96 protein-coding genes and 3 pseudogenes (1 of these 99 running past the window's edge) are annotated in these 115,343 nt (G+C 35.9%); 50 read left to right on the top strand and 49 right to left on the bottom strand.

Translation table 11 applies throughout. The features are described from left to right. From QM491_RS00500 to QM491_RS00490, 3 genes are all read left to right on the top strand, one after another. A protein-coding gene (locus tag QM491_RS00500) for a SusC/RagA family TonB-linked outer membrane protein (RefSeq protein WP_283325300.1) crosses the window boundary here: on the top strand, positions 1 to 811 show its 3' end. It extends 2,360 nt beyond the left edge of the window; only the last 811 of its 3,171 coding nucleotides appear in the window; the start codon falls outside the window, past its left edge; it ends in the stop codon at positions 809 to 811. Between the two features lie 94 nt (positions 812 to 905). After that, a complete protein-coding gene (locus QM491_RS00495) occupies positions 906 to 2,399 on the top strand; it encodes a RagB/SusD family nutrient uptake outer membrane protein (RefSeq protein ID WP_283325299.1) in 1,494 nt (497 codons plus the stop codon). Between the two features lie 329 nt (positions 2,400 to 2,728). Then, the gene (locus QM491_RS00490; RefSeq protein ID WP_283325298.1) at positions 2,729 to 5,815 is read left to right on the top strand and encodes a lantibiotic dehydratase; all 3,087 of its coding nucleotides are present in this window, start codon (positions 2,729 to 2,731) and stop codon (positions 5,813 to 5,815) included. Between the two features lie 154 nt (positions 5,816 to 5,969). Here QM491_RS00490 and QM491_RS00485 read toward each other — a convergent pair whose 3' ends face one another. Both QM491_RS00485 and QM491_RS00480 read right to left on the bottom strand, forming a co-directional pair. Next, on the bottom strand, positions 5,970 to 7,718 hold the full coding sequence (locus tag QM491_RS00485; protein WP_283325297.1) for a cytochrome-c peroxidase: 1,749 nt from the start codon (positions 7,716 to 7,718) through the stop codon (positions 5,970 to 5,972). Between the two features lie 93 nt (positions 7,719 to 7,811). Further along, a complete protein-coding gene (locus QM491_RS00480; protein WP_283325296.1) occupies positions 7,812 to 9,299 on the bottom strand; it encodes a PhoX family protein in 1,488 nt (495 codons plus the stop codon). Positions 9,300 to 9,664: 365 nt separating this feature from the next. Here QM491_RS00480 and QM491_RS00475 point away from each other — a divergent pair, with 365 nt between their 5' ends. The 6 genes from QM491_RS00475 to QM491_RS00450 all read left to right on the top strand — a co-directional run bounded on the left by QM491_RS00475 (position 9,665) and on the right by QM491_RS00450 (position 15,910). Continuing rightward, positions 9,665 to 10,825 carry a homogentisate 1,2-dioxygenase gene (locus tag QM491_RS00475; RefSeq protein ID WP_283325295.1) on the top strand — a complete coding sequence of 387 codons (1,161 nt, stop codon included), beginning with the start codon at positions 9,665 to 9,667 and terminating at the stop codon, positions 10,823 to 10,825. A gap of 129 nt (positions 10,826 to 10,954) precedes the next feature. Continuing rightward, the gene (locus QM491_RS00470) at positions 10,955 to 11,767 is read left to right on the top strand and encodes a phenylalanine 4-monooxygenase (RefSeq protein WP_283325294.1); all 813 of its coding nucleotides are present in this window, start codon (positions 10,955 to 10,957) and stop codon (positions 11,765 to 11,767) included. After that, a complete protein-coding gene (gene hppD / locus QM491_RS00465; RefSeq protein WP_283325293.1) occupies positions 11,754 to 12,884 on the top strand; it encodes a 4-hydroxyphenylpyruvate dioxygenase in 1,131 nt (376 codons plus the stop codon). Before QM491_RS00470 ends, hppD begins: the two co-directional genes overlap by 14 nt. A 142-nt stretch (positions 12,885 to 13,026) precedes the next feature. Continuing rightward, on the top strand, positions 13,027 to 13,473 hold the full coding sequence (locus tag QM491_RS00460; protein WP_283325292.1) for a MarR family winged helix-turn-helix transcriptional regulator: 447 nt from the start codon (positions 13,027 to 13,029) through the stop codon (positions 13,471 to 13,473). A gap of 223 nt (positions 13,474 to 13,696) precedes the next feature. After that, on the top strand, positions 13,697 to 14,965 hold the full coding sequence (gene fahA, locus QM491_RS00455; RefSeq protein WP_283325291.1) for a fumarylacetoacetase: 1,269 nt from the start codon (positions 13,697 to 13,699) through the stop codon (positions 14,963 to 14,965). A gap of 108 nt (positions 14,966 to 15,073) precedes the next feature. Continuing rightward, positions 15,074 to 15,910 carry a flavin reductase family protein gene (locus QM491_RS00450; protein ID WP_283325290.1) on the top strand — a complete coding sequence of 279 codons (837 nt, stop codon included), beginning with the start codon at positions 15,074 to 15,076 and terminating at the stop codon, positions 15,908 to 15,910. A gap of 279 nt (positions 15,911 to 16,189) precedes the next feature. Here the strand turns inward: QM491_RS00450 and QM491_RS00445 are convergent, their stop codons facing one another. Then, positions 16,190 to 16,906 (bottom strand): SDR family oxidoreductase, encoded by a 717-nt coding sequence (locus tag QM491_RS00445; protein WP_283325289.1) that lies wholly within the window; start codon positions 16,904 to 16,906, stop codon positions 16,190 to 16,192. A gap of 239 nt (positions 16,907 to 17,145) precedes the next feature. On the opposite strand from QM491_RS00445, the gene QM491_RS00440 reads away from it, so the two are divergent. From QM491_RS00440 to QM491_RS00430, 3 genes are all read left to right on the top strand, one after another. Next, complete coding sequence (locus QM491_RS00440; RefSeq protein ID WP_283325288.1) at positions 17,146 to 18,276, top strand: alpha-amylase family glycosyl hydrolase; 1,131 nt, start codon at positions 17,146 to 17,148, stop codon at positions 18,274 to 18,276. Between the two features lie 96 nt (positions 18,277 to 18,372). After that, complete coding sequence (locus QM491_RS00435) at positions 18,373 to 19,662, top strand: MFS transporter (RefSeq protein ID WP_283325287.1); 1,290 nt, start codon at positions 18,373 to 18,375, stop codon at positions 19,660 to 19,662. A gap of 1,358 nt (positions 19,663 to 21,020) precedes the next feature. After that, on the top strand, positions 21,021 to 23,816 hold the full coding sequence (locus tag QM491_RS00430) for a TonB-dependent receptor (RefSeq protein WP_283325286.1): 2,796 nt from the start codon (positions 21,021 to 21,023) through the stop codon (positions 23,814 to 23,816). Between the two features lie 354 nt (positions 23,817 to 24,170). Here QM491_RS00430 and QM491_RS00425 read toward each other — a convergent pair whose 3' ends face one another. After that, complete coding sequence (locus QM491_RS00425; protein WP_283325285.1) at positions 24,171 to 24,812, bottom strand: response regulator; 642 nt, start codon at positions 24,810 to 24,812, stop codon at positions 24,171 to 24,173. Between the two features lie 28 nt (positions 24,813 to 24,840). Here QM491_RS00425 and QM491_RS00420 point away from each other — a divergent pair, with 28 nt between their 5' ends. The 5 genes from QM491_RS00420 (at position 24,841) to QM491_RS00400 (ending at position 32,501) form a co-directional block, all read left to right on the top strand. Then, complete coding sequence (locus QM491_RS00420) at positions 24,841 to 26,562, top strand: tetratricopeptide repeat-containing sensor histidine kinase (RefSeq protein ID WP_283325284.1); 1,722 nt, start codon at positions 24,841 to 24,843, stop codon at positions 26,560 to 26,562. Positions 26,563 to 26,897: 335 nt separating this feature from the next. Beyond that, complete coding sequence (locus tag QM491_RS00415; RefSeq protein ID WP_283325283.1) at positions 26,898 to 29,228, top strand: glycoside hydrolase family 31 protein; 2,331 nt, start codon at positions 26,898 to 26,900, stop codon at positions 29,226 to 29,228. A 53-nt stretch (positions 29,229 to 29,281) separates the two neighbouring features. Next, positions 29,282 to 31,015 carry a glycoside hydrolase family 9 protein gene (locus tag QM491_RS00410; protein WP_283325282.1) on the top strand — a complete coding sequence of 578 codons (1,734 nt, stop codon included), beginning with the start codon at positions 29,282 to 29,284 and terminating at the stop codon, positions 31,013 to 31,015. 206 nt (positions 31,016 to 31,221) lie between these two features. After that, positions 31,222 to 31,623: a hypothetical protein gene (locus tag QM491_RS00405; protein WP_283325281.1), complete on the top strand. Its 402-nt coding sequence runs from the start codon at positions 31,222 to 31,224 to the stop codon at positions 31,621 to 31,623. Between the two features lie 440 nt (positions 31,624 to 32,063). Next, entirely contained in the window at positions 32,064 to 32,501 is a 438-nt protein-coding gene (locus QM491_RS00400) for a hypothetical protein (RefSeq protein WP_283325280.1), read from the top strand. A gap of 212 nt (positions 32,502 to 32,713) precedes the next feature. On the opposite strand, the gene QM491_RS00395 is transcribed toward QM491_RS00400, so the two are convergent. Further along, complete coding sequence (locus QM491_RS00395; protein WP_283325279.1) at positions 32,714 to 33,763, bottom strand: hypothetical protein; 1,050 nt, start codon at positions 33,761 to 33,763, stop codon at positions 32,714 to 32,716. Between the two features lie 161 nt (positions 33,764 to 33,924). Next, on the bottom strand, positions 33,925 to 34,860 hold the full coding sequence (locus tag QM491_RS00390; RefSeq protein ID WP_166549377.1) for an AraC family transcriptional regulator: 936 nt from the start codon (positions 34,858 to 34,860) through the stop codon (positions 33,925 to 33,927). A 342-nt stretch (positions 34,861 to 35,202) separates the two neighbouring features. Here QM491_RS00390 and QM491_RS00385 point away from each other — a divergent pair, with 342 nt between their 5' ends. Continuing rightward, the gene (locus tag QM491_RS00385; RefSeq protein ID WP_283325278.1) at positions 35,203 to 36,723 is read left to right on the top strand and encodes an aldehyde dehydrogenase family protein; all 1,521 of its coding nucleotides are present in this window, start codon (positions 35,203 to 35,205) and stop codon (positions 36,721 to 36,723) included. Positions 36,724 to 36,892: 169 nt separating this feature from the next. Continuing rightward, positions 36,893 to 37,228, top strand: coding sequence for a DUF779 domain-containing protein (locus QM491_RS00380; protein ID WP_283325277.1), 336 nt, complete (start codon positions 36,893 to 36,895; stop codon positions 37,226 to 37,228). 566 nt (positions 37,229 to 37,794) lie between these two features. Here the strand turns inward: QM491_RS00380 and QM491_RS00375 are convergent. The 8 genes from QM491_RS00375 to QM491_RS00340 form a co-directional block, all read right to left on the bottom strand. Next, positions 37,795 to 38,811 carry a zinc-binding alcohol dehydrogenase family protein gene (locus QM491_RS00375; RefSeq protein WP_283325276.1) on the bottom strand — a complete coding sequence of 339 codons (1,017 nt, stop codon included), beginning with the start codon at positions 38,809 to 38,811 and terminating at the stop codon, positions 37,795 to 37,797. Between the two features lie 177 nt (positions 38,812 to 38,988). After that, on the bottom strand, positions 38,989 to 41,955 hold the full coding sequence (locus QM491_RS00370; protein WP_283325275.1) for a TonB-dependent receptor domain-containing protein: 2,967 nt from the start codon (positions 41,953 to 41,955) through the stop codon (positions 38,989 to 38,991). A 330-nt stretch (positions 41,956 to 42,285) separates the two neighbouring features. Further along, on the bottom strand, positions 42,286 to 43,929 hold the full coding sequence (locus QM491_RS00365; RefSeq protein ID WP_374761240.1) for a M1 family metallopeptidase: 1,644 nt from the start codon (positions 43,927 to 43,929) through the stop codon (positions 42,286 to 42,288). A 283-nt stretch (positions 43,930 to 44,212) separates the two neighbouring features. Then, positions 44,213 to 45,577 (bottom strand): M56 family metallopeptidase, encoded by a 1,365-nt coding sequence (locus QM491_RS00360; protein ID WP_283325274.1) that lies wholly within the window; start codon positions 45,575 to 45,577, stop codon positions 44,213 to 44,215. Positions 45,578 to 45,751: 174 nt separating this feature from the next. Then, entirely contained in the window at positions 45,752 to 46,114 is a 363-nt protein-coding gene (locus QM491_RS00355; RefSeq protein WP_283325273.1) for a BlaI/MecI/CopY family transcriptional regulator, read from the bottom strand. Between the two features lie 125 nt (positions 46,115 to 46,239). Then, positions 46,240 to 46,734, bottom strand: a complete 495-nt coding sequence (locus tag QM491_RS00350; protein ID WP_283325272.1) for a hypothetical protein — start codon at positions 46,732 to 46,734, stop codon at positions 46,240 to 46,242. 156 nt (positions 46,735 to 46,890) lie between these two features. Further along, positions 46,891 to 48,216, bottom strand: coding sequence for a rhamnogalacturonidase (locus tag QM491_RS00345; protein ID WP_283325271.1), 1,326 nt, complete (start codon positions 48,214 to 48,216; stop codon positions 46,891 to 46,893). A gap of 312 nt (positions 48,217 to 48,528) precedes the next feature. Continuing rightward, positions 48,529 to 49,470: a hydrogen peroxide-inducible genes activator gene (locus QM491_RS00340; RefSeq protein ID WP_166549366.1), complete on the bottom strand. Its 942-nt coding sequence runs from the start codon at positions 49,468 to 49,470 to the stop codon at positions 48,529 to 48,531. A 196-nt stretch (positions 49,471 to 49,666) separates the two neighbouring features. Here QM491_RS00340 and QM491_RS00335 point away from each other — a divergent pair, with 196 nt between their 5' ends. Together QM491_RS00335 and QM491_RS00330 are read left to right on the top strand one after the other, a co-directional pair. Then, complete coding sequence (locus tag QM491_RS00335) at positions 49,667 to 50,218, top strand: peroxiredoxin (protein WP_095164092.1); 552 nt, start codon at positions 49,667 to 49,669, stop codon at positions 50,216 to 50,218. A gap of 268 nt (positions 50,219 to 50,486) precedes the next feature. After that, positions 50,487 to 51,071, top strand: coding sequence for a carboxymuconolactone decarboxylase family protein (locus QM491_RS00330; RefSeq protein ID WP_283325270.1), 585 nt, complete (start codon positions 50,487 to 50,489; stop codon positions 51,069 to 51,071). A gap of 289 nt (positions 51,072 to 51,360) precedes the next feature. Here QM491_RS00330 and QM491_RS00325 read toward each other — a convergent pair whose 3' ends face one another. The 10 genes from QM491_RS00325 to QM491_RS00280 all read right to left on the bottom strand — a co-directional run bounded on the left by QM491_RS00325 (position 51,361) and on the right by QM491_RS00280 (position 66,343). Further along, positions 51,361 to 52,395, bottom strand: coding sequence for a hypothetical protein (locus tag QM491_RS00325; protein ID WP_283325269.1), 1,035 nt, complete (start codon positions 52,393 to 52,395; stop codon positions 51,361 to 51,363). Positions 52,396 to 52,419: 24 nt separating this feature from the next. Further along, positions 52,420 to 53,826 (bottom strand): MBOAT family O-acyltransferase, encoded by a 1,407-nt coding sequence (locus QM491_RS00320; protein WP_283325268.1) that lies wholly within the window; start codon positions 53,824 to 53,826, stop codon positions 52,420 to 52,422. 78 nt (positions 53,827 to 53,904) lie between these two features. Then, positions 53,905 to 56,553, bottom strand: a complete 2,649-nt coding sequence (locus QM491_RS00315) for a hypothetical protein (protein ID WP_283325267.1) — start codon at positions 56,551 to 56,553, stop codon at positions 53,905 to 53,907. A gap of 204 nt (positions 56,554 to 56,757) precedes the next feature. Then, positions 56,758 to 58,149, bottom strand: a complete 1,392-nt coding sequence (locus QM491_RS00310) for a protoporphyrinogen/coproporphyrinogen oxidase (RefSeq protein ID WP_283325266.1) — start codon at positions 58,147 to 58,149, stop codon at positions 56,758 to 56,760. A 141-nt stretch (positions 58,150 to 58,290) separates the two neighbouring features. Then, positions 58,291 to 59,031, bottom strand: coding sequence for a glycosyltransferase family 2 protein (locus QM491_RS00305; RefSeq protein WP_166549360.1), 741 nt, complete (start codon positions 59,029 to 59,031; stop codon positions 58,291 to 58,293). Between the two features lie 237 nt (positions 59,032 to 59,268). Beyond that, positions 59,269 to 60,381: an acyltransferase family protein gene (locus tag QM491_RS00300; protein ID WP_283325265.1), complete on the bottom strand. Its 1,113-nt coding sequence runs from the start codon at positions 60,379 to 60,381 to the stop codon at positions 59,269 to 59,271. 260 nt (positions 60,382 to 60,641) lie between these two features. Next, entirely contained in the window at positions 60,642 to 62,621 is a 1,980-nt protein-coding gene (locus QM491_RS00295) for an OmpA family protein (protein ID WP_283325264.1), read from the bottom strand. A 51-nt stretch (positions 62,622 to 62,672) separates the two neighbouring features. Beyond that, positions 62,673 to 64,607, bottom strand: coding sequence for an OmpA family protein (locus QM491_RS00290; protein ID WP_283325263.1), 1,935 nt, complete (start codon positions 64,605 to 64,607; stop codon positions 62,673 to 62,675). 473 nt (positions 64,608 to 65,080) lie between these two features. After that, positions 65,081 to 65,740 carry a ribulose-phosphate 3-epimerase gene (gene rpe, locus QM491_RS00285; protein ID WP_166578047.1) on the bottom strand — a complete coding sequence of 220 codons (660 nt, stop codon included), beginning with the start codon at positions 65,738 to 65,740 and terminating at the stop codon, positions 65,081 to 65,083. 48 nt (positions 65,741 to 65,788) lie between these two features. Next, positions 65,789 to 66,343 (bottom strand): outer membrane beta-barrel protein, encoded by a 555-nt coding sequence (locus QM491_RS00280; protein WP_283325262.1) that lies wholly within the window; start codon positions 66,341 to 66,343, stop codon positions 65,789 to 65,791. A 211-nt stretch (positions 66,344 to 66,554) separates the two neighbouring features. On the opposite strand from QM491_RS00280, the gene ligA reads away from it, so the two are divergent. From ligA to QM491_RS00260, 4 genes are all read left to right on the top strand, one after another. Next, positions 66,555 to 68,558, top strand: a complete 2,004-nt coding sequence (gene ligA / locus QM491_RS00275) for an NAD-dependent DNA ligase LigA (protein ID WP_283325261.1) — start codon at positions 66,555 to 66,557, stop codon at positions 68,556 to 68,558. 69 nt (positions 68,559 to 68,627) lie between these two features. Next, a complete protein-coding gene (gene dapA / locus QM491_RS00270) occupies positions 68,628 to 69,509 on the top strand; it encodes a 4-hydroxy-tetrahydrodipicolinate synthase (RefSeq protein ID WP_283325260.1) in 882 nt (293 codons plus the stop codon). A gap of 168 nt (positions 69,510 to 69,677) precedes the next feature. After that, positions 69,678 to 69,980: a Dabb family protein gene (locus QM491_RS00265; protein ID WP_283325259.1), complete on the top strand. Its 303-nt coding sequence runs from the start codon at positions 69,678 to 69,680 to the stop codon at positions 69,978 to 69,980. After that, a complete protein-coding gene (locus QM491_RS00260) occupies positions 69,961 to 70,455 on the top strand; it encodes a hypothetical protein (protein ID WP_283325258.1) in 495 nt (164 codons plus the stop codon). Before QM491_RS00265 ends, QM491_RS00260 begins: the two co-directional genes overlap by 20 nt. A 142-nt stretch (positions 70,456 to 70,597) precedes the next feature. Here the strand turns inward: QM491_RS00260 and QM491_RS00255 are convergent, their stop codons facing one another. The 11 genes from QM491_RS00255 to QM491_RS00205 form a co-directional block, all read right to left on the bottom strand. Further along, positions 70,598 to 71,524: an alpha/beta hydrolase gene (locus QM491_RS00255; protein ID WP_283325257.1), complete on the bottom strand. Its 927-nt coding sequence runs from the start codon at positions 71,522 to 71,524 to the stop codon at positions 70,598 to 70,600. A gap of 251 nt (positions 71,525 to 71,775) precedes the next feature. Continuing rightward, complete coding sequence (locus QM491_RS00250) at positions 71,776 to 76,809, bottom strand: PAS domain S-box protein (protein WP_283325256.1); 5,034 nt, start codon at positions 76,807 to 76,809, stop codon at positions 71,776 to 71,778. A gap of 891 nt (positions 76,810 to 77,700) precedes the next feature. Next, the gene (locus QM491_RS00245; RefSeq protein WP_283325255.1) at positions 77,701 to 78,378 is read right to left on the bottom strand and encodes a LytR/AlgR family response regulator transcription factor; all 678 of its coding nucleotides are present in this window, start codon (positions 78,376 to 78,378) and stop codon (positions 77,701 to 77,703) included. Between the two features lie 11 nt (positions 78,379 to 78,389). After that, positions 78,390 to 80,198, bottom strand: coding sequence for a tetratricopeptide repeat-containing sensor histidine kinase (locus QM491_RS00240; protein WP_283325254.1), 1,809 nt, complete (start codon positions 80,196 to 80,198; stop codon positions 78,390 to 78,392). Positions 80,199 to 80,378: 180 nt separating this feature from the next. Continuing rightward, positions 80,379 to 80,882 (bottom strand): beta/gamma crystallin domain-containing protein, encoded by a 504-nt coding sequence (locus tag QM491_RS00235; protein WP_283325253.1) that lies wholly within the window; start codon positions 80,880 to 80,882, stop codon positions 80,379 to 80,381. Between the two features lie 128 nt (positions 80,883 to 81,010). Continuing rightward, on the bottom strand, positions 81,011 to 81,586 hold the full coding sequence (locus QM491_RS00230; protein ID WP_283325252.1) for a collagen-like protein: 576 nt from the start codon (positions 81,584 to 81,586) through the stop codon (positions 81,011 to 81,013). A 337-nt stretch (positions 81,587 to 81,923) separates the two neighbouring features. After that, a complete protein-coding gene (locus tag QM491_RS00225; RefSeq protein WP_283325251.1) occupies positions 81,924 to 82,196 on the bottom strand; it encodes a hypothetical protein in 273 nt (90 codons plus the stop codon). A 100-nt stretch (positions 82,197 to 82,296) separates the two neighbouring features. Beyond that, a complete protein-coding gene (locus QM491_RS00220) occupies positions 82,297 to 82,797 on the bottom strand; it encodes a TonB-dependent receptor domain-containing protein (RefSeq protein WP_283325250.1) in 501 nt (166 codons plus the stop codon). Continuing rightward, a complete protein-coding gene (locus QM491_RS00215) occupies positions 82,742 to 82,984 on the bottom strand; it encodes a hypothetical protein (RefSeq protein ID WP_283325249.1) in 243 nt (80 codons plus the stop codon). Before QM491_RS00215 ends, QM491_RS00220 begins: the two co-directional genes overlap by 56 nt. Positions 82,985 to 83,062: 78 nt before the next feature. After that, entirely contained in the window at positions 83,063 to 83,653 is a 591-nt protein-coding gene (locus QM491_RS00210; protein WP_283325248.1) for a hypothetical protein, read from the bottom strand. Continuing rightward, entirely contained in the window at positions 83,638 to 83,877 is a 240-nt protein-coding gene (locus QM491_RS00205) for a hypothetical protein (protein ID WP_283325247.1), read from the bottom strand. The genes QM491_RS00210 and QM491_RS00205 overlap by 16 nt, the downstream gene beginning before the upstream one ends. A 16-nt stretch (positions 83,878 to 83,893) precedes the next feature. On the opposite strand from QM491_RS00205, the gene QM491_RS00200 reads away from it, so the two are divergent. Continuing rightward, positions 83,894 to 84,157, top strand: a complete 264-nt coding sequence (locus QM491_RS00200) for an NrtR DNA-binding winged helix domain-containing protein (protein WP_310589534.1) — start codon at positions 83,894 to 83,896, stop codon at positions 84,155 to 84,157. 178 nt (positions 84,158 to 84,335) lie between these two features. On the opposite strand, the gene QM491_RS00195 is transcribed toward QM491_RS00200, so the two are convergent. The 5 genes from QM491_RS00195 to QM491_RS00175 all read right to left on the bottom strand — a co-directional run bounded on the left by QM491_RS00195 (position 84,336) and on the right by QM491_RS00175 (position 86,361). Continuing rightward, positions 84,336 to 84,728 (bottom strand): hypothetical protein, encoded by a 393-nt coding sequence (locus QM491_RS00195; protein WP_283325246.1) that lies wholly within the window; start codon positions 84,726 to 84,728, stop codon positions 84,336 to 84,338. A gap of 32 nt (positions 84,729 to 84,760) precedes the next feature. Beyond that, positions 84,761 to 85,135 (bottom strand): hypothetical protein, encoded by a 375-nt coding sequence (locus tag QM491_RS00190; RefSeq protein WP_283325245.1) that lies wholly within the window; start codon positions 85,133 to 85,135, stop codon positions 84,761 to 84,763. A 190-nt stretch (positions 85,136 to 85,325) separates the two neighbouring features. Further along, a complete protein-coding gene (locus QM491_RS00185; RefSeq protein ID WP_283325244.1) occupies positions 85,326 to 85,502 on the bottom strand; it encodes an RHS repeat-associated core domain-containing protein in 177 nt (58 codons plus the stop codon). 82 nt (positions 85,503 to 85,584) lie between these two features. Further along, entirely contained in the window at positions 85,585 to 85,809 is a 225-nt protein-coding gene (locus QM491_RS00180; protein WP_283325243.1) for a hypothetical protein, read from the bottom strand. A 135-nt stretch (positions 85,810 to 85,944) separates the two neighbouring features. Then, the gene (locus QM491_RS00175) at positions 85,945 to 86,361 is read right to left on the bottom strand and encodes a winged helix-turn-helix transcriptional regulator (protein ID WP_283325242.1); all 417 of its coding nucleotides are present in this window, start codon (positions 86,359 to 86,361) and stop codon (positions 85,945 to 85,947) included. A gap of 115 nt (positions 86,362 to 86,476) precedes the next feature. Here QM491_RS00175 and QM491_RS00170 point away from each other — a divergent pair. From QM491_RS00170 to QM491_RS00140, 6 genes and pseudogenes are all read left to right on the top strand, one after another. Then, a pseudogene (locus tag QM491_RS00170) lies at positions 86,477 to 87,274 on the top strand (SDR family oxidoreductase). A 30-nt stretch (positions 87,275 to 87,304) separates the two neighbouring features. After that, a pseudogene (locus QM491_RS00160) lies at positions 87,305 to 87,864 on the top strand (NAD(P)H-dependent oxidoreductase). A gap of 8 nt (positions 87,865 to 87,872) precedes the next feature. Beyond that, positions 87,873 to 88,238, top strand: coding sequence for a DoxX family protein (locus QM491_RS00155; protein ID WP_283325239.1), 366 nt, complete (start codon positions 87,873 to 87,875; stop codon positions 88,236 to 88,238). Continuing rightward, positions 88,231 to 89,154, top strand: coding sequence for an alpha/beta fold hydrolase (locus QM491_RS00150; RefSeq protein WP_283325238.1), 924 nt, complete (start codon positions 88,231 to 88,233; stop codon positions 89,152 to 89,154). The genes QM491_RS00155 and QM491_RS00150 overlap by 8 nt, the downstream gene beginning before the upstream one ends. Before the next feature lie 12 nt (positions 89,155 to 89,166). Further along, the gene (locus tag QM491_RS00145) at positions 89,167 to 89,646 is read left to right on the top strand and encodes a DinB family protein (protein ID WP_283325237.1); all 480 of its coding nucleotides are present in this window, start codon (positions 89,167 to 89,169) and stop codon (positions 89,644 to 89,646) included. Positions 89,647 to 89,651: 5 nt separating this feature from the next. After that, positions 89,652 to 90,656 carry an NADP-dependent oxidoreductase gene (locus QM491_RS00140; RefSeq protein WP_283325236.1) on the top strand — a complete coding sequence of 335 codons (1,005 nt, stop codon included), beginning with the start codon at positions 89,652 to 89,654 and terminating at the stop codon, positions 90,654 to 90,656. A gap of 150 nt (positions 90,657 to 90,806) precedes the next feature. Here the strand turns inward: QM491_RS00140 and QM491_RS00135 are convergent, their stop codons facing one another. From QM491_RS00135 to QM491_RS00125, 3 genes are all read right to left on the bottom strand, one after another. Beyond that, positions 90,807 to 92,327, bottom strand: a complete 1,521-nt coding sequence (locus QM491_RS00135) for a hypothetical protein (RefSeq protein ID WP_283325235.1) — start codon at positions 92,325 to 92,327, stop codon at positions 90,807 to 90,809. 77 nt (positions 92,328 to 92,404) lie between these two features. Then, positions 92,405 to 93,223: an SDR family NAD(P)-dependent oxidoreductase gene (locus QM491_RS00130; protein ID WP_283325234.1), complete on the bottom strand. Its 819-nt coding sequence runs from the start codon at positions 93,221 to 93,223 to the stop codon at positions 92,405 to 92,407. 129 nt (positions 93,224 to 93,352) lie between these two features. After that, positions 93,353 to 93,733, bottom strand: coding sequence for a hypothetical protein (locus QM491_RS00125; protein ID WP_283325233.1), 381 nt, complete (start codon positions 93,731 to 93,733; stop codon positions 93,353 to 93,355). Between the two features lie 582 nt (positions 93,734 to 94,315). Between QM491_RS00125 and QM491_RS00120 the strand changes: the two genes are divergently transcribed. After that, positions 94,316 to 95,107: an NUDIX hydrolase gene (locus QM491_RS00120; RefSeq protein WP_283325232.1), complete on the top strand. Its 792-nt coding sequence runs from the start codon at positions 94,316 to 94,318 to the stop codon at positions 95,105 to 95,107. Between the two features lie 158 nt (positions 95,108 to 95,265). On the opposite strand, the gene QM491_RS00115 is transcribed toward QM491_RS00120, so the two are convergent. Both QM491_RS00115 and QM491_RS00110 read right to left on the bottom strand, forming a co-directional pair. Then, positions 95,266 to 97,701, bottom strand: coding sequence for a glycoside hydrolase family 2 TIM barrel-domain containing protein (locus tag QM491_RS00115; RefSeq protein ID WP_283325231.1), 2,436 nt, complete (start codon positions 97,699 to 97,701; stop codon positions 95,266 to 95,268). A gap of 41 nt (positions 97,702 to 97,742) precedes the next feature. Next, the gene (locus QM491_RS00110; RefSeq protein ID WP_283325230.1) at positions 97,743 to 98,690 is read right to left on the bottom strand and encodes an alpha/beta hydrolase; all 948 of its coding nucleotides are present in this window, start codon (positions 98,688 to 98,690) and stop codon (positions 97,743 to 97,745) included. A gap of 669 nt (positions 98,691 to 99,359) precedes the next feature. Here QM491_RS00110 and QM491_RS00105 point away from each other — a divergent pair. The 4 genes from QM491_RS00105 to QM491_RS00090 all read left to right on the top strand — a co-directional run bounded on the left by QM491_RS00105 (position 99,360) and on the right by QM491_RS00090 (position 101,978). Beyond that, positions 99,360 to 99,713, top strand: a complete 354-nt coding sequence (locus tag QM491_RS00105) for a nuclear transport factor 2 family protein (protein WP_283325229.1) — start codon at positions 99,360 to 99,362, stop codon at positions 99,711 to 99,713. A 26-nt stretch (positions 99,714 to 99,739) separates the two neighbouring features. Continuing rightward, positions 99,740 to 100,330 (top strand): TetR/AcrR family transcriptional regulator, encoded by a 591-nt coding sequence (locus QM491_RS00100; RefSeq protein WP_283325228.1) that lies wholly within the window; start codon positions 99,740 to 99,742, stop codon positions 100,328 to 100,330. Positions 100,331 to 100,413: 83 nt separating this feature from the next. Next, positions 100,414 to 101,154, top strand: coding sequence for an SDR family oxidoreductase (locus QM491_RS00095; RefSeq protein WP_283325227.1), 741 nt, complete (start codon positions 100,414 to 100,416; stop codon positions 101,152 to 101,154). A 59-nt stretch (positions 101,155 to 101,213) separates the two neighbouring features. Continuing rightward, entirely contained in the window at positions 101,214 to 101,978 is a 765-nt protein-coding gene (locus tag QM491_RS00090; protein WP_283325226.1) for an SDR family oxidoreductase, read from the top strand. Positions 101,979 to 102,299: 321 nt separating this feature from the next. Here the strand turns inward: QM491_RS00090 and QM491_RS00085 are convergent, their stop codons facing one another. After that, positions 102,300 to 102,641 carry a winged helix-turn-helix transcriptional regulator gene (locus tag QM491_RS00085; protein ID WP_283325225.1) on the bottom strand — a complete coding sequence of 114 codons (342 nt, stop codon included), beginning with the start codon at positions 102,639 to 102,641 and terminating at the stop codon, positions 102,300 to 102,302. Positions 102,642 to 102,753: 112 nt separating this feature from the next. Here QM491_RS00085 and QM491_RS00080 point away from each other — a divergent pair, with 112 nt between their 5' ends. From QM491_RS00080 to QM491_RS00065, 4 genes are all read left to right on the top strand, one after another. Then, positions 102,754 to 103,116, top strand: coding sequence for a DoxX family protein (locus tag QM491_RS00080; protein ID WP_283325224.1), 363 nt, complete (start codon positions 102,754 to 102,756; stop codon positions 103,114 to 103,116). A 103-nt stretch (positions 103,117 to 103,219) separates the two neighbouring features. Further along, a complete protein-coding gene (locus QM491_RS00075) occupies positions 103,220 to 103,882 on the top strand; it encodes a DsbA family oxidoreductase (RefSeq protein ID WP_283325223.1) in 663 nt (220 codons plus the stop codon). A gap of 587 nt (positions 103,883 to 104,469) precedes the next feature. Beyond that, the gene (locus QM491_RS00070) at positions 104,470 to 105,507 is read left to right on the top strand and encodes an SDR family NAD(P)-dependent oxidoreductase (RefSeq protein WP_283325222.1); all 1,038 of its coding nucleotides are present in this window, start codon (positions 104,470 to 104,472) and stop codon (positions 105,505 to 105,507) included. A 58-nt stretch (positions 105,508 to 105,565) separates the two neighbouring features. Continuing rightward, positions 105,566 to 106,384: a helix-turn-helix domain-containing protein gene (locus QM491_RS00065; RefSeq protein WP_283325221.1), complete on the top strand. Its 819-nt coding sequence runs from the start codon at positions 105,566 to 105,568 to the stop codon at positions 106,382 to 106,384. Positions 106,385 to 107,206: 822 nt separating this feature from the next. Here the strand turns inward: QM491_RS00065 and QM491_RS00060 are convergent. Continuing rightward, on the bottom strand, positions 107,207 to 107,425 hold the full coding sequence (locus QM491_RS00060) for a hypothetical protein (protein ID WP_283325220.1): 219 nt from the start codon (positions 107,423 to 107,425) through the stop codon (positions 107,207 to 107,209). Here QM491_RS00060 and QM491_RS00055 point away from each other — a divergent pair. Beyond that, positions 107,408 to 107,665: pseudogene (locus tag QM491_RS00055) on the top strand (transposase); the annotation flags it as partial. The gene QM491_RS00060 and the pseudogene QM491_RS00055 overlap by 18 nt on opposite strands. Before the next feature lie 51 nt (positions 107,666 to 107,716). Here QM491_RS00055 and QM491_RS00050 read toward each other — a convergent pair. Both QM491_RS00050 and QM491_RS00045 read right to left on the bottom strand, forming a co-directional pair. Beyond that, complete coding sequence (locus tag QM491_RS00050; protein WP_283325218.1) at positions 107,717 to 107,971, bottom strand: hypothetical protein; 255 nt, start codon at positions 107,969 to 107,971, stop codon at positions 107,717 to 107,719. Positions 107,972 to 108,046: 75 nt separating this feature from the next. Next, positions 108,047 to 108,340 carry a hypothetical protein gene (locus tag QM491_RS00045; protein ID WP_283325217.1) on the bottom strand — a complete coding sequence of 98 codons (294 nt, stop codon included), beginning with the start codon at positions 108,338 to 108,340 and terminating at the stop codon, positions 108,047 to 108,049. A 544-nt stretch (positions 108,341 to 108,884) separates the two neighbouring features. Here QM491_RS00045 and QM491_RS00040 point away from each other — a divergent pair. The 8 genes from QM491_RS00040 to QM491_RS00005 form a co-directional block, all read left to right on the top strand. After that, the gene (locus tag QM491_RS00040) at positions 108,885 to 109,505 is read left to right on the top strand and encodes a hypothetical protein (protein ID WP_283325216.1); all 621 of its coding nucleotides are present in this window, start codon (positions 108,885 to 108,887) and stop codon (positions 109,503 to 109,505) included. A gap of 75 nt (positions 109,506 to 109,580) precedes the next feature. Next, positions 109,581 to 110,165, top strand: coding sequence for a hypothetical protein (locus tag QM491_RS00035; RefSeq protein ID WP_283325215.1), 585 nt, complete (start codon positions 109,581 to 109,583; stop codon positions 110,163 to 110,165). Positions 110,166 to 110,318: 153 nt separating this feature from the next. Next, complete coding sequence (locus QM491_RS00030; protein WP_283325214.1) at positions 110,319 to 110,912, top strand: hypothetical protein; 594 nt, start codon at positions 110,319 to 110,321, stop codon at positions 110,910 to 110,912. 33 nt (positions 110,913 to 110,945) lie between these two features. Beyond that, a complete protein-coding gene (locus tag QM491_RS00025) occupies positions 110,946 to 111,497 on the top strand; it encodes a hypothetical protein (protein WP_283325213.1) in 552 nt (183 codons plus the stop codon). 56 nt (positions 111,498 to 111,553) lie between these two features. Then, positions 111,554 to 113,149 carry a hypothetical protein gene (locus tag QM491_RS00020; protein WP_283325212.1) on the top strand — a complete coding sequence of 532 codons (1,596 nt, stop codon included), beginning with the start codon at positions 111,554 to 111,556 and terminating at the stop codon, positions 113,147 to 113,149. Continuing rightward, entirely contained in the window at positions 113,127 to 114,374 is a 1,248-nt protein-coding gene (locus tag QM491_RS00015) for an O-antigen ligase family protein (protein ID WP_283325211.1), read from the top strand. Before QM491_RS00020 ends, QM491_RS00015 begins: the two co-directional genes overlap by 23 nt. A gap of 27 nt (positions 114,375 to 114,401) precedes the next feature. Next, the gene (locus tag QM491_RS00010; protein ID WP_283325210.1) at positions 114,402 to 114,917 is read left to right on the top strand and encodes a tetratricopeptide repeat protein; all 516 of its coding nucleotides are present in this window, start codon (positions 114,402 to 114,404) and stop codon (positions 114,915 to 114,917) included. A 271-nt stretch (positions 114,918 to 115,188) separates the two neighbouring features. After that, a partial coding sequence (locus QM491_RS00005; protein ID WP_283325482.1) for a transposase occupies positions 115,189 to 115,343 on the top strand: 155 nt, incomplete at its 3' end.

Below are 115,343 nucleotides of genomic sequence, written 5' to 3'. Positions count from 1 at the left end.
CCAATGGACGACATCGGTTAACTTGAGTCATAACGAAAACCAAGTGGTTCACTTAGGGCAAGGTGATGCAACAATTTATATCCCATCGTCATTTGATATTCCTCACAGTGTATTGCAAGTTGGCGAGCCAATGTATGCTTATCACTTAGTTAAACAAGTAGGTATTTTGACACAAGCCGATATTGATAATAAAGTAGCTTTGTTCGGTACACAAACTGTTGGAGATCCAAAATATTTTGATGCTAATGGCGATGGTAAAATCGATGCCAATGACCGTGTATATGCTGGTAAACCAAACCCAGATTTGGTATATGGTATGACTAACACATTCAAATACAAAGGTTTTGATTTGACAGTATTAGTTCAAGGACAATCAGGTGGATATGTATATTCATTGTTTGGTCGTGCGGTTGACAGAACTGGTCAAGGTTATACAGACAACGCTTTGGGTATTTACAGAGATCGTTGGCGTTCGGTAGATAACCCAGGTGATGGTTTGAGAGGTAAGGCTTATTCTACATTTGGTCGTATCAAAAACACAGACTGGTTGTGGTCATCAGATTACTGGAGAGTTCGTAACATCACTGTAGGTTATGATTTGGGTCAAGTAATCAGCAAAAAATATGTAAAAGGTGCTCGTATTTATTTCACAGCTGAAAACTGGTTTGGAGCAGACAAGTATAAAGGTGGTTGGAACCCAGATGCAGTAAATACTAACTTAAGTGGTGATAACTCATTCCCACAAGGTGGTGATTACGGCGGTTTGCCATTGTCTCGTTCGTTGATTTTAGGTCTTAACTTGACATTCTAATAAGGCATTGAGGGTTGGGTTTTTGTCGAAAAGTGCCCAACCTCCATGAAGAAACCAAAAGATCATATCCTTTACAGATAATTACATTGACAACATGAAAAAAGTATTTTTATATATAGCATTGGCTGCATTAGGTTTGACAAGTTGTACTGACGAACTTGACCAAACACCTATTTCGAGTGCCACAACTTTGACATTTTACCAAACAAACAACGACTTCTTGCAAGGCATCAATGCAGTTTATGCTTCTTTGTCTGCCTATCCTGAACGTCAGTTGAATTTATCAGAAACTCGCTCAGACAACTTGTATGCAGTATCTGACGGTGGTGTGCGCGACTGGGAGGGAATTAACTCTTTCCACCAAACTATTTCTTCGAACCCTTACGTTGCGGAGGCTTGGAGTGCCAACTACAGTGGTATTTTTAAGGCAAATAACTTCTTAGACCAGTTGACAAAAAATGGTTCTGTGATTACAGACCCTGCTTTGAAAACTCGTTTGGAGGCAGAAGCTCGTTATTTACGTGCGACATTCTATTTCGACTTGGTGCGTTGGTTTGGTAAAGTCCCAGTAATTGATAAAGTAGTTTCACAAAACGAAGCTCTCGCAATAAGTCGTTCTTCGGTAGCAGATGTCTACAAATTAATCATTTCTGATTTACAATTTGCAGCAACCAATTTACCTGTAAGTTATACAACAACCAACGTTGGTCGTGCTACAAATAATGCCGCAAAAAGCTTGTTAGCTTTGGTTTATATGACTCGTTCGGGTGCTACTTATGGTATCGAAGGACCAGGTATCAACTCAAATGAATGGTCACAAGCGTTAACCTTGTTAAATGATGTGATTGGTTCAGGGAAATATGCTCTTCAAAGCACTTATGCTGGGGTTTTCTCTTACACGAATGAAAATAACAGTGAAGTGGTTTTCGATGTACAATACATCAGCGGTGGCTTGGGTTTAGGAGCAAGTTTCCCTTGGATGTTGGCTCCTGATACTTATTTTACTGCCAATGGTTTGGGTGCTCAAGGTGGTTTGACTATCCGTCCAGTTTCTTCAGACTTGGTAAGTACTTATGAAGCAGCTGATGTTCGTAGAACATTCTCAATCTTGACGGGATACACTTCAAATGGTGTGCAAGAAACACGTCCATTTTTCAAGAAATACCTTGATTTGTCAAAATATGGTAAAAGCCGTACAGACTGGCCTATCAACTTTATCGTGACCCGTTATGCAGATATTTTGTTGCTAAAAGCTGAATGCTTAATGCGTACTAATAACGGTGTTTCCACTGACGAAGCTATTGCTTTGGTAAACCAAATTCGTAAACGTGCTGGCTTGGCAAATATTACAACGTTGACATTAGACGGACTTTTGGCAGAGCGCCGTAAAGAGTTTGCCGCTGAAGGTTCAAGATGGCATGACTTGGTACGTTTTGGAGTAGTCGACAAAGTGATGGCTGCATGGATTCCTAAAGAAGATGTATTGAAGCAAATGAAATCATTTACGACAAACTACATCATCTATCCAATTCCTCAAACAGAAATTGATGTAAAAACTGGTCTATATACACAAAATGCGGGATACTAGATAGTCAAGAAATTGTGCTGACGAGTTTTACTTTGATGTCCAATTTCGATACAAAATCTAGTTTGGGGTTTGAAATTAGTTTATGATTTTTTAATCTAATTTCCTAATATACCTCCGCTATCTTCATGAAGGCTTGAGTTGTTATGACTCAAGCCTTTTTTTATGAAAAGATAAAGTGACAATGTTCAAGCTCCAGAAATATAAGGATGATATCATTGCTGCAATGGTTAACATGGAAGTATATATTTATAAAATAAATTCTTTGTAAATCTATACTTTTCGTCGATTAACTATAAATTGCATCAAAAGTGAAACTGAGCATTTGACACATGAAAACAACTTACCAATTTCTATCCCAACTCATAATTCGTACACCTGCATTTTCTTTTAATGATGATTTTGATGAAACTTTTCTTTTTCAATTATTAGAAAACCCCCAATTTTCGGAAGCCTTGTATTTAGCTTCTCCTGTACTTTTTGAAGAAGCCTTAGCATTAAAAAATCAAGAAAAAGTTGATGCTAAGAAGAAACAAAAAGTCTTATTTTCACTATCGAAATACTACACTCGTATGTGTTCGAGGTGTACGCCATTTGGTCTCTTTGCAGGTTGTGCTGTCGCCGAATGGAATGACGAAACTTCCATCAAATTTTCAGAATCCTTCTACCGACATACTCGTTTAGATATGCACTATGCTGGGGCTTTAGCGCAGCGTTTAGCAGAAATTCCAGAGATAGCACAGCGTATTTTATATTTCCCTAATTCAAGTCAGTATAGACTAGGAGAGGAGTTTCGTTATGTGGAATATCGCTATGTAAATGGAAAGCGACATCACCAGATTTCAGCCATCGACTATTCGCCCTATATTGAGTTTATCTTGCAAAAAGCCCAATCGGGTGTTACTTTACTTGAACTGGCGTCGTCTTTGGTTGACGACGAAATTACACTCGAACAGGCAGAGGATTTTGTGACTGAACTTATTGCTACGCAACTCTTAGTTAGTGAGTTAGAGCCTGCTATTACTGGAGAAGCCTTTACACAACAGCTTATAAAGATTCTTGCACGCATCAATTATAACGGAGACTTGGATGGAATCTTATCAATTCTTCATAAGGTTGAGAAAGCGTTGGAATATATTGATAAACAGCCTTGTAATACTGTTGAGCATTATACTCAAATCATGGAGTTACTTCAGCCTTTGGGTATTCCTTTTGAGGAAGGCAAACTATTTCAAACTGACAGAATCAACCAGCTCGAACAAACTTCTATTCAGAAAGATTTACAGGATGATATTAGTGATGCGATAGAGTTTCTCTACAAAGCACAGACGTCAAGCGAAAATAGTACTCTACAACAATTTATCGACCAATTTTATAAAAGATACGATGCTCAGGAAGTTCCTCTGCTAGTAGCATTGGATACCGAGGCGGGCATTGGATATGGTATAACTGGTAAAAATCAGTTGACGCCGATTGCCGAAGGTTTGAGTGCAAAAAGGCAGGTATCTTCCACAAAATCGTGGCAAATGGGTAAATGGGAGCAATATCTGTTTCAACAATGGCTCGAAGCTTATCGCCAAAACGCTTTTCAAATTGACTTGCAGGAAAAGGAAATAGCACAACTTTTTTCGGATAAACCTCCCATGGCGGCGTCTATTCCTGTAATGTTTCGTTTGACGGGAGATAGCCAGTATCCCATGTATCTCGAAAATATTGGAGGTTCGAGTGCCATCAACATTATCGGGCGTTTTGCGCATGCTTCAGAGGAGATACTGTCTGTAGCTAAGGAAATTGCCACACAAGAACAGTCTCAAAATCCAGAGGTAATTTTGGCAGAAATTGTGCATCTTCCCGAAAATCGTGTGGGAAATATCATTCTTCATCCTGCTTTTAGGCAGTATGAAATTCCCTATTTAGCAAAATCTTCGGTGGAGTCAGCAAATCAATTGGCTTTAGATGATTTGATGGTGTCGGTAGATATTATGGCTAGGAAAGTAATCTTGCGCTCAAAAAGTCTGCAAAAAGAAATAGTACCTCGATTGAGTAATGCCCATAATTATATCCATAATGCTGTGCCTGTGTATCATTTTTTAGGTGATTTACAACATCAAGGTCAAACCAATTCTGTAGGCATCAATTGGCAAAAAGTTTATCCCGAAGCTTCTTTTTACCCAAGAGTTTGTTTTAAAAATATGATTTTAGAGCCAGCTACTTGGCAATTGCAACGCAAGGATTTTGAAAAATTACTCAGACAGTCTGAAAACCAAGAAGCCTTGGATTTATTCCTTGAAGAATGGAAACTACCTCAACGATTTGTTTTATCGGATTCGGACAATGAGTTATTGGTCAATATCCAGAATCCTTTGAGTGTTCAAACCTTTTTAGATACCATCAAAAATAGGTTAGAAATTACCCTCAAGGAGTTTTTGTTCAATCCAGAATCTGCCATTTTTCAAAATAATCAACACAAAGGCTTTACCAATCAGGTAGTTGCATTTTTAGTAAAAAAAGAAAAGCACTATACTTCAAAGCCACTTCTTGTGAAGCCTCTTGAGTCTACACAAAGGTCATTTGCCTTGGGTTCTGAATGGCTCTATTACAAGGTTTATTGTGGTGTACAGTCAGCGGAGGTCATTCTTTCGGAGGCGATTACACCTGCGTTGACGTACTTGAAAGATTCTAATTTGATAGACAATTGGTTCTTTATCCGTTATGCAGACCCCGAGAAACATATTCGATTGCGATTCCATTTGAAAGATGTAAATGCCATAGCCCAAGTATTAACCACTATCAATCAGGCACTTTTGATTTTTAAGGAAAATAATCGAATCTCTCAAATTTTGGTCGATACCTACGAACGAGAATTAGAAAGATATGGCGCAAATATTATGGAAGAAACCGAACAATGGTTTGGTGCTGATAGCGAAATGGTGCTCGGTTTTATTAATGCAACCACGAAGGAAAATAGGAATGATTTGCGATGGATATTTGCTTGTAGAGCATTGGATACCCTATTGAATGACTTTGACTGTAATATTCAAGCCAAGTGTTCTCTAATGGAGTCGATGAAAGATAGCTTTGCCAGAGAGTTCAATCTAGACAAACCTATGAAGCTATTACTTGATGCAAAATTTAGGGAAAATCGTACCGTACTTGAACAATTTTTGGCATTATGGTTCACAGAAGAACATGAATATGCACCACTTTTATCGCTAATTCAAGCTCGTTCAATAGGTACATCAGATATTATTAAGTCAATTTTGGAAAAGCAAGACATTAATTATCGCTCGAAATATCTCAGTGATTTGATTCACATGACCATCAATCGGGTAATTCCTGATGGTCAGCGAACGCACGAATTATTGATTTATGACTTTATGTGTCGCTATTACAAATCGCTAATTGCTAGAGGTAGGTGATAGACAATTTCAGATTTGGGATTTCTGATTTCGGATATAAGGTGAGATATCTTTATTTGTTACAAAAAATAGAAGCCTACATTTCCGAAATCTGAAATCCCAAAATCCTTCGCACACTACTAACTCATCATTCACAATTCATCACTCACAACTCCTATCGATCTGTGAGCGTTTTAAGAAAAGCGATAAGAGCAGTTTTTTCGGCTTGACTCAATTTGAGTTGTTCATCTGAAAGGGTTTGATTTTCCAGACTTACGCCCAAACCTACTGCGCCACCATGATCGTAAAAGTCAATTACGGAGTTCAAATCTGGATAGGCGCCGTTGTGCATATAAGGTGCTGTTTTTTCAATATTGCGAATGGTAGGTGTTTTGAAGGCAAAATGCCAGTCAGTAACTTGCGGATTATAGGTGCCACGCCCTAAATCTTTGTCTAATTTTTTGCTTTGAGGTTGGTCAAAAACACCTAAAACTTCTGATTCAGTTTTCTGAAAATCGGGAGGAACGGTTCCGTTAAATAATGGAAAGAAATGACAAGTACCACATTTGGCTTTTCCCATAAACAAATTAAATCCTACTTTTTCCGTTTCATCCAAAATACCTTTTCCTTTCATATATTGGTCAAAACGACTCTTAAAAGGTGATAATGAGCGAACGTAAGATGCTATGACATTTCTTAAATGTCTAGTTTCTAGTTTATTCATTTTTGGAAAAGCTTTTTGAATAGCTTGTTTGTATTTTTCATCCTTTTCGATGAGAGATAAAGCCTTTTCTAAATTTCCCTTCATTTCTAAAGGATTATGTACCACTTTTTCAGCTTGTTCCTCTAAGCTACTGACGCTCAAATCATAAAATTGTTTGCTTTGCAAGCCAGCGTACATGAGGGTAGGAGTATTGCGTTGTACTTGTTTTCCCAAAATACCTTTGGCTTTTTTGAGTCCGTCGGTAAACGCTTTATCAGGTTGGTGACAAGTGACACAACTTACGCCATTTCCATTGGAGAGAACAGGGTTGAAAAATAACATCTGTCCCAATTCAACTTTGGCAGGTGTAGTATATGAATCAGCATTATGCGTGTAAAAATCTCCACTAAAAGTATCGTCGTCAAAATAAGAGCTTGCCTCCGCAGAAAGAATACGAGTATCTTTCATCGGTGGTATTTCTTGAAGTTTTTGCCAATTGACCAGACTTTTGGTGAGCGGTTGAAGATACTGTTTGATACAAGTTAGTGCATCGAAACTTTCGTTTTTTTGTGTTTCTAAAAATTGAATAGTTTCCAAAAAAGCTTTTTCTAAATCGTTATCAATCTTTCCAAAAAGACTCAAATAATTGGGTAAATGAGCCAATGCCGCTTTGCTCTCAGCAATTTTGTTTTGCGAAAGTGGAGTATCAAACCCACTTAGCCCTAATGAACTTATCCTAAATATCTCTAATCGAGCCGCATCCAAACACTGATTTGGCATGTATTCTAGTTCCTGTAAAGTTTGGTATCGTTTGAGTTCTGTTTGAAGTTTGTTGATTTGATGAACCAGCTCCTGATGATTAGCCGTATCGATTTTTGGAAATACATATTCTTCAATTACCTGAAAACCACCAGGCTCATTAATCATATTTTCTTCGATTTCAATCTCATTCAAAGGTGCGCCATTGACCAATCTTGTAGCCGAAGGCATGAAGTATTCGGTGATAAATTCCATTTTTTTATAGGCTATTCTAGCTTGAAGAAAAGCGTTTTGTATCGAATCTTGTGGTTGTTTGGTCACTACAGTTTGCTGTAATTTTGATACTTGTTCATTCAAAATACCCAAATCTGTTGCCATTTGTTTCTTAAAAGCAAGGGTTGGGTCTTCTGGTTTGCAAGACCATAACAAGGAAATAAGGAAAAGTAACGTATATTTTTTCATTTTACTAAAGAATAAAAATTGCCCCTGATTAGAATAACCAAGGGCAATATGACTAACGAGAGATTTTATTTATAATTGATCTAGGATTTTCGTTTATCTTGGTACGCCAGACAAAATTACAACTTGTCCGCCTTCTGCATAAGATCCAGTGCTACTATCTGTAATACTTTTTGCAACAGTCGAGTTACTGCCATCAGGATTGCTATACTTCATGTCACGCCAAGTATGTGGGTGAACGTTCAACAAAAATGTGCCAGGAATACCCACAAGGTCAGAAATATCGTACATGGCACCGTATTCCCAAGAGCTCAAAGTATTCACATTTAAAGGATTATATTTTGCATTGAAAGTAGCATCTGTGCGACGATGATTCATTTCAATCATTGGTTTCAATGCTTTCGTAGCGATATTGTATTGCCACACGCGACCATCGTGCTTATTATCAGCATAGAATGAGTCACCATCTTCCTGAATGTAAACGTAGTTTTCTGTCACGCAAATGTTGTCAGGGTTTACAATGCTATTACCTGGGTCTACAACACCATCTACTAACGCTTCCAATGTTCCTTTTAATGGATTGTTAGCATCAAGTGCCAAGTGGTACACACGTCCCCACATAGTTTTGCCAGTTACAGGGCTTTTCTTGTCACTTTGACTTACACCAGTCGCAGTAAAGTAAACATCGCGATTTTTTGAAGCAGAACCTTTTCCGTAGTCAACATCCTCTACACGAGCAAATTGAATTGCATTTTTTGTTACAGAAAGCGCTGCAATTTGTGCACCTGTCAAGGTTTTAGCATTTTCAATTTCTACAAATTCTACATCATATTTCTGTCCAACAGCAATATTCGTCTCAATTGGGTCATTGTTGGTTCTTTTCAAGAAATACAATTTTCCATTGTTCAAGTCTCCAACGGTATTAGATACATAAGCGACCAACTGACCATTGGTGTCGTCTTCTCCAATAATAATAACAGTTTTACCTGCAAAAGCTTCTTTGGGAAGTGGAACTGCATTTTCCATACTTGCTTTACCCAAAGCTGGTAATACTCTAGAAGCATCTTTTTTGCCCGAAATATCAGCCAAAGGGCTAATACCATGTACTAAAGACTCAGCACCGCTTTCGCCCGCTGTCAAAAACATAGGACCAAAACCATGAATTTCTGGCGTAGCCAATGTCGCTGAGCATAAACGCCATGTACCACCATCACCATCGAGAATATATTCACCTTTGGTTGGTTTTAAGGTCTTGTCAAGATATACTCTTGATACCGAACGAATAATTTCATGGTTGTTAATCAAAATAAAACCTTCACCAGAAGGATTTTTCATCAAGCCCGCACCGTCTGGTTGTGCGCCAAATACAAAATTAGGAGAATCTGTCAGCTTATCATCCGAGCTAATAAGGGTATTAATTTTAACAGCATCAAAACCCGAAAGTGTTGTTACCAACGATGGATTTACAGAATAGTCTTTGATTACAACTGGTGTACTAGGGACACCGTTTTCATCTTTTTGGCATGAGGTGATACCAGCCAATGCCAAAGATGACATTAGAGAGATAGATAAGAATTTTTTCATAAATTTTTAAATGCTTGTATGTGGTTGGGTTTCCAACCTTCATTTTGAATTTCGGTAGCAAAGGTAGGTCTATACTTTAGCTTGAAGTTTAGAGAAATGTTAAGGGTTTGTAAATCTATTTAGTCCCACATGACTGTTTATAGTTATTTCAGATTTAGGGTTATTGATTGTCGTAACATTGAGAAATACCTTTATTAATCCAAATCCTGCCGCCCGACTTACAATCTTACAATTGTCCCTTCACTATCAAATTTTAGCTTTCTAAATAATTTTTAATCAATTTTTTCTTTGAATTAATCAATAATATATTTAAAATTGCATACTAATATTTGTCATGACAAATATTAGTAAAAACAATAATAGCCATGCCAATATATCATCGTTTGGGAGATATTCCCTCCAAAAGACATATTCAGTTTGAGAAACCTACTGGAGGTTTGTTTTACGAAGAATTATTCGGAACGATTGGTTTCGATGGAATGTCTTCATTGTTGTATCATCATCACCGACCGACGCAGGTTAAGGAGATTCTCGAAAGTATTTCAACCGCTCCCAAAATTGCGATTGACAAAAATATTGCTTCTCGAAAGCTCATTGGTTTTAATGTTGCACCTGCCCAAGATTTTTTGGACAGTCGAGTTACCTTGATGGTCAACAATGATTTGCACATTGGCGTGGCGGCTCCGCAGCAATCACTTCGCACTTACTATTATAAAAATGCAGACGCAGACGAACTTCTATTTATTCATAAAGGAAAAGGGACTTTGCGTACTATGATGGGAAATATCCCTTTTGAGTATGGTGATTATCTTGTTATTCCAAGAGGGATAATTTACCAAATTGATTTTGACACGACAGATAACCGTCTGTTTTTTGTGGAATCATTTCATCCAATTTATACTCCCAAAAGATACCGTAATTATTTTGGGCAAATGATGGAGCATGCACCATTTTGCGAGCGAGATTATAAGTTGCCACAACAACTCGAAACGCATGATGAGACAGGTGATTTTTTGATAAAAATCAAGAAGCAACAAACACTTCATTCAGTTGTATATGCTGCACACCCGTTTGATGTAAAAGGTTGGGATGGCTATAACTATCCATGGGGATTTTCGATTCATAATTTTGAACCGATTACAGGGCGTATTCACCAACCGCCGCCAGTACATCAAACCTTCCATACCGATGCTTTTGTGGTTTGTTCGTTTTGTCCACGGTTATATGACTATCATCCAAAAGGCATTCCAGCACCATATAATCATTCCAATATCGACTCCGACGAAGTGTTGTATTATGTAGATGGTGATTTTATGAGTCGTAATGATATTGCTCAAGGACATATTTCGCTTCACCCTGGTGGCATCCCACACGGGCCACATCCAGGTGCGATGGAACGAAGTATTGGTAAAACCGAAACCCATGAGTTAGCTGTAATGGTAGATACCTTTAGACCTTTGATGTTGACCGAGGCTGCCATGAAAATAGATGATGGGAAATACTACCAATCATGGCTAGAGAAATAAGAATGTAATAATGTAGAATTGTGAATGTAATAAGGTATTCACAAAAACGGAAAAAAATAGAAGTAAAAAGGAATTGTTTCCTCACTAAAACAAATTTCCCTAACTCACAACTCCTTAATCCTTAAGAAGATGGAATACGACTTTAAACCTTTTTCGATGTCGCAAGATTATAGTTGCTATACATCGGACGATAGAGAAGTTTGGAAAATTCTTTTTGAACGACAAATGGCACAACTGCCCAAGTTGGCGAGTAAAGAATATCTAGCTGGCTTGGAACGTGTGCGGTTTTCGGCCGAGAAAATTCCTAACTATGCTGAAACTAATGTACTGTTGCGTGGATATACGGGTTGGCAGATACATGTAGTGCCAGGACTGATTGCGAACCGACCATTTTTTGAATTAATGCAAGCCAAAAACTTTTGTGCTTCGACTTGGCTTCGAAAACGAGAACAATTAGATTATTTGGAAGAACCAGATATGTTTCATGATATTTTTGGTCATGTGCCTTTGCTATCTAACCCTTCAATTTGCCATTTTTTAGAAGAATTAGCCCGAATTGCCTTGCGATTTGTAGACGATGAGGAGGCAATCGAATACATCGCTCGGCTGTATTGGTACACCATTGAGTTTGGTTTGATTCGAGAAAATGGAGAACTAAAAATCTATGGTGCTGGAATATTGTCTTCTTCAGGCGAAAGTGTGTATTCGCTAAAAGCAGTTACAGTAGAAAGAATCCCTTACAATGTGGTCAAGATTTTTGATACCCCTTATATCAAAGATCACTACCAAGCTCAATATTTTGTGATTGACTCCTACGAAGATTTATTCCACTCTATTCCTTTGATTGAACAAGAATTAGAGAAAAGAATAAATCTAAAACATAAGAAAAATACTTTTACTTTTCACGACTCAGAAATCGGAAGACATTATGCTAGTATCTGAAAATACCCTTGCGCCAGCTATGGCAACTACCGACTTTTTGCCACTTAATGGCACTGATTATATCGAAATGTATGTGGGCAATGCTCGTCAATCAGCGCATTATTTTCAAACAGCTTTTGGGTTTCAACCATTGGCGTATGCAGGTTTGAGCACTGGTTTGAAAGACCGTGAAAGCTACGTTTTGGTGCAAGATAAGATTCGTTTGGTGCTTACAACTCCATTGGTGGGTAATACCGAAATAGGGCGTCATATCGACTTGCATGGCGATGGTGTCAAAGCTGTTGCTTTGTGGGTGGACGATGCACGAAGTGCTTTTGAAGAAACGACCAAACGTGGAGCTGTAGCTGTTTTTGAACCTACTGAAGAGTCTGATAAGAATGGTTCTGTAGTTCGTTCTGCTATCAAAACTTATGGAGATACCATCCATGTATTTGTGGAGCGCAAAGCATATCAAGGTATTTTCTTGCCCAACTTTATTGCTTGGAAACCGAGCTATCAACCATCAGAATTAGGATTGAAATATGTAGATCACATGGTTGGCAATGTAGGTTGGAACGAAATGAACACTTGGACTACTTTTTACGAAAAAGTAATGGGCTTTTCCCAAATGGTGTCTTTTGACGATAAAGATATTTCGACGGAATATACGGCTTTGATGAGCAAGGTAATGTCGAATGGCAATGGTAGAATCAAATTCCCGATCAATGAGCCAGCCGAAGGAAAGAAAAAATCGCAAATAGAAGAATACCTTGATTTTTACGGAGGCTCTGGTGTGCAGCATATCGCTGTAGCCACTGACAATATTCTCGAAACGGTACAAGGAATGATGGCAAGAGGCGTAGAGTTTCTGCAAGTACCTTCAAATTACTATGATTCTTTACTCGAAAGAGTTGGGCAAATAGACGAAGAAATTGAGTCGCTTCGTACCCTTAATATCTTGGTAGATAGAGACGAAGAGGGTTATTTGTTGCAAATTTTCACTAAGCCTGTGGTTTCAAGACCTACGGTGTTTTTTGAAATTATCCAAAGAAAAGGTGCTAAATCCTTCGGAAAGGGAAATTTTAAAGCACTTTTTGAAGCAATTGAAAGAGAACAAGCATTGAGAGGTACCCTTTAATCAATAGATTGGTGGTTTATTAGAAAAGCGTTGGTAGGTTATTGAGATTTTCTATTATATTTGAACACTAACAGTTGTTTTAACAAATACAACTGTTGCACATAACAAACTATCGCAATACTCATATATACCTTTTTCTGATATGACTACCAATCCAAGTGACTCACGTGCGTATTTCTTCAAAATAGATACCACCATGAAAAAAATACGGCAGAGTCTCCAGAAAAAACTAGACGATGCCCAGCTTGATATTACGGTTGACCAATGGGTTTTGTTAGATCACATTTATAGAAGTCAAAAGAATGGCATTAGCCAAAACGAACTAGCCGAGATGACGGTAAAAGATGCCCCCACCGTTACCAGAATTATCGACCTTCTGGTAAAAAAGGGCTTGGCCGAACGTGCTATGGCCGAAAATGACCGTCGTCGATTTAATATTAGTTTGACTGCAGATGGCGAAAAGAAATTTCATGATGCTTTTCCAATCGTGGCCGAAGTCAGGCGCAAAGGTTGGGGCGATTTGTCAGAAAATGACTATCAAACTTTTGTTCGTATTCTTGATTCTATTTATAACAACATAACTGGTTAATTATAGAGAAACATCTCCTACAAGCCCAATCGTTATCAGTAAACCCTTTTTTCATGGTGGTTTGCGGTTAAAGTAAAATGTTCTGTTCGGAAGATTTGGAAATGTCTCCAATTCTTTTGACTTTCAGGTAGTTATGTTTGTGTGTAATGTCTTTTAAGTACTTGCACACAAACGTTAAACTGCCTTTTCCTATTTTACTGACCCCTTAATTTCATCCAAACTAATGATGCAAACCATTCCAACTTGGCTAGATATACCTGCCGATTCAGATTTTAGTATTCATAATTTACCTTTTGGGGTCTTTTCAACGCAAAACACGCCTTTTCCAAGAATTGGAGTAGCTATAGGTGAATATATCCTTGATTTACATTTTTTGGTATCCGAGGGTGCTTTGGATGGATTGAGTTTTGATCTCGAAACACTTCAAGAGCCTGTCCTGAATTCGTTTATGGCTTTGGGCAATGAGGCTGTAAGAGAGCTTCGTGGGAGACTACAGTTTTTACTATCTCAAGCTACTACCGAAAGAGAGGCGATAGAGGAGGAGGGACTCACACTGCAAGTAGATGCGATGATGCACTTTCCTTTTTTGATAGGAGATTATACCGATTTTTATTCGAGTTTGGAGCATGCTCAAAATGCTGGGAAATTATTCAGAGACCCTGCCAAAGCATTGTTTCCCAATTGGAGACATTTGCCCGTAGGTTACCATGGTCGAGCCTCTTCAATTCAGTTGTCGGGTATGGATTTTTATCGTCCTTGTGGTCAAATTATCGATAAAGAACTCAGCACGCCAGATAATCCTATTCCCAAATTTAGTCCAACTCAAGCATTAGATTTTGAGTTGGAAATGGCTACTATCATCGGCAAACCTTCAGAATTAGGAGAAAGAATTTCAGCAAAAAATGCAGAAGAACATATCTTTGGTTTTGTACTTTTTAATGATTGGTCTGCCCGTGATATGCAACGTTGGGAATACCAGCCACTAGGGCCATTTTTAGGAAAAAACTTCTTTTCTGCTATTTCTCCTTGGGTGGTTACACTTGAGGCATTACAATATTTTAGAGTTGAAAGTCCTGTACAAGATCCTGAGGTTTTAGATTATTTGAAGACAAGTGGCGAGCGAAATTTTGATATTCATTTATCTGTAGCGGTACAACCAGAAGGCGCTGAACCAACTACCGTTACCCAAACAAATTTTAAACACATGTATTGGAATGTGGCGCAGCAAATAGCGCATCATACAGTCAATGGCTGTAATCTCAACACGGGAGATTTGCTAGCGTCGGGTACTATCTCTGGCTCAGAATTGGGAAGTTACGGGTGTTTGCTGGAAATTACAGAAAATGGTAAAAAAGCATTAACATTAACCAATGGTGACAGCCGTATATTTCTACAGGATTACGATTCGGTAGTGATGAAAGGCTGGGCAGAAAAAAATGGTATAAGAGTGGGGTTTGGAAATTTACACAATAAAGTTTTGCCCGCCAAATAAAACTTTTAACATCGATATTGCTGTTTTATCATTAGAAAATATTGGTTTAAAGACTGATAGGTTCAAAAATATTCATAATTCACGATTCAAAATTCAGCATTTATACTTATGCTATCTCTCAACCCTAAAGATATGGCGGCGCGAGTATTTTACTCGTATATGACCACATCCATCGCTCCTCGACCTATCGCTTTTGCCTCTACGGTTGATGCCGATGGAAATGTCAATTTAAGCCCTTTTAGTTTTTTTAATATCGTTGGCATTGACCCTCCGTTATTGGTTTTTTCTCCCAATAATAGAGGTCGTGATAATTCGAAGAAGAATACAACCGAAAATATTGAGGCTTTTCCTGAAGTTGTAATCAATTTGGTGGATTATGCCATGGTTCAACAAATGTCTTTGTCGAGCTGCGAGTTTCCCAAAGGAACCAACGAGTTTGAGAAGGCTGGTTTTACCGAACAAGCATCTGTCCTAGTAAAGCCTCCAAGAGTCGAAGAAGCGCCAGTGCAGTTTGAGTGTAAGGTTTTAGAAATTAAATCTTATGGTACGTCTAACATTGCCATTTGCGAAATAGTGATGGCACATATAGCCGAAAATTTGTTGGATGAGCATGGAAAAATCGACCAGCTCAAGACCGACTGGGTTGCCCGTATGGGCGCGGATTGGTACGCACGTATCACGCCTGAAGCGATGTTTGAAGTGCCCAAACCAAATGTGCATTTGGGTGTAGGCGTGGATAGTATTCCCGAATTTGTTAAAAAATCAACAATATTTGATGGCAATGATTTCGGTAAATTAGGGAATGAAAGTAATCTACCGTCTGAAGAGGATAGCAAAACCTATCTTTTAAATATTGAAGCAAAACCTAGTTTATCTTTAGCTAAAACACTTCTCGATCAAAACAAAATTCGAGATGCTTGGGCAGTGATTTTAGGATTGAAATAGAAAATATTTGCCTTAGGCTTTATGACTTTAGCTAAGATATTTGTATCCAAGAATAATTTACAGGAATAATCCCGAATTTTTAGGATTGGGATTATTCTCCAAGTTTTCATCAAAAAAGCGGTCGAAAAATATTTTTCGACCGCTTTTTTGATGAAACTATTCTAGCTGTAGAGACGCAATCATTGCGTCTCTACAGCTAGAATACAAATGTTAAAATAATCACTCACTCGCTCAATCACTAAATCGCTCAATTCAAGATGACTCATGTTTATCCAAATACTAATATTCCTGCGAAATAGGATGAATCATTAATTCATCGATTACCACATGTTCGGGTGCTGAAAGAATAAAACAGATGGTATTCGCCATGTCTTTTGATGAAAGGTATTTGGCTTGGTATGGGTCGCCTTCCTCTCTTTTATGAAAATGCGTGTCAACCACGCCCGAATACACCACAGACACCTTGATTTTATCTTTTCTTACTTCTTTTCTCAAAGCCATCGAAAAAGCATCTTGGGCGTATTTGGAAGCACAATACAAGGATCCTCCATCAAATACTCGTTTGGCAACATCCGAGGCAATATTGATAATATGCCCTTTTCCTGCATTTTTCATCAAAGGCACAGCTTCACGACAGAACAAGAATGTGCCTTTTACATTCGTTTCAAAAATAGAATCCCATTCTGAAGTACTGATTTCGGTTGCTTGTTTGAATACCCCAAAGCCCGCATTGTTTACCAAAGCATCAATTTTACCGAACTTTTCTGCTGTTTCGGATACTACATTTTTGACAAAATCTTCGTCAGCAACACTCCCAGCAAAAACCACTACTTGAGCGCCCAAGGATTCGGCTTCTTGTTTTACTGCTAATAATTCTTGTTGGTTGCGTGCAACTAAACTGAGGTTTGCACCATCTTTGGCTAAAGTAATTGCCAAAGCTTTGCCTATGCCACGGCTAGCGCCTGTGATTAGGATTGTTTGGTTTTGTAAAGACATATAATTTTGAAAATTGTTTATAAAAATAAATTTTCTGTAAATGTAAAGCTTCTTTCATGAAATCTTGATATTTCTTGGCTTGTGTACAGTATTCAAAACTAATGGAAATATATGCAGAAAATCTCTTGCAATATCTTTTGCCGTTGAAATACAAAATATTGCCTTACAGATAAAAACAACTACAAAATATTCTGTTTTAGCTAATTTCGCCACATAAAATTTTAAGTATTTATAAAAACATGAGCCGTATTAATTCAGAGAGAGAGTGGTGGAAAGAAGCAGTTATATATCAAATTTATCCCCAAAGTTTTAAAGATTCAGATAATGATGGCGTTGGCGATTGGCAAGGAATTATCTCAAAATTAGATTATCTCCAGTCTCTTGGTATCGATGCTATTTGTTTTCGCCCGTTTTCGTCTCATCTTTCTCATCAAGATAGTCTCCAGAAAAACACATTTGAACAACTTGTAAAAGAGGCCAATAGTCGAGGACTCAAAGTGATTTCGTCACGTGCCGACTTGCCGATTAGTTTCCAAACCGAGCATCTGATTTTACGTGAAAGCTCTAATTTTCTTAACCCACCAACGGAGTTAAAATTGTCAGAGTTGAAACGTATTTTTCGAAAAAGAGAACAAGCTAAGGATGATTGGAATTGTGTGTATTGGGGCGATCATGATACACCAAGAGTTTTGTCAAGATTTGGTAATACTTCCAAATATGAAAATGAATCCGCCAAAATGCTGGGTATGATTCTATTAACATTAAAAGGAACTTCGCTTATCTATCAGGGCGACGAACTTGGTATGAGCAATTGTATTTTCAATTCAGTCGAAGAATTTAGGGATGAAAAAGTAAGTGAAATATACGAATCTGTCATCAAAAAGATAGGAATAGACGAACAAGTGTTTTTGAGAGTTTGCAATCAAATTTCGGTTGACCATGCTCGTACGCCGATGCCTTGGGATAATACCGAAATGGCAGGATTTACAGAAGGAGATATGTCATGGTTGAAAATTAATCCAAGTAATACACGCATTAATGTTGCTTTGCAAGAAAAGGATTCTGAATCAATTTTAAATTTTTATAGATCATTAATTAAAATTAGGAAAGAGCATCCAGATTTGATTTATGGAGATTACAACGATTTAAGACCAAATTGTAATAAGATTTTTGCCTATAAGAGAATTGGAAAGGATTTTACGTATCTTGTACTCAATAATTGGACAAATAAAACACAAAGTTTTTCAGTAAAATGTAAGGCTTCTGTTCTAAATTTACTCCTGAGTAATTATTCAAATGAATCGCATTACGAAAGCAATACATTTGAATTACAACCTTATGAGTGTAGGATATATGAATATGCCCATTAGCTGTGATTTATCAGCTTTGGGTATTGTGTTTTCATAATCCGAAAGCTGACAGCCAAATGCTGCTCGCATCAAATTCATTAACTTATCTCTCTTTTTATGCAAAAAAATAACCCTAAAGTATTGAATGCTTGGGCAATGTATGACTGGGCAAACTCAGTACATTCATTGACGATTACTTCTGCAATTTTCCCTATTTATTTTCCTGCGGCAGCCGTAATGATGCCCAGCAAAAGCACAAAGCTAGATTTTTTGGGCTTCCAACTCGAAAATACCGTTGTGTATTCTTATGCAGTATCAATTGGCTTTTTGTTATTGGCATTTTCGGTGCCTTTTACCTCAGCCATTTCGGATTTTACAGGAAAGAAAAAAGCTTTTCTTAAGCTTTATTGCTATTTGGGCTCGTTGAGTTGTATGATGTTGTATTTTTTTGAGGAAGGACGTTACTATCTAGGAACATTTGCATTCTTGTTTTCTATTGTAGGTTGGGGAGGAAGTATCGTGTTTTATAATTCGTATTTGCCCGAAATTGCTACCGAAGATAAGTTTGATAACCTAAGTGCCAAAGGATTTAGTTTGGGGTATATTGGGAGTGTGATTTTACTCTTACAAAACCTGACAATGGTGCTAAAACCAGAATGGTATGGCGGTATTACAAGCGGTCAGGCTTCTCGTATTTCGTTTTTGTTGGTTGGTATTTGGTGGATTATTTTTGCACAAATACCTTTTTCTATTTTGCCAGAAACCCAAAAAGAAAAAAAGAAAGAAGGTAGCTGGATTTTTAATGGTTTTAGAGAACTCAAAAAAGTATTCCATGAATTACAAGGGTTGGAGTTTACCAAAAAATTCTTGTTGGCATTCTTTTTTTATAACATGGCAGCACAAACAGTGATGTATTTGGGAGCGCTGTTTGGAAGTGAAGAATTACATTTGCCCGACGATGCCCTGATTATTACCATTTTGTTGATTCAGTTGGTGGCTATTCCAGGAGCATATTTGTTTGCCAAAATTTCTAAGAAAATTGGTAATACTTCCTCTATTTCTTGGATTGTTGTTATCTGGATTGTGATTTGTATTGCAGCTTATTTTGTTTATACCCAAAATCAATTCTTTTTGTTGGCAACAGGAATCGGTTTTGTAATGGGAGGAATTCAGTCCTTGTCTCGTTCAACTTATGCTAAGTTGATTCCTGAAAATACACATGATACAGCGTCGTATTTTAGTTTTTATGATGTGTGCGACCGTCTTTCAACAGTTATCGGAACGTTTATGTTCGGATTAGTAAATCAACTTACAGGAAGTATGCGCATAAGTGTGTTGGTGCTTTCTGCAATCTTTTTGGTAGGGTATTTCTTGATAAAACGAATTCCTTCTAAGCAAATTTATTAGAACTAACGAATTATATTTTATAGTGTTGGCTTTCCAATAAAATAGCCATGTAATCAATAGACTACATGGCTATTTTATTGGAAAATGCTTTATAGAATTAATGCTTAAATCCGAAGCCTTCAAGGTCAAAACAGATTTAACTAAAATATTTTTGAGTGGTAATAAAGTCCATAAATTTGGACTTTAGCCTCGATGATTTTATTTGTCCACAAGAACTTCTTTTTTCTCACTGATTGTTGAGAAATATTTTGTGCCACAATTCAAGCATGTATAATACTTAATATTGGGAATAAAAAACAAAAACGTCTTTAAAAAAACACCTCTTTTGGTACGAGTACCGTAAGGGTTTCCACAGCTGGGACATTTTCTACTACTTGATTTGCGTACGAAGTAATAGATTAAAATCGAAAGTTGTACAAATCCGTACAGGAAAACGATTAGGAATAAAGGATTGATAGATTCTTCAAACATACCACTTAAATATAATATTGTGTGTTAAATATAGAACCAAGCCAACAAGGATATTCTTGGTCTCATAAGTTTGTAGTTTAAGCAAGAAAATTGTTTTTAAATTGATAGAACCCCATATTGATGGCGTATGTGGTTATTCGGGATGATTTTTCAGTAGATTGAGCGATTGTTACGATAATAAAGCAATTTCTAGTGACCAAATTGTAAAAAAAAACGTTAAAATCCAATAGTTTAAACTCAATTTTTTCAGGAAATGAGGGAGCGGTAAATGTTTTGAGTAACTTGCAATGAATGTTACTAGTAGATAATGCTATTTTAATGAAGAAATATTGATTTTAAGCTTATTTGTTCGAAATGTTATATTTTACCTGAAATATAAAGTAGATGAAATTTTATACAAGAATATATAGTTAAAGTACAATATAAATGATAAAAATCATTTGATAATAATAGCTTGTCGCAAATGTCTATATCTTCGGTTACCCTCAAATGACTGGATATCTATAAGTCTTTTAAAAGGAGTTTTAGTACACTATTAACTACTTGCTCAATACAATTTTAGTGCTTAATTTATTGACATTGAGTAGATTCTTATCGCCAATATCTTAAGGATTTATTCGTAATATATTTCTTAAATAGTACTATTTTTCGCTATCGCAATGCGAAAAAACTTGATATTCATATTTCTCTAAATCACAAATCTTACTATTTACTTATTTTTTATCTACATAAAAAAATGATTGGTCGATGTTTAAAATTCATTGGTCTACTATGAGTCTTTTAAAGTCGTTCTGTGTATTTCTTGCACTAAACAAAAGCACTTCTTATATAGTCTAAGCAACAAAAATCCGAAAAGATATAATTTCATCTTTATCTAAAATAAATTTATGAAAACCTATTTCCGAACCGCTCTACTAATTCTTATTAGTTTTGGAGCCTATGCACAAACGAGTCGACTTACTGGAAAATTTGTAGATGCCAAGGGCGAAGCCTTGATTGGTGTAAACGTAGTGTTGACAAATCCTAATGATGCAAAAGATAAGCATTTTGGTCCTTCCGACGTGAATGGTCGATTTATTATCAATCGTTTGCCCTTAAATACCACATACCAACTTAAAGCAACTATTGTCGGTTATAAAGAATTAACCAAAAGTATTACCATTTCGAAGGAATTTAATAACCTTGGAGATGTTGCGTTACAAGAAAGTACCAACGAACTCAATGAAGTTGTAGTAAAAGGAAAAGCTGCCACAATGGTTCAAAAAGGCGATACCTTACAGTACAATGCCAATGCTTTCAAAACAGCGCCCGATGCCAATGCAGATGAATTGGTAAAAAAATTGCCAGGAATTACTGTTGAGAATGGACAAATCAAGGCACAAGGTGAAAATGTTGCTCAGGTGCTCGTAGATGGAAAACCATTTTTTGGTGATGATCCCAATATCGCTTTGAAAAACTTACCAGCCGAATTAATTGACAAGATTGAAATTATGGATCGTTTGAGTGACCAATCTCAACTGACAGGATTTAATGATGGAAATACCACTAAGACGATTAATATTGTGACAAATCCTAATAGACGTAATGGTCAGTTTGGTAAAATTTATGCTGGACTAGGAACAAACGATAATTATTCTGCTGGGGGAAATATCAACTTATTTAATGGCGAAAAAAGATGGTCTGTGGTTGGAATGAGTAATAATATCAATCAACAAAATTTTTCGAGTCAGGACCTTCTAGGAATTAGTAGCAGTGGCGGCGGTGGTGGCAACCGCGGTGGCGGTGGTGGCAACCGTGGCGGTGGCGGTAACTTTGGAAGTTCAGCAGATAATTTTTTGGTGGGACAGCAAACGGGTATCAATACCACTAATTCAGTCGGAGTAAACTATACAGACAACTGGGGTAAAAAATTGGCGATAAAAGGAAGTTACTTTTTTAATAATAGTAATAATAATAATGCTCAGTCAACATATCGTACTTATTTCTTGAGTCAGGCTGCAAATCAGTATTATGACGAACAATCAAATAGCACAAGTAATAATTATAACCACCGTTTGAATCTTCGTTTGGAATATACGATTGACCCGAAAAATACCATCATTTTTACCCCAAGATTAAATCTTCAAAATAATAACTCTACGAGTATTGTCGACGGTTTGACTACAGATGCTAATAATCAGAAACTCAACCAGACTGCTAATAATACTACAGCCAAACGTACAGGATATACCTTTAACAATGACATCTTGTATCGTCATAGTTTTGCAAAACGTGGTCGTTCAGTTTCTTTGAATTTGAGTACAGCTCTCAATGACAGAAATGCCAATAGTAATCTAGTTTCAAACAACCAGTATTTTACAAGTAATACAAGCTCAGCTACTAGACAGATTTCTGTAACTGATACCAAAGGTTATACTTTGTCTGCTAACTTAGTTTATACAGAACCTATCGGAAAAGGATTATTACAAGGAACGTACAATGTGTCATTCAACAACAATAAGAGTGATAAAGTAACTAATAAATTTAACCCGACATCTAACGAATATTCAGTGTTAGACTCCCTATTATCAAACAAGTTTGATAATGACTATCTTACCCATCGTGCTGGATTAGGGTATAATTTGCGTATGAAAAGTGGTAATCTAAACTTAGGTGCCAACTATCAGTCGGCGGAACTTTCGGGACAACAGTTGTTCCCAAGAACAACGCAAGTAGAAACTAGTTTTCAAAATATTTTGCCTTATCTGCAATTGGATTACAGATTTACACAAGATAGTCGTATCCGTTTTAACTATCGTACTTCAACCAATGCCCCAAGTATCACTCAGTTGCAAAATGTATTGGACAATACCAATCCTTTATTTTTGACCAGTGGTAATCCAAATTTGGCACAAGAATATAGCCATAACTTAAATGCTCGCTATACTTATAATATACCAGCTAAGGCTCTAACATTTATGTTGTTGGGTAATTTTGGTTATACCAAAAATCCAATTGGTAATGAAGTGATTATTGCACAGCAAGATATGATTATCGACAGAGGTGTGACTTTGAGAAAAGGTGCTCAGTTGACTCGCCCTGTCAACTTTGATAACTCTTTGAATATGCGTTCGTTTATGGTAATTGGTTTTCCATTGTCATTTATTAAAACCAATGTTAACCTGACGTCCAGCTATAATTATTCGAAATTGCCAGGCAAAATCAACGACCAGTTGAACAACAGTAACCAGTATAATTTTAACCAAGGTATTACATTTGCAAGTAATATTAGTACCAATATCGATTTTAACTTGACATACAATTTGGGTTTCAATCAAGTGGATAATACCTTACAGCCACAGTTGAATACCAAGTATTATGTACATACAGCAACTGGTAGATTAAATTTAATTTTTGGAAAAGGATTTGTATTTCAATCAGATTTGAGCTATTACAGATACAATGGTTTGTCAGATTCTTTCAATCAGCAGTTTATTTTGTGGAATATGTCAGCAGGGAAGAAATTCTTGAAAAATCAGCGTGCAGAAGCCAAAATTACAGTATTTGATGTCTTGAAGAAAAACAATAGCATTACTCGTACAGTAACAGATACTTATATTGCTGACGTTCGCTCAAACGTTTTGACGCAGTACTTTATGCTAACTTTCACTTACAATATTCGTAATTTCAAAGGAAATAGCTAATGAGTAAGTTTGTTAGGGAAAAGGCGCAAAGGCACAAAGTGTGATTAGTGATATAAGCCAAACATAAGTCATCCTGAATTTAGCGATTGAATGAATGAGTGATTAATTTTAATCTTCATTTTACTAGTATAGACGCAATGCTTTGCGTCTTTGGCCGAGTTGGACATAGCATAGAAGTAGCAAAAAAGCGCTCGAAAATTGTTTTTCGAGCGCTTTTTTAATGAAATTTATAAAGTCAGCTTAGTTTAAAACTGGGATGATTCTTATGTGGAATATGGGCTTTTTAATATGCTAAAATCTGAGTGAGATTTTGAGTATAAAATTAAAGAATCCCAATTTTCTTAAGCCCAAAGCCTACTTCACATATCCATATTCCAGTGCAAGTTTTAGCAAACTTACCATATTTTTGACATCGAATTTTGCTAGTAAATTACTGCGATGAGTTTCTACTGTTTTTTCGCTAATACAAAGCGTATTGGCTATTGATTTGGTAGTTTGTCCTTTGGCAATCAGTTCCAAAATCTCTTTTTCTCTTCTTGTAAACTTCAATTCGTGTAGATTACGTTCCTGACTTTTTTGACGACTCAGTCCATTCATGATGATTTCGGTTATGGCAGCACTTTGATAGCTTTTTCCTTCGCTGACCGCTCTTATGGCTTTCAAAAACTCTTCTCGCCCTGTATTTTTTAATAAATATCCTGCTGCACCATTTTTCAGCATTTTAGTAATAAAGCTCTCTTCTTGGTACATCGAAACAGCTATAACCTTGGCCAAAGGATAATTATCAGAAATATTTTTACATATATCCAAGCCACTTTCATGCCCCAAATTAATGTCGAGTAGCACTACCACATCCTCAGTGGAATTCATTACTGCAAAAAGCTCTTTGGCTGACTGACATTGTCCTTCAACGGTTATGTCAGACTCCAACCCAAGTATGTGAGCGAGCCCTTCTGTAAAAATTTTGTGGTCATCGACTAATATTACACGAATCATCTGTTTTTTTGTCAAAAATCTATTGGTTATGAAAAGCTATTTACGATATATACTTTTTGGATTGGGAATATTTGTCTTGAATCAACTAAAGGCTCAGCAATTGCCCCATCCCGATTCTCTTTACGAAAAATCCACCTTGGAGCGTTACATCAAGGAATTTCATGAAAAAAATAATATTAAGGGATTAGCCATGACGTATTTGGCTAAAGCCAAAAGTCAAGAGCGATGGAATTTGCCCGACGAATCTCCTATTGAGAGTTATCGCAAAAGTATGGATTATTTCCGAGTCTTGGGTGATTCTTTACATTACTATGAGGTAAAAGGCTCGTTGGGCACTTACTTTATGGATCGTCCCATTTTTGCCAGTTATGCCAATGAATATCTGTCGAGTGCAGTACAATATTTTCGTAAGATTCATCGACCAGATATGGAAATTGGGCATTTGATAAACCTTGCTAACCTAGCTATTCGTCAGAAAGAAATGCTGAAGGCAAAGCAATATCTAGTCAGGGCCGACGAATTACCACAATCAGCTATTTCAAAAGGTAGAAATGCTGCCGCTTGGGCAGATTGGTACAGGAGAAATGGGTATTATCATGAAGCTATCAAGAAGGCAACTGAAAGTATGAGGATTGCCCAAAATATTAAGGTTGCTTGGCTAGAAGCCGTTTCGTATTTCTATTTGGGTGCGTCATATCGTAGATTGAATCAAAATGAAGAGGCGATACAATCTTTAAATTTGGCAAAAAACATAACCGAAAAGTACTTTAGTATGCTTTTGCTTCGTAAAGCGATTTATGAAGAAATGGGATTAGTTTATCAGCATAATAAACAGTTTAATAAAGCTTTTGAGTACATTTTCTTAGCTTATCAAACTTTTCAATTGCTCGAAAGTTCAAAGCTGGAAGTGGAAGTACGACAATATCGGGAGTATCAATTATTGGAAGAACAACAAGAGAAAATCTCAAAAATTGCCCTCGAAAAACGCTTGGCTGAAGCTGAATTAGTTTCCTTAAAAGCCACAGAACGGATTTATCTCTTGACGATTTTGGTGGCTTTTTTGTTGCTAGTGATACTTCTGTACGCTTATTTCTCAAAACAAAAAGTAGCCAAACTCCAAGCTGATAGAGTATTCAAAACGGCACAAATAGATACCTTACAAGCATTGATTAATGGACAAGAGCAAGAACGTCTTCGTATTTCTCAGGATTTACATGATGGGGTAGGGACTTTGTTATCGAGAATCAAAATGATGATGGATGCTCCGTTTTGGAACAATGTTCAGCTACAACACTTGCTCGATGATGCCTGTAAAGAGGTGCGGAATATCTCTGGAAATTTGCAACCCTCAAATCTTCAAAACTTTGGATTGATTGCCGCTATTGAAGATTTGGTTAGCAAGAATCATTCGGAAGAAACCGAAATAATATTTCAGGTGTACGGGCAAAGTATTGATTTTGGAAAAGAAAAAACCTTGATGCTTTATCGAATTGTTCAGGAGTTATTGGCAAATGCCTTGAAATATGCCGAAGCTACAGAGGTGCTTATTCAGATAAGTTTTCAAGAAAATCATATTCATTTGACTGTTGAGGATAATGGGAAGGGTTTTGACCCAAGTATAGCTCAACATTCTGTGAGGGGATGGCAAAATATTCGTTCGAGATTAGACTACTTACAAGGAACTCTCTCCATCGAAAGTGATCAACAGTTTGGTACTTCCATCAATATAGAAGTAGATGAGAATAATTGATATGATTAAGAGAAACTGGAATGCTAAAAATAAAACTCAGGGTTTTCCCTGAGTTTTATTTTTAGGGATTAACCCTGAGTTTTATAAGATAAAAAAAATAGAAATTTGTATTAAAGAAAGACTTCTCAAGTCAACACAACAAGTTGTATCCAAAAAACACATAAATATAGATTAAAAATTGAATTGGGAGCTGCATTTTACTTTTGGGCATAGGTCACATAACCATGCCTAAAGTAAAATCTCCTATCCGCTATTAATCAATGGATTACAGAAGAAATATGCAAAGATTTACAAAAAAAGTTTTGGTTCTATTATCACTACTATCCTCTGTCACTATGACATTAGGACAAAGTGGTCCAGCCTTACAAAATGAGCCATTTGATTTAAGTCGTGATTTTAGAGATTTTACCAATACTTATTTTTTAGCAGATAGCCTAGCAGGTTTTAATCCTACTACTGGACAAGGACAGTTGAAATGGAGACGAAACCAGTACTATCCTCAGCACGCATTTAATAATACTATGGCGGGGATTCATAAAGTCTCAGGCAATGAGTTTCCTGGCATTGAATACGCTGCCGACCCAGTACTTCCATTTAGTATTGAGTTTGTTTCGCCCAAAACGATTCGTATCAAAGCTCAAACAGGTTATGTTGCACCGTCAACGGAGCCGTCTTTAATGTTGGTAAAAGAACCCAATAAAGATGCTTCATGGGTATATTCAAAAACCAATAATGGGCATCAATACAAAAGTGCTTTTGGTACAGTTATTATTACCGAAAATCCTTGGGCAATCGAAATCCATGATGCCAATGGAAAACTACTCACCAAGACACGCCATCAAGTAGATGGAAAAACTTCTTTTACGCCTTCATTACCTTTTTCGTTTGTTCGCCGAGCAGCCGACTATTCACGTAGTGTTGCAGCAGTATTTACACTTTCGCCTGACGAAAAAATCTTTGGTTGTGGCGAGTCGTTTACCCGATTAAACAAATATGGACAAAAGGTAAATCTTTATACCACCGACCCTAATGGCGTAGAAACCAACGGTATGTATAAGCCTATTCCATTTTTCATGAGTAGTCGTGGATACGGAATGTTTATGCACACCTCATCGCCTATAACATGTGATTTTGGGGCGACATTTGGGGCTTCAAACGCTTTATTAATTGGGGATGAAAGTTTGGATTTGTTTGTTTTTTTGGGCGAACCCAAAGATATTTTGGATGAATATACCAATATCACTGGTAAGGCTTCTATGCCACCATTATGGTCTTTTGGCTTGTGGATGAGCCGTATTTCGTATTTTTCAGAGCAAGATGGTCGTACAGTTGCCAAGCAGTTGAGAGATTATAAAATACCTTCTGATGTGATACATTTTGACACAGGCTGGTTTGAAACAGATTGGCGTTGTGATTATGAGTTTTCGAAAAATCGTTTTCAGGATCCTGTAAAAATGATTGCTGATTTGAAAGAGCAAGGATTTAGAACCTGCTTGTGGCAGTTGCCTTATTTTGTTCCGAAAAATGAATTGTTCTCAGAAATAGTTTCAAAAGGATTGAGTGTCAAAAATGCTAAAGGAAATCTGCCTTATGAGGATGCAGTATTAGATTTTACCAATAAAAATACCATTGAATGGTATCAGAATAAAATCGGAAATCTGCTAAAAATGGGTGTCTCAGTCATCAAAGTTGACTTTGGCGAGGCAGCGCCACTGAATGGTATTTATTCGAATGGTCGTACAGGTTTTTATGAACATAATTTGTATCCATTAAGATATAACAAAACCGTAGCCGATATTACCAAACAAATTACAGGCGACAATATCATTTGGGCTCGTAGTACATGGGCTGGTAGTCAGCGTTATCCTTTGCATTGGGGTGGCGACGCCGAAGCTTCGGATATGGGTATGGAAGCGCAGTTAAGAGGAGGCTTATCAATTGGTCTATCAGGATTTAGTTTTTGGAGTCATGATGCTGGTGGATTTGCCGCCCAAACACCAGAAGATTTATATCGTCGTTGGGCACCTTTTGGTTTATTTACTTCACATTCGCGTTGCCACGGTCAACCGCCTAAAGAGCCTTGGGCTTATAGTGAGAAATTCTTGAATACTTTTAGAAAAGTAGCAGAAACAAAATATAAATTGATGCCATATATCTATGCGCAAGCAAAGGTAGCTTCTGAAAAGGGATTACCTATGATGCGTGCCTTATTCGTAGAGTTTCCAGAAGACCCTGGAGCATGGCAAATAGAAAATGAATATCTATTAGGAGAAGATTTATTAGTTGCACCGATTTTTGAAACGGGCTCAAATGAAAGAAATGTGTATTTGCCAAAAGGTAAATGGATTGATTTTCAGTCAAATAAAGTATATGAAGGTGGCTGGCATAAAATTGAAGGTGGTGAGTTTTCGATTGTTATATTGGTAAAAGAAGGCGCTGTAATTCCACAGGTAAAATTAGCGCAATCTACCGCACAAATTGATTGGTCAACTATCAAACTGGTCAGTTATGCAACCAACGGCGTTGCTACTGGAAAAGTTTATCTGCCAAACGATAGCCAATGGCAGGAAGTCAGTGTAGTAACAAAAGGTAAGAAAACGCAATTACTCAAAGACCCCTATAACCAAAAAGTGAAGTGGAATTGTGTGAGTTTTCTTGAAAAATAATACTATTTAATTCTTCGGTCGTTACCGACTATTTATCCAATTTATTTAATACTATGAATCAAGTTAGTTTTCTCTACTTGGCTGGATTTTTACTGGCAGGATTTGGGTTATTCGCCCAAAATCCTGCCGACCAAATTCGGCTTAATCAAGTTGGTTTTTACCCCAATGCGCCAAAACAAGCGCTTGTGGTTGGTAAAAACTTTGAAAACTTTACGCTTATTGAAAAAGAATCTCATAAGGTTGTTTATAAAGGAAAAATAAAAGAAGCAGTAAAAAGCCCTTTTTCTGAAAAATATACACAGGAAATAGATTTTTCTAACTTTAAGAAAAACGGGAATTATATACTTTCAGTAGAAAAGCTCGGAGAATCGTATCCTTTTGAAATCCGAAATAATGCATTGAGTAATGTAGCAAAAGCTTCCATCAAAGGCTATTATTTTCAACGCGTTTCTGAGGATTTGCCTGAGAAATATGCAGGAAAATGGGCGAGAAAAGCAGGACATCCTGATACCTCGGTATTGGTTCATGCAAATGCTGTGTCAACGAATCGTCCTGAAGGTACTCGTATCAATTCTCCAAGGGGATGGTATGATGCTGGGGATTACAATAAATACATTGTCAATTCGGGGATAACCATGTACACTTTGCTTTCGGCATTGGAGGATTTTCCCAAAACTGCCAATGACTTAGAACTCAATATTCCTGAAAGTGGCAATAATCTTCCTGATTTATTAGATGAAATTCTAGTGAATTTGGAATGGATGTTAACGATGCAAGATCCAACTGATGGTGGTGTATATCATAAGTTAACGAATGCCAATTTTGATGGAATGGTGATGCCTGACAAGGCTATTCAGCCTAGATATGTAGTACAAAAGAATACTATTGCGAGTCTAGATTTTGCCGCAGTAATGGCACAAGCCTCAAGGATTTTAAAACCCTATAACCCTGAACTATCAAGTAGGTGTTTAACATCAGCGGAAAGTGCATGGAATTGGGCAAAAGCTAATCCTAAAGTATTCTATCGTCAGAATCAGAATAACGAAAAGTTTAAACCTGCTATTACGACTGGTGGATATGAGGATAATAATGATACAGACGAATGGTTTTGGGCATCAGCAGAGTTGTTTGTAGCCACGCAAAAATCCCAATATTGGGAAGGCATCGCTAGTACTGATGTGTATTGGCTTCCTATTCAATCGTGGAATTCGGTGATGCCATTAGGAGCATTTTCTCTGTTAAAAGCACGAAAAACTTTGCCCTCATTTACGGCTAATAAAATAGCACAAATTCAAAATACCGTCTTGCAGCAGGCCGATGAAATGGTGAAGGATTTGGATAAGCCATTGTTTAGAACAGTGATGGGAAAATCAGCCAAAGATTTTATGTGGGGAAGCTCTTCTCATGCGGCCAACCAAGCCATGTTTTTACTACAAGCATTTCAGCTTAATCCTAAAAAAATCTACTTGGAGGCAGCTTTGGGAAATATGGACTACTTGTTAGGAAGAAATGGTGTTGGATATTCATTGTTAACGGGTTATGGGAGTAAATATCCTATGCACCCGCATCACCGACCGTCTATAGCCGATGGCATAGACGAGCCAGTGCCAGGACTACTTTCGGGCGGTCCAAATCCTGGTCAGCAAGACCAGTGTAAATACGATTCGAAGGTTCCAGATGAGTCATTTTCTGATTCGGATTGTTCGTATGCCTCTAACGAAATTGCCATCAATTGGAATGCTCCATTGGTTTATTTGGCAATGGCTTTGGAGTCTTATTATCATTAAAATGCACTTTCATACATTTGTTAATACGAATAGTTTTATGCCTATTTTTTGAAAACCGTAAAATAACTTCCAGTAGGGTTAAGTTGTTGATTAATAGCTTGTTGTTTTATGTTTTTGTTGTGAATTACTAAAATGGTTGCTCAAAAAGTTCTTTGAGTTGTACCTTTGTCACAACAAACATTATTAAAACGAACCCTTAAATTATTATGAAAAAGCTTTATAGTTTTTTAACCCTATTTTTCTCAATTGCACTTCTTTTTGGTTGTAGTTCTGACGATGACAATACCAACACTGTCCCAACAGTGGACTTCGATGTTGCCATAGGTTCATACACACTTCGTTCTATTACAAACACTGCTGGGCAAGCAGTAACTGGGTCAGGTACTTTGACCGTAAAAAGAGAAAATGGAAATACCGCTGGATTTACGTATGCTGTAACCTTGAAGAGCGGAACTTCTACTTCAAATGTAAATATTACAAACACATATACGGTGTCAGTTTCTGGAACAAAAATTAGTTTTGGTACCGATCACTACTATCAGTCAGGAGCTCTATATGCTTCAATTCCAACAGGTTCAGGAATTTATACGGCTGTGTTTACAAAATAATAGCATTATAAGTAATCGTGCAAAATTAAATTTAAGAAATTGATGGGATAAGATATTAGTAATCACAAAATTACACTCAAAACTCATCACTCACAATTTAGCACTCATACTTAAGTTAGCGAGCAAAATTAAAATAATTTTACCCGCTTTAAGCTCTAGGCTAAAAGTTAAATAGTATTTCTCACGAAATAAGTAAATCTTCTTTGCTTAATGCCTACGGCTTAAAGCGTACTAATGCAATTTTATTTTGCATTAGTACTTAAAATCTTCTCATATTTTGGGGAGTTTTTTTCATGTAAAACCCTTTTAAAATTAAGAAATTAAAACGTTTGAGATAACAAATACCAGTACGCATACATAGATAAGATTTTTAGTTGTTGTACTAACTATTGAGGATTTATGGGTAGCTTTGTAGACTTTTCAATCATCAAATTATACTCATGAATATTTACCTAAAAAAATCACTTCTATTGCTATTACCCTTCATGGTAATTTCCTGTAAACAACAATCATCTGAAGAACAGATTCAACCTATTGTCAGTACTAAAAACAATTTTGAATCAGCGCTGGGGGATTATCAACTTATTTCTTTAGTAGATACCAAAGGAAATTTCGTGGCTGGTAGTTCAGGTACTTTGCACTTAGAGAAAGAGTCAAATGGCTCTGCAACAATTAAGATTAGTATTGAGATTAAAACCGCAAATGCTGGAGGAGGAATGGGCTCAAGCTTTAATTATGCTGCCCAAAATGATGGAAAGAAAATACGTTTTGGTGCAGATATTTATGTTGAAGCTAACGAGTTTCATGCTCCTGTAAGTGTGTACAACTACTTGACCAACTCTAATGAAGTATACACAGCAACGTTTTTGAAAAAATAAGTTTAACGTAAAGCTTGAAAACTTTCATGATTCATCCCGAATTTTACGATTGAGATTATTCTCTAAGTTTTCCTCAAAAAAGCGGTCGGAAAATATTTTCCGACCGCTTTTTTGATGCTACTATACTCGATATAACTTGGCTGAAGACGCAATCATTGTGTCTCTACTGCTAGAATACAAATTTTTACATAATCACTAAATCGCTAAATGGTTTATTCTTTTTTCTCTCCTTTCAAAAACTCTAAATTCCAGATTTTTTCCGCCTTTTGACCTAAAAACCAAAACGATACAGCAAGAATCAGAAAGAAGACAGCTTTGTGAATTGAATCCCAGAAGTATTCAAAAAATTTGGTGTATAGGTTGATAAACAAAAAAGTAATCCCAAAACTTCGGGAGGTATAATCGTCTTGTTTGAGTCCATACCAAATGGCTACAATTGCCGCGCCAGCAAATAAGACTCCCCAGTGAAATAATTCGATTTGTTTGACATGATACCAAGAATCCATATCGCCATAGTTGCCAAAAATAGAAAGTATCCAAAGTGAGATAAAAAGGTACAAAAGCCCTAGCACATAAGTAGGATGTTGGAAATCATCCAGTTTTGATTTTTTCGGGATAAAAAAACTAGCAATGGTCAACATTAGTCCAAACAATACAAATCGCATTGGATAGTTCATACCAATAAAATAAGCTCCCCAGCCTGAAGCATAGCCTGTTTCAGTGCCAAACCATGTTCCGAACGATAATACGGCAAAAATCCAGACCAATGTCGAAGGAAACCAGAATCCCAAACCTGCATAAATGAAGGTAGAAAGTAAAAATAGCATAGAAAAGTGCCCACTGCCATTGTCGATGACTTTTCCAAAATAGCCAACAGCTACTGCCGTTGCCAATACACCTCCCAAAAAGATGGTTTCGTTGCTAAATAGATTTTGTGGATGATTTTTGCGACGATTCAGTCCCCAAGCATACAGCCCCGCTGCGATACCAATAAAACCAATACATATAGCTGTATTAGAGGAAGTAAAAAGTTCGGTGATGAGTTCGATAAGACGATTGTCTTTGAGTGCAGTAGCTACCGAAATAATGATACAAATCATGGCAATCCAAAACGCATAGATGGCCAGTTTCATCCAATCAAAAGGTCGAATTTGTATTTCGGATTTAAGTTTTTCGGCGGTATCGTTGTTGATGGTTCCTCGCTTTTGCCACTCTTCAATTGTTTCTAAGAGAAACTCACCTTGTTTTCTGTTATAATTCATGCAAGAAAGGATTTTATGAACGAATAGTTGAATCAGTCAATTTCATTCTGGTGCAAATCAAAGCATGAATTTTTCACTCCTTTTGCGTAAATGCAAATTATTTGACAAATAATCTGTGCTGATGAATAGGGTAGCGATGAAACATTGTCATGAAATCAATCTCATGAAGCTTTTAGAATAGGAAGATTTTTCTTGAAATAAGTAGGTGTTGTACCTTCATATTTTTTGAAAATAGTACAAAAATAATTGACATTCTGAAAGCCCACTCGGTAACTAGCATCTGTTACGCTAGTACTTGGGTCGGCCAGTAGCTTTTTGGCCAACTTTACTCTTTCTTGAATGATAAATTCGACAGGACTTAATCCAAACTCACGTTTGAAGCTACGGAAAAAATGCGCTTTTGACATACAAGCCATATCGCTGAGTTTTTCAATGGTGAGATTCTCAGCCAAGTTCTCGCGAATGTATTTTACCACATGTGCAAAACGATTGGTATTGATATATTGCATATAATTGTCAAAAATCAACACACGGGCTTGCGTTTGCATTAGGCGAAGCAATAGTTCTTGTAGGGCGAAATTGGCAAACAGGTCTTTGGATACATTATTTTCTTTGGAAACATATACCAACCGATCAATAGTGCTGGCTAACTCTTGGGTATTCTTGATATGAAAACGATTGAGGTCAATATCCCAAAGTTCGTTTTGCTCAACTTTAGCATATTTTTCATTTAGTAAATCTACCGTCTCTTTAATTTTTTCTTCATCAATCGCCAAAGCAATACATTGAGTAGGGGTATGTAAACTAGCTTCTGGAAAATCGATAATCATTTCTTCATTGGAAGGTACTATAACGGACTCGCCTGGCAGGTAGTCAAAACGCTTGTCTCCAAAAAGATTCATCACCTTTTTGCCACGAAGCATAGCGGTAAATACCAAGTCATTAAATTTTAGACTTACTCTTTCGCTTTGCTGATGGGTTTCGAAGATATTCAACTCACAATGATTCAAGTTGAATGTCGAACGATGCTCTACTAGCGTCTGGAGTTGTCTCAAACTGGTTAATGCTTGGGTTTGTGGCGCAAATTTCTTTTCCATGACCAGAATATCTCTTTAATTATCGGGATTGATAATCTTCAAAATGAGGAGTCCCTCTCTTTTTTGAAGACTAACACACTGTTTATAAAACTCACAAAAACAAGATAAGATTGTATTTGATGGTACAATTTACTACCAAAATACCTTTTTTGTCTGTGAATGGGTCTTTTTTATTTCCTATTTCAGCTTTATTCTATACAATTTAGTAAATAGTAAGTTGTCAAGATTAAATATGATATTTTATTGTAGAAACATGATACAATAGTGAAGATTGAAGTGAGATTAAAATGAGAATTTTGAAACATCAAACAACACAAAATCCTTTTAACTCAATTTAGCAACATGGAAACAACAGTAGAAGTGAGCAGTTTGGTGGCACGTCCACAATTCAAAGAGAGATATGAAAACTTTATTGGTGGAGAATGGGTAGCACCTGTGAAAGGCGAATACTTTCAAAATACTTCTCCAGTAGATGGGAGCACTTTCACTGAGGTAGCACGTTCGAGCAAAGAAGATGTTGAGTTGGCTTTGGATGCAGCTCATAAAGCTTTTGCTACTTGGTCTCGTTCTTCGGCGACATATCGTAGTAATATTTTGTTGAAAATTGCTGACGTAATGGAGGCAAATCTTGAATATTTGGCGGCAGTAGAAACAATCGATAACGGAAAGCCAGTTCGTGAAACAATGGCGGCAGATATTCCTTTGGCGATAGATCACTTCCGTTATTTTGCAGGTGTTTTACGTTCGGACGAAGGCACAATGTCCGAGCTAGATGCCGATACTATCTCCATGCACATTCATGAGCCAATTGGAGTAGTAGCTCAAATTATTCCTTGGAACTTCCCGCTTTTGATGGCCGCATGGAAACTTTGTCCAGCTTTAGCCGCTGGTTGTACCGTAGTAATGAAGCCTGCTGAACAAACGCCAGTTGGTTTGCTTGTCCTGATGGAATTGTTACAAAATGTACTTCCAGCAGGTGTAGTAAACGTTATCAACGGTTTTGGAGTAGAAGCAGGAAAGCCTTTAGCGCAATCGCCTAGAATAGCAAAAGTAGCCTTTACAGGAGAAACTTCAACAGGTCGTTTGATTTTGCAATATGCTTCTGAAAACATTATTCCTGTAACGATGGAATTGGGTGGTAAGTCTGCCAATATTTTCTTCCCAAGTATCATGGATGCTGACGACGAGTTTTTTGACAAATGTTTGGAAGGTGCAGCTATGTTTGCCTTGAATCAAGGCGAAGTTTGTACTTGTCCGTCTCGTATGTTGGTGCATGAAAGCATTTATGAAAAATTTATTGAAAGAGTAGTTGAAAGAGTAGAAAAGATTAAAATGGGGCATCCACTCGACCCAAATACCATGATGGGTGCTCAAGCGTCTAAAGAGCAATTCGACAAGATTTTAAGCTATATCGAAATTGGTCAAGAAGAAGGAGCTGAGTTGTTGACAGGTGGCGCATCTCAATATATCGATGGTTTGCCTGAAGGTTATTACATCAAACCAACGCTCTTCAAAGGACATAACAAGATGCGTATTTTCCAAGAAGAAATCTTCGGACCTGTTGCTTCTGTGGCTACGTTCAAAACGGTTGAAGAAGCTATCGCTATTGCCAATGATAGTTTGTATGGTTTGGGCGCTGGTGTTTGGACACGTGATGCTCATGAGCTGTTGACTGTACCAAGAGAACTTCAAGCAGGTCGTGTTTGGGTAAACTGCTACCATGCTTATCCTGCCCATGCTTCGTTTGGAGGGTATAAAAAGTCAGGTTTTGGTCGCGAAACACATAAAATGTCATTAAACCAATATCGTCAAACTAAAAATATCTTGTTGTCAAACAACAAAAATAAACTAGGATTTTTTTAGTCATTGAGTGATTGTGTGAATGAGTGGTTGAGTGATTTTGAACAATATTAAATAAGTCACTTAACCACTAATCACTCGTTTCTAGGATACAAAGAGTCAAGTTATGGATGTGAAACGCACAAAATTAAATAAATCACTCAACCACAAATCACTCAATCACTCATTCAATATGAATCAAATTAAGATAACAGCTTTGGCAAAAGATGTGGTTCGGCAATTGCAGAATCGACATGGGCGACTGATGTTTCATATCAGTGGCGGTTGTTGTGATGGTACTCAGCCTCAGTGCTACGAATTAGGAGAGTTTAGGCTAGGAGAGGTAGATATTAAATTAGGGGATGTGTGTGAATGTGCTATTTATACTACCAATGATCAGTTGGTTTTTTGGAAAGACTCTGAACTGACACTAGACGTTTCGCCAGGTAAGGGAGGAGGTTTTTCGCTAGAGGCGCCTCTAGGAGTAAGATTTATAATGAAATCTAGTAAATGTGTATTGAATAGTTGATGGGTTTGTATTTTTTGAGCTAATACTGATTTACTATTTCTCCAGCTATTTAGTGTGAGGAATTATCAAATTTAAGAGGTAGTTATCAGGTATGTGCTAGGTCATAAAAGTCATGACAAATCTAAAAATATCGCTATATTTGTAGTACAAAAATACGAAATAGTTATGACTGTAAATCCTCAAAATAAACCCTCAAAGAAAAGTCCTTACAAGGGACTTTTGGAAGAGCATGAACTTCATACACCAGAGGAGAGAAAAAAGAATACCGAAAGGCTCAAAAAAATACATCAACAGAATTTGCAGAAGCTTCAAAAACAGTAAATGGCTTACCTATTAGATACAAACATCCCCATTCGATTTACTGATCATTTCGCAATCTTTGGTAGAAAAATGCTTGTACTCAGTACCGATGAGTATTTTCCGATTTATGATGGTCTTCGGGTAATTGATTAGACGGAAAATTTCGTTGTTTAGGGCTTTGCGCAAGAGCCATATCTTGACTTACGCAAAACCCGTTTACTATAATGTTTAAGGAGGTATTTATCTCAAATACAAGTATCGTTATTTTACTCCCACGAAATCACCGCTTTCACTAATGAAGGTTCAGTGTACAATTTCGGTAATTGTTCTGCTACTTCTTCAAAGGTAATACGGTGTGAAATCCAGCTATCTACTGATAATTCGCCAGTTTCCATGGCAGCAATAATTTCTCTAAAATTGTTCGGTTTGCTATTGCGACTACCCATGATAGTTAATTCTCTTTTATGAAAACTTGGATCATTGAACTGATAGTCACCTTGATATAATCCTACAAAAACTAATCTTCCGCCTGCTGCCAAATAATTGAAGGACTGGTGCATAGAAGCAGGACTACCTGTGGCATCCAAAACTACTGTTGGCATTTTTCCTCCAAATACTTCCAAAATTTGTTCTACTGTTTGGTCATTTGCAACGATACTAGCATCGGCTTTTTTATGTTCTAAACAAAAATCTAAACGTTGAGTGTTTCTATCCACAACCGCCACTTTTGCGCCACGAAGTTTGACAAACTCAAGTACTGATAAACCAATTGGGCCTGCACCAACTACCAATACTAGGTCGTTTGATTGCACATTGGCTCTTTCTACTGCATGAGCACCAATTCCAAGAGTTTCTACCAATGCCAACTGCTCATAGTTCAATTTATCAGAAACATGAAGTTTGTGAGCAGGTACTTTGATATATTCACGCATACCACCATCGGTATGTACGCCCATTACTTGCAAATTTTCACAACAGTTCCCCAAATCACGCTCACAAGCCCAACATTCGCCACAATTCAGATATGGTTCTACGGCACATTTTTGCCCAACTGTTACTTCATTAACTTCTGAGCCAACAGCTATCACTTCGACGCCCAATTCATGACCCAAAATACGAGGATATTGAAAAAAGGGTTGTCTACCCCAAAAAGCATGATAGTCAGTACCACAAATACCAATTTTATGGACTTTTACTAAAACTTCATTAGGGAGGAGAGAAGAAGGTTTTTCTGTATCAGAATACGCAAAAGATTCAGGTTGTAATAAGGTAAGTGTTTTCATTAAAAATTTAACATTGAGAACAGCTTTTTATGCTGAATGATTGAATTATCGATTAGTAAGTGTTTTATCTATAGGGTTCAAGAAAGGATTATATACTCAAAATCGAAGGTAATGAATAAAAAAACGGGTAAAAGATTTCTCCTTTACCCGAATAGATGTGTTAGCTGTAAAAAGTGTTTATTTTGTCAACTCATCAAATGTTAATGATAAAAAGTAGGTTGAACCAACATTCGGATTACCATAGGCGGTAAAGTATGATTTTCCTAGAATATTCGTTGCGCCTAGTTTTAAGATAGATTTTAAGCTTGAAATTTTCTTCGAAATCTGAGCATCAAACGTAGAAATAGCTGGTACAATAGTAGCATTTGAGTCATATCCTGCTACAATGCCCGACTGCCACAAGAAGGCATCTTGATAACGCCATACTACATTGAATCCAATCCCAGATTTGCCAAGTTCACGGTTAGCAATTGAAGCAGAATACTTGAATTTTGGCGTATTGAATGCTGCTGTACCTCCTTGGTCAATGATATTTTGGTCAAACTCTTTCAATGAATTATAAGAGATATTACCACCAATTAAAAAACCTTTTGGTAAACGATAATCAACGCCCGCGGCAAAACCTTCGGTTACTGCTTTTCCTTGCGAAGAGGCTGGCATCGAGTAAATTTGACGAGTAGCTTCGCTGAGCAAACCAAGTGGCGTTCCAGTAGTTGATTGCATCAAGGTTTCTTGATAAGCAAAATTCTTAAATTGGTTGTAATAATAACTAGCATCGATATACAAAGCATTGGCAATCAAACCACGATACCCAATTTCGTACGATTGTACAATTTCTGGCTTGTAAGGTTTAAACTCGTAAGGTTTTAATATACCCGATGCTAAAGCAGCTTGTGTACCTTGTTGAGTCGCTAGTTTGGTTGTTAAATCAGCAATAGATGCTGCCGAAGGTGCAACGCCATATTTGTTGGCAAATGCTTGTGGATTGGCCTGAGCTTCTGCTTGCAATCCTGTCGCAATATTTGGAGCTAGGGCTGTAGCTCTTTCCTGAATTTGAGTGCCAAATGCTTTCACCGTTGCCACAGTATAAGCTGGGTTTGTTGTAGAATTCAAGCCGTATTTAGTCGCATAGTTACCCAACCCGCCGATAACAATCGCTTGTGGTGCTTTAATGTCGACATACTGTGACTGAATTGTTGGTATTCTAAAGCCTGTTTGATAAGACACTCTGAAAGAATGCTCTTTCCAAGGAGATACTACTGCTGCGACACGCGGAGAAAACTGTCCTTCGAAGTTCTGGTTTTTGTCATAACGACTTGATGCTACAATTTTTAACTTCTCGTTAAATAACGATTTTGTGGCTTGCAAATATGTACCCCATTCGTTTACCTGAATTCCTTTACCATCCCTATCAGGATAAAATGTACCTCCTGAGTTTAGGTCATACATGCGGTAGTTACTCCCTACAATTACTTCTGCAAACTTAATTTCATTTTTGAAATTGTACATACCCTCCAACTGATACATATTTGTTCTGTCGTAAAGGTGTGCACCGCCATAAGGATAGGAAGCATTGTCTGTTGCGGCAATATTTACATTTTTAATATCGGCAGTTAAAGCATTGAAAACCGCAGAGCCAGCTACTGGACGACCAGCATCGGCAATGCCACGAGCAACGTTGTGTGCATTAATTCCTACACTTCCTGATTGTAAGGCTTTTAGATAAGCACCAACGTACGTAGGATACCAAGTAGTACTTCCGCCACCCCAACTTTCGTTGAGTAACTGTGCCAATACACCCGTTGCAAAAGTATTTCCTGAACGTTCTTGAGTGGTATATCCACGCAAGTAAAAGTTTGAACCTTTCAACTCTAATTTTGCTTGAAGACCATCAAAGTTATTAAGTGAGTATCGATCAGAACCCATATATACCGAAGTTCCACTACCATACATGAATTGTCCAATGGCTTCAATATTTTCACTCAAACGATAATGCAGTGCTACACTGGTACGAATATTTTTAGCTTCAGGTTTTACCAAATCCAATTCATTATATCCTGTACGACTCACTAAAGTACCGTACGGAATCAATGATGCCGAAGATGCAGGAATTAAGTTTGCAGCTACCATTTTGTCAGCAATAGCACGCAAATCTTGAGAGACTTCATCACCATAAACATTGACACCATTGTAGTTAGGGTCTGTCAAACGATTAGTTTTGCCAGTCAAGCCATCATTCATATTCAAAGTATTACTTACTGCCCAATCTCTTGGTACACCGATATACCAGAAGTTGACTTTCATCGCAAACTTATCATTGAACGACTGTGCCCAGCGCATACTAAAATCATAGAATGAGCTGTTGGGCTGACTACGATTGCTTTCGTGCATAATACCCGTTTTGAGGTTGGCACTTAGACCTTTATACAAAAAAGGACTTTTGGTATTCATCAACAAAATACCATTGAGGGCATTTGGACCGTAAAGCGCAGAGGCTGCTCCAGGCAAAAATTCGGCACTTGCTAAGTCAATATCGGAGGTAACTACAATTGTACCTACCGAGAAATTGGTACCAGGCGCTTGATTGTCCATACCATCCACCAGCTGTACGAGGCGGTTGTTGCCATTGGCATTAAATCCACGAGCGTTGATAGAGGTAAAAGACATGGATTGCGTCGTATAATCAATTCCTTTGAGGTATTTCAAACTCTCTAAGAAGTTGAACGCAGGATTGGCTTGAATCGAACGAATGTCAATTTTTTCAATAGTTACGGGCGATTTCATCACACTTTCTTCTACACGGGCAGCCGATACCACGACTTCTTCTCCTTGGGTAACTTGCTCTGTCATGGCGATATCTAACTTCGCCTGAGGGTCGGTTATGACAACTTCTTGGGTTTTATAACCCACAAAAGAGATAGCGAGTTTGAAAGGTAGAGGCACTTGGGTGTAAAGTGTAAATGTTCCGTCAAGGTTGGTAGTAGTACCCGTCACTTTTCCTCTAATCATAATGTTAACGCCTGCCATTACTTCATTAGTGGATGCATTGGTTACTTTACCTGTGATTTTGGTTTGAGCAAAAGACGCAAAAGCGCATAGCATTAACCCCAAAGCAAGGATGCTTGTAGTAAAGATGTTTTTCATTGTTTGTTTGTATAATTGGATGAATAGAGTAGTACCCCCTCGAACAGAAAAGTAAGGATGTAAGTTGGTTCAAGAATGTACTAAAAGAAGATTAGAGACTTCCGTAGCGGTTTGTGGAACTGTCCAAATCTTGGCGTCGTAAGATAAATTATTAAGAAAAGTAATGATAGGAAATATCGGAAGTGCAAAAATATGTATCTACATAAGTTAACCCAAGACTTATTACACTCATGTAGGAATATCCACTTTGATGAGGATTATTAGAGGTGAATTTTTTATAGGGTAAAACAAAGAAACTGCGTTTGAATGTACTCAAACGCAGTTTTTTGACTATTTATTAAGATTTTTAGAGTTTATATAAAAATTCTCATCAACACTTATATTGCTCAAGTTGCTATCTTCTACAGATTGCCATTGCATAGTTGGCTTTACTTTTAGATAAGTATTATCCGCTTTCTTAAATCTGGCTGGCATATCAAAACCATCAATACAAGTGGTCCAACGATACTCTAACTTGTTTCCTGACACTTTATATTCTAAAGTTGGAATTTGTACTGTTCTAAGATATTGGTCAAAAACTTTACTCAAATTTACCTCACTTTGTTGAGATATATAGTTTTCGATTTCTTCCGTTGTAACTGTTTTATGATAGAATACTTGATTCATTCCACGAAGGATATTTCTCCATTTTTCATCATTATCAATAATATAACGAATCGTGTGAAGCATATTACCACCTTTGTAATACATATCTCCCGAACCTTCATGATTGACATTATAAACCCCGATAATCGGACGGTCATTACTGATGAGTTTGCGAGTTCCTAGTACGTATGCGTGTCCAGCTTCTTTTCCATAATGATACTCTGTAAACAAATTTTCAGAATAATTGGTAAAGCTTTCATGAATCCACATATCTGCGATATCCTTATAGGTAATATTGTTGGCAAACCACTCATGTCCTGATTCGTGAACAATGATAAAATCCCATTTGGCCCCCCAACCAGTCCCTGACAAGTCGCGACCACGATAACCATTCTGATAGCCGTTTCCATACGTTACTGAACTCTGGTGTTCCATTCCCAAATAAGGTACTTCCACTAATTTGTAGCTATCTTCATAAAACGGATATGGTCCAAACCAGTATTCAAAAGCCTTCAACATATCTTTCGCTTGATTGAAATGCGTCATGGCTTTCTGATAATTTTCTGGAAGAACAAAATAATTGAGATCTAGCTGTCCTTTTTCTCCAAAATACTTATCCGTAATTCTATAGTAGTTTGCAATGTTAAGATTAACACCATAGTTGTTGATTGGATTTACAACAGCCCAAACAAAGGTTGTGGTATTATCACTATTTTCCTTTACACTTCTCAAACGACCGTTTGAAACGTCCATTAGTCCTTTCGGAACTGTTACCGCAATACTCATACTATCGGGCTCATCGTACATGTGGTCTTTGCAAGGCCACCAAACAGAAGCACCAAGACCCTGACACGAAGTAGCAATGAACCATTTACCATCTTTGTCCTTGCTCCAAGATATACCACCATCCCAAGGTGCACGCTTCGCTACTCTTGGTTTTCCTTGGTAATACACCGTTAGACTTTCGGTTTTGCCTACCTTCTGTGGTTTTTGAAGCGTTACAAAAAAGGCGTTTCCATCTCTCTTAAACTTAAGATTTACACCATCTTGAACTATTTTACTAATGATTAGAGGTTGTTGTAAATCTACTTGCAAAACTTGTGATGGCTGTAATACTTGATAAGTAATAGTATTAGAACCGCTAAAAGTACTGTCTTTGGGCTGTACACTCACGTGCAAAGCATAATGTTTTAAGTCCCACCAAATACGCTCTTTGGTAATTGAGCCACGAAGAGTGTCATCGTGAGTAAAAGTGGGTTTGTTGACGAGTAGCTGTGCATTTACACCAAAACTGGCCATAAATAACAAGCAAAAAAGGAGTTTTTTCATGTAAAAATAATGAGCGAAATCAAAAATCTTGACCGCAGGCGAGGGGTAAGATTTTTAAAACAAAAAGGTTTAATGAAAACAAAAGTACAAGCTTGATTTGGCTTAACGAAACAAATTACCGAATTGGTGTCGATTTTACGTTATACAGCTCTATGTTTTTGAGAAGTATTTCAAATACGGCTAAAATAAGAATATTGGCGGTTAATTTTGAGATAGCAAAGCCCTAAAAACAAAAATCCCTCGACTATTTGGTCGAAGGATTCTTGTGTAGGTTTAGAGAAAGTTATTTTTTGAGCGTGATAATAATTACCCCATTTCGCCCTTTTTCACCATAAAGGTCCGTGGCATTTTTATCCTTTAAAACATTGATTGATTCGATTGTATTAGGGTCGATTCCACTTATACTTCCAGATTCATAAGGAATTTCTTTTCCGTTTACAATGCAGAGTGGAGCTGTCATTGGTGAAAGGGCTCTCTTTCTAATCGTTGAAGCTGAATCATTCACAACAGTGTAAACATTTTCGTCATTTTTTTTGAAAACCATTCCGCTTGCAGAAGTGAACTTTATGGTATCCACCTTCGAATTAGCTACTCCAGTAAGTTTAATAGTTACTAGGTTTCCTTTTGCTTTAGTTTTTACAGAATCATCTTTGTAAGGTGCCCCAACAACTACAACCTCAGATAATTGAATCAAAGGCATATTGTCCTTGTTTGGGTTATCTCTTTTGGGAGATTGTGCATGTTCTTGCAAATAATCATCGATAGCACTTGTCGTTTTTTCGATAATCTTCTCAGAACCTTGCGTCGTTTGAGTTACAGTAAAGGCGGTTAGACTGGTGAGTAGGATAGGCGCTAATAAAAAGTACCTTCTCAAATCTTTGCTGCTAGAGGATTTTTTGTTCATCATTGAAATACGGTGTTTTAGTTCTTGTACATTAAATGAATTTGAAAGAGGTATAGAATTTTGTCCCATGGCGACATAGAGCAATTGCATTTGGTATTGCTTTTTATCTTGCCCAGAGCCTACGACCAGACTGTCTGTTTGATACTCAATGTTTTCTTTGACGCCACGTTTGAGAAGCCATACAGCAGGATTAAACCAGAAAACCACCGATAGGATTTCAAATAATAGTACATCTAGTGTATGTTTTTTCTCCACATGAATTGCCTCATGCGTTAAAATTGCAGGAAGGTCTTTAATCTCATGTTTTTGGAGATTACAAAAAATGTCATTCCAAAACGAAAATGCGCCTTCTATTTGATCGCTGTGCCAAAAACGAATGTTTTCCCAATCATATACCGATGCTGTTTTCTTGATTTTTTGTATCTGTAAAACGGATAATACTACCTTTAATAAAAGACCCAGTACAACAAGTCCATAAAAAATCTGTAACCAAGAATAATCAAATTGTTTTTCCTGCATGACAGGTAAATACAATACCAAATTATTGGCTGGCACCGTGATTTGTGGCACAATCGAACGATTATGTAACAGAATCGGGGCTATCAATGAGTACAGGGTTGTTAACAAAAAATACCACCGATTGTAGGTATAAAAAGTTAAAGGACGGAGTAAAAAGCGATAACCCAAATAGAATAAGGCTAATGATAGTTGCATTTGTACTACCATGATAAGCGTTTGATTCATAAGCTTTTCCTGTTTTGAATAGCTGTTAAATTTTCATAATTATCAGGTGTATGTTTGCCTTACAATACAAACATACGAATAAATCGAATATCTACGAAATTTTCGTAGATATTTTTTGAAAATAATTTTAAAGGGCGAAAAGAGGAAAAAAAAGCATGTTGAGAAATTGAAAACTTATGATTTACCGTTTTGAATCATATTTAAAATTTCTTGTAAATCATCGGGGGTTATTTTTTCTTCTTGAGCAAAAAAACTTACTAATTCTTTATACGAATTTTTGAAATAACCAGATACCACATTGCCTACGTGCTCACGCTTGTAGCTTTCTTGTGGAATCGCAGGTTCGTAGCGGAAAGCGTTGGCGTATTTTACAGCCTTGACAAATCCTTTTTTCTCCAAGTTTTTTACCGTGGAAGCCAGTGTAGTATAGGGAGGTTTTTCGCCAGTGAGGCCTTCTAATATATCTTTGACAAAACCGCCTTTTTTACTCCAAATCACTAGCATAGCTTCCTCTTCGGAAGGTGTTAATTTTTCCATTATGTTAAAGTTTGATTATTACAAAGGTATAAAAAAACAAATACCTACGAATATTTCGTAGGTATTTGTTTTTGAAATTTTAAAATGTGTGAAAATGAAGTTATTGCTTCTAATCGATTTGGGATTTATTTGACTTGAAATGTACCCTTTATCGTTTCCTGCGTTGTAAAAATAGGAATTGAAAGAATAGTCCAGTCTACTTTTGCTGAGATAGCGTAATTAATTTTTTGGCTTTTAGTATCCTGATAAGCAGTGATACTAGTTGGTTGCCAACGAACGCCAGTATTCCACCCTGATTCCATGCCTTGCATAGCTAAGACTTCGATTTTTTGATGCTTTTCATAGTAAAGAATCACTTCTTTTTTGAAAAGTTTGTGGTCTTCCACTGAGAAAACTGTAGTAAACATTCGGCTGGGATCATGACCTTTTGCCATCTCAAAATACTGAGGAGGAGCCTTTTTTGTACCTGCTTGGCTCATTGTACCTGGGAAAAGGATAAAGACTAAAATCGCTGTCAACATGCCATTTTTCCGTGAGATGTTACGGAGGGAGAAGAAAAGTAATCTTAGATAGAGGACAATAAGCGCGAGATTCAAAAGTCCCCAAAATAGGTAAAGCATAAAAATTGGGATTTATCGTAGAAAATTTATTTCACGCAAATTAACATCAACATTTTTGAGAATCCATTACAAATATGATAATCGGTAAATATAAAAAATCCCTTTGTTTGGCATTTAAACCATCACAAAGGGATTTTTATATGATACTAGACTCTATTACTTAATCGCCGCACCATTCACAACCACATTTTTCAACGTAAAACCTTTTACTACTGATTTGTCGATAGCAGGGTTTTTACTTTCTACTTTAAAGTTTTCAAAAGTAAAATTGGAAAGTTTGTCGTATTCCGACACGGCCACATCGTAGAATATATCACATTTCACTTCGATGTTTTTCAAAGTAACATGGTCTGAATAGGAGAGAGGCACATCTTTACGTCCCTGTAAATCAAAAAACTGTTTCCATGGTTTTACAAACAGTAAACTGTGAGAATTTCCTTTGACATTTTCTACTAAAATATACTCATATAATTGTGGCGTATCTGGTCGCATTTTGAGCCATAAAACTCTGGTTGCTTCATTCACATAACAGTTACGCATAACGATATTGCGGTTATGAATCGCCTCACTACCACAAGTAAGGGCAGAATGACAAAAGCCAAACTCACAATCTTCGATAATAATATTTTTGTTGGCACCATTGTTAGGCACTTTATCTGCCCAAGGACCTTTACCACCTTTCAAGGCAATAGCATCATCATTGACAGACAAATAACAACCTTTTACCAAGACATTTGTACAAGCATCTATATCAATGGCGTCGGTACTTGGTGCTTTTACAGGTTTTTCTGGCGAGAAAATGTGTGCATCTAAGATTTTTACGTTGTTACATTGATACAAATGAGTAGTCCAGAAACCAGAGTTATGCAATTTTACATCTTGAATCTGTACATTATTGGATTTCCAGACAAAAACCAATCGAGGACGTGAAACCTCTAAATTGGTACAATTGGGGTTTTCTTTTCTTCTTTGCCAAAATGCTTGCCAATATTTCAAGCCATTTCCATCAATAGTTCCTTTTCCCGAAATTGTAAAACCATCTACTTGATAAGCATTTACCAAAGCCGTGAAATAATCTAGGCTTTGTCCTTCCATACGTGAAGGTAATTTGGGGTAATCTTCAATGTTATCTGAACCTTTCAGTTTAGCACCTTCTACTACGTGTAAATGGGTTTTAGGTTTGAAAAAAAGCGCTCCACTCAAAAACGTACCTTGAGGAATGACAATGACACCACCTTTTTCGGTTGCTATGTCAATAATTTTCTGAATAGCTTCAGTTTGTACTAAAGTACTATCGTTTTTGACGCCATAATCGGTAATAACGTAAGCTTTTCCGAGTTGGGGTAAAGAGACTTTTTTATTAACCGTAAACCAGTTCGAAATAGGAGTGCCATCAGGAAACAATTGCTTAGTGTTTTTTTGAGCATAGATTGTACTCAATCCCACCAGTGAACATGCCAAGGCAAGCAGTATTTTTTTCATTTTGTCTTAAAGCTATTATAAGTTTCAACTGGCAATATGTCTCCAAAAATTGATTTAGCCATCCTGCTTCCTCGGTTGATGGGATAATAATTTGTGATTGAGCAAATGAGTGATTTAGTGATTATTTTTTAGTATGATTTGGGATAAAAAAAGGCGATCGAAATTAGTTTTTCGACCGCCTTTTTGGCGCAAAATATTTGATAGACAATGCTGTAGAAGCAAGGCATTGCGTCTATAGCAATAAAAAATAAACTAGATAATCACTCATTCACTCAATCATAACTCACTCAATAACAGAAAGTGAGAATATCTTTATTGCTTTATCTGAATGACCGAACGGGGTTTGGTATTCTTGATAGATTCGGGCAACGATGCTAAAATGCTTTTTTTGAGGGCGTTCAAAACAGCAGTTTTGGCGAAGTTTTTATGTGCCACCAAACTCACCTCACGCACAGGGGCAGGACTAGCAAACTGTCGGATGAGACCTTTATGTTTTTCCTCAAAATCTAGTGTTGCAAGTTCTGGTAATATTGTAATCCCTTGATTTCTTTCTACCATTTTGCGGAGTGTTTCTAAGCTTCCCGCTTGGTATTCAAACTGCCCAAAACCAATCGTTTTACGTTTTAACTCACAAAGGTTTTCGATTTGTGAGCGGAGGCAGTGCCCTTCTTCCAAAAGCCATAATTCCTTCGGATCAATATCTTCAGAAAGGGCGTATTCTTTTTGGTACAAAGCATTTTGCTTTGATACATATAAGACTAATTCCTCGTAAAAAATATGGTGCTCGATAATATTGGGCTGTTGAAGTGGTGTTGCTAATAAACCAATATCCAAATCATCGTTTTTGAGTGCCTGAATAATTCTTTCGGTCGTCAGTTCCTTAATTTTTAACTCCAATTTAGGATATTCTTCTAAGAAACTAGACAAAAATAAAGGCAATAAGTAAGGGGCAATCGTAGGAATTACACCCAAGCGAATTTCACCAGAAACTTCATTTTTACCAGAATTCACCACCTCCTTGATTTTGCTAAATTCGGCTACTGTGATACGAGCTTGTTGAATAATTTCGGCTCCAATCTGAGTGGTCACTACGGGTTGTCTACTACGATCAAAAATTTTCACTCCAAGCTCATCTTCCAATTTTTGTATTTGCATACTCAGTGTGGGTTGGGTTACAAAACAGCTTTCGGCAGCCTGCACAAAGTTTCGAAGATTTTCGACCGCAATAATGTATTCTAACTGAGTGATTGTCATAGTTTTAAATGTTTGTATTGATAATCTTTATAAGGCTATAAATAATATCAATTTGCATTGAGAAAGTTTTGTGATGACCTTTGTATCATCAAAACGGAAATAATACTTTTCAAATACGAAATTCAGTATTAGTAGTGAAATAATATATTTGAATTGTACAATTTTAATATTTAATCAATCATAAATTTACAAAAAAATGTCTAAAATGTTAGGTTTAGGTGCTCAATTCCCAGCTTTCAAAAAATCTGCTGTTGTATCTTTAGAAAAAGGTAAAGAATTCTACGATATTACTTCTGAAGACCATATCAACGCAGGTAAATGGATGGTAATGTTCTGGTGGCCAAAAGATTTTACTTTCGTTTGTCCAACTGAAATCGCTGCATTCAACGCTAAATCTGAAGACTTCGCTGACCGTGATGCAATTTTGATTGGTGCTTCAACTGACTCTGAATTTGTTCACTTGGCATGGAGAAACAACCATGATGATCTTCGTGGATTGAAATTCCCTATGTTGGCTGATACTTCTAAATCTTTGGCTGAAGAATTAGGTATCTTGGAAGCTAATGAGAAAATCGCTTACCGTGTAACATACATCGTTGATCCACAAGGTGTTATTCGTTGGGTATGTGCTAACGATTTGTCAGTAGGACGTAATGTTGACGAAGTAATCCGTGTATTGGATGCTCTTCAAACAGACGAACTTTGCCCATGTAACTGGAAAGCTGGCGAAGAAACTTTGTCAGTTTAGTTGATATAAAATTACGTAGCATTGTTTGAGTAATCAAACAATGCTATTTCTCCTAAATACCTTACCAAAGGTACTTGAGCGAAGCAATTTATGGTATGCCAAATGATAAATATCACTAAGTTTCGCTTTACCACCACTAAAATTTTATACAGTGAATATATAGGCTATTTGTAAAAATAAGCACATAGATATTACACTTTTGGCTAACATGATTGTGTTAGCTTTTCTTCAAATAAGACTTTCAGGATTCTATAAATAACATCATAACATGTTTGGAACTACAAGTGAAACGAAAAAGAACTTGTTGGCAGAATTAAACTTGCCAACAGATTTAGCTTCTGTGTTTTTGGATAGATTAAATTCGGCAGATCACCGTTATATCAAAGACCTTAAAATCAATGTAAGCAACTCGTTGAAGGCATCTACTTTGTCAGAGAAAGATGCGGTTCTTTTGGCTTTAGGTGTAGCGATTAACGAAAAAGCATCGGTGTTGGTGGCTTCTTTGGAAGAGTTGGCGAAAGCAAAAGGCGTAGAAGAAAAAGAGTTGTTAGAAGTAGCAAGTTGTGTTTCGTTGATGAACGCCAACAACGTATTCTACCGTTTCCGTCACTTCATGGACAAAGAATCATACAACAATATCCCAGCGGGTATTCGTATGTCAATCATGATGAATCCAGTATTGGGTAAAGAATTTTTTGAATTATTGAGCTTAGTAATCTCAGCAATTAATGGTTGTGAAATGTGTGTTACTTCTCACGAAGCATCTGTAAAAAGTCATGGTGCTAGCGAACAACGTATATTTGAAGCAGTTCGTTTGGGGGCTGTTTTGAAAAGCTTTATTGTGCTATTGTAATCAATAGGAGGCATTTTCCTAATGAAATTCTAATACAATAACCAAAGGATTTTGAGAGTTATATAATCAAAATCTCCAAGATAGATTTTACTATCTCGACCATTTGGAAAAGTTTTAGGTTTGTATCTGTAAAGGAATCGTGAAATAGAATGATACAAAAAAGGTTGATAGAAGTACGCTTCTATCAACCTAAACCTAAGGCTTCATATATCTACCGTCACAAGATACGTATTGGGACGGTTTTTTTATGTCTTTTAAAGACGTCGTGTGTCAAATATTTGACTGAACGCTATTGAATAATAGCATTTACCTTACTTAACCACAATTCTTTCCCTTCACAATTCCAGTGCGAATCGCCTTTGAGATAATACTTTTTTCCTAAATTGTTAAAATCTCTGAAAATTTCAATAAAAGGCACTTTCAAGTCAGGATTGTACTGTATTTTTTCAATCAAATGATTGTAACTCCCTAGTTCTGGATTAGTTACGCTTACTTTATTAGGAATCAACGCCAAAACTACTTGGTCGAACCCAGCAGATTGGTAATGTGCCGCTGAACCATTGATGACCTCAATCATTTTGTTTACTTCATGATTATCTAAAGGATAAAAAGAAGATGTTTTTTCAGAAGCTTTCGCCTCATCTCTATAAAACAAAGCTTGTTGGTCTGGAGATAAAACCACGCCAGATTCTACACGACCAAATACTTTTTCATTAAAAGATGCTTTAGCTTCTCGAACATTCAAAAAGAAATCATAATTAAACAACGTATGTTGTAAGCGTTCTTCTACCTGAGTCGGAAATAACCATGTCAAGAACTCTTCTGATTTTTGGAGTAAACGTCTTTTCCAAGAAAGTTGTGGGGCTTGTGTCACTGTAATGGTATCGTATCCAAGCACTTGGTAATTATCAACTTTTTCACCAAAGTGTTCTCGTGCGGTACGTTCTACAGACTCAAGAATGAGAATATTGTGATAGTTGGTGTCCAACTTAATTTGGCTACTATTTGCCCAATGCAAATAAGTATATTTATCTGCCTTGAGCATGGAAGAATCAACACGGCCTGGTTCGGTAAAACTATCCCCAAGGATATACAAATGCACAGGCTTTTGAGTTGAATCTTTGGTGATTGCTGTGCCAGCACATGTTTTTACAGGGTCTTTGAAATCAGGTAAATAGGAGAGACGGTACAAATCTCCATTGCGATAATCGTCTGGAAAAAAGCCCAAAGGTCCTGTGGTGCGATATACCACAGGCGAATAAGCCTGAATCCACAAAAATATGGCGATGAATAAACAGCTATATTTTAATACTTTAAAAATCATAAATTTCTCAATTATTACCCAAAACTAGAATTGAAAATAGATAAACTGATTGGTTTCAAATACGCCCAAGAAATATGTTAGAAACGCCAAACCACATGTCAGTAACCAGAATTTCTTATTCGAGCTTGTATCTACATAAAAGAACTTCCAGTCTTTTATCATCAATAATGCTATTAGCATAAAACAGAAAATCAGTTCTACCTGATTTAGTGGACTTTGTAAGGTATCTGTCAGCGAAGTAAAGCTAATTTTACGCAAAATTACTGTAGCATCATGTACATTTTTAGCCCTAAAAAACACCCAAGCCAGCATGACTAAGAAAAATGTACTAACCACATTGAGGGTTTTTCCCCAGAGGTTTTGTGGTAGTTTGAGGTTTGGGAAGTATTTATTTCTGAAAATAGCCACTATCAGATAAAAGCCATGTAAAGAGCCCCAAATCACAAAAGTCCAGTTGGCACCATGCCACAATCCACTGACCATAAAGACAATAAACTGGTTCAAATATTTTCGAAACTCAGATACTCGATTTCCGCCTAAAGGAATATATAAATAATCTCTAAACCAAGATGATAAAGAGATATGCCAACGTCGCCAAAACTCAGAAATTGAACTTGAAAAGTATGGGCTATGAAAGTTCTCCATCAGTTCAAATCCCATAACTCGGGCAGTTCCTAATGCAATTTCGGAGTATCCAGAAAAATCACAATAGATTTGAAAGGTGTAAAAGAAAGTAGCTAGTAGGAGCGAAAGACCGTTTTTGCTTTCGGGTTGATTATAACAATGGTCAACCAAAATGGCTAGTCTATCAGCAATTACTACTTTTTTGAAAAGCCCAAATCCAATCAAAAACAAGCCACTTTTTACTTTTTCCCAATTGAAGCGATGAAGCTGATGAAACTGATAAAGGACATTTTGTGGGCGTTCGATAGGACCTGCGACCAACTGCGGATAAAACATCACATACAAGGCATAAATCCCAAAATGACGTTCGGCTTTGTGGTTTCCTCTATATACTTCTATCGTGTAGCTCATCGCCTGAAAGGTATGAAAGGATAACCCAACAGGAAGCAAAATATCCAAAGCTTTGATAGGATTGGTCATTGATGCCCAACTCAGAATTTCAGTTAGACTATTATTCAGGAAGTTGAAATACTTGAAATAAACCAGAATACCAATATTAGAAATCAAACTGATGACCAGCAAAAGCTTTCGTTTTACGGCATTTTGTTCATTTTCAAGAAGTATCCCAGCGATGTAATCAATAATGATGGTACTCAGCAATATCAAAAAATAGATAGGCTTGAATATCATATAAAAATAGCAGCTTGCCAATAAAAGCAGTCGCCATCTACCTGACCAACCAAGGCTAAAGTACGCAAGCGTGACAATGACAAAAAAGATTAAAAAATGTACAGTATTAAATAACATAGTTTACGATTTGTACCTATCCAACCGTCAGATTTGTGTGTTGTGATGATACTACAGCTAAAGTTTTGAGATACGAAACTATTTCAATTTGATTGACCACGTTTCGATATTCTGATTATTATGTGTTGTTATGAAAAGTTTATTATAAGAATCCGAATACTGAATGATAGGGGCAGAGCTTGAGATAATCGGCTTGTCTGATACTTGCTCGCCTTTTTCGTTATAAAGATAATAGGACGACCAGCCATTAAAGATAGCATAAAATCTACGCCCACTGCCTAAATTATAGTACTTGAGATATTTACGTCCAAAAGCAAGGTCTTTTATAGAAAAAAGCTCTTTGTCTCCCTTATCCAAAACGGTTACTACTTTATTATTCCCTCTCATTACGACCCAGTCGTTGGGCTTGTCAGAGGCACAAAGTTGGAACTTATATTCTGTATCTGGTCGAAAAAACTGATTTTTTTGTACCACTTTTCCTGACATATTGATTTTGAAAAACTCGCCTTTTTGTCCTAAAACCAAAATGGCAATTTGACCATCAGTCTGGTCTAACACTGGAGCCGATAGGGTTGGAACGTTTGTTTTTACAGGAAAACCATTTGTAAATTCGCCCTTTTCATTGACGATACCCAACAAACCATTTTCGGTAAGACATACCGTATAAACTTGCCCTTTATAACCAATCGTAGGAAGTGGACCGAGCGAATTTTCTAGCGATTTTTGCTTAAAACTATTCGTTTCTTCTAAACTTTCTGAGTTTAAACTTACGCAAAGACCGTTTGAGGTAATAATGTTGATTTGGTTGTTGGATTCTGCTACAGCCCAACTATTTGAATTTAAGCCTGCAATAGTAGTGCTACTATTGACTTCAAATCCATCTGTTTCTCGTTTTAAGATATAGGCTTTTTGTGTAGTGAGTACCAATAAACGTTGTTTTTTATCGGTGCTGGTTTTCAAAAATTGTGGTTCACCTAGTATTTTTCCTTGTAGTGCGGTAGACCAGATTTTTTTGCCATCATTTAATAAAACAAGTTGATTCCCAGTTGTTTGAAGTAACAATTCTGAAGCCTTACTGGTAGGATTGACCAACATGAGCGGTTTTCCAGAAACATTGTAACTATACTGTTTGAGTTTTAAGAGTCTATAGTCATATTTCCCAGAAGAACTTCCTTTATATGAATTGCCTTTTAGAAATGAGAATTTTGATTTCTCTTCGTTAGATTGATACACTAAAAAGTTAATCTCTGAAGGTTCAAGGGCTGCTTTGGACATTTCGAACCAAGGTGAAGGTAACAAAGTTTGAAGCCCAGTAAGTGCTTTATTGGGTTCTGAAATCCAGACAATATTATTTTCTCCGAGTTTCTTAAGGAGAGATTGATGTCGACTACTGCTCGACCAAACCTCATTTCTACTAATGCTAAGTAGGTATTCTTGCAATGTACTTAAATCACTTGCCAGAATAACAAAATCTTTATATTCGGTAAAAAGACAATTATTAAAACCTGAAAAAATAGGACCCAAAACCATCGCAGGAAATTCACGAACGCCCAAGGCTGTAATAGTGAACGACCCATAAGGGATAGCGTACGGTTTTTGTTCTTTTGCATTGGCTACTTTGCTTGCAACTTCTTTGAGTAAGTTTTTGACCTCTTTACTTTGAATAAGCACAATTTTGTTGGCTTTGTTGGGATCGCTACCCTCAAGGTTTAGCAAACTGACACTATTTTGGATATTATCCTGAATTTGGTCAAATTCTATGTCAAAATCGCTCTTTGCAAAAGTTTGAAGCTTTGATAAGTATTCATCAGATTCGATTTGCTTTTGACAATTATGACTCAATTCGCTCGGTTTATCAACACTAATATTGAGCATCATAGAACAAGCATTTGGAATCATATTGCCTACATCAAATTTTTTGGCAGATTGTGTACCAAATATTTCTGGATTGGGACTAACCGAGAATGCTTCTACTCCAAAGTCGCTGAAACTATCTTTGAGATACCAAGTCCACGACTGAGGCATAATGCTGGCTAAATATGGCGCTGAGGTACGCTTTTGTTCAACTACTTTTACACCAAATTCTTTGATAGCACGTGCATTTACATGAGTGGTCATCAAAGTAGATTCTGTAAAGGTAGATAAATCTTTGAGCGATAAATTTTGTGCCCAATCATGTTTTTTACTCAAAAGAATTTCTTCTAAAACTAGCGTAGAAGGGCTAATTACGAGGAAATTATCTTTGATGAAAAAGGCAATTTCAGTTTTGGTAGAATTAAAAAATATCTCGTGAATCTTTTGTTTTGCAGTTGTATGTGTAATCAGACGTAAGCCTTCACGGGTTTTGTCCAAGTGAATCAATTGGTCAAGCAGAGGCTCATCTTCCGAAATAAGAGGAATAAAATATGCCCAAGTAATGAGCTCTTTGGCTTGAGGAATATAGGCAAAATACAGCAAACGATTGGCAAAAAGAGCATCGAGTCTATCTCCTTTTAGTCCATAATGTTCTAATTCTGTAGCAATTGGGAATAAAGATGCGGTAAAGGGCAATTCCTGTAGTTTACTTTTATGGCTTATCTCATTGGGCTGATAGGCTTCTAATAAAAGCAGTGTATTGTCTGGAATAAGGTCAGAAATGAGTTTGTTGGTGGCAGTGGTGTTTCTATAAAAGAAAAAACCGCCAATTCCTAAAAGGATTGCAAGTAGGATGAACCAATTTTTTTTCATTCTGATAGAGCGAATTTGAACATAAGTATTTATAAAACCAAAGATAAGGCTTTTGTGGGGGCTATCAAAAAGCAAACGAGAACAGCTTCAGATGAAATTTCTAAAACTGTTCTCGTTGATATTCGTTTTGCTGTAGGTAAATGGAGTGTTTCTTTCAAAAAAGACTTTCTTTAACACTCAAATACATTACCCAATAGCTTTATTTTACTTTCCCCACATGGCATTTGCCGTATCTGGGAAGAACAATGTCAATTCTGGAACACCATGAGCCATTCTGTTTGCCCATTCAACACCTTGCATTAATGAGTGGTCTTGGTTGGAAACTTCGTATTTCCAAGCGCCAAAACGTCCACGTGAATAGATGTCGTATTTTTCCAAAGCAGGAAGTACTTCTTTCAAAATACCATCGCGCTCAACTGAAGGCGTTGGATAGCCATAATTGGTTGAGAATATAAATTCCGAAACAATATCATCTTCAGATTCGATAAGTTTATCTTCCAACATAGCACGCACCGTATCTTTAATCAAAGTTTCTCTATCTACAGGCTTACATTCTGATTCGCTCACCTCAGCCATCAATGACCATTGGTTTTCGATGTCAGGTACGTTATAAGGGCTATAGTTTGAGAATACTGTAATACGATAGTATGGACTATTCTTTTCAGGGAAATACATCCAACATTTGGTTGCCAAGTCGGCTTTAGGTTTACCTTTCAAACCTATACCAATCACGTTGGTAGAAGAGTGTTTTAAGCCTTGAGCTTTGGCTGTAATATTCTCATCCAAACCTTCCACTTTGGTTGTGAAAATATCCAAAGGCATCGTATTCATTAAATGCGTGTATTCGATTTCACGTCCATCTTCCAAAATTAACTTTTTAGCGATTGGATCAACTTTTGCAACTTTTGCATTGGTCAAGATATTCTCTTCACCAACTAGCTTGCCAACGTTTTCCCAGATAGCACCTGTACCACCTTGTTTTGGAAATTGAAATGTATTATTTGGTCCCCACGAAAGGTCATCTTTATCAAATAAAATATTTTGTGTAACACGTTGTAAGTCTGTGACAGCCACGCGCTCGCCAACCCAGCTTGCGTTCATTTGTGCAGGAGGGAAAGCCCAAACCTTGAAGTTGTATGGCAACATAAATACCTCTGCAAGACCTTCGCCAAAAGTATTCATAATCCATTCATGGAAATTAGCAGGTTTTTTGCTTGAAGGATTTTTGTACAATTTAATCAAGCCTTCCAAGCATTTCCACATCGTTTCTTTGCTAAGATATTTGATGTTGTTTTGGAAAGGATACGGCACAAAACGGTCTTCAATCCAAACCCATGATTCACGTTGGTGAGTCAACCAACCATCTTCGCCCAATGCTTTCATCATTAGGTCATCGAAATACTTGTAGTGCGAAAATTGTACGTGACCACCTACATCCCAAGTAAAGCCTTTTTCATCTACAAAACTGGTGGCCAAACCTCCGATATAATTTTCTTTTTCAAGTACGATAAAGTCCTTGATTCCAAGTTCTTTCAAGCGATACGCTGCGCCAAGACCTGTAGGTCCTGAACCAATGATGACATATTGATATTTCATACAATAATTGCGGCCGAAGTCTTTAGCCTGTTTGTTGTAATTCAGTCTTGTTGTTTGAGGTAAAAACAACAGCAAAAATTTGACAAAAGAAGTGAATAAAAATAGGAAATAGGCTTAAGAAATATTCTTAAGCCAAGGTCTTTATTTCAATTTTTTGATTTTAGTATTAAGTTCCAGACGGAAGTTCAATAGCTCTTTAAAGCTTTGCCAACATACTTTAAGAAGTTTCATTTTGCGGATTGAAACTTCACCTGTAAGGCGCTCTTTGTGAACAATTGGAATGTTGAAAAGCTCTTGACCTGATTTTTTTGCCATAATTGCAATAAAAATATTAGGTGCAAAAGGAGTTGGATTGGGTAATTGTTCCAACAATTTTTTCAAGAAACTTCCTTTAATCAAACGGAAAGGAATATTTGAATCGAGGATAAATGTTCCATATACCAAGAACATACTCCAACGTAATATACGAGTGATAAACAAACGGAAAACTGCATCATGACGAACCTGACGATAACCAAGAATAAAGTCTGATTGTGTTCTTTTATCCCAAAGTTTTTTTACATCTTCAGGGATAAATTGGTCGTCTGAGTCTGTTTGGAAAACATATTCAGCACCAATTTCTACAGCTTTTCTGTAAGCGTGAACTACCGCATTACCGTGTCCACCGTTGGGTTGATGAACAACAATTAATTTGGGATATTGTGGCTGAATTTCGTCAAGAATTTTACCAGTATTGTCTCTTGAACCATCATTCACTACAATCAAGCGGGTGTTTTCTCCTGCAAACTCTGTGTCTAAAAGGTCACTCCAGATTTTTACTACGTCTGCCATGCACTCTTCTTCGTTGTAAGCTGGCATGACGATGGCTAATTTAATACTCATTAAAGATTTTGTTTGTCCAAACAGTTTTGTGCAATCATTTGCATTGCAAAAATACCTAATTCAGATTGATTTTGTAATGTAAATTTTAAAAATGAAGAAAACTTAATGCTGTTTTTATCAAACACTTGTTTGACTTCATTGTACACAATTCCATTTTCAGTGATCGATTTGTGTTGGTTCGTAAGTGAAAACTACTGAATGAGCGCCAAAGTTGTAGCTTCTTCAGTGGTAGTTGTTTTAGTAATTAAAATACTTTTTTAAATTGTTCACAGGCTTTTCAACCAAAAACCAAGATAACGTAGCTACCAAAACCGTTAGGGTTGCATATACCAAAAGCTCAAAGGCAAATCGATGCGTGATGGTAGGGGCAAATTGCTGTAATTTATGTAAGATTCGAACCGTCGGATGAGTTGGAAAATTGGTATGGTAAAAGTTGAACACAAAGTTGTGATATAAATATAATCCATAACTAATGCGCCCAATGTACGTTGTTACAGGGTTTTCGAGACAAAATTTCATAATTCCACCGAAGCCAGATACGGCACGTAAAATCAAGAAAAAGCTTAATATAGAGCCAATTAATCTGTCCAAAACCACATACGTAAATCCATGATGAACATCCATTTTCAAGGCAACAATATACCCTATATAAAACGCAAGGCTCAGGAATAAGTAACTGTTTTTGTTCAATTGCTCAAATAATGTATTACGCTTGTAGGTATATAAGTAGGCCATCACACCACCCAAACCAAATGAATCTAAGCATGTTGGCATCAATACATATTGGGCAGTCCAATCGGCATGAAGGAAGAACAACAATAATCTTAATCCCAAAGACAAAGCTATCATACCCGCAAAGAGCTTTATGAAGTATTTCTTAGGAAGAAATAAAATCAAATACGGAAAAAATAGGTAAAACTGCTCCTCTACGGCCAAAGACCACAAATGGTCAATAACCCCAATCCATTTATGATAAATTGCTATGTAAAAATTGGTTGAATATAAAAGTGACCAGCCTATCGTAGCTCTGATATTAGGTACATCAAAAACAAACAGCAGAAAAAGAGCTAGATAGTAGATAGGAAAAATTCGAATAGTTCGGCGTACAATAAATTGTTTTATAGTAAACCAGTGACTTCTGTTGATGGTATCATCTTTTTCTTTTCCTAAAATCAAAATTCGGATAATCAGAAAACCACTCAAAACAAAGAACATGGCTACGCCTAATGAGCCTAGTGGCAGGGTATTTCTTTCAGCCAACCAGTGGTCAATTAGTACAAGGCCTACAGCAATTGCTCGAATGCCATCTAATTGCCCAAAATAGTCATGTTGATTTTTTGATTGCGTCATTCTTTTCAGAAAATTGAAGTTAACTCGTTCGGGAGAGTTAAATACAGGTATTGAATAGACAAAAATAGCTTGTTTTTTGTCCTCTGACAAATCTAAAATTTTATCAAGCAATTATGAGCTTAACACTGAACTAAATTGATTGCACACTAAGTCGTTGATAAAAAGCCAACTAACATTGGTAGAGCTTTTTAAGTGAGATAAACCGTTCACTAAATTTGAGCAAAAAGCCTAGTGCTTCTATCTATGACTCATACATTATTTTATTTTTTGATAATCGTAAACTCTACTCGTCGATTCAATTTCCTTCTCTCTTCTGTTGCGTTACTTGCAATAGCTCTGGTTTGACCCCAGCCCTTTGTTTGAATCCTTTCTGCCTGAATACCCTGACTGATGAGATATTTCTTTGCATTTCTTACTCTATCTTCTGATAGTTGAAGATTTAATTGAAAATCTCCTTGATTATCGGTATGCCCTTCAAAGAGTATCTCCAATGTAGGAATTTCCTTCATGGCTTGTGCAATTCTATCCAAATCTCGTAAAGCTGCTTCATGTAAATCGGCTTTTCCTTGATTGAAAGTCAAACTGTTGAGCACACCTTTGTTACCTACTTCTAAAGGAAGAAGGAAAAAGTTTTTCTTGATTTCTTTGAACTCATTTTCATTTGTCAAATCAAAATAATCTGTAATTGTCAAATACCCTTTTTTGACAGGAACAATCTCATATTGCTGATGTAAAGGCAATATAATTTTGAATAGGCCAAGGCTTGGATTGAAATGTGTAACATTTTTTTTCTTATAGTTTTTATTAGTGTACCACTCTACATCGCACTCTACAGCTTTTTGGTCAGTAGTAGAGAGAATTTCTCCCATAAGTACCCAAACTGGGTCGGGCTGTTTGTCTTCGGGTAAAAGCAGTCTAAAAATATCTTCTTTTTGTGCATTGCCCTCATAAGTACACATATAGGCATATTCGCCAGAGGCAGGTATAGTAAAAAAACCATCCCAGTTGGGTGTATTGATACCTTCGCCCAGATTCTGAGGTTCAGACCAATTTAACCATGTTTCGTCTAAGCGGGTGGATTTAAAAATATCGTTATCTCCAAATCCAGAAAAACCTCTACTCGAAAAATATAGGGTTTTACCATCGGCAGCGATAAATGGAGTTACATCATGTTCAATTGAATTGAGTATGTTTCCCATCTGACGTGGTTCTGTCCATTCGTCGTTATTTTTCTTGAAAGAGACATACAAATCCCTTTTTCCTTTGGTCGTCATGCGCTGAACCGACATCACCATTACACGTCCGTCAGGTGAAACCGCAAATTCTGCATTAGGGCTGTAATTATAAAAATTATCTATTTTGACTTCTTCTGGAAATGACCAACCATTTGGTGTACGCTTAGAGCGAGAGATTCCCGGTGCTAATTTGCCATCTTTTTGATATTTGTTCATGAGCAATACTTCTCTGCCATCTGAAGAAACGGCAAATACAGCATTGTTGTCATCGGTATTTAATGGAATTCCAAGGTTTTGTGCCTTCGACCATGTTCCATCGTTATTTTTGGTACTATACCATATATCCTGATCCTTTTCTTTTCCAAACAAGCTAATATAATTGCGAGTATAGTAAAGTGTTTTGCCATCACTAGAAATGACGGGAGCAAACTCTGGATTTTTGGAGTTGACGGTTTTTCCCAAATTTTCACGAATTACTCTTTGAGGAGCATCCGAAGCTACCTTTACAAACTGATTAACTACTTGAGCGCTGTTTGAAATACCTATGGCTTCAATTTGCTTAGAGGTTTTTAAAGCGCTTTTCCGTAGTACAAGTCGTATGGCTTGAACCTTATATTCTGTCATTTTGGGTAAAACGACATTAAATAATTTATCTTTTCCTGGAATTAGCGAAGCATCTTCTGATATTTCGAAAAGTAGATGTTCTTTCGCAAGTGCATCAATGGCCCATACTTGTGCAATCGAACCTTGAGGCATCAATTCTGAAACCATGACTTGTCTGATACTAAAAGTAGTATCAAATTTCATAGTCAGAGATTCAAACTCAGACGTAATTGGAGAAAATTTTAAGTTGGTATTAGCTGTTTTGGCACGTAGCGGTAAAACAAATTCTGACGAATACTCAATAACGGTATTAGCCCATTTAATAGCTTGTGAGAATGCTTCTTGGGTAAATATTAACAGTGTAACTACTAGAGCAAAACGAAAAAAGAATGTATTAACCATAATATTAAATTAGTTAAACACTCTTTTACAAAAATAGTACCAGAAAGAAGTCTAAATTTTGACAATGGTAAACTCTACTCTTCTGTTAAGCCTACGTTTTTCTTCAGAATTATTACTTGCTACAGGTCTGGTTGATCCATATCCTTGTACTTGGATACGTTTTTCCTCAATTCCATTTTTGACAAGGTAGTTTTTTACTTCTGAAACTCGTTGCTTCGAAAGCTTTAAGTTTTCGTTCCAATCTCCTTGGTTATCAGTGTGTCCTTCAAGCATAATCTCCATATTGGGGTTTTCTATCATTGTAGCTACAATATGGTTTAGTTCTTGGAAAGAGGCGGGTAGCAATTCGTATTTACTTTGTTCAAAAAATACACTGTTTAGTGTGATTTTTTGCCCAGCAGCAATAGGATACAAGAATAAATTCTTTTTGACTTCATGGAAATCTTTTTCGTTCTCAAAGTCAAGTATTTCTGAAGACGATAAATATCCTTTTTGAGAAGCCGAAATGGTATATTTCTTTTTGACAGGTAACATAAACTTATAATCGCCTGTAGTAGGGTCAAAGGTTACACAAACAGTGTCGGCGTCTGAGGTTGATTGTACTTTTACTTTGGCACCAACAGGCTTTTTGTCAGACGAATTATATACGCCCCCTGATACTTGTACAACAACTTCTGGTTTGATAGCTTCGGGAATTTTTAATTTGAATATATCTTCCTCTCCGAATGATTTTTCTTGAGAAGAAAAATACCCATAATCACCTACAGCCGAAATTGTAAAATAGCCATCCCATTCAGGGGTATTAATCATTGGGCCAAGGTTTTGGGGTTCAGACCATTTGGTCCAAGATTCATCTAGTCTTCGTGTAACAAAGAGGTCGTTGTTACCATAGCCCGGAAAACCTTTTGTTGAAAAATATAAGGTTTTAGAATCTGCTGCAATAAAAGGCATACCTTCATCCTCTGCTGTATTAACGCTTTTTCCTAAATTGACAGGTTTAGACCATGAATTATTTTCTTGCAAAAAGCTCACATATAAATCTTTACCACCTTCTGTTTCATCTAATTGAGCAGAAATAAGGAGAATACGACCGTTGGGTGCTATTGAATATTCGGCATACTCAGATTTGTTCTTAAAGTCAACTATAGCTACTTGCTCAGGAAACCCCCAGCCTGATGCTGTTTTACGAGAGATTGAAATACCCTTACTCATTTCGCCATTGGGCGAATACACATTATTGAGTAACAGGGTTTTACCGTCAGGGTAAATAGCACAAATTGCATTATGTTCAGAATTGTTGATGGGTTCTGAAAAAGGCTTTGCTGGCCCCCAAGTTTTATCAGCTTGTAACTCTGAAAACCAAATGTCTTGCTTTTTGGCAAAACCAACATTGGCAGGATGTTTCCAACGGGTATAATAAAGTGTTTTGCCGTCAGGAGCAATAACAGGCGCTAGCTCACGAAATTCTGAGTTAATATTTTTCCCTAAATTTTCTTTTACTATTTGGCTCGGCATATTATTAGCCAAATTAATGGAAGTCTTAATTGGCTGGTCAGACTGCGAAATAGCGATAGCGTCTATCTGATTCCATCCTTTTACTTTGGAGGTGTTGAGACTGACCCTAACTGAGCGAACTTTGAACGTTGTCAACTGATTGAGTATTAGATTCAGCATTTTGCCAAGTTCGTTTGTGGGAGGCGTATTGTTAATCCAAATAGGATGAATGTTATTATTTTCATCAAAAATATCAACATGGGAGATTGCTCCTTGCCCAAAGTTTTCGGCAATGGCAATTTGACGAACCGACATGATAGTGTCAAAACTAACAATAATGAACTCTTCATTGATAGAATTATTTTGGGTCATGGGTTGCCACGCACAAACCGAATAACCTACCTGAGGAAGTTTGTTTGGTTTTCCTAAAGCTTGTATTGCACGGTTTTCTTTGGTAGTTTCCTTATCGACATACTCACTTGAGAATGCCACTACTTTACTAGCCCAAAATGTTTTTTGTGCAAAAATAGGAAGATTTATAAAAGCAAATAGTATAAGTAAACAGACTCTATTCATAGACAATCATGAAGACAAAGAGGCTTCGATATTTAATGACTTTGGCGTAACGCTAAAAACTATGCCAATCTTGTACATCTCGAAAGTAAAGTTAATGTAAAAAAACTTTTTTTGTGCTAAAATGAGAGAATTCTGCGAGGGATTTAACTATTTTTAATGGAATATGAAAGGATAAAATGAAAATCGATTTTCTGAAAATAGAAGCGTTAAAGAAGATATAAATGGGAAGAAAGTTTTTATTGAGCAATGATGTTACAAAGGCATGATTATTTTTAGAGAAATATACTCGACTTAAGCTTTGACGAGAATTTAACATTAAGATTAATACTTAGACATAGGCGTTATGCTTTAAGTTTACGGCATAAAGCATAACACCTACTGCTAATATACTAAATCTGAATATTTTTTAAATTAGCAATTGTTGCTTGTGGATCTGGGGCATTAAACACAAAACTACCCGCTACTAATGCATCAGCACCTGCCTCTATTAATTTAGTGCCTGTTTCTTGGTTTACACCACCGTCAATTTCAATGATAGTATTTAACCCTCTTGAGTCAATCATTTGACGAAGGCGGCGTACTTTATCATAAGTAGATTCGATAAATTTCTGACCACCAAAGCCAGGATTTACCGACATCAATAAAACCATGTCACAATCTGGAAGAATTTCGTCTAATACCGAAAGCGAAGTGCCAGGGTTTAATACCACACCAGCGACACAGCCCAATGATTTGATTTGTTGCAAGGTACGGTGGATATGTGTACATGCTTCATAATGTACCGTAATGTTTGTAGCACCAATTCTCTTGAATTCCTCCAAATATCTATCTGGTTTTTCAATCATCAAGTGCACGTCCAAAGGTTTTTTTGCATGACGATTAATTGCCTCGATTACAGGCATACCAAATGAAATGTTTGGTACAAATGCACCATCCATAACGTCGATATGAAACCAGTCTGCTTGCGAGTTGTTTACCATTTCTACATCTCGCTGAAGATTCGCAAAATCCGCCGCTAATACCGACGGAGCAATAATGATATTTTTCATGTTACAAAATTAAAGGAATCTTGTGCAGGAAAAAAGAAAAAATAGGTATTATCGGATAAGATAAAGTGCAGACAGAGTGACTTGCGTAAGGCGATAACCTTCTCCCATAGGTCGTGGAGCTGTCCAGACATTGGCTGAGGTTTGAAAGATTGCTTCTATCCTTAAATGCTTCTGAATCCTAAAACCAATCCCTAGGTTTCCTCCGAAATCATAGGTCTTTTGAGAGGTTGTATATAAAAATTCTTTCTCTAATTGATAACTTACATACGGTCCAATGACACAATAGGCCTGTGAGTCACCAAGATTAATTTTGGACAGAAGCGAAAAGTCGATATAAGGTGATTGAAAAATAATGCCTCTTCTTTTGAAGCCTTTATTGGTATATAAAATTTCGGGACTTAATAACACATCACTTGTGAGTGGCAACTGACCAAAAACACCAAGGTGAAAAGAATAGATGTTATTGTTGGGGTCATTGACTAAGCCTGTGCCAGCGTGTGAGGCGGCATTGCCTCCAGCTTTGACACCAAAATTGACACTATCTTGGGTAAAAGCTGTCCAACAAACTCCGAGGAGGCACCAGATTAGTATAAGCTTTTTCATAAGGAATTTATTTTCTACTTGGCACTAAACATTAAAGGTTCGAACAAAAGTACTACACCAAAAGTCTTGTAATCAGGACTTCTTTAAGATATAAGGATTTTTGCTTAAATTATTTGAAGCAAAAATCTGATTTTTGAATTATCTTGGTCAAAAATTAGACCGAAAACATGAATCTATCTCCAAAAATAGATTTTATTAGAAATATACGAAAATGAGTCCGCAAGAACAGATTAATTTCCTTACTGATAAAATAAATTATCACAATCATTTGTATTACATGAAGTCCGAAACGGAAATTTCTGACTTTGACTTTGACCAATTACTTTCACAATTACGTGCTTTGGAAGAGCAGTATCCCGACCTAGTTCGGGAGGACTCACCTACTCACAGAGTAGGAGGGACTATTTCGAAGGAATTCGAATCTGTAACGCATCGTTTTCCGATGCTTTCTTTGGGGAATACCTACAACGAACAGGAGTTACTGGATTTTGACGAAAGAGTACAAAAAGGACTAGAGGGACAATCTTATGAGTATATCTGTGAACTAAAGTTTGATGGTGTTGCGCTATCGGTTTGGTACGAAAACGGAGTCATTACGCGTGGTGTAACCCGTGGTGATGGCGTTCGTGGCGATGATATCACTGCCAATGTAAAAACGATTAGAACATTACCTTTGAAAGTAATGGCAAATGGTTTTCCTGCCCAGTTTGAAGTTCGTGGAGAGGGATTCTTGCCATTGGCATCTTTTGAGGCTATTAATAAAGAGAGAGAAGATATTGGCGAAGCACTTTTAGCCAATCCACGAAATGCAGCCTCTGGAACTTTCAAGATGCAAGACTCTTCAGTGGTTGCCAAAAGAAAACTGGATTTTTATGTATATCAATTTTTGTCAGAAGAGACTGTTTTTGAAACTCACGAAGAAAGTTTACACTGGTTAAAATCAGTTGGATTCAATGTTTCTGATACGTGGGAAAAGCATGATACTATTCAAGGAGTTTTAGGTTTTATTGAAAAATGGGAAGAAAAACGTCATGAGTTGCCTTTAAATACAGATGGAATTGTTATTAAAATCAACTCTTTTGGTCAACGAGAAGAGCTAGGCTTTACAGCAAAATCGCCAAGATGGGCAATTGCCTACAAATATAAGGCAGAATCTGCTACTACTACCCTAGAGTCGGTAAGCTATCAAGTGGGTCGCACAGGAAATATTACCCCAGTTGCCAACTTAAAACCCGTTTTGTTGGCAGGTACAGTGGTGAAACGTGCCAGTGTTCATAATGCCAATGAGATAGAGCGTTTGGATTTGCATATCGGTGATACTGTTTTTGTAGAAAAAGGAGGGGAGATTATTCCGAAAATTACGGCAGTGGACATGAGCAAAAGAACTGAAGCACTTGAAGCTGTGCAGTTTCCTCACCTCTGTCCAGAATGTAACACCGAATTAATTCGTAAAGAAGGAGAAGCCAACCATTATTGCCCTAATGAAAAAGGCTGTCCTCCGCAAATCAAGGGTAAAATTGAGCACTATATTCAGCGTAAAGCCATGAATATCGAAAATATTGGTGCTGAAACAATAGATACATTTTATACAAAAGGTTTACTGAAAAGTCCTGCCGATTTGTATGATTTGAAATATGAAGATATTCAAGGAATGGAAGGGTTTAAAGATAAATCTATCAAAAACATTCTTTCAGGAATTGAAAAATCAAAAGAGATACCTTTCAAACAAGTGTTGTTTGCCATAGGAATTCGATTTGTTGGGGCAACAGTAGCTGAAAAACTTACCGCCCATTTCTTGACTATTGAGGCGCTTTCTGAAGCTACCTATGAGCAGTTGATTGAAGTACCAGAAATTGGGGATAGAATTGCTCAAAGCATTATTGCTTACTTTGCCGATGCTGACAATCGACAGTTTATTGCCCGTTTACAACAAGCAGGATTACAGTTTGAGCACATTCCTGCTGAAATTGTTGTCGAAGGAAACGCTTTGGAAGGAAAATCTTTTGTAATTTCGGGTGTTTTTCAAAATTTTGGAAGAGACGAGCTCAAAGTGAAAATAGAAGCCAACGGAGGAAAAGTCCTCAGTGGTGTATCTAAAAAGCTTGATTTCTTGCTAGCAGGCGCCGAAGCAGGGCCTTCAAAAATTGAAAAAGCACAAAAAATGGGTGTGACAATTATTTCTGAGGAGGATTTCTTAGGAATGCTTGAAGCCTAAAAAACGAGAATTTTATTAAAATTTCTGGGGTATTGAAAACAATACTCTACCAAACTCAAATCAATTATAATGAGACCAAAATTTCATGGTGTAGCTCCCGCATTAGTAACGCCGATGCATGAGGATGGGAGTATTAACTACGATGGATTAAAATCATTAATCCAACACGTAAGCGACGGAGGTGTAGATTATTTGGTTGTTCAGGGAACAACAGGTGAGTCAGCAACAACTTCTAAAGACGAAAAGAAACGTGTTTTGGAATTTGTCAAGGAACACAACTACAAGAACCTTCCAATCGTGTACGGTGTAGGTGGAAACAACACGCCAGAAGTGGTCAAATATTTGAAGGAAGTAGATTTGACAGGTGTAGACGCTATCTTGTCAGTATGTCCATATTATAACAAACCTGGGGCTCGTGGTGTGATTGCACACTATACTGCCATTGCTGATGCTTCGCCAGTACCTATGATTATGTATAATATCCCTGGTCGTACAGGTATTAACATGGCTGCATCAACAACGTTGACATTGGCTCAGCATCCCAACATTATCGGTATCAAAGAAGCATCTTGTATTATCGAACAATGTATGGAAATCTATAAAGGAAAGCCAGAAGACTTCTTATTGATTTCGGGCGATGACGTGCAGGCTGTTCCAATTATTGCTTGTGGTGGTGTAGGGGTTATGTCTGTGATTGCAAATGCTATTCCTACCAAATTTACTAACATGATTCACGCAGCATTGGATGGTGATTTTAAAGGTGCTCGTGATGTATTGGGTGATTTCTTAGCGATTGACCCATTGTTGTATGAGGAAGGAAACCCAGTGGGAGTGAAGAAGATTCTTGAAATTAAAGGTCTTGCTGAATCTCATGTTCGTTTGCCATTAGTGAAAGCTTCGGAAGAATTAGGCGAAAGAATGAAAGTGGTTTTGGCCAACGATAACTTATAGTATTTTTGTCGCCTCAGGCTTTTGCTTGGGGCGATTTGCATTTTTTGAATGGTGAGTTAGTGAATTGTGCGTGATTTTACCAAATGCTTTTTTATTTAACGCATACGGCTTACAGCCTAAAGCTTTATAATGTAATAACATTTTGTTACCTGTAAATAAAATTTAACTATGTTCGTTCATATTGTAAACTTCTGGTTGAAGCCAGATTTGTCGGTAGAAGACCGTCAGAAATTTGTGGAAGGGGTAAGTTCACTTGGAACAATCAAAGGTGTGGTAACATTCAATGTTGGTACTCCTGCCGATACCGACCGCCCTGTGATTGATAAAAGCTATGATTATAACCTTTTAACAGTTTTTAACAACATAGAAGGACACGATAAATACCAAGTTGACCCAATCCACCTTAAATTTGTGGAAGAATGTAAACATCTCTGGGATAGAGTACTAATTTATGATGCAGAAAGTATTTAATAATCCAATAGGAAAAGGGCTGGCTTCGATATTATTTATCGGGTTAGTTTTGTCTTGTAACAAACCACCCTCAACGAGTTCTTACTATCGCCCGAATTACGAAAGAGGAGGTTATGACTCTGGTGTTGGCTTAAATTTTGGTATTGATGAAAAATATCCTATCGAAATTTTGCAAGGAACAGACAAACCTGCAAATGCTTTTGAGGAGATAGAAAACCTAAAAATTGAGGGTGAATATCCACTTACAACTGACCAAGAATATAAAGGTCGTATGTTGAAAAGAGGAAATGATGAGCAACAAAAAAGAGACTTGTTGAAACAAATGGTTGAAAAAGCACAGGATTTAGGTGCAAGTGGCTTAATGAATGTGAATTATAAAGTATTCTCAACAGCTTCAACTTCAGGCTATATTTTGACTGGAAAAGCTTTTAGATATGTCATAAAGCCACAAGTAAAGCCTGCTAAGAATTACTAACAGTGTTTATTGAGTGAATGGTGGTTGAGTGAATGAGTGATTATTTTTAATATGAATTTTAAAAAATCACTCATTCACTCAACCACTAAATCGCTCAATTAGAGATAACTCATCATAATCAGCTCAACATAACTACCCTATCTTATTTACAAAAATTATAGGCTGCTGATAAATGATTCTTTTTGCCAGTTTCAAAAACTGTATGTTTTTGATAAACCTTTCCTTTCAATACATCATTCATAAAGGTTAAAATATAGGCTTGATTTTGATTGAAAAGTTCAGCACTGTATTCATGACCACCTCCACAATACGTGTACAAATGCGTCATTCCTTTCATACTTTTCAAATGATTGAAAATGGAATAAGACCCAAACAACATCAACCATCCCGATGAATTTACTGGACAATAATGGTGAGCAGCGGTGCCATACGGAACAGTAACATCGCCATTTCCATGAAAGAAAAATATAGGTAGTTTATTTTCGCGGGTAATTAAATTCAAATCCATAATAGCCCCAGCACCCGAAATTAACCCAGCATATTTGAATCCTTCAGGAAGGGTTTTGCCATACATTGCCATCAGTTTTTGGTTCCAGAAAGCCGCATGTAATATAGTTTCACCACCAGCGCTTGAGCCTGCAATAAAGATTTTTGCTGGATCGATATGATAGGTGCTAGCATTATCAATAAAAAATAAAGTCGAAAGCCATAAGTCATTCACGCCAAAATTAAACGCCTTTATTTTTTCTGGTAAAATGCCATCACAACTAAACTTTTTGTTTTTCATATATAAGGTATAGCTGATAGTTGCCGCAGCATAACCATTTTGAGCCATGAATTTGCAAAAAGAATGTCCGCCATCACGCGAGCCACCAGAAAAACCTCCGCCATGTACGAATATTACTAATGGAAGATTATCGGAAGATGCACTATTTTCTGGTAAAAATAAATCTAAGTCCAAACTTAAAGTATCATTTTTGAAATAGGTTAAAGTTTGGTGTTTTTGAGCAAAACCTTGGCTGCCACAAAATAAAAGCAATGCTAAAAGAATACGTTTTAAGTTTTTCATAAAATGTTTAGGGGCTTTGTTCCCAGAGATAATTTACTAGATAAACTGATTTTTTATACAAAATAGATATTCAATCAACATCATTTGATGTATCTGAAAGAACTAAAGTAATATATAAATCAATACGTCTGTTTATATTCACCTAAAATAAGACAGGCACAAAAGTACAAATGCTTCTTTGTGGGTTATGAATCTAAAATATTTATTTTAACCTAATTTATGTGTATGTTGTTGATAATTAATTGTTTAAGTTAGGCGTTAGGCTGTTTTTCAACAGAATAGCAATCCTTTAACTTATCATGACTCTTTAAGTTATTAAGCTTCGGTAAGTCAAGTGGTTTGGAAAAAAACTCAATGACAGAAGGGTAAGTCCAAGCTCTAGTATAATCATTGGTATCTATCGATGATGAAACCATGATGACTTTTATTGTAGAAGAAAAGTACCTTTTATTGAGGCTTTCCAAAAAATCCCAGCCATTCATTTCTGGCATATTTATATCCAAAAATATGATGTGGACATCCATTGGAGTATCATGTGAGGTAATGTAATCGAGTATACCTAAACCATTCAAAAATTGATTTGGACTATAACCCAATCCAGCTTTCTCTATGAGTAGCTTATGGAGTAGTTGAATAGCGCTATCGTCATCAACAATTGAAACGTGTATTGTTCTGTTTTTAGTAGTAATTGATTGATTTACATTCATTTCTAATTTTTTTACAGAATATGTTTTATTAGTGATTTCTTTAATAATTTGATCAATTTCAAAAGCTGATGCAATAATATGCTCTAGACATTGGCTTTGCATTTCAACATCCTCTATTCCTTCTTTTAATAATAATACTAGCCCCATCAATCTCGAAAGTGGTGCTCTTACTACATGAGACTGCATCCAAGCAATATCTTTTAGGGTTTTATTCTGTACTTCAACAGCTTTAAAGTATCTATTTCTGTCGGTAACATCATGAGCAATTTCAAAAATTAGATTCTGACTTCCCACCTCTATCATGCAACTATACACCTCCATATCGAAAACTACTCCAGCTTTATTTCGGTGTTTTGTCTCAAATACTTGACGTGAGTTTTTGCTAATTAACTCAAATTTCTTCGTTACATCTTCTTCTGAGGTATTTATGTTCAGAATGTTTAAGCTAGAGAAATCCTTTCTTGACCAGCCATAAAAACTAATACAAGCTTCATTGACATCGACAAATTGTCCATTATCAGGGTTGATAATATACATAATAGAGGCACTACTTTGAAAAATACTTCTGAACCGGCTTTCACTTTCTACAAGCGCTAAAGATGCGGCTCTTCTTTCGGTGATATCAACCACGATGGCCACAAATAAATTTTCTTGTTCAATATCAATAATTTGTAAGTGAACTTCGACGGGATATTGTGTTTGGTTTTTTCTCCGATGTATAGTCTCAAATATCAACTTTTTCTTTTGTCCGTTTATCAACGGAGCAATTAGTTCTTGGAATTGTCTTTGATTGATTAGGGGTTTAATATCAATAGGAGTCAAATACGCTAATTCTTCTGCGGTATAGCCGATGTTATCTTGTGCTGCTTTATTGGCGCCAATAAACCTTAAGGTATTGGTATCGAACATATAGATTTCATTCAACAAATTTTCAAATATGTTGCTGTACTTCAATACTTCATTATTGGCATATTTTTCCTTTGTAATATTTTTACTAAATACAGATACACCCACAACCTGATTGTCGAGTAAAATAGGGTTCATAGATACCTCCAAATAGAAAATTTTATTGAGTGTTGGCAATCTATCATTAAAGTGCAATACTCTGTTTTCTAGTACTTGTTTGTATCGGCTTTGCCACTCATTTTTGATTTCATTAGGTAAAGCATCGAGAATATTGATTCCTTTTACGAGGTCAACTCCAAATGATTCGAGGTAGTCTTTTCGTACAACTTTATTGGCATATATAATCTCAAACCTATCATTGATAGACCAAATGCTCTCTGAAGAACTATCCAATATGGCTATGAGATTAGCTTCACTTTCTTTTAGTGCTTTTTCTGCTAGCCGAATATTGGTAATATCTGTACTCATGCCAGCAACTCCAATCAATTGATTTGAAGCATTTCTAACAGGAAACTTCACACTGATGAAATTTTTCCACTCATTGTTTATCAACAACCCTTCTTCAATAAAGATAGGCGCTTCAGTATTTTGTGCTTGGTAATCATTTGATACAAATGTTTGAGCAAAATCTTCATGGAAAAGATCAAAATCTGATTTTCCTAAGGCCAGCTCCTTTTTTATACCTAAAACATTCTCCCAGGTTGTATTGACAACAGTATAAATTCCTTGCAGATTTTTTACATAAATTATAGATCCATTATTATTGATTATATTCTCAAAAAGTTGTTGCGTTTCTGTTATTTCTGCCACAAAGTTTTGTCTTTCAAAAATATTGGTCAACATTTCTGCCGTCATTTTGAGAATTTGCTCATCATATTTATCTACTCGCTGAATTTGACTATTAAATTCTATTCCAACAAAACCTATACATTCATTTGAAGATAAAATGGGAGTAATCTTCAAATTGATATTTTTAGCATGTAGGCTATATAGCCTATTTTGTTGAAGGTGCCTATACATTTCGGTGTAGGTCAAATCATCTTGTAAGTGTATAATTTTATTTGAATGGGTATTGGGCTTAATCCACTCGTTTTTTATTTCAAAACTGTGCTTTGATACGTATTTACCTATAAAAAAGTGTTCAACATTAATAAATAGTCCTATTTCTTGTAAAACAGTATTGATATTAGAGTCGGCCTCACTTGGTGAAATATTAATATATCTTAGAAAAGTGCGCATTAATATGTCTTGTAATTGACTCAAATAGCTAAGATTATCAAACGTCTCTTTGGTATTAGTAATATCTCTACTTATACCTTCGATTGCAACGAGTTCTCCAGAAGCATTCAGGATAGGAACATTACGCTGCTCTATCCAGATAGTTTCTCCGCTTTTTTTTACCCATCGCATCACGACTGGTGACTCAAAGAAATTATTACTATTTGCCAATTCTTGGAAAGAATTTTTATCTTCGTCAAAGATGATTCTGTGTGCAAGTTCAAAGTCATTGTAAAATTCTTCTGGGGCATATCCTACAACATCCTTTAAGGAGGGACTTATATATGAAAAGTGTTTTTGTGGTATTAGTTCAAGCCTTGATATTACATCTATGATGTTTTCAGTGAGTCGTTTATACTTACTTTCACTTTCTAGCAAAGAGTCAAATACTTGTTTTTGTTCAGTGATATCAACGAACGTACAAAATATACGACAAGGCTTAGATTCCTCATCATTAAATTCAGGGATTGCATTTACACGTACCCATTTCATTGTATCGAAGCTTTCTGTTTTGAAACCAATTACTTCTCCAATAATCGGTTTACCAGCTTTCAGCGCTCTATAAACGGGTAGGCTATCTGTCGAGATAAGATTACTATTTCCATCAAAGAATTGTGCATTACCGAGTAGTTTGGCTCTACCATTAGTTTTTGAAATATCAACTCCAAAAATTTTAGAAGCACTAGGATTGGCTCTAATAATAGCGCCTTCTCGGTCTTGATACACAAGACCTTCTGACATATTCTCAAAAATCTTACGAAATTCTTGCTCACTTTCTCTTAATGAGTTCTCTATCTTATATCTGAGTGTAACATTTTGTATCAACTCAGCTACTACTTTCAATAATTCAATCTCATCTTTTTCAAATATTCGTTGATAATTAATTGTCATTAGACCTAGTAAGCCAATAACTTTATCTCGTTCAAAAAAAGGTATTACTATCACCGAACCGACAGACTCTGTGGTTAACCCATCAAAGATTCGAGGATAAGATCTCAATTCATCAATATGGTTAATATAAAGTAACCCATTATCTAGTAGATTTTTAAAAACAGGTTCTACTTCCTCTATCGAAATTTCAAGTAAAGGGTCTTTATCTGACAAGGGTATTCCCGAACACAGCCATTCGTGGGTTTTAACAAGCTTATTTCCGTTTTCTTCGTAGGTATAAATAAAAGCCTTTGATGTTTGTGTTGACTTCCCTACTGTTTCGAGGATATTTACAAGTTCCGTTTGAAAATCTTGATAAGGCTTATTTATAAATGTAATGGACAGTTTGGCAAGGGTACTTTGTAGTTGATTTAAACGTTCATATCTTAATTCTTCTTCTTTTTTGCTCGTTACATCTTTCGCAATGCCTATATGTTTATAGACTTGGGCGTTTTCATTGTAAAGAGCAAATTTTATTACTTCAAACCATCTGCAACTTTCATTAGGTAATAGGATTCGAATCGTTGTATTGATAGAATTAGATGTGTTTTCAAGATATTTTTGTTGCGCACTTAGAAATAAAGGTAAATCCTCTTGATGGATGATTGAATAGAAGTCCTGAATTATCAAAAAATCTCTATCATAAACAGAAAGTATATCTCTAAAGTTTTTATTTACAAATAACATCTTGCTGTTGGTGCTATCAGTAATCCATAGAATTTCACCAATCCTCTCTGTAATACTTGTAAAAACATACTGATTTTCCTCCAAATCAATCTTAGATATTACTCTTTCGGTAACATCAATGAAAGACAAAATCGTAAAACGCTTAAGTAGTTTAAATGATATGTCGAAATACTTAGTTGTTCCATCTTGACAATTGATTTTAACATCGACTGGTACAAATGAATCCTTTCCAGTTTGAACTTTTACAATACCCTCAGCCCAGTTGTTATAAATATTTTTTCGATAGTTTTCGTCAGGAAAAGCTAGTGATAACCAACTTTCCATCGAAAGCAAATCATTGTTTGTATACCCTATTTGTCTAGTAAAAATTTCATTAATAACTATTTTATCATTCTCAAAATCATACGCCATCATGGCTACAGGAGCGAGCTCAAAAAGCTCGGCCAATAAAATATCAGAAGAAGATGTAAGTTCTCGAACAAAAAGAACAATCTCCTTTTCAGTCAAAAAAAAGCTTAGTTCATGCTCAATTTTTGTAGGAACATACAATTTTACAATTGAAATAGTGCCTTGGTTATTGCTAAGTTGAGAGTCTAAGTGTGCTGTTGTTAAATCATAATTTTGTTGAAAAAAATCAGCGACATTTAGGCTTTCTATATTCCCCCATAATTTCTCAAATTCCTTTTGATAATGTAGTGGAACCCAATCAAAATTAAAAGTGATATAAGTACAACCAAATTCTTTGAGCTTATTAATGAGATACTCAGTTTTTATCATTTGTTATTAGTAGTTTATTATATATCTAATGACGATTTGTACAATAACAACAAGTGGATGAGAAAGCCGAATACTTATCTGTTAACTCAGATTGGTAAGTTAAGGTGTTGATTTATAGTAGATTATATTTTAATGGTTAGGTGTGATATTTGCGTAAATACTTGGAGTAGTTGCGCCGCTAAATGGAACCAATTGATGAGATAAGTAATCTAAAAAAGATTTTTAACGCAAAACACACCATCTTAATTTATTGGTATTTATAGATTAAATTTTGATTCTACAAATAGAATATAAACAATCATCAATATAAATACTCCAAAAGTTAATTTTATGACTTAAAAGATATTTGCGTGATTATGTATGACATAATTGGCGGTTTTTTATTTTAGCAGTAAAATGAACCTGATTTTGATACCATTAAGAATAAGAAGAATGATTATGAATAGTATGGATTAGCCAGTTAACTATGCTTATTTCCTAGAGGAATACTTTTTCCATTTACAAATTGGTGCCTTTAAGTATCAGGAAAGATTAAGTTAATAGTATATTTTTAGGTGTGGATTGGGTGTAAGAGATTGATTGTGAGTCTCTAAAGGGTATGCTGTTGGATAATAATGTCTTCCAACTTATGTATTAATGACAAAGGTATATTTATCTACAACATTTGATTTGAGCAATGTCATAATATCTACAGTGACTATAATTAAGCTTTCAATCTTCGATTCAATATTTTCGTTTGTAAATCTTGTAATGTCCTGTATGTTAGAATGTTTGGTGTTTTTTTAAATGTAGTACAAACGAAATATAGCGACTTGATCTACTAGATATTAACACAATAGGCGAGGAGGAAATCATTTTCCTTTACATTTTCAAGGTTGTCAAACTAACGGTTTACCTTTCAAAGATGTCTTTTTTAGAGAGAGGTATTTTGGTGTTTTTTATCACAACATTTTTAGTATTATACTTCTCAATTTTATCCTTGTTGACTATAAATGCCCTGTGAATTTGAATGAATTTTGAGGGAGGTAATAGTTCTAAAATTTGCGAAATAGTAGCGCGAGATTTAAACGTTTTTTCATTAGTATAAAATAGTAAATAATTACCTTCTGAATTGATAAAATTAATGTCTTCTAAGGGTAACTCGACTTTATATTCGCCATCTTTTACCAAAATGGACGGTTTGGGCTTGTCTTCCTTCGAAGATTTTATGATTGCCAATTCAATAGATGCTATCAAGTCGCTGTTTTTAAAAGGTTTGGTGAGGTAAGAATAAGGCGACGTCGCAACAGCTTCACTGATGATGTTGGTATTTTCGTACGCAGTCAGATAAATGAACGGCACTTTCTGTTTGTTTTGAATGAGATTTCCCAAACTAATGCCATCCATTTCTCCATCACCAAGATTGATGTCAAGAATAGCAAGATCAACCAATTCTTTATTAAGAATTGCTAAGGCTTCATCGGCATTTTTTGCTTCTAAAACTTGGTAGCTATTTTCTTGAAGAATTTTCTTAGTAAGCCTTCTATTCAGAAAATCATCTTCTACAATTAGTATTACTTTTGAATTCATTGTTGTGGTTGTTAAAAGCACATTTTCAGTTCAAACCCTTTTTTGAGCTGTGTTTCCACTGTGCCGTTGAGTTGGTCAATTAGTCCATTCATGATTTCTACCCCAAGCCCTTTGGTTTGTACATTCTTAAAATCAAAACCAACACCATTGTCAATGTAGAGCAGACAATTCTTTTTTGTGTTTTTCTCTTGTGTGATTTCGATATTGATAATGCCTATTGTTTGATTTTTGAAGGCATGTTTCATACTATTGCTAACCAACTCGACAATAATCAAACCCAATGGTAGTGCCTTTGTTATAGACAACGTCTCGATTTCACAAGTGATAAACAGGCTCACATTTTTTTCTTTGATGTCGTACGAGCCCTTGACGAGTTCGGAGAGGTCGGTTACATATCGTTTCAAGTCTACTTCGTTGACACTTTCAGAAACATTCAATTTTTTATGGAGTAAAGCAATCGAATGAATCCGATTTTGGTTGCTTCTTATCAGGTCGTCAATGTTGCTATTACTGGCCGATTCTTTCTGGATTTCTAAGATGCTGATAACATACTGCAAGTTGTTTTTTACTCGGTGTTGCAGTTCTGAAAGGAGCACCTGTTTTTGCCTCATCGTTTTCTCTATTTCCTCTTTTTGAAGGCTTATTTCTTTGTTTTTATCTTTCAAAAGTGCATTGTTTTTTTGTTTTTGACGGTTATTCCGAATCAAAATAATGGTCAGAATACCGAAAAAAACAAGAAACCCAATGAGTGTATTTTGTCTGATAGAATTGTTGTACTCTTTTTTAGCTTCTACTAATTCTCGTTCACGTTGTTTGATGGTATTGACAATATTTTGCGTCTGAAAAATTCTAGAAGTGGTGTATAGACTATCGTTAGAGGCATTTACGATTTTTAGATAATTAATGGCTTTGGCGGCATTTTTGTGTTCGTAGATTTTAGCTAAAAGTTTGGCTGCGCTTATGGTAAGCACTAAGTTTTTGAATTGTCGGCCTCCTTCTAAGGCTTTTTCCGCATAAAAAATAGCCGAGTCGGGTTGGTTCATCGCCCGAAAAACCTCTGCCAAATCAACTGACTGCTCAGATTCTAAAAAAGGATTGCCAAATTTGTTTGAGAAACTAATCGCAGTTCTTAGATAATGTAATGCCTGTGGGTAGTTTTTGCGTTTTTTTTCTACCCTTCCCATTACTGCATTGGCATAGGATACCTCTATAGGAATATTCAATTTTCTACAATTAGTATCTACTATTTTTGCATAATACATGGCAGAGTCAAATTCGTTTAGATTTTCGTAAACTTCGCCAAGATTATGATAAATTAGCCATTTCCCGTGATTGGGAAGCGATTCTATTTCGGGATGGTTTTTGGCTTTCAATAACCATTCTAATCGGTGTTGACTATCTTGTTGTTTTTCGTAAACAAGAGCGATTAAGTTATAAAAAACGATTTCCAGCTTAGGGTATTTTGCTTGACTAACCTGCAAGCCTTCATAAGCCGACTGCATACCATTTTGCCAGTCGCCTGTGATGGTGGATACGAAGCTCAATGCCTGTAAAGAAACTAATTCTCCATAAGTATAATTGAGTTTTCGGGCAAGTTTGATTGACTCAGTTGCATATATTACTGCTTGGTGAGGTGCTGTCATGGTATGATACCTTGCCAAATGCCATAAGCTAATTACTCTGTTGGTGTCCTCAATAACCTCTTTCAAATTTTGTTTTAATCTATCTACCTCTTTTGTAGGCAGACTAAGTGGTTGACTAAAGCCAGCGGTAGCAGAAATTATTATAATTAAAACGGCTAATTTGATTATCAATTTCATGGTTCGTTTTTGTAAACAAATTAGGAATAAACGTGTCGTTGGAATAATGAATCATAAAAGAACTGGTAAAAGTAGCCTATAAATTTGACATAAAAACACCTTTTTCTTTTCTGTTTTGCCTGAAAAGAAAAAGGTGTTTTATAATATATTTCACAAAAAAGCAATTTTGTAAGATATAAACTATTTAGGAGACGCCACTACATTGATATTGCTTATTTTGTTAGTCCAATCACCATCGGCAACCCAATCTGAGGTTAATTCAAGGCTTTTTCCATTCGTAGGCCCATTTTCGTAAATAATGATTTTATAACCTTTTGGAACCTTGATAGAATTGATTTTGTCATTCCAAGCCATATTACTTGCAGCCGACCAGTTTGTTGTAATCGAAAGTTGATTACCTGTGAAATTTTTTGATGTAAATAACTGAATAGGAGCAATCACCTTTATGTTACTAATCTTATTTTTCCATTTACTGTCAGCTACCCAATCTGAAGTCAATTCGAGGCTCATTCCTTCAATTCCTGCATAGTGCTCATAAATAGTTACCCTATAACCTTTTGGTATTTTTATTGAATTAATATTGTCATTCCATGCTTTATTGCTACTAGCCTCCCAACTACTTGAAATCTCAAGTTTTTCACCTGTATAGTTGTTTGATTTGTAGAGAGATACTTGAGCGGACATTTTTGTTACAACTAAAAATGTTAATATGATAATTGATAAGATTACTTTTGGCTTCATGATTACAAATAATAAGATTGTTTACCTACTCTAAATCAGCATTTTCAGCATCCTGCTTTTAACAAATTATTTTAATCCTCTAAGTTATAATAGGCTTTTACAGCATTATAATCTGAGAAATCTACCGCTGCTTTACGACCACCGCGGATATCATTTGCGGGGATAATTACGATACGAGTTGAAGCTGAAAGTGATACTGTAGAAGCTACTTTTCTATAAATATTTATTCCTGCGGTGTTTCCACCAAAAGTTGTTTCATAGTATAATTCATGTTCAACTCCATTTGCTGGGACAATACCAGGGATAGCATACCAACCATAAGAGGTTGCGTTATTTGGTGTGGCATTGGTCATATAGACTAATATAGCACTACTATTCATTATTGCAGTCGTGACATTAGAAGGTAAAATAAATTGTTGACCTGAACCTTTTGTAGCCGTCCAAGTTTTGGCTGCGTATGAGATTTGAATCACGTTGGCATTACCAGTTTGCCCAGCAGGTCCTGTTGCACCAGCCGGCCCCGCTGGTCCGGCCACTCCAGCGGGGCCAGCAGGGCCAACTCCGCCTTCTGGACCTTTACAATTTGTAAATAGTAAACCACAACACAATACTGATAAAATTACTGACAGAAAAGATGTTTTTTTCATTGCTATTGCGTACCTCCGCCGAGTGTTTAATTGCTTAAGATTCGATTATACAATGAATTTAGATTGACCAGTAAAGGCTACAAAATTTCTGGGATAAAACGCCGATTTTAGGGATAGAAAGTGGATGTGTTGCTCAACTCAATACCCAAGTAATGCTCTTGATTTTTATAGCCTTGATCTTTTAATCTGATAAATACTTTTCTAAGTCTAGTAAATTTAGTGTGGGATTTAAGTCTTCAAATAAGTTGCTGTAAAGCTCTTTTGAGACCAAATACATTATAATTGCGTGATTTTTTCATCAGGCGTCATGCTCGACAATAAATCTTTGGTACGTTGTTCAGGGTGGCGTAATGTATTGGAAAAAACGACCTTGATAGTGTTGTTTTTCTGGAAAATAAAATGAAAAACGTGTTTCTGTACCTTCAAATCCACCATGTACATAACGGTGGCGAACAGGCGTATTACGCCATTCGTCTTGGTCGACATAAGGTTTTAAAAATACAGTATCCTTTGTGGATAATTGGTATTTACCTTTCAAATTATCTTGTGCATGAACTAAACATACAGTAAAACAAAAAATGGCTGTTAGTAGTATTTGAGAGATTTTCATTGGTTTGATATGTGAATGTCAATAAAAACTAAGGTTTTAAAATTGAATTAATCCAGCAATCAAAGACATTTGTTAATGTACTCTGATTGCTGGATTATGCTTAATTAAAGTTATAACTTATGGTCAAATAAAATGCTCTGGGTTGTGTAGTGCGAGCTCCCCAAACAGCATTTGGATTTGCATCACGTTGTGCTTTGATAAAATTTTCAGGCGTTGTACTTGCTGGAAATCCTCCGGGCGGATACCATCCAGTAACACCAAGGGTATTCAACACGTTGTTGATATTAAAATTGGTATTGATGTTTTTGGTTAGGTTATATCCGAAAGTAAAATCTAATTGATTATAAGCTGCCATATCAAAAGCACCGAATGAGTTTGCAGGAGACCTCCCAACATATCTCCATGATAGAGAAGTGTTGAATCTTTCAGTGCTATAGCTTGGAGTTATTGAAGCAAGTACCTTTGGTGTCAAAGGAATAGATGCATCTTTTATTTCTATAATTTTATCATCCGCTTTTCCAGGGTTACCTACATCCCCAAAACTTTTATAAACGTACTTTGGGATTCCCTCGTATATTGAAGTTTGTAGAAATTTTGACATTGCTTTCGAATTCTATACCAATAGACCTTTGGTTGCTGTACAAAGGAGGAGTATTGTAAAATGTATTTGGAATGGTATCGTTGGCAAAAGCAGATTCGGCTAAATTACTAATTTGACTATGAAATGGTGTTACGAACAAATTGAATTTATCGGTTTGTACTTTGTAACTAAGTTCAATCTGGTTCATTTTAATTGGTTCAAGATATAGATACTCCGAAGATTCTTTTGTGCGAGGCTGTGTGATTCGGCTAATATCTGGTGCTTTCTAACCAATAGAGTATCGTACATACACTGCTTGTTTATCGCTAATTTTATAGTTTAAAGCACTTGAAAATGATAGACTTTTATAAACTCTATCATAAGACCAAGGAGTTGTAGCAACTAAGGATAAATTATCATACTCTGTTAATGGATTTTTGTCATATCCACCTGCAAACAAAAGAGGGAAATCTAACTGGCTGGTACTTTGAGCTTCGGCATTTCCTACAAACTGCGTATAGTTGTACCTAAAGCCATAATCTAAAGTGAATTTATTCCCAATAGGGGAGGTTTGTCCAAAAAATACATCTAATCTATTATTCGTCAATATATTATGAGCATAAAAAATCTCATTATTTTTATATCCATAAGGGGTTGTTACTTGAGTTACAGTACCATTAGGAGCGGTAACGCTTACGGCTAATGGAGAAGGACGGTTCTCTAATGTTGACAAGTATTGTCCTGCAAAACCACTTTCATGATCTACTTTCGATCTTCCAAAATAGGTTCCAAATGTAAAATTTGATTTACCTATTTGTTTATGAATTTCTAATTGATCAATAATTTCATCTACATTCACATTCAGGGCATTACCCATACCAAAAAAAAGCCATTATTAGGTAGCTTGTCCAATGGAGTACTAAATACGCCTGGAGCAGTTTGAGTACTTCTGTAATATTCTTCTCCTATTAGTGCATTTTTTACACTCAACGTACCAATTCTTGGTGTACCAAATAAAGTATTTGCACCAACATTGCCCCACATACCCGGTAAACCTGTAGCATCAATACCAGTAGCACCTACCCCAAGTACATATTGCATATTCCATTGAGAAGACTTGTTAGAGTATTTAAAATTATTGCTGATTCTCCAGCCATGTCTTAAATCTGATATTAATGAGCTTTCAAATATTTATAATTTATTACCAGAGCAGTTTACCATGAAAGAAATCCAAGATATTTATGAAACTATTCTTGAGAAGACTTTTATCAGAACTAACTTTCAAAAGAAAATACTTGAATTAGATGTTTTAGAGAGATTAGAGAAAAAATTTACTGGAGCCAAAAATAAAGCTCCATATCTATACAGAGTCAAAAAATAAGATACCAAAGTTTTCATCTTGTCGAAGTCCTCTTGACTTTTGATAGAACTGCATAAAATCAAAAAGTTGTTGATATTGGTTTTGAAAGTCAAAGTATCACTAGAGTTATTTGAGCCAAAACATTTGAAACATCACCGCACCACGAAGTTGACATCTTCGTGGTGCGGGTTCCTTATATCTATCTAACCAAAATTGTATCTACATCACTATTAAAGTCAACAGCAGGTATGTTTAATACTAATTTCTTTCTTTTAAGCAAGATAAACGATGACCCTTTGTTCTTCTGGATGGTATCACCTACTATTAATGCCCGATATAATTTTCTACCACTTATTTCGGGATCGAATCTTTTTTTATACCAATGTGATTTTTTGTCTAAATCTACACAGTGATATTTATAAGTCCCTTTGTCTCCTTCATCTTCATTTGGCTTTGAAATAAGTAGGTACAAATAGGAATCATTAATAAATGTATCGTTTGCAGATTTTATAGCCATTGGCTCTATTATAAATTTAAAGACCAATATTCCTACGAAACCTAAGATTGTGAAAATTAAATTTTTATTTTTCATGTAACACCATTACACAAGTAAAAAAGAAGGTTCTATCTAACTAGGACTGTATCAACTTTATTGATATAATTAAAGGTAACGGGTATCTTTAGTATCAAATGTTCCCTTTTTAATAAAATAAAGGATACTCCCTTTTTCTTTTCAATTGTATCTCCAACCAAAACCTTATTATAAAATACTCTACTACCAATCATAAAACTGGTATTTTTACCTTGTAAATCAATACATAGATAAGAGTAATACCCTTTATTACTATCATCTTGTTTTGGTTTGATTTTTAGAACATATTGATAAGAATTATCAATAAAATCATCTTCTTGGTTCTTTTCCATTAAGTCAAAAAGATAATATGTTGATATTAGAAAAAGTATTCCTATTACAATCCAAAAGATTTTTTTCTGTCCCATATTTTATTCTTCATTCAATAATGTTGTTCGACTGATTTTCAGCACCACCACCTGCTTCCGCTCCAAAAGTTAAGTTAAATGTGTTAAATCCTTTTGAAGAGCATTCAAATTTTCGAATGTAACCAACCCTGTCGTTTCTTTACTATTGAGCTTTGATAGTCGTTTGAGTAATAAAAACCTTTTTGTCTATCTATCTTGGCATCCCATCTGGATCTATAAAACGAAGTGGGTTATTATACGCATAGTTATTAGGTGAAAGCAGGTAATATTTTTCAGCCAGCAGGTCAATTGTCATCCATCTACCCAACTCAGGGTAATACATCCTTGCACCATCACCCAATCTTCTCGCAATTATACCTATTCTCATTTACTAAATTTTGCTCGGGATTGATGAAGGTTTTATGGATTGGAATCCTGAGAATTTGCTAGTACTGGCTTGGAAGCCAGCACTAGCAGTGAAAAACTGAAGCTAAATATTTTGCTGTATGACCTTCTCCACTTATGTCAAATACTACAAACCTTTCCGCTCTTCCAGCCACTCCTAATATCTTTCCTAAAAATGCTAAATCAGCTTTAGCACCCCAAAATTTTAAAATCCTTCTTATTGGTATAAGAGATATAGCAACTTGCTTGAGCGATTCCTGATTATAAATTTGTTTCCCCTCGTCAGACATCGTCATTGATACATCTATTGAAGGATAATAATATTGACCTTTAGAATTTTTATATCCTCCATTAAAAAGGGTTTCTCTGTTTTCCCTTTATCCTTATCCCCATAACAAAGTGCATATCAGGCATGTTTGTCAACTTTATTTTATACCTTGTTTCAATTGATTTGTTAAAGTTTTGATAAACCCTTCTTTATCCTTCTTACCTTCCTCAATTATTGCTTTTATCGAATCTGGTAACGTTAAATACTTATTAGCCCAAAGTTGTATTTCTACTATTACTGGCAATAAATCTATTCCCTTTTCTGTGAGTTTATAAAGCATCTTAGCCTTGCTGTCGGGGTGTTCTAATTTCTCTATTATGTTATGTTCTTCAAGGTTTAATAGCCTTGAAGTCAATATGTTAGTGGCTATTTTTTCTTCCGATTTTAAAAAGTCACCAAATGTAGATTTATTATAAAATATCATATCTCGCATGATAAGTAATGACCACTTATCACCAAAAATATCAAGTGATGAACTTACAGGGCATTCTGACCTTTTGGCTGTTTTTTTCATTTTTCTTAAAAATTAATTCAAAATACACTTGCATTTTGCAAGTAAATAAATATACCTTTGTGCTGTCACTTGCAAAATGCAAGTAAATTTAGGGATTAATATTCAAAGGTAAATAATGAAACTAACAATTTTAATAACAGGTGCTTCTTCGGGCTTTGGTTTGCTTGTAGCAAACGAGCTTCATAGCAAGGGTTATAATGTAATTGGTACAAGTCGCAACCCTGAGAAATATGCGTCAACGTTACCTTTCAAAATGATTGCATTGGATCTAGACTCTGAACAGTCGATAAATACTTTTTCAGAAAGGCTTTTCAAAGTAACCACTCAATTGGATGTTCTTATCAATAATGCAGGGTTTTATGTGTCAGGGATTGCTGAGGAAACACCAATTGAGCTAGGAAGACAACAATAAGAAACTAACTTTTGGGGGACTATCAAGGTCACAAACGCAATTTTACCACATTTCAGAAAACAAAAATCTGGTAAAATCATCACCATAGGTTCAATCATTGGGCTTGTTTCATTTCCTAATACCGCCTATTATGCTGCTTCCAAACACGCTTTAGAAGGGTACTTCAAATCATTGCGTTATGAATTGAATGAGTTCAATATTGATGTTTCAATGATTGAACCAGCTGCTTTTAAGACGAATATTATAAATAACTCTTCTGCTGCCGTAAATAAAATTGTAGACTACAACTCTCTAAGAAATAAAATTCAAAAATTCTCTGACGAATTATTAGATAAAGCCGAAGACCCCAAACTCGTAGTAGATAAAATTCTTAAAGTAGTCCAAACAGATAATCCTCAATTCAGAAATATTGTAGGTAAAGGCACTTCTATATTAATCAATTTGCAACATTTTGCTTATGAGCTTTTAGAAAAAAATGTACTAAAACAGTTGAACAAGTAAGCATTCTTTAACATTGAAAAAAATAACAAAATGAAACATTTAATTATCTTTTCGCATTTGAACCCCAAAAGTTTTACAAAAGCAATTGTAGATGAAGTTGAAAAAAAAGCCATTGCCAGTGGTGACGAAGTGAAAATCATCGATTTATATGGCGAGCAATTTAATCCCGTTTTAGGAAGGCCGATATTGCCCACCAATTTATGGGACAAGCAATGCCCGACGATGTGAAGAAATATCAAGAGATGATTACTTGGGCAGACCATTTGACGGTGGTATATCCAATGTGGTGGGGACAAATGCCTGCAATGTTAAAAGGCTTTATTGATAGAGTTTTTTCGTATGGATTCGCTTTTAGTATTTCTGAAAATGGAGCAGAAGCTTTGTTAAAGGGCAAAACTGCAAAAGTTTACATCAATACCAATACTCCTACAGCTGTATATGAAGTTACCCAAATGAACACAGCACAACAACGTATAATTGATGACGGTGTTTTTGGATTTTGTGGTATAGATACTGAAATTACTTTTTTTGGTCAAGTCTCAAGTGGGACTGATGAACTCAGAAAAGGATATTTAGAAACAATTGCATAAGCCATGCCATGAAACAAGATAAAATTATTTACTGGGTTACCACAGCATTGATAAGTCTAGGCTCTTTACTTGCTGTCTATTGGTATTTTACGGATATAAAAATAGTAGAATCTTATAAGCACTTTGGCTTTCCTGCATATTTTAGGATACAAGTTGGGATTTCAAAACTCGTCGGTGCAATAGTTTTAATAGTGCCTTTTTTTCCTGCAAAAATGAAAGAATGGGCCTACGCAGGATTTGGGATACTTTATATTTCGGCTGCTATCATTCATTATATGGTAGGTGACCCAACTGCAAATCTTGTTGTTCCGTTAATAAATCTTGTAATTCTTACGGTATCAAATATTTATTATTCAAAAATTAAAAATGCTTAAAATACTAGTAACGGCTTTACTTTTAATCGGATTTATCAGTACGGCACATTCTCAAAATACTACGGATATGAGTAATAATGGACAATATACCTACGCAACAGTTCCTACGCAGTTTGTAGAAGCTAATGGTATTAAGGTCGCTTATCGCTCTTATGGCAAAACAGGAGATATTCCAGTGATTTATTTTAACCATCTAACGGCAAACCTTGATAATTGCGACCCAAGAATTATGGATGCCATTGCCCAGACTCGTCAAATAATTTCTTTTGATTACAGAGGCGTTGGCGCAACGACGGGCAAACAAGGAACTAGTATTGCCGACATGGCAACAGACGCTATTGCTTTTATTCATGCCTTGGGTTACAAGAAAGTTGATATTTTGGCATTTTCGATGGGGGGATTCATTACTCAAGAATTACTTTTGGTAGAACCTCAATTGGTTCGCAAAGCAATTCTTGCAGGAACAGGGCCAAGAGGTGGAGCAGGCGTTAGTGATGTGGTGGGTTTAACTTATAAAGATATTTTTAAAGGAGTTTTTTCTTTCAGAGACCCTAAGTTTTATTTATTTTTTACTCAAAATGAAGTTGGTAAAGTTGCGGCAAAAGATTTCTTAAAAAGATTAAAAGAAAGAAAAGAAAACCGTGATAAAAAAGTTAAATTGAGTGTATTAAAAGCCCAATTAAAAGCTATTGAAACATGGGGACATGAGCAACCTGCCGATTTGAGCGTTTTCAAATTGCCCGTTTTTATTGCTAATGGCGATGCTGATAGAATGGTGCCAACACCAAATTCTTACGATATGGCAAGGCGATTTCCAAATGCTACGCTAAAAATATACCCAAACTCAGGTCACGGTGGTATTTTCCAATATCATCAAGAGTTTATTCCTCAAGCCATTGAGTTTCTAAACAAATAAATCAAGATGAAAATGGATAATCATTTAGCTATAAAAATTGTATTAGATGGGTTTAAACGCTCTTTAAAAAGCGCTTCAAAATTATTAAATGAGTTGCCAGAAAATGACTTGCTACAAGAAATTGTACCAACTAAAAATTCTGGTCATTATCTGTTAGGGCATCTTATTGCGGTACACGACAATATGCTTCCTTTGCTTGGATTAAGAGATAGTTTATACCCTGAGTTGATGGAGGTATTTATTAAAAAACCAGATAAATCAGGATTGCTGAAGCCCTCAATTGCTCAGTTAAAACAACAATGGGAAGAAGTACATCAGTTACTTGTTACACATTTGGAATCACTTACAGATGAGCAGTGGTTTGAAAAGCACACAGCTGTATCTGATGAAGACTTTGCAACCGAACCACATCGCAATAGATTAAACGTGGTATTGAGTAGAAGTAATCATCTTTCGTATCATATAGGACAAATTTCACTTTTAAGAAAATAAAAATTATGAAAGCATTCATCGTAAAAAAATACGGCAAAAAAGAATCATTACATTTAACAGATGTAAGTGTACCAACTATAAAAGAAAATGAGGTATTGGTTCAAATTCACAGTGCAGGGGTGAATTTGTTGGATTCATTGGTTAAAAATGGGGAGTTTAAAATATTTCTACCTTACAAAACCCCATTTATAAATGGTCACGATATGTCAGGAATCATAACCAAAGTGGGGGCAAAGGTTTCAAAATTTAAAGTAGGAGATGAGGTTTATTCAAGAGTGGGTGACCACAGAATAGGAACATTTGCAGAACAGATTGCTGTACAAGAAAATGATTTGGCATTGAAACCTACAAACCTTTCAATGGAAGAAGCTGCTTCTATTCCTTTGGTTGGACTTACTGTTTGGCAAGCACTCGTAGAAATTTCAAACTTGAAAAAAGGTCAAAAGGTATTTATTCAGGCTGGTTCTGGTGGCGTTGGGACTTTTGCTATTCAATTGGCAAAACATATAGGTGCTTACGTTGCCACTACCACAAGTTCTGCCAATACGGCTTTGGTAAAGAAATTGGGAGCTGACTTAGTGATAGACTACAAAACACAGGATTTTGCAACTATTTTAAAAGATTATGACGTGGTACTTCATAGCAACAGAGATGCTAAAGTACTTGAAGATTCTTTGAAAATTTTAAAGCCTGGTGGCACATTGGTTACTTTGACGGGACCACCCACAGCCGAATTAGCCAAAGAAATTGGTTTAGCTTGGCCTTTTCAAGTGATTATGAATTTATTGAGTTTCTCAGCTCGACGAATAGCTAAAAAGCAAAATGTCAATTTTAAATTTTTGTTTATGCGTGCAGACGGCAAAGCATTAGGCGAAATTACGAAATTAATTGAGGCTGATATCATTAAGCCAATCGTTGATAAAGTATTTCCATTTGAACAAACGAACGAAGCATTGACTTACGTAGAAACGGGTCGAGCTAAAGGAAAAGTTGTGGTAAAGATGAAGTAGTTTGTTTCCTTGATTAAGCTGGACTAGCGGGATTTCCAGCATAATAAAACCTCCTATTTTTGTGCTGGTTGTAATTCACAAAAGAAGGAGGTCTTTTATTTTCAAAATAAGTTGGCAAAACTAGACTAACTCATATTAATGGATAGCCTCTTAAATATTAGTAAAAGCCAAAAACGCAATACTATGGGCAGGCAATTGTACATTCCCTTTTTTTAAGGGTTCTCCTTTAATGGCTGGAATCGTATCATCTTGGGTAAGTAACAATTCCTTTCCATTGAGTTTTACTTTTTTCGTAAGGAGTTCTTCTGCAGTGAGCAAATATATTTTTCCGCCAGAAGGTACTTCTATTGTAGTATTTGTATCGTTTGTATTTACTACTAATACGGCTCTACCATTTGATTTTCCTTTTAAATTATGGACAAAAATATCTACGCCATCTTTGGATGTTCCTGCCTCAAATACTTGAGGTCCCATCAATTTATTCCATAATAGTGCCGCCCAATAGTTCGGTCTTGGTGTATGCGTATCGTGGTCGAGTAAGGCGTATTCACTTCGAGCGAGCGTATTGTGCATTACTACTTGTACACCTTTTTTGGCAAGTCGTCCTAATTGTTCTAAATAGCGAAAAGTATCAATATAAGTAGCCGCCATCGGATTACCCCCACAAGCCGTTTCGGCTGTTTCGGTCAACCAAATAGGAGTGTTCGGCATATATTTATCTCTCATATTTTGATAAAACTCAAGCCCTTTTTCTGTTTTACTCAACCATTCGTTCGACAATGCCATAGCAGGTTTTTGTCCGCCCATGCAGCGTTGTGACACTGTGCCATAATAATGATAAGTAAATACCTCGAACGTAGGTTTTGGCGAAGCTCCCAATATTTTATCAATAGGAATATCTAAACCAGAAGGCAAAATACCACCTTCGCCTGTAGAGCCAGGGCCTAAAATCTTCATGTTGGGAAACTCTTTTTTAGAGAATTCTTCAAATACAGAAAAATCTTTTGCGTAGGTTTCTCCATTGTAGCCTTTTGGGGCATCGCCATGATTGGCGTGTGAAGGTTCGTTGAACATTTCTGCAGCTACAATTTCGCCACCGATTGACTTGGTGTAATCCATGATAGATTTTACAGATTTTGGCGACCAATTGCCCTCATTGTCTCTTACGCCTTCACTTATGGGAAACGAACTTACCAATTTGCCATCAATGGCTTTACAGAAATCAACAACTCCTTTCCACTGGCTGCGAGTAAGGATATTTTTAAAACCTGCTGGCGGATTCGCTAAAGGTGCGTCGTCGTTATCTTGAAAATAAATGGCATTTGCCCAAGTTCCACTTACTCGTACATAAGTTGGGCCTAAAGCAGCGGCTAAGTTTCTAAGTTTTTTCTCATATAAATTGATTGGCTCAATTTTCCATTTCAAAGCGGCAAAGCCTGTTTTTTTAGAAATTTTTCTGACAGAATCTATCAAATTATAAGGAATCCAGAAATCGCCTCCTATTACTTCGCACATCTCTACATTAAAAGACTGATAGCGTTCGTCCACTTGACCAATCAACTTCATTTGTTTTAAGTTGATAGCCTTTGAACTTTCTGAGTTTTGAGCAAAAGAAGAAAAGCAAAGTACCAATACAATACTTATGCTCAAGAAAAACGGTTTAATTTTCATGCCTAAAGACTTTAGTTAAAAGGATGATTTTGGATACTGTAAAAAAGTTATCTCACTTAATAATAGCATATTACGATTTACATTTCTACCTTTTTCATCATTTTACCGATGAGATTCGTCGCAAGTCTTGGGCTAAGGCGATAAAAAATATCTAATATTGTAGCGTCTTTACCAACTGTTACTCGAAACTTATTTTTCTCCATTGCTCGAATGATTAATTCAGCGGCTTTAGTAGGTGAAAGTGCCATTTTATTAGCATCAGCAGCATTTTTGGGGTCAGATAAATCAATTTTGGATTTTCCTAATCCTGAGTTTTCAGTGATATTGGTGGCTATTGCTCCGGGATGAACTACGGTAACTTTTACATTCGTATCCTTTAATTCGGCATAAAGCCCTTCAGTAAAGATTTTTACAGCCGCTTTTGCAGCTCCATAAATTGTCTGTTTGGGAAATGGAATAAAGCCCCCCATACTCGAAATATTCACAATATGTGCTTCTGGACGTTCTAAAAATAGTGGAAGAAAAGCCTTCGTGAGGTACACCGTTCCATAAAAATTGACATTCATTACTCGATTAATATCATCTATGCTAATTTCATTTACGGTAATAAATTTCTGGATAATTCCTGCATTATTGATGATACCATCCACCGTTTTGAAGTGATTTAAAACTTCATCAGGCAGCGCTTCCACTTTGGCTTTATCTGTAATATCTAATGCAAAACTCTTAAAGCGTTCATCGCTTACCTTAGCTATTTTTTGAGTTTCATTGAGTGCATTGATGTTAATATCAACGCCTACTACATTTGCGTTTTTTCGGAGTAAAAGCAATGTCAATTCACGTCCTATACCATTTCCTGCCCCTGTAACGATAATGGTTTTATTGGATACTTGCATAACTTTGGCTTTTTTAGACGAGAATTATTCGTCAAATTGGATTAAAATCTTAAAGAAAAGGCGATTTTATTGCAATCGCCTTTATCTACATAACTATGTTTTAAAAATTGGATAGATAAAAAAATACTCTTACTCTTTAATTCTTATACCTTTAGCATCAAACATACTCATCATGCTGCCTTTCAGGTTATTATCATCGACTTTATTAAATTCAAGATTTATGTCAAACCCTTTTGCTGAAAAATAGATTACAATTTTCTCTGCTGATTCTTCAATCTTTGTTATCGCTATTTTTTCGCCAGAAGGCATTGTAGGCGAAGACAAATCCCCTGTCAGTTTTCCTTCTTTACGAATTAAATCGGTCGTAAATTTTGAATCCCCTTCAGGTGTTCCCATTACTGTAAACTCCCATTTTCCTGCCCAAAAATCTGTTGGTTTTGTGCTTTGAGAGAAACCTTTCATGACAATTCCGAATAAAAATACAAACAGTATTATACTTACTTTTTTCATTTGATTATTTTTTATGATTAAAAATTTGATTGTTATTTCAACTTAGATTCTATTCCAAAGATTAATATCAAGAAGCGTTGTTCTGGACCTACCTATGCCCAATATACGTATCCCGTTTTAACGTCAACTGAAATACGATAGAGGTTGCGATGCCCCATTGATAAGAAAGATTGCCCTCTTTATTCCAAGCAATAGCCTCACCCGTTTGAAAGCATGCTCCTCTTTGAACTGGTATTGCTAATAATATCATTTATTTTATTATTCCAAGACAAAGTTATAAATAATAACCATATTGTGTATTTGCATACACAATATATTTTTGGCATATACATAACTATTTTAGTTTTATTTTATATAATATTTGCATATTGTATAAAAATATACACAATAAAAGATACTTTTGTAGTAATATTAAATGAGCATATATTGTCTAAACTTATTTAAGTACAGATGGCTTATCCTACATTTGTAAATTATCCATAACTGATAGCTACCCAAATATGATACTAAGCAAGTTTTGATAATACGATAGGGGAATGCCCAAATCCATATTGAGTATTAGTTAAGAAATATCAAAAATAAATGGAAAAACAATTTAAAGTAAAAGCATTAGTATCTACAAGATGGTCTAATTTAAGCCAACAAAACTTTATACCACAGGTATCCATTGACTGTGTAATTTTTGGGTACCAAAACAGACAGTTAAAAGTTTTAATCCCTAAACTCTCATATTCTGGTAATTTTTATGTACTACCAAGCGGTTTTATATTACAAGATGAGGATATAGACCAAGCAGCTCAACGTATCTTAAGTGAAAGAACCAGTATTGATGGTATATATTTGGAGCAATTTCAAGTTTTTGGGAAAGCAAATAGAAATAGCAAGGAATTTATAAATCTCCTAAAAGACCTCAACTTGGAGTACATAAAACAAATGGATATAAGTGCTGAGGAGCTTGAAAATAATAAGGATTATGACTGGTTTACTAAGCGATTTATCTCAATAGGCTATTATGCCTTAGTGGATATTAATAGGGTTATACCTCAATTAAGTATTCTCGATGAATCGATAGAATGGTACGATATTCATGAACTTCCTACTTTAGTAATGGATCACAATGAGATTCTGGAAAAAGCGCTAAAAGCTTTGCGGAAGGATATTGATGAAAAATTAAATATTTTCAATCTTTTACCAGAAAAATTTACGATTGCAGATGTTCAAGAAATCTATGAAACGGTATTTGAAAGAAAATATGATAGAACAAATTTTCAGAAGAAAATCTTAGAATTTAATGTTTTGGAGCGTCTCGAAAAAAAGTTTACTGGTGCTGCTAATAAAGCTCCTTATTTGTACCGCTTTAAAGATAGAACGTAGTAGCTTTTAGAAGTTGTAATCAAACCAAACTCTAACTATATTTTAGTGGAATAGATTAGAATCTATCACCCGATTATCAACAGAAAATCCTACAAACGACCCAATGAAGTAAATTGTAGCCACACCAAAAAAGGACTGAAATTAAAAGAAATTGTTCATTAGTTTGAAGTTTGTATTGCAATTTGGTCGCTTTTCAACCCATTAGCTACTGCTTTTATGGTTATTTTTCCAGTTTTGTTAGTTGCTTTTACAATCAGCATACCTTTGCCACGCCAAACTTTCTTTTCAGGTTTTTGAAAACTGCTCATATCTCTTGGGTTTCCATTGGCCACACCTGCCAAAGTTCCTTCTCCCGAAATCTCGTATTTCACCAGCGTGTTATCAACATTAGGCACTACATTGCCAGCATCATCAATTATTTCTACAGTTATGTATGAAAGGTCTATATTGTTGGCCTTAATTGTATTTCTGTCGGCTTTTAAACGAATGGCATGGGGTTTTCCAGTGGTAAATAAGGTTTCTGTTAACACTTCTCGGTCGCCATCAAAACTTCGAGCTACTAATTTTCCTGCTCTGTAAGGAACTTTAAAGGAAGTAGAGATGGAATTGGGGGCTATTTTTTGTTCTTCGAGCAATACGCCATTTAACTCCAATCTTACTTTTTCACTCCTTGTAAAAACTCTTACTTGTAAAGTATCATTCTCATGACCTGGAAATGTCCATGATTTCAATTCATCGGGAAAACCCCAGTAACTTGGATAATCTTTCATGTTTGATGCTAACGGTTTACTGACTACCATCTCAATAGGACTTCTACGCCACACCACATCAAGATAATGAGAAGCTACTTTTTTATTTCCTATCAAATCAAGTTCACCCGTAAATGAGTTAAAAACTGGCCAATGAGGCCCAATAAACTCAGTGGAAAAATCTGGTGCTTTTTCATTTTTATTTCTTTGTTGAGAAAGACCGATGCCTGCTTCACCCAAATAATCAATAGCAGCCCAAGTAAACATTCCAATTACGTAGGGATTTTTCTCTACCGCATTCCAGTTATCTAATGCCATGGGTGGGAACATTTCAGTTGCCATCATTACCCTATTTGGATATTTTTTGTGGTCATTTTCATAAAAAACATGGGCATAATTGTATCCAGCTACATCAAGAGCGGCAAAGGACGGTGCTGTCATGTCCCAGTTTTTGCCTTTTTGAAAACCAATAAAAATGGGAATGGCATTGGTAATAGGTCTTGTATTATCAATTGCTCGTACAAAATCGGCCAATTGCTTAGATGTTTTATAACCTAATGTATCGGCAATTTCAGGAATCTCATTTCCAATACTCCACATAATAATAGATGGGTGATTACGGTCTCGGAGTACCATATTTTCCAAATCTGATTTCCAATTTTCTTTAAAATATTTAGAATAATCATCAGGAGATTTGGCTACATTCCACATATCGAAAGCTTCATCAACTACCAGCAAGCCCATTTTATCACATACCGACAAAAGATAGGGCGAATACAAATTATGTGAAAAACGAACTGCATTATAGCCATTTGCTTTGAGTAATTCTATTTTACGTTCCTCGGCTCTATCAAAAGCTGCTGCCCCCAAAGGGCCATTGTCATGATGAATGCAGCCTCCTTTTAATTTAATACTTTTTCCATTGAGCGTAAAACCATTTTCAGCGTCAAAGTGAATAGTTCTTATCCCGAAAGTTTGATGGTAAGTATCGAGCACTTTCCCTTTTGCCATCAAAGTTAGTTTTACATGATGTAGATACGGATTTTCAATATTCCACAATTTGGGATTTTTTAGATTGATTGAAAGCGTCGTCTTTTCTTTGTTAGAAGCATCTAATGTTGTTGTATTTATTAGTAGATTATCAGCAGAATAAACCTCAGCTTTTAGGCTCATATTTGGTAAACTATTGATAATCTGAGTAGTTATATTTACTGTTGCCGAGCTTTCAGAAACATTGTTGGCAGTGATAGCAACACCCCATTCTTTGATATGTGTAGGATTGAGGATATGCAACCAAACGTGTCGATAAATGCCTGAGCCAGAATACCATCTTGAATTGTCGCCGTGATTTTTTACTTCAACAGCAATCACATTTTTTTCGCCTGTGGGTTTAAGGTAGTCAGTCAAATCATAAATAAAAGATGTATAGCCATGTTTGTGATTTCCCAGATGGTGTCCATTTATCCAGACATCCGAATCCATATAAACGCCATCAAATTGGATTAAGACATTTTTACCTTTAGAAGTATTACTTAGCGTAAAAGTCTTGCGATACCAAGCAGTACCACCAACTGTCCACGCTGTTGCATGTTTGCCAGCCGATTTTTTCGAAAAAGGACCAATTACTGAATCTGAGGGTGTTTCATCCAAATCTTCGATGCTCCAATCATGTGGAAGGTCTAATTTTCTCCAGTTGGAAGCATCAAATGTAATTTTATTAGCGTCCTTATTTTCTCCTTTTTTAAACTGCCAATCTGCATCAAAAATTATAGAACGGGTGTTCTGAGCTTTAACAGAAATGATGCAACAAAAAGTTGCTACTATCAAAATTGCTTTATTTATCATGCTTTATTGTTTTTATACTATGACTGAAAGTGATTTTTAAACTATTTCTTTTCTACTTCGTCATCGGTTTTTTCCCAACCAGTCATATAAAGTGGCACTATATCTTTCATTTTAGCCATTGACCCCGGCGTTTTATCTTGCCATTGAGTATGCACGATGCTTTGTGCCTTTTTCATCACAAATCTGTCTATGAAAGTATCAATTTCACCAAAATTATGCTGCAAAGGCTTCAAGGCCACAATATGGTCAGCTCCAACTTCTTCATAAAACCAATGCGAAACGTTCATTTGTTCTAATTGCTTATGAATGTAGATAGAACCTGCATGTAGCGTTCCTGACTGTTTGATAAAATTAATTGGAAGAAGGTCATCAATCGTACCGTGCATCAATAGCATAGTACAAGGTTTATTTTTCCAGATTATAGTATCTTGCTCTGTTATGATGTTTCCTGCATGTGAAATCAGTCCTGCATAATTAAATCCTTGGGGAAGTTTCTGAGCAATGGTATTTTCTGAGCAAATCGCATATTCGGCATTCAGACTGGTAATCGCCCCAGCACTACCGCCTGAGATGATGATTTTTTCGGTGTCGATATTCCATTCTTTTGCTTTTGAGATAATATAAGCAGTGGCATCTATTAAATCCTCGGTGGATAAAATGGCTGCCTTATTTAATTTGTCTCTATCAAATGGTAAACCCACGGGTATGCCAAGTCTGTAATTAATAGAAATAGACACAAACCCTTGAGCCGCAAAATGTTTGTTATACTTTATTTGAAGTGCATTTTTGCTGCTACCCATCGAAAAACCACCCCCATGAACATAAATCATTACGGGGCGTTTTGTTGTAGTTTTTTGACTATTGTCTATATATTTATCCAATTTCAACTCCTTACCATCTTTCGTGGCATAAACCAAAGTCTCTTTTTGGATTTGACCGAAGCAATAGTTAATACCCAAAGTCAGTGCAATAATTAATAATTTTTTCATTCGTCTAATTTTTATTTTTTTAATATATTATCTTGGTATTCAATGATTTAAAAAACAACTTTCTCTTGAAAAAATAGATACGTATCTTATTTTTTAAGAAATAGAACCATGTTTATTCTAATAAATAGGGATGCTTGGGTGAAACCATGTTTTCTCCATCTTTACTTCCTGTAAATCCGATTTTTGAACCCTACTATTACATACAACTCCGTAAAACATATACCGAAGTGATTCTGTACTATATTCCCCAAAAATGGAATATGCTTTTTTCATGATAATAGTTTGACTAAAAATCATTTAACTATGTTACGCTTTCATTTTCATGGGCAAATATAAGGAGATTTTTTATTGTATATAAAAATACACAATAAATATTTTTTAACTATTTCTCTTTTAAGTACAATTTTTTTTAATGGTGATTAACTTATGTTCCTACGTAAAAGTGCTCTAGGAGCGAAATACTTTATTTCTATCGCTTCTACGAGCTCATGAAAAGGTTACTTTCAGAAACCAAACCTAAAAAAATATACTAAAAAGTATATTTTTTTAGGTTTATAATATACCATTTGGTATATTTGCATAGAAATTATTTAAACCGTTAAATGAAATAGTGAGCAATATTGGTTCATACAACACTTTAAAATAAAAATAATGACAAACAAAGAACTTGTGTTTACGGCAGTTACCTCGGTATTTGGTCAGAGGGATGTGTCTGCGTTGGATAAATATTTTGATAGCAATTACATTCAGCACAATCCCGCTCTGCCCAATGGGACAGACATACTAAAACAAATAATACCGGGCTTGCCCGCAGATTTTAAATATGAAGTAGCAACCGTTGCTGAACATGATGACATTGTGATGGTTCACGGTCGTTTTTCTAACTGGAATGGGAAAAACTACGTTGCGGTAGATATTTTTAAGGTGAAAGATGGTAAAATTATCGAACACTGGGATGTATTACAAGAGGAAGTCGAGACGGCAAAAACGGTAACAGGTAATGCAATGTTTCCTTTATCCTAAATTCTGAATATTTTAATTTCAATAATATGACAACTAAAGCAGAAAGAACTAAACAATTTATACTGGAAACAGCAGCACCAATCTACAACGAGAAAGGTATTTCTGGGGTTAGTATCGATGATATTCTGGAGGCAACCCAGCTTACAAAAGGCTGTATTTATGGGCATTTTAAAGGTAAGGATGATCTTTCTGAACAGGTTGTGGAGTACTCTCTTAACAATATGACTGCAAAAATTAATGCTGTAGTCTCTCAAGAAACGACCGCCAAGGCAAAAATTAATGCTTTTATAGATTTTTACAAGAACCCTATTGCTACCTATATATCTGGGGGTTGTCCAATTTTTAATACAGCAGTAGAAGCGGATGATAATTTTCCAGAAATCAAAAAAATGGTGGCTGCCAAATTTATTGCAGCACAGCAGGCTCTTTCTACTATTCTTCAGCAAGGTATTGAAAGCGGGGAGTTTTCTTCTGAACTAAATCCGGCTAGGTTTGCTTTCAAAATGTTTTCTGCCATCGAAGGCGGAATCATCATCTGTCGTACTATAGATTCTGCTCAGCCGATGTTTGAGTTAGTGAATGACCTCAAAAAAGAACTTGATCAATATTGCGTATAATTTTTTTTGCTATAAAATATACCTTTTAGTCTATTTTATAATAATCCATTTATTTTTAACACTTACAATTTAAAATCAATACAATGAAAACATCAGGAAATACCATATTCATCACTGGAGGAAGTGCAGGAATCGGTTTGGCAATTGCCAAAAAACTTAATGCAGCAGGCAACAAAATTATCATTAATGGTCGTAATGAAGAACGTCTGGAAAAGGCACTTCAGGAACTGGATGGTGCAGTAGCTATCAAAGGTGACTGGGCAGATACTTCTGAAAGAATACGCATTGCCAATGAATTGAAAAACAACTACCCAGATGTGAATATCATTATCAATAATGCTGGTGCTGCTTTCGGTTATCTTCTAAGCGAAGAAACAAATGCAGTAGAGAAAGCACAGATTGAAATGAATATCAATTATTTTGCTATCATACATTTTAACGAACTGATGATTCCTCACCTATTGCAGAAAGAGGAGTCTGCTATTATAAATATTTCTTCGCTTGCTGTTTACGGAAGTCATAAGTTTTTGCCTACTTATGGAGCTACCAAAGCAGCATTGCATAGCTACACGGTTGCTTTAAGATACACTTACGAAGAGCAGAAAAATTTACAAGTGTATGAGGTATATCCACCATTGACCAATACCGAATTCTCATCCTACATTGGTGGCGAAAATGGTATTCTGCCAAGTGAAGTAGCCGATGAATTGCTCAATGGCTTAGAGAATAACCAATTTGATGTTCCAGTTGGTGAAACAAAAATTTATGCCGCAGCCATTAGCGAGGCAATGTCTAAAATTACTCCTGAAGCAAGTCATTCATAAACTTTGAAGTGGATTTTGATTCATAAATCAAAATCCACTTTAACATAAAAACTATTATCATGAATATTCAAGGTAAAACAATACTTATCACAGGTGGTGGATCGGGTATAGGTTTGGAGTCGGCCAAGCAATTTTTGAATCTTGGTGCTAAAGTTATTGTCACAGGACGTAACAATGCTAAACTAGAGTTGGTAAAGCAAGCATATCCTGACATCATTACTCTTCAAAGTGATGTGTCAAATGCAAGCGATGCAGAAACTCTTTTTCAACAGGTAAAACAGCTAGGGGGCATAGATATTTTGCTCAACAATGCTGGCGTAGGTGTTCCTCCCATTAATCTGGGCGTTGCAAGTGATAAACATTTAGCTGGAGCGATTTATGAAATGGAAGTCAATTATTTTGGTGTTATTCGGCTAAATAACCTTTTCATGGATATGCTAAAATCTAGAAAGGAATCAGCCATTATTAATACAACATCAATATTGAGTATGGTACCTTCAGTATTAGAAGCCACCTATTCTGCATCCAAAGCAGCTTTATCTTCCTACACCAAATCATTAAGGTCACATTTGCAAACCATCAACAGCTCAGTAAAAGTATTTGAACTTCAGCCACCTTTGGTAGATACTGAGATGGTTGCAGACCGTCCAGACAAGAAAATAAGCCCCGAAAAGTTAGTAAATGCTTTGATAGAGGGCTTTCAAAAAGATGTATATACTATTCGTGTTGGAGATACGAAAGCTATATATGTACTAAATCGCCTTTTTCCTGACACTGCCTATAAATTAGTTAATTCGAAGGAGGCTTATGAAAAACTAAAATAAAATCATATTAACAAAAGCCAGTTTAGGTTGAAATATGTCTAGCCAGTTTGATGATTAAATAAAGAATCAAGTATAAAAGTGAGTAATCAGATTAGTAGAAATTGACTGTAAGTTAAAATATTAATACAAGCGTAACCTGCTGATTTTGAGATTGATAAACGTACAAGAAAGCATTGGAGAAGCGCTTCAAGTTTGAGCATATTCTCCAGCAACTAAAAAATAAACCTCTTTTAAATTGCTTTAAAAGAGGTTGGAAATTATATTCTATAAAAAAGCTTTTGAGGAATGATTTGTGATTGATGGTTCATTATTATTTCTTCTCTATTTCCCAATTATTTTCTTTCTGTGGTTTTGTCCCCAATCACGCAATGCTTTCATTACCTCAAATAAAGTTTCTGCGTGTTCTGTTATTTCATATTCAACTGTCGGAGGAAAAGTGTCGTAAACTGTCCGCTTGACAAGATGATTTGTTTCCAAGTCTTTCAATTCTTTGCTCAGCATTTTGTCGCTGATGCCTTCAATTTCTCTTGTAATTTGTTTGAAACGTTTTGCACCGCTCGACAATGAAAACAATATCGGAAGTTTCCAATTTCCGCTTAATGTTTCCATTGCATCTTTTATAGCACGAATGCCAGAAGAATCACATTTAATAGTCTTTTCCATTATTAAACAAATTGCATTACTAACCTGAAAGTGAGTGCTAACCGTTGGGTTAGTGCTTACCATTGGTTAGTAAATATAGATAATTTTGCAACGTCAAACAAAATAAAAAAAGATGAACAAAGAGAAAAAAATCTATTGGACAATAACCATTATTGCAATGGTTTTAATTGTGTTACCCTCTTATTTTGCACCCCGTGAATACTTAGAAGAAACCATTCGCAGAATGGAATTTCCAAGTTATTTTGGGTTAGAATTAGATATTCTAAAAATCGTTGGTGCAGTAATTATTCTTGTTCCTGCAATTCCATCAATGTTTAAAGAATGGTCGTATGTTGGATTTGGAATTCTCTTGTTGTCGGCAAGCTTAGCACATTGGCTTGTTGATGGAATAGTAAAAGGTATTGCACCACTTGTTCCTTTTGCAATTCTTTCTGTGTCTTACTATTATTTCAGAAAACTGAATTATACGAAGTAAAATTTAAAACATATTTTTTGCGATGGCTTGCCTTTCGGCTTGTGGTTAGCAAGCCCAAAAGCAAGCCAATGATGAAACAAAGATTATATCAATGGAAAATAAAATGAAAATAGAAATTTGGTCTGATATAATGTGTCCGTTTTGTTATATCGGAAAACGAAATTTTGAAATGGCATTTTCGCAATTTGAAAACAAAGAATTTGTTGAAGTAGAATGGAAAAGTTTTCAACTTGACCCAACGATTCCCGAAGTTCCAAAATACCAAGACGATATGTATATGTTTGTGGCTGACCGAAAAGGTTTCAGTTATGAACAGTCAAAGACAATGCACCAAGATTTAATACAATATGCAAAAAGGGTAGGTCTTGAATACAATTTTGATATAGTACGTGTAACAAATTCGCTTAAGGGTCATCGTCTCATACAATTTGCTAAAATTAAAGGTTTGGGTGCAAACGCCAAAGAATGTTTATTCAATGCATATTTTACACAAGGCAAAAACCTTAGTGATGTCGCCACACTAGTTGAGCTGCGCAAAGAAATTGGTTTAACCGAAGCTGATGTCAATGCAGCACTTACAAATTCCTTGTACGTCCAAAAAGTTGAAAGTGATTCTAGAGAAGCACAAACTTTGGGTGCAAGAGGCGTTCCTTTTTTTGTTATAAATCGCCAATATGCTATTGCAGGTGCACAACAGCCTAACGAAATTATAAGAATCCTTGAAAAGTCGTTTGCTGAATGGCAAAAGGACAATCTGACTTGTTGAATACCTTTAATTATGCCTTAGAAAATTGCCTAAAAATGCGTATTTTAAAATTATGCAAGGACGCAAAAATGTATTACCAAGTTAATTTGGATAGCATTGTAAATCCGATAATTTCTATGGAAAACTCCCATGATTTTCAGCTTCTATATACCCGAGCAGTACATCTACCAGTGACAAGATATTGGCAGGAGTAGGGTAGACCTACTTAGAAAGGAGATTTGTGTAACATGAGTCATCCCAAATTTAGCAATTTAGTGATTGAGCGCATGAGTGATTATTTCTAATCTAGATTTAGTAGAGCCGCAATGCTTTGCGTCTAAAGAGGTGTCATTTTTCATAAACAATACAATCGTTCACCTTGTGAATTCCAATAAGCACAAACAAACGGTCTCAATTTTAAATTATTCCAAAATTTGGGATGACTCATGTTTGTGTTTAAAATATCCGTATCAGGCAACACCATATCGATTAGTCGCAAGCAATACGAATGACCTTATAAACAAAACAATTCGGACTTTTAAACAAAATTGTCCTAGAAGACAATATCTAACTTTGTCTCATCAAAAAATTAAAAAATAATTTTAGAAATGGGACAAACAAATTACAATGGAGCTTTACAAAAAGCTATTGGTTCTGGCTTCAACGCAAAATCATCAACTAAAGATGTTATAAAAGGAATTGACCTTGCAGGCAAAATCGTAATCGTTACAGGCGGTGACGGAGGTTATGGCTTAGAAATCACCAAAGCATTGACTTCAGTAGGAGCAAGGGTTATTGTTCCTGCTAGAAATGTAGAAAAATCAAAAGACATTTTAAAGGAAATTGCCAATGTAGAAGTAGAAACATTAAATTTAATTGAACCTATATCTATTAACACTTTTGCAGAGAAGTTTTTACAATCTGGTAGACCATTGCATTTACTCATTAACAATGCAGGTATTATGTGGACGCCTTTGTATCGTGACCAAAAAGGAAATGAAGGACAGTTTTCTACCAATCATTTAGGACATTTTCAACTTACTGCCCAACTTTGGGACGCATTAAAAAAGGCAAATGGAGCGAGAGTGGTAAATGTTTCGTCTTCATCGCACCATTATTCTCCTATTAGTTTTGACGATGTAAACTTTAATACAAGAGAATACAACAAATTTGAAGCCTATGGACAATCTAAAACAGCAAATATACTTTTTGCTGTAGAATTAGATAAAAGAGGACAGCAATTTGGGGTTCGGTCTTATGCTTTGAACCCAGGGTTGAGCTTGGAAACTAATTTGGGGAGGCATTTAACCTTTGAAGATTATGTTAGTTTAGGCATCTTACATGCTGATGGAACGCCCAACGTTGAAGCAGAAGCCGCAATGAAAAGCATACAAAAAACTAAAGAACAAGGAGCTGCAACAGCAGTATGGGCAGCAACTAATCCGCAACTTCAAAATATTGGAGGAGTGTATTTAGAAGATGTTGAAGTTGCTCAATTTGATGAGGCTAATTATGATAGTATTGCAACAACTTATAGAAATCCCGGGGGCTTTGCAGGTGTAGCACCTTATGCTTTGGATAAGGAGTTAGCACAAAAACTTTGGACGCTAAGCGAAGAGTTAACACAGAATAAATTTGAGATATAACAAATTGAAATTAATGAGGTTTACATAGATGAGCCTCATTAATTTTTACCTTTGTAACATGCCAGTAAGACAAACCAATAATAACGCTGAAATAGTGTTCACTTGCAGTGAAGCATCTTTTTACAATACTGAATTAATTGCAGAAGAACATTCTATTGTTCGGGTGTTGTCGGGCGAATTAAAAGTCATACAAGCCAATAAAACCTACGTTTTTGGAGCAGGAGAAACGCATCTATTTCCAAGACATCGGCTGGCGACATTAATAACCTCTGAAAAAGACGGGCTTTCCTATCAAGCCATTATTGTAAAACTTACGCAAGATGTTTTGAGGAATTTTTATGAGCAAAAAAAAAATCAAATTGCTATTATTCCTAAATCTGAACATATCATTCCGTTACCCCAAAGCCCTTTACTGAACAGCTTTTTTAGCTCAATGTTACCTTATTTCGACTTGGAATATAAATTACCACAAGAACTTTCCAAATTGAAAATTTATGAAGCTGTTACCGTTTTACAATCTTTAAATAGCGACATCGACAACATATTATCTGACTTTTCTGAGCCTCATAAAATCAATATTGTTGAGTTTATGGAACGTAATTATATGTTCAATATGCCGATAGAAAAATTTGCATATTTAACAGGACGTAGTTTAACTACTTTTAAACGAGACTTTAAAAAAGCATTTAGTACGACACCGCAAAAGTGGTTGACAGAAAAACGTTTAGAACGAGCCTATTATCAACTTATCAAAGAATGTAGAAAACCCATTGATATCTTTTATGAAGTTGGCTTTGAAAATCTATCCCACTTTTCTTACGCTTTCAAAAAACAATTTGGACAGTCACCCACAGAACTTTTAATGGTAAGAAAATAAACTGCCCTTTGCGGCTTCAAGTCAAACTATGAAAGCATTGTTGTACGAAACATTTTATGGCGGCTGGCTTGATTAGTTTCTTTTATAGAGCTATCGTTCGAAGTCAAAAGTGCCACCTCAACTCATAGTAATACATTCTAGCGCATTAGCCTGTCGTTGGAAAGCACCGTTTGGGTAGGCTTCATATCACATAAGGATAATATTGATAAGCCCAAGGCACTGTAATAATTCCCCTGATATATCGTTGCTCACCCAGGTTGTCATGGGTGCCATCGCAATCCTATTTTTGGTTTCAATTCCCTTTTTAAATGTAAAAGTTTGGAATAATTGTTTTGTATCTGTTGTCTTGCTCATGATTTAATTTTATTGTTATTAAATGATGATACAAAATTATATCAGTGCCCATGCCTTTCAGTTATACAAAATAAGGAAGGTGTGATACAAATTGCGGAAGTATAATATCCTATGTTGAATTGTGAACTAGACAAAGACAGACATCCTAAGACAATCACGGTTTACAAATAAGTGTATTATTTGATAACGTCACTACAGCTATCAAGTAAGTGGACAAGGAACAAACCCAGACCTAGTAGATACCAGCAAGTTTTATGATTATTAGGCTGAGAAAAGGGAATACATTTACCTAAGAAAAGGAAGGGAAACAGCAGTAGGAAACTATGCTGTAGTTTACTTAAAGTGGTTACACGCACTATCTCAACTAAGGTACTCCTGAAGAGCATGAGGCATAGTTATATTGTTGGGAAATTTCAAGTGCTTTGGAATTAAGAGGAATTCGTTGGCTGGTATCTGTCTTTTCACGACTCAGTTTAATCCAAAAATGGTTTTTTCCTTGTCAATCTCTATGTCCTCATCTGAAAGCGAAATATAATCGGTATAACCAAGAGATGTTTCGACACAGAAACGATAAATATCTAAGGTAGTATGTTGGATAGGGGACAGCTCTAACGCTTCCATTTTATCCATTGGTTGCAGGTATGAAAGCTTTTTGGGGAGACTATATGCTTTATTCCAGATAAACATAGCAAAGAGTTCATCAAAGACTTGAAAGCAGTTTACAAGGCTGACAATCTTAGTATTGCTGAAAATTCATTGCTTGCCTTGGAAGAAAAATGGAGTAGTCAATATCCCAAATCGATAGAAATATGGGTAAGAAATTGGGCAAATATTTCAACCTACTTTCAGTACTCACCAGCCATACGTAAGATTATATACACGACTAATACCATTGAAGGATACCATCGTCAGATTCGCAAAGCTACAAGTTGAGGACCCAAGATTTAGCGTAAATGCTCCCGAAGAGGAGTTTTTCGCTTAGTTGAGTAACTTGGTACCTGACGTACAGGCTATTAATGAAGAATATGGACATTCCTCTAAATTATTCTTGTTCGAGTTGAGACTATTTTCTCCCTTTATGAACAAACCAAGCATATTAACAGGATTATTTAGATTATAGTTATAGGGAGGAAATTGCTTTAAAACCTTCGCCATCGGATTCACACCCCACCAACGTCCAACAGTTTTATCATAATACCTAGCCCCAAAGTCATTGATACCCTGATAATCCAAAGAGTGTTAGAGATTCTTTATTTTGGTATTTAAAGCGGTTTTCAACTGTATTGTTTAAGCCTGTGTCGTTTAGTTCTATGCCCCATGGGTCGTAGTTCGTATAGTCGGTTGAGGTGTACTGCCGTTGGCTTTGAAACTTACTCTGGCGTTGCCTAAATGGTCTTGGATAAAATATTCATACGTCCAAACGCCACTTGCGTAGTTAGCTCGTCCCTCTGGAGTAGCTAGCTGGTAAGATTGTCCATTTTTATGTACTAATGCGCCATCGTATTCCCAATATTCGCCTGTTGAGTACGTACGTTTGAGTACTCTACCATAGTTACCATTTCTAAGTAAATTAAGAATATTTCCATTTTTATCATAGTTCACAGTTTGGTTAAACTGTAGTTTTCAGCACCAACACCTGCTCAATTAACACTACTTGAGATATTCATATTGCCTTTAACCTTCGTACGATATGATGTCGTGCTTATTCATGATAGATATTAACTTAAGAGCTACAAAATCACGAGTTAATTATGTTTCTTATCCAAAATTGGTCAATACACTCAGGTACTTATGTAAACCTTCTTTAAATCCCACACCATCCCTCAATTTTAGGTGCTTTTTTCCTCTTGATTGCCTTTTTCTCCAAATTCCTCATGTGGTATAAATTGCATTTTCTATATCTTGAGTAGAATCGAATTGGAAATATAGGGGATATGACCTTTCGATATATTCATCCGTTAATCTCCAACAACTATATCGCTTAAATTATCATTTGATTATTTAAGTATGCTTTTTACTTATAATTTTTTATAAAAAAATGCTAAATTAATATATTTCTAATCTCTTGAAAATTAGATAAAGTGGAAGTGGGTCTGGATATATCGGAATAAATGATATAAAGACCAACAATATTTCCAAGCCATGTTTGTTATCAGCTGTAAACTCGGCTATCAACCCTTCTCTATTAAATAAACTCACAAATAAAATAATTAATGTATTTGCAGCAGAAGGTATAAATGGAGGAGAGCCATTTGATTTAGTTTTTGTTGAGGAAGACCATGTTTACAGTTCAGAAACAAATAAAGAAGTACACGGAAGGACATCTATTGAAAACTTAGGTGTTAAAGTTCAAATAACTGTTCACTTAAATTCTAGTACTTTACCAGGCACTGATCCTATATTTCAAAAGGTGACGGTATTACATGAATTATTGCACGCTAGAATTCAATACTCATCAACAAGTACTAACAATATAAGTTCTTCATCACATTCTATTATCCTAGATAAATTATTTAATGATTTTAGGGATGCCATAAAAGAGATAACAGGTTTAAGTGATAACGATAATAGTAGTAGAAAGCTAATCACAGCTTTGGCACTATTTGGGCTTGGGGAACTCAAGGGAACACCTCTGTTTACAGCAAGGATGAGTGATTATGAAATCACAGATCAAAATTTTAGAGATATTGAAGATTTATATGAAAAAGTAGTTTATGACAATTCAAATAACATAATTTCAATCGGTGGAAGTAATTGTCAGCCCTAATTATAAGAATATAATTTACCAGCATATTTAGTATATACATGTAGGCAAACGTCTATTCATCAAACAAGGAACCTAATGAAAAGAACCATATCTCTAATTGTGCTATTGAAACTAACGGTTTGCTCTACTTTACTAGCGCAAGAACTTCCTATGTCTAAGTCAAAACTTCAACCAGAGTTGGAAATTCAATTTGAATTGTGGAGGGTACTAGATAGAGCAAACTTTAAAAAGTGTGGATCATATATGTTTTCTATTAAGTTTGAACTTGATAGAAAATCTGGACATATCAAAAATCTTAAGTTCTCCGAGAACTTACTTGATACAGCAATAATCAGATGTGTTAAGAAAGCTCTTTATAATAAAGAGTCGATATGGATTCTTAAAAATTGCAAAAAAAATAACCCTTCCTTACTTTTTTTACTCCCTATTAGTATAGGGATACATAAGGATGAAGGAGCCTGTACCCATATTCCTTCATCCAATTTTGAAGATATGCCAGGTGTTAGAGAATCGTTGGATTTTATGTCCATGATTACCTTTCCCAAAACCGAATATGCTACAGATTCTACGGTTTACAAAGAAGATATATTTAGGGTTCCTAAAGTTAAATTTGTAGGTATGACACTTAACCCCATAGTATGTGGAGTTAAGTACAAATAGATTCAACCATAAACTTTAACTCAATAGCTTTCTAAATTCCCACTTGATAAGGAAACTCTTCGCTAGCGAAATCGTTGAATTATAAAATTAAGCTAAATCCCTAAACCCCATATCCATTGTTAGAATTTAAGAGAGCTCTATCAACCAAAGCAAATGTTACAAGCAATAACAACTGTAGCCTTGCTTCATCTATTGTCTATCAAATTGATGGCACAGGAGATAGAATTAGGTAATACAAGTACTAATAAACTTCAGCCAGAGGAGAAAATAGAGTTAGAACTACTGAAATTGGTTAACCAAGCCAATTATAGAAAATGTGCAGAATTTATATTTTCAGCCAGATTTGAACTAGATAGAAGATGTGGTAAAATTAAAACCCTCCAATTTTCCAAGAACTTGGTTGATACAACAATAATTAGTTTGGTAAGAAAATCACTTTTCAACACTGAATCAATATGGAACATTAAGAACTGTAAAAAAGTAAATCCCTCATTAACCTTTTTACTCCCAATTAGAATCGTCACGAAAATACGAGATTGTATTCAATTAAGTGCTACAGAAATGATGGAACCTGATGCTCTGGGTATGAGAACTGCTATTGATTTTTTATCATTGATTACCTTTCCACAGCATGAATCTACTGTAGATTCTTCCGTTTATAAATCGGTAGATTTTAGAGCTTCTGCAATAAAATTTGTCGGCATGACATTGAATCCAATTTCAGTGGGTCAAATAGACTTCAAATAGTTGTTTTCTGATAAACCTACAACAAAAGCTTCAATGGTACGCATTGTAATAATTAGCTTTTTGAGCTTGTATTTAGGTTCATGCTCTCTGACTTACTCCCGAAAACCTAAACTTTGGGTATATGATCGGGCGCATAGAAAGGTAACATTTACCGATCTTATTAACAGAGGCGTTCGAGGGAAATCAGATTACGATAGCCTTCATTGCTATGGATGGGCAGCATTTTTTTATTTTACCATTGATGGAAATGGCAAAGTAAAATCGTTTTCTGTAAACAAAATATCAAGCCCGACATATAGTGTAGAAGATTCTCTCATCATTCCAGAACTAAGAAGAATACTTTATAACACTGAAGGCAAGTGGCACAAGCATTTTTGGGTGTCGAAAAAAATAGAATGTAGTTTTGTTCTTCCTTATTTTAGACATTCACATAATAGAGATAATTGTACAGAGGAACAAATAGAGAGGCGTGCTCAGATAATGATGATTTCTAAGTCTCTCAACAGAAATTCATTTAAAAAGATAGGAAAAAAGAAGTATAAATACTGGCTTCATAATATAACTAATGTCCCTGGGCAATACTAAATGTTAAATTATATCCACACGAAATACTTGAGTATTTTGTGTGGATTATAGCAAATATGAAATATACAATTTTAATTATACTTACTTTTGGGATAGGAATATCTTCTTTTACTCAAATTCCATCCAAAGTCCAACTTTCATTACAAAAGGCTGGAAAAAATAAAATTGAACTAGAGAAAGTTATAACTCATTATCAACATGAAAAAGATAGCCTCAAGTTACAGGCATGCTTTTTTTTATTGACTAATATGAATGGATTAACACATGTCGATTCTGCGAACTTACATGTGTTTGATACTGTTTTTGGAGTATATGATTCTTTAGTTACAAACAATATAGTTGTCCATAAACAAGAAACAGAGTACCCATTAATTGACGACGCATGGGATAAGATAGTTGAAAAATATGAAGACCCTAATACGATAGAGCTTCCAGATTTAGAGACGGTAAAAGCTTCATTTTTAATTGAAAATATTGATTTGTCTTTTCAAGCATGGCGTACTTTCCCATGGGCAAAACATCTTACCTTTGAGCAGTTTTGTGAATATCTGTTGCCTTACAGAATGAATAACGAGCCCATAATGCCATGGAGAAACAAGCTGATGAAAAAATATGCTTGGCTTCCAGATTCATTACCTGACAAAAAAGATGCTATTAATGCTACTAGGGTACTTTATAATAATCTCAAGTGGTTTTTATTGAATAAAAAATTATGGAGACATCCTCTTTTAGGTTCAGATAACTTACATTTAGCTCGTGCAGGTACATGTATTAATAAGACAGACCTCAATATGTTCGTGATGAGAGCTATGGGGTTGGCAATTACCCGTGATTATGTATTGTACTGGGGCAATCGAGATAGTAATCATTATTGGAATGCTTTTGTAATGAATGATGGGACTTTTCTTGATTTTGAAGCATTGGGAGCAATCAGGTTATTATGGCAGGGTAGAATGCCTAAACATGCTATTGTCAATCCAATAGTAAGATTTGGAGGCTGGTCGGCAAAGATGTCTAAAGTATTTCGAGAAACATTTTCGCCACAGAAAGGAACTTTAGTTGAGGATAATAAAATAGGGATAAGAGTTAAAATACCCTATGAATTTGAGCGAACTCGCATAAAAGATGTAACGTCCGAGTATATGAAAGTAGCGGACATTTCATATCAACTTAGCAAAAGAGAGAATTTCCCTAAATACATATATTTGTGTACACTCAACGAAAAAGAATGGAGACCTGCATATTGGGCAAGAGTTCAAAGTGATGGGAAAGCACTTTTTAAACAAATGGGAGCAGATATAGTTTACATGCCTTGTCGTTATGAAAACTGGAGATATATTCCTGAAGGAAATCCCATATTACTAGATTCTCTTGGAGAGAGCCATGAGCTAGTAATGAGCAAAGGTGTTTTCCCTAGAGCTGAATTTGGATTTGATAATTATGCAACCAGAGTAAGTAAGGGTAGTTCCTATCAGTTGTTCTATTTTTATCAAAATAAATGGATATTACATAGTGAACATATCGCAGAAGATAAAGCAAAAATTACCTTTGAGAATGTACCTCAGAATACCTTATTAAGACTTCAAAAAGTAAATGGAAGTAAAAATGAACGAATATTCCTCTACTCTAATGGAATCCAAAGCTTTTACTAAGAGAGAAGGCTTTATTAGCACATCATGGTTACTATGCTGGACCGTATTTTTGTTATCGTGGAGTGTTTTCATTTCTCGGACGGATTTATATGATGGAAAAGTTTTTGGGCAATACTTTTATTTTAATCGCATTGCTGGTTTAAGTCTCTTTGTCCTTGGAGGTTTCTACATATTTTATCAAAAAATTAAAGTCGTCCGTATATCTGTTGCCTCGTATATACTACTAAGTTATATTATTTATATTATTTTTCATGTTTGGTATAAGAGCACATACGTAGATGTTCGTTTGGGTAGTCAACTAATGTGTATATTATTGGCATTAATGTTCAGTATTGAGCGACCAAAAACAATTTACATCCTGTTCAGTGTCTGGATATGTGGCTGTATAGAATCTATTTGGGCTATTTTACAATTATACCGTCATTTCTATGATTGGCAACATTATGATCATCCTCTAGGTTCTTTATATAATTCTGGACTTTTGGGTATTTATTTAGGTATTCTATTCGTGTCAGCTCTAGTGAGCTCTAAGAAAAATCTAACATTTCATTCTCATAATCAATATCATGCTTTTAATACGGTTCGATACCTAACACTTATACTAACAGGTATTTTATTACCATTCACAGGTTCAAGAACTGCATGGGTAGGTGTAATGGGTGGTATAATTACCTTTCTACTTCAACAAAGTCAATTCATACACCGTTTTCGTAAGTTACCGGTTGTGTTAAAAAATTTTTCAATAATTATTATTGGAATCATTGCATATAGTGTTAGTTTGCAATTGTACTACCTTAAGGAAAATTCTGGTTTCGGAAGGTTTTTAATTTGGAAAGTAAGTTTACTTAATTTGAAAGATAATCCTATATTCGGAACAGGTGTCAACTCATTTGCCAATAACTACTTTACTTATCAAGCTCAGTATTTTAGCATTGATAGATCATTTAAAGAACAATGGGTAGCTGGTTCAGTTACCTATGCTTTCAACGATTTCTTACAGCTTGCTGTTGAATATGGTATCGTCGGCTTACTGCTTTTTATAAGTATATTTATATTTATACTTCGAGGTACTAAGAGCACATATTTAGCCGTTGTTGTGACTTCCTTGCTAACTGGACTAAGCTATTATCCATTGGAGAATATTGCTACTCAATTGCACTGGTTTATATTTCTAGGAATATGTTTATCTGAAAAAGAACCAACTACCATCCTGAAAGTTCCATGATTTGTTCTCATTATTATTGGAATCGGCTTGATAAGTTTAGGGCTTTTTTTACTGATAAAAAATCAAGAGCAGGATGAAAATGAAAAAAGTAGCTTCAAAGCAGAGAAATTATTTCAGGCAGGGCAGTACACTGAAGCTATCAATATATATAGACAAATGTCCAATATAAGTGCTAGTAATTTGTTGGTTTATGGTAAAGCCTTAGCGTTAAATGGAGAACATCGTAAGGCAGTTGCTATATTGGAACGTGCTAAAAAGCAGTTATCAGAACCATTCTTATGCAATAATTTAGGAATTAGTTATCAAGCTCTTAAAGAGTATAAGCGAGCGGAAGAAAATTTCAAATTATCTCATCAGATGATTCCTAATTTGATTTACCCCAAATATCTGCTTGCGAAGCTCTACATTGAAGAGGGAAAAGTATCAAAAGCAAGAAAACAAGCTATTGAGGTAATAAACTCACCAATAAAAGTATATTCTGAAGCTGCAGAGGAAATGAAAGAGGAATTGAGAATTTATTTAAGCCAAAACACAGGTAAGTAGCAACAAATGAATCAAATAAACTCCATTACATCATCTAAAAGTAGCTCGTAAGAGTTTCCTAAATTAATGTTGATAAAAGCGATATTGCCAATAACACACATACAGCACTCCTGTCTAACAAGAGTGCTGTATGTTTACTGATGGTAAAACCAATAACCTATCTATACGAGACTAATGACTACTATATTCGCAACGGTTTGTAAGCTTCCCCAAAAATAGTACGGATTAAAAGTTTAAAAAGTGTGATATTTTTTAACTTTAGGTAAGTATTATGAAAAGCAGCAAATTTAGTCCGACCGAAATTGCAAAGATTCTTAAGGAATTTGAATCTGGCAAGTCCTTAGACACCATTGTTCGCGAATATGGGGTCAGTAAGGTAACTTTTTATAAATGGCGTCAGCGTTATGGTGGCATGGAAGCTAGCGA

Origin of the sequence: Flectobacillus longus, assembly GCF_030056705.1 — a bacterium.
Taxonomy (GTDB): Bacteria; Bacteroidota; Bacteroidia; order Cytophagales; family Spirosomataceae; genus Flectobacillus; species Flectobacillus longus.
Note: the sequence above shows the minus strand (reverse complement) of the source record. Positions and strands in the feature narration are given on the sequence as shown.

Coding starts and splice junctions, on each gene's coding strand:
- QM491_RS00495 (WP_283325299.1), top strand. CDS start 906: ATGAAAAAAGTATTTTTATATATAGCATTGGCTGCATTAGGTTTGACA.
- QM491_RS00490 (WP_283325298.1), top strand. CDS start 2,729: ATGAAAACAACTTACCAATTTCTATCCCAACTCATAATTCGTACACCT.
- QM491_RS00485 (WP_283325297.1), bottom strand. CDS start 7,718: ATGAAAAAATATACGTTACTTTTCCTTATTTCCTTGTTATGGTCTTGC.
- QM491_RS00480 (WP_283325296.1), bottom strand. CDS start 9,299: ATGAAAAAATTCTTATCTATCTCTCTAATGTCATCTTTGGCATTGGCT.
- QM491_RS00475 (WP_283325295.1), top strand. CDS start 9,665: ATGCCAATATATCATCGTTTGGGAGATATTCCCTCCAAAAGACATATT.
- QM491_RS00470 (WP_283325294.1), top strand. CDS start 10,955: ATGGAATACGACTTTAAACCTTTTTCGATGTCGCAAGATTATAGTTGC.
- hppD (WP_283325293.1), top strand. CDS start 11,754: ATGCTAGTATCTGAAAATACCCTTGCGCCAGCTATGGCAACTACCGAC.
- QM491_RS00460 (WP_283325292.1), top strand. CDS start 13,027: ATGACTACCAATCCAAGTGACTCACGTGCGTATTTCTTCAAAATAGAT.
- fahA (WP_283325291.1), top strand. CDS start 13,697: ATGATGCAAACCATTCCAACTTGGCTAGATATACCTGCCGATTCAGAT.
- QM491_RS00450 (WP_283325290.1), top strand. CDS start 15,074: ATGCTATCTCTCAACCCTAAAGATATGGCGGCGCGAGTATTTTACTCG.
- QM491_RS00445 (WP_283325289.1), bottom strand. CDS start 16,906: ATGTCTTTACAAAACCAAACAATCCTAATCACAGGCGCTAGCCGTGGC.
- QM491_RS00440 (WP_283325288.1), top strand. CDS start 17,146: ATGAGCCGTATTAATTCAGAGAGAGAGTGGTGGAAAGAAGCAGTTATA.
- QM491_RS00435 (WP_283325287.1), top strand. CDS start 18,373: ATGCAAAAAAATAACCCTAAAGTATTGAATGCTTGGGCAATGTATGAC.
- QM491_RS00430 (WP_283325286.1), top strand. CDS start 21,021: ATGAAAACCTATTTCCGAACCGCTCTACTAATTCTTATTAGTTTTGGA.
- QM491_RS00425 (WP_283325285.1), bottom strand. CDS start 24,812: ATGATTCGTGTAATATTAGTCGATGACCACAAAATTTTTACAGAAGGG.
- QM491_RS00420 (WP_283325284.1), top strand. CDS start 24,841: ATGAAAAGCTATTTACGATATATACTTTTTGGATTGGGAATATTTGTC.
- QM491_RS00415 (WP_283325283.1), top strand. CDS start 26,898: ATGACATTAGGACAAAGTGGTCCAGCCTTACAAAATGAGCCATTTGAT.
- QM491_RS00410 (WP_283325282.1), top strand. CDS start 29,282: ATGAATCAAGTTAGTTTTCTCTACTTGGCTGGATTTTTACTGGCAGGA.
- QM491_RS00405 (WP_283325281.1), top strand. CDS start 31,222: ATGAAAAAGCTTTATAGTTTTTTAACCCTATTTTTCTCAATTGCACTT.
- QM491_RS00400 (WP_283325280.1), top strand. CDS start 32,064: ATGAATATTTACCTAAAAAAATCACTTCTATTGCTATTACCCTTCATG.
- QM491_RS00395 (WP_283325279.1), bottom strand. CDS start 33,763: ATGAATTATAACAGAAAACAAGGTGAGTTTCTCTTAGAAACAATTGAA.
- QM491_RS00390 (WP_166549377.1), bottom strand. CDS start 34,860: ATGGAAAAGAAATTTGCGCCACAAACCCAAGCATTAACCAGTTTGAGA.
- QM491_RS00385 (WP_283325278.1), top strand. CDS start 35,203: ATGGAAACAACAGTAGAAGTGAGCAGTTTGGTGGCACGTCCACAATTC.
- QM491_RS00380 (WP_283325277.1), top strand. CDS start 36,893: ATGAATCAAATTAAGATAACAGCTTTGGCAAAAGATGTGGTTCGGCAA.
- QM491_RS00375 (WP_283325276.1), bottom strand. CDS start 38,811: ATGAAAACACTTACCTTATTACAACCTGAATCTTTTGCGTATTCTGAT.
- QM491_RS00370 (WP_283325275.1), bottom strand. CDS start 41,955: ATGAAAAACATCTTTACTACAAGCATCCTTGCTTTGGGGTTAATGCTA.
- QM491_RS00365 (WP_374761240.1), bottom strand. CDS start 43,929: ATGAAAAAACTCCTTTTTTGCTTGTTATTTATGGCCAGTTTTGGTGTA.
- QM491_RS00360 (WP_283325274.1), bottom strand. CDS start 45,577: ATGAATCAAACGCTTATCATGGTAGTACAAATGCAACTATCATTAGCC.
- QM491_RS00355 (WP_283325273.1), bottom strand. CDS start 46,114: ATGGAAAAATTAACACCTTCCGAAGAGGAAGCTATGCTAGTGATTTGG.
- QM491_RS00350 (WP_283325272.1), bottom strand. CDS start 46,734: ATGCTTTACCTATTTTGGGGACTTTTGAATCTCGCGCTTATTGTCCTC.
- QM491_RS00345 (WP_283325271.1), bottom strand. CDS start 48,216: ATGAAAAAAATACTGCTTGCCTTGGCATGTTCACTGGTGGGATTGAGT.
- QM491_RS00340 (WP_166549366.1), bottom strand. CDS start 49,470: ATGACAATCACTCAGTTAGAATACATTATTGCGGTCGAAAATCTTCGA.
- QM491_RS00335 (WP_095164092.1), top strand. CDS start 49,667: ATGTCTAAAATGTTAGGTTTAGGTGCTCAATTCCCAGCTTTCAAAAAA.
- QM491_RS00330 (WP_283325270.1), top strand. CDS start 50,487: ATGTTTGGAACTACAAGTGAAACGAAAAAGAACTTGTTGGCAGAATTA.
- QM491_RS00325 (WP_283325269.1), bottom strand. CDS start 52,395: ATGATTTTTAAAGTATTAAAATATAGCTGTTTATTCATCGCCATATTT.
- QM491_RS00320 (WP_283325268.1), bottom strand. CDS start 53,826: ATGTTATTTAATACTGTACATTTTTTAATCTTTTTTGTCATTGTCACG.
- QM491_RS00315 (WP_283325267.1), bottom strand. CDS start 56,553: ATGAAAAAAAATTGGTTCATCCTACTTGCAATCCTTTTAGGAATTGGC.
- QM491_RS00310 (WP_283325266.1), bottom strand. CDS start 58,149: ATGAAATATCAATATGTCATCATTGGTTCAGGACCTACAGGTCTTGGC.
- QM491_RS00305 (WP_166549360.1), bottom strand. CDS start 59,031: ATGAGTATTAAATTAGCCATCGTCATGCCAGCTTACAACGAAGAAGAG.
- QM491_RS00300 (WP_283325265.1), bottom strand. CDS start 60,381: ATGACGCAATCAAAAAATCAACATGACTATTTTGGGCAATTAGATGGC.
- QM491_RS00295 (WP_283325264.1), bottom strand. CDS start 62,621: ATGGTTAATACATTCTTTTTTCGTTTTGCTCTAGTAGTTACACTGTTA.
- rpe (WP_166578047.1), bottom strand. CDS start 65,740: ATGAAAAATATCATTATTGCTCCGTCGGTATTAGCGGCGGATTTTGCG.
- QM491_RS00280 (WP_283325262.1), bottom strand. CDS start 66,343: ATGAAAAAGCTTATACTAATCTGGTGCCTCCTCGGAGTTTGTTGGACA.
- ligA (WP_283325261.1), top strand. CDS start 66,555: ATGAGTCCGCAAGAACAGATTAATTTCCTTACTGATAAAATAAATTAT.
- dapA (WP_283325260.1), top strand. CDS start 68,628: ATGAGACCAAAATTTCATGGTGTAGCTCCCGCATTAGTAACGCCGATG.
- QM491_RS00265 (WP_283325259.1), top strand. CDS start 69,678: ATGTTCGTTCATATTGTAAACTTCTGGTTGAAGCCAGATTTGTCGGTA.
- QM491_RS00260 (WP_283325258.1), top strand. CDS start 69,961: ATGATGCAGAAAGTATTTAATAATCCAATAGGAAAAGGGCTGGCTTCG.
- QM491_RS00255 (WP_283325257.1), bottom strand. CDS start 71,524: ATGAAAAACTTAAAACGTATTCTTTTAGCATTGCTTTTATTTTGTGGC.
- QM491_RS00250 (WP_283325256.1), bottom strand. CDS start 76,809: ATGATAAAAACTGAGTATCTCATTAATAAGCTCAAAGAATTTGGTTGT.
- QM491_RS00245 (WP_283325255.1), bottom strand. CDS start 78,378: ATGAATTCAAAAGTAATACTAATTGTAGAAGATGATTTTCTGAATAGA.
- QM491_RS00240 (WP_283325254.1), bottom strand. CDS start 80,198: ATGAAATTGATAATCAAATTAGCCGTTTTAATTATAATAATTTCTGCT.
- QM491_RS00235 (WP_283325253.1), bottom strand. CDS start 80,882: ATGTCCGCTCAAGTATCTCTCTACAAATCAAACAACTATACAGGTGAA.
- QM491_RS00230 (WP_283325252.1), bottom strand. CDS start 81,586: ATGAAAAAAACATCTTTTCTGTCAGTAATTTTATCAGTATTGTGTTGT.
- QM491_RS00225 (WP_283325251.1), bottom strand. CDS start 82,196: ATGAAAATCTCTCAAATACTACTAACAGCCATTTTTTGTTTTACTGTA.
- QM491_RS00220 (WP_283325250.1), bottom strand. CDS start 82,797: ATGTCAAAATTTCTACAAACTTCAATATACGAGGGAATCCCAAAGTAC.
- QM491_RS00215 (WP_283325249.1), bottom strand. CDS start 82,984: ATGAACCAGATTGAACTTAGTTACAAAGTACAAACCGATAAATTCAAT.
- QM491_RS00210 (WP_283325248.1), bottom strand. CDS start 83,653: ATGGGTAATGCCCTGAATGTGAATGTAGATGAAATTATTGATCAATTA.
- QM491_RS00205 (WP_283325247.1), bottom strand. CDS start 83,877: ATGCAATATGTACTTGGGGTAGGTGCTACTGGTATTGATGCTACAGGT.
- QM491_RS00195 (WP_283325246.1), bottom strand. CDS start 84,728: ATGAAAAATAAAAATTTAATTTTCACAATCTTAGGTTTCGTAGGAATA.
- QM491_RS00190 (WP_283325245.1), bottom strand. CDS start 85,135: ATGGGACAGAAAAAAATCTTTTGGATTGTAATAGGAATACTTTTTCTA.
- QM491_RS00185 (WP_283325244.1), bottom strand. CDS start 85,502: ATGAGAATAGGTATAATTGCGAGAAGATTGGGTGATGGTGCAAGGATG.
- QM491_RS00180 (WP_283325243.1), bottom strand. CDS start 85,809: ATGTCTGACGAGGGGAAACAAATTTATAATCAGGAATCGCTCAAGCAA.
- QM491_RS00175 (WP_283325242.1), bottom strand. CDS start 86,361: ATGAAAAAAACAGCCAAAAGGTCAGAATGCCCTGTAAGTTCATCACTT.
- QM491_RS00155 (WP_283325239.1), top strand. CDS start 87,873: ATGAAACAAGATAAAATTATTTACTGGGTTACCACAGCATTGATAAGT.
- QM491_RS00150 (WP_283325238.1), top strand. CDS start 88,231: ATGCTTAAAATACTAGTAACGGCTTTACTTTTAATCGGATTTATCAGT.
- QM491_RS00145 (WP_283325237.1), top strand. CDS start 89,167: ATGGATAATCATTTAGCTATAAAAATTGTATTAGATGGGTTTAAACGC.
- QM491_RS00140 (WP_283325236.1), top strand. CDS start 89,652: ATGAAAGCATTCATCGTAAAAAAATACGGCAAAAAAGAATCATTACAT.
- QM491_RS00135 (WP_283325235.1), bottom strand. CDS start 92,327: ATGAAAATTAAACCGTTTTTCTTGAGCATAAGTATTGTATTGGTACTT.
- QM491_RS00130 (WP_283325234.1), bottom strand. CDS start 93,223: ATGCAAGTATCCAATAAAACCATTATCGTTACAGGGGCAGGAAATGGT.
- QM491_RS00125 (WP_283325233.1), bottom strand. CDS start 93,733: ATGAAAAAAGTAAGTATAATACTGTTTGTATTTTTATTCGGAATTGTC.
- QM491_RS00120 (WP_283325232.1), top strand. CDS start 94,316: ATGGAAAAACAATTTAAAGTAAAAGCATTAGTATCTACAAGATGGTCT.
- QM491_RS00115 (WP_283325231.1), bottom strand. CDS start 97,701: ATGATAAATAAAGCAATTTTGATAGTAGCAACTTTTTGTTGCATCATT.
- QM491_RS00110 (WP_283325230.1), bottom strand. CDS start 98,690: ATGAAAAAATTATTAATTATTGCACTGACTTTGGGTATTAACTATTGC.
- QM491_RS00100 (WP_283325228.1), top strand. CDS start 99,740: ATGACAACTAAAGCAGAAAGAACTAAACAATTTATACTGGAAACAGCA.
- QM491_RS00095 (WP_283325227.1), top strand. CDS start 100,414: ATGAAAACATCAGGAAATACCATATTCATCACTGGAGGAAGTGCAGGA.
- QM491_RS00090 (WP_283325226.1), top strand. CDS start 101,214: ATGAATATTCAAGGTAAAACAATACTTATCACAGGTGGTGGATCGGGT.
- QM491_RS00085 (WP_283325225.1), bottom strand. CDS start 102,641: ATGGAAAAGACTATTAAATGTGATTCTTCTGGCATTCGTGCTATAAAA.
- QM491_RS00080 (WP_283325224.1), top strand. CDS start 102,754: ATGAACAAAGAGAAAAAAATCTATTGGACAATAACCATTATTGCAATG.
- QM491_RS00075 (WP_283325223.1), top strand. CDS start 103,220: ATGAAAATAGAAATTTGGTCTGATATAATGTGTCCGTTTTGTTATATC.
- QM491_RS00070 (WP_283325222.1), top strand. CDS start 104,470: ATGGGACAAACAAATTACAATGGAGCTTTACAAAAAGCTATTGGTTCT.
- QM491_RS00065 (WP_283325221.1), top strand. CDS start 105,566: ATGCCAGTAAGACAAACCAATAATAACGCTGAAATAGTGTTCACTTGC.
- QM491_RS00060 (WP_283325220.1), bottom strand. CDS start 107,425: ATGTTTATCTGGAATAAAGCATATAGTCTCCCCAAAAAGCTTTCATAC.
- QM491_RS00035 (WP_283325215.1), top strand. CDS start 109,581: ATGAAAAGAACCATATCTCTAATTGTGCTATTGAAACTAACGGTTTGC.
- QM491_RS00030 (WP_283325214.1), top strand. CDS start 110,319: ATGTTACAAGCAATAACAACTGTAGCCTTGCTTCATCTATTGTCTATC.
- QM491_RS00025 (WP_283325213.1), top strand. CDS start 110,946: ATGGTACGCATTGTAATAATTAGCTTTTTGAGCTTGTATTTAGGTTCA.
- QM491_RS00020 (WP_283325212.1), top strand. CDS start 111,554: ATGAAATATACAATTTTAATTATACTTACTTTTGGGATAGGAATATCT.
- QM491_RS00015 (WP_283325211.1), top strand. CDS start 113,127: ATGGAATCCAAAGCTTTTACTAAGAGAGAAGGCTTTATTAGCACATCA.